104 protein-coding genes, 4 pseudogenes and 1 riboswitch (1 of these 109 running past the window's edge) are annotated in these 105,055 nt (G+C 49.4%); of the genes and pseudogenes, 11 read left to right on the top strand and 97 right to left on the bottom strand.

The annotated features are described in order from the left end of the window. From tnpA to WH37_RS24465, 3 genes are all read right to left on the bottom strand, one after another. On the bottom strand, positions 1-240 hold a 240-nt coding region (gene tnpA / locus WH37_RS34955), incomplete at its 3' end, for an IS200/IS605 family transposase (RefSeq protein WP_156182359.1). An 87-nt stretch (positions 241-327) separates the two neighbouring features. Next, complete coding sequence (locus tag WH37_RS37515) at positions 328-540, bottom strand: hypothetical protein (RefSeq protein WP_046233244.1); 213 nt, start codon at positions 538-540, stop codon at positions 328-330. A gap of 14 nt (positions 541-554) precedes the next feature. Beyond that, entirely contained in the window at positions 555-926 is a 372-nt protein-coding gene (locus WH37_RS24465) for a DoxX family protein (protein WP_052737183.1), read from the bottom strand. Between the two features lie 136 nt (positions 927-1,062). Between WH37_RS24465 and WH37_RS24460 the strand changes: the two genes are divergently transcribed. Then, complete coding sequence (locus WH37_RS24460) at positions 1,063-1,410, top strand: winged helix-turn-helix transcriptional regulator (protein ID WP_046233243.1); 348 nt, start codon at positions 1,063-1,065, stop codon at positions 1,408-1,410. 48 nt (positions 1,411-1,458) lie between these two features. On the opposite strand, the gene WH37_RS24455 is transcribed toward WH37_RS24460, so the two are convergent. The 12 genes and pseudogenes from WH37_RS24455 to WH37_RS24400 all read right to left on the bottom strand — a co-directional run bounded on the left by WH37_RS24455 (position 1,459) and on the right by WH37_RS24400 (position 15,284). Then, on the bottom strand, positions 1,459-2,205 hold the full coding sequence (locus tag WH37_RS24455) for an SDR family NAD(P)-dependent oxidoreductase (protein ID WP_046233242.1): 747 nt from the start codon (positions 2,203-2,205) through the stop codon (positions 1,459-1,461). Between the two features lie 57 nt (positions 2,206-2,262). After that, a complete protein-coding gene (locus tag WH37_RS24450; protein WP_046233241.1) occupies positions 2,263-3,453 on the bottom strand; it encodes a sialidase family protein in 1,191 nt (396 codons plus the stop codon). Positions 3,454-3,524: 71 nt separating this feature from the next. Beyond that, a complete protein-coding gene (locus WH37_RS24445) occupies positions 3,525-4,913 on the bottom strand; it encodes a sodium:solute symporter family protein (RefSeq protein ID WP_046233240.1) in 1,389 nt (462 codons plus the stop codon). A 127-nt stretch (positions 4,914-5,040) separates the two neighbouring features. Continuing rightward, entirely contained in the window at positions 5,041-6,036 is a 996-nt protein-coding gene (gene pdxA, locus WH37_RS24440; RefSeq protein ID WP_046233239.1) for a 4-hydroxythreonine-4-phosphate dehydrogenase PdxA, read from the bottom strand. Further along, complete coding sequence (locus tag WH37_RS24435; RefSeq protein WP_046233238.1) at positions 6,033-7,322, bottom strand: four-carbon acid sugar kinase family protein; 1,290 nt, start codon at positions 7,320-7,322, stop codon at positions 6,033-6,035. Before WH37_RS24435 ends, pdxA begins: the two co-directional genes overlap by 4 nt. Positions 7,323-7,335: 13 nt before the next feature. Next, the gene (locus tag WH37_RS24430; RefSeq protein ID WP_046233237.1) at positions 7,336-8,505 is read right to left on the bottom strand and encodes an iron-containing alcohol dehydrogenase; all 1,170 of its coding nucleotides are present in this window, start codon (positions 8,503-8,505) and stop codon (positions 7,336-7,338) included. Between the two features lie 3 nt (positions 8,506-8,508). Then, complete coding sequence (gene dapA / locus WH37_RS24425) at positions 8,509-9,405, bottom strand: 4-hydroxy-tetrahydrodipicolinate synthase (protein WP_046233236.1); 897 nt, start codon at positions 9,403-9,405, stop codon at positions 8,509-8,511. Positions 9,406-9,714: 309 nt separating this feature from the next. After that, positions 9,715-11,439, bottom strand: a pseudogene (locus tag WH37_RS24420) (proline--tRNA ligase). A 387-nt stretch (positions 11,440-11,826) separates the two neighbouring features. Then, a complete protein-coding gene (locus WH37_RS24415; RefSeq protein ID WP_046233235.1) occupies positions 11,827-13,059 on the bottom strand; it encodes an aminopeptidase in 1,233 nt (410 codons plus the stop codon). A 274-nt stretch (positions 13,060-13,333) separates the two neighbouring features. Next, positions 13,334-13,612: a DUF2277 domain-containing protein gene (locus WH37_RS24410; protein ID WP_046233234.1), complete on the bottom strand. Its 279-nt coding sequence runs from the start codon at positions 13,610-13,612 to the stop codon at positions 13,334-13,336. A gap of 315 nt (positions 13,613-13,927) precedes the next feature. Then, positions 13,928-14,686 carry a phosphoribosylformimino-5-aminoimidazole carboxamide ribotide isomerase gene (gene hisA, locus WH37_RS24405; RefSeq protein ID WP_046233233.1) on the bottom strand — a complete coding sequence of 253 codons (759 nt, stop codon included), beginning with the start codon at positions 14,684-14,686 and terminating at the stop codon, positions 13,928-13,930. A 70-nt stretch (positions 14,687-14,756) separates the two neighbouring features. Then, on the bottom strand, positions 14,757-15,284 hold the full coding sequence (locus tag WH37_RS24400) for a hypothetical protein (RefSeq protein ID WP_046233232.1): 528 nt from the start codon (positions 15,282-15,284) through the stop codon (positions 14,757-14,759). A 187-nt stretch (positions 15,285-15,471) separates the two neighbouring features. Here WH37_RS24400 and WH37_RS24395 point away from each other — a divergent pair, with 187 nt between their 5' ends. Next, positions 15,472-17,313, top strand: a complete 1,842-nt coding sequence (locus WH37_RS24395) for an extracellular solute-binding protein (RefSeq protein WP_046233231.1) — start codon at positions 15,472-15,474, stop codon at positions 17,311-17,313. 106 nt (positions 17,314-17,419) lie between these two features. Continuing rightward, positions 17,420-18,277, top strand: a complete 858-nt coding sequence (locus WH37_RS24390) for an alpha/beta fold hydrolase (RefSeq protein ID WP_331458074.1) — start codon at positions 17,420-17,422, stop codon at positions 18,275-18,277. A gap of 49 nt (positions 18,278-18,326) precedes the next feature. On the opposite strand, the gene WH37_RS24385 is transcribed toward WH37_RS24390, so the two are convergent. From WH37_RS24385 to WH37_RS34950, 16 genes and pseudogenes are all read right to left on the bottom strand, one after another. After that, positions 18,327-18,788 (bottom strand): hypothetical protein, encoded by a 462-nt coding sequence (locus WH37_RS24385; protein WP_046233230.1) that lies wholly within the window; start codon positions 18,786-18,788, stop codon positions 18,327-18,329. After that, complete coding sequence (locus WH37_RS24380; protein WP_046233229.1) at positions 18,778-20,814, bottom strand: S9 family peptidase; 2,037 nt, start codon at positions 20,812-20,814, stop codon at positions 18,778-18,780. The genes WH37_RS24385 and WH37_RS24380 overlap by 11 nt, the downstream gene beginning before the upstream one ends. A 31-nt stretch (positions 20,815-20,845) precedes the next feature. Beyond that, a complete protein-coding gene (locus tag WH37_RS24375) occupies positions 20,846-21,835 on the bottom strand; it encodes an ABC transporter ATP-binding protein (RefSeq protein ID WP_046233228.1) in 990 nt (329 codons plus the stop codon). Continuing rightward, positions 21,832-22,809: an ABC transporter ATP-binding protein gene (locus tag WH37_RS24370; RefSeq protein WP_046233227.1), complete on the bottom strand. Its 978-nt coding sequence runs from the start codon at positions 22,807-22,809 to the stop codon at positions 21,832-21,834. The genes WH37_RS24375 and WH37_RS24370 overlap by 4 nt, the downstream gene beginning before the upstream one ends. A 21-nt stretch (positions 22,810-22,830) precedes the next feature. Beyond that, positions 22,831-23,754, bottom strand: coding sequence for an ABC transporter permease (locus WH37_RS24365; protein ID WP_046233226.1), 924 nt, complete (start codon positions 23,752-23,754; stop codon positions 22,831-22,833). A 17-nt stretch (positions 23,755-23,771) separates the two neighbouring features. Then, a complete protein-coding gene (locus tag WH37_RS24360; protein ID WP_143088373.1) occupies positions 23,772-24,689 on the bottom strand; it encodes an ABC transporter permease in 918 nt (305 codons plus the stop codon). 77 nt (positions 24,690-24,766) lie between these two features. Further along, on the bottom strand, positions 24,767-26,284 hold the full coding sequence (locus tag WH37_RS24355) for an ABC transporter substrate-binding protein (protein ID WP_074904657.1): 1,518 nt from the start codon (positions 26,282-26,284) through the stop codon (positions 24,767-24,769). Positions 26,285-26,373: 89 nt separating this feature from the next. Beyond that, a complete protein-coding gene (locus WH37_RS24350; RefSeq protein ID WP_046233224.1) occupies positions 26,374-27,564 on the bottom strand; it encodes a M20 metallopeptidase family protein in 1,191 nt (396 codons plus the stop codon). Between the two features lie 33 nt (positions 27,565-27,597). Beyond that, positions 27,598-28,311, bottom strand: coding sequence for a FadR/GntR family transcriptional regulator (locus tag WH37_RS24345; RefSeq protein ID WP_046233223.1), 714 nt, complete (start codon positions 28,309-28,311; stop codon positions 27,598-27,600). 735 nt (positions 28,312-29,046) lie between these two features. Continuing rightward, positions 29,047-29,220: a hypothetical protein gene (locus WH37_RS35715; protein ID WP_156182357.1), complete on the bottom strand. Its 174-nt coding sequence runs from the start codon at positions 29,218-29,220 to the stop codon at positions 29,047-29,049. A 70-nt stretch (positions 29,221-29,290) separates the two neighbouring features. Then, positions 29,291-29,437 (bottom strand): hypothetical protein, encoded by a 147-nt coding sequence (locus tag WH37_RS35710; RefSeq protein ID WP_156182355.1) that lies wholly within the window; start codon positions 29,435-29,437, stop codon positions 29,291-29,293. Positions 29,438-29,594: 157 nt separating this feature from the next. After that, positions 29,595-30,392, bottom strand: a complete 798-nt coding sequence (locus WH37_RS24340; protein ID WP_046233222.1) for a hypothetical protein — start codon at positions 30,390-30,392, stop codon at positions 29,595-29,597. After that, positions 30,389-30,982, bottom strand: a complete 594-nt coding sequence (locus WH37_RS24335; protein WP_046233221.1) for a DUF1572 family protein — start codon at positions 30,980-30,982, stop codon at positions 30,389-30,391. The genes WH37_RS24340 and WH37_RS24335 overlap by 4 nt, the downstream gene beginning before the upstream one ends. 58 nt (positions 30,983-31,040) lie before the next feature. Beyond that, positions 31,041-31,577 carry a YfiT family bacillithiol transferase gene (locus tag WH37_RS24330; protein WP_046233220.1) on the bottom strand — a complete coding sequence of 179 codons (537 nt, stop codon included), beginning with the start codon at positions 31,575-31,577 and terminating at the stop codon, positions 31,041-31,043. A 200-nt stretch (positions 31,578-31,777) separates the two neighbouring features. Continuing rightward, positions 31,778-32,296: a spermidine/spermine N(1)-acetyltransferase gene (locus WH37_RS24325; RefSeq protein ID WP_046233219.1), complete on the bottom strand. Its 519-nt coding sequence runs from the start codon at positions 32,294-32,296 to the stop codon at positions 31,778-31,780. Positions 32,297-32,337: 41 nt separating this feature from the next. Then, a pseudogene (locus WH37_RS34950) lies at positions 32,338-32,494 on the bottom strand (MarR family transcriptional regulator); the annotation flags it as partial. A gap of 360 nt (positions 32,495-32,854) precedes the next feature. Here WH37_RS34950 and sdaAB point away from each other — a divergent pair. Next, positions 32,855-33,529 (top strand): L-serine ammonia-lyase, iron-sulfur-dependent subunit beta, encoded by a 675-nt coding sequence (gene sdaAB / locus WH37_RS24320; protein ID WP_046233218.1) that lies wholly within the window; start codon positions 32,855-32,857, stop codon positions 33,527-33,529. Between the two features lie 5 nt (positions 33,530-33,534). After that, positions 33,535-34,413 (top strand): L-serine ammonia-lyase, iron-sulfur-dependent, subunit alpha, encoded by an 879-nt coding sequence (gene sdaAA / locus WH37_RS24315; protein ID WP_046233217.1) that lies wholly within the window; start codon positions 33,535-33,537, stop codon positions 34,411-34,413. 13 nt (positions 34,414-34,426) lie between these two features. Here the strand turns inward: sdaAA and WH37_RS24310 are convergent, their stop codons facing one another. The 8 genes from WH37_RS24310 to WH37_RS24275 form a co-directional block, all read right to left on the bottom strand. Then, on the bottom strand, positions 34,427-35,203 hold the full coding sequence (locus tag WH37_RS24310) for a LamB/YcsF family protein (RefSeq protein ID WP_046233216.1): 777 nt from the start codon (positions 35,201-35,203) through the stop codon (positions 34,427-34,429). A 5-nt stretch (positions 35,204-35,208) separates the two neighbouring features. After that, positions 35,209-36,225, bottom strand: a complete 1,017-nt coding sequence (locus WH37_RS24305) for a 5-oxoprolinase subunit C family protein (protein ID WP_046233215.1) — start codon at positions 36,223-36,225, stop codon at positions 35,209-35,211. Beyond that, a complete protein-coding gene (pxpB, locus tag WH37_RS24300; RefSeq protein ID WP_082110982.1) occupies positions 36,225-36,989 on the bottom strand; it encodes a 5-oxoprolinase subunit PxpB in 765 nt (254 codons plus the stop codon). Before pxpB ends, WH37_RS24305 begins: the two co-directional genes overlap by 1 nt. Before the next feature lie 198 nt (positions 36,990-37,187). Beyond that, positions 37,188-38,423 carry an MFS transporter gene (locus WH37_RS24295; RefSeq protein ID WP_046233214.1) on the bottom strand — a complete coding sequence of 412 codons (1,236 nt, stop codon included), beginning with the start codon at positions 38,421-38,423 and terminating at the stop codon, positions 37,188-37,190. 80 nt (positions 38,424-38,503) lie between these two features. Beyond that, on the bottom strand, positions 38,504-39,139 hold the full coding sequence (locus WH37_RS24290) for a hypothetical protein (RefSeq protein ID WP_046233213.1): 636 nt from the start codon (positions 39,137-39,139) through the stop codon (positions 38,504-38,506). A gap of 112 nt (positions 39,140-39,251) precedes the next feature. Next, on the bottom strand, positions 39,252-39,818 hold the full coding sequence (locus WH37_RS24285; protein ID WP_074904631.1) for a hypothetical protein: 567 nt from the start codon (positions 39,816-39,818) through the stop codon (positions 39,252-39,254). After that, complete coding sequence (locus WH37_RS34945) at positions 39,794-40,330, bottom strand: tyrosinase family protein (protein ID WP_331458075.1); 537 nt, start codon at positions 40,328-40,330, stop codon at positions 39,794-39,796. Before WH37_RS34945 ends, WH37_RS24285 begins: the two co-directional genes overlap by 25 nt. Positions 40,331-40,853: 523 nt before the next feature. Continuing rightward, positions 40,854-44,198, bottom strand: a complete 3,345-nt coding sequence (locus WH37_RS24275) for a DUF5107 domain-containing protein (protein ID WP_231594347.1) — start codon at positions 44,196-44,198, stop codon at positions 40,854-40,856. A gap of 201 nt (positions 44,199-44,399) precedes the next feature. Between WH37_RS24275 and WH37_RS24270 the strand changes: the two genes are divergently transcribed. Together WH37_RS24270 and WH37_RS36080 are read left to right on the top strand one after the other, a co-directional pair. Further along, complete coding sequence (locus tag WH37_RS24270; protein ID WP_052737182.1) at positions 44,400-45,068, top strand: cupin domain-containing protein; 669 nt, start codon at positions 44,400-44,402, stop codon at positions 45,066-45,068. Between the two features lie 104 nt (positions 45,069-45,172). Further along, positions 45,173-45,313: pseudogene (locus WH37_RS36080) on the top strand (hypothetical protein); the annotation flags it as partial. Here WH37_RS36080 and WH37_RS24265 read toward each other — a convergent pair. The 12 genes from WH37_RS24265 to WH37_RS24210 all read right to left on the bottom strand — a co-directional run bounded on the left by WH37_RS24265 (position 45,303) and on the right by WH37_RS24210 (position 54,388). Further along, positions 45,303-45,752, bottom strand: a complete 450-nt coding sequence (locus tag WH37_RS24265; RefSeq protein WP_046233210.1) for a DUF441 domain-containing protein — start codon at positions 45,750-45,752, stop codon at positions 45,303-45,305. The pseudogene WH37_RS36080 and the gene WH37_RS24265 overlap by 11 nt on opposite strands. A 71-nt stretch (positions 45,753-45,823) precedes the next feature. Beyond that, positions 45,824-46,006 (bottom strand): hypothetical protein, encoded by a 183-nt coding sequence (locus WH37_RS24260; RefSeq protein WP_046233209.1) that lies wholly within the window; start codon positions 46,004-46,006, stop codon positions 45,824-45,826. Positions 46,007-46,089: 83 nt separating this feature from the next. Continuing rightward, complete coding sequence (locus WH37_RS24255; protein ID WP_046233208.1) at positions 46,090-46,458, bottom strand: DUF423 domain-containing protein; 369 nt, start codon at positions 46,456-46,458, stop codon at positions 46,090-46,092. A 74-nt stretch (positions 46,459-46,532) separates the two neighbouring features. Beyond that, on the bottom strand, positions 46,533-47,318 hold the full coding sequence (locus WH37_RS24250) for a GNAT family protein (RefSeq protein ID WP_046233207.1): 786 nt from the start codon (positions 47,316-47,318) through the stop codon (positions 46,533-46,535). Between the two features lie 35 nt (positions 47,319-47,353). Continuing rightward, positions 47,354-48,070, bottom strand: a complete 717-nt coding sequence (locus WH37_RS24245) for a hypothetical protein (protein WP_046233206.1) — start codon at positions 48,068-48,070, stop codon at positions 47,354-47,356. 198 nt (positions 48,071-48,268) lie between these two features. Next, positions 48,269-48,715, bottom strand: coding sequence for a MarR family winged helix-turn-helix transcriptional regulator (locus WH37_RS24240; RefSeq protein ID WP_046233205.1), 447 nt, complete (start codon positions 48,713-48,715; stop codon positions 48,269-48,271). A gap of 17 nt (positions 48,716-48,732) precedes the next feature. Next, positions 48,733-49,635 (bottom strand): DUF72 domain-containing protein, encoded by a 903-nt coding sequence (locus WH37_RS24235; RefSeq protein WP_046233204.1) that lies wholly within the window; start codon positions 49,633-49,635, stop codon positions 48,733-48,735. Positions 49,636-49,830: 195 nt separating this feature from the next. Beyond that, positions 49,831-50,421 (bottom strand): hypothetical protein, encoded by a 591-nt coding sequence (locus WH37_RS24230; protein WP_046233203.1) that lies wholly within the window; start codon positions 50,419-50,421, stop codon positions 49,831-49,833. A gap of 120 nt (positions 50,422-50,541) precedes the next feature. Beyond that, positions 50,542-51,510, bottom strand: coding sequence for an EamA family transporter (locus tag WH37_RS24225; RefSeq protein ID WP_046233202.1), 969 nt, complete (start codon positions 51,508-51,510; stop codon positions 50,542-50,544). Positions 51,511-51,593: 83 nt separating this feature from the next. Further along, positions 51,594-51,720: riboswitch (purine riboswitch) on the bottom strand. A 65-nt stretch (positions 51,721-51,785) separates the two neighbouring features. Next, the gene (locus WH37_RS24220) at positions 51,786-53,033 is read right to left on the bottom strand and encodes an MFS transporter (RefSeq protein WP_046233201.1); all 1,248 of its coding nucleotides are present in this window, start codon (positions 53,031-53,033) and stop codon (positions 51,786-51,788) included. Between the two features lie 133 nt (positions 53,034-53,166). Further along, the gene (locus tag WH37_RS24215; protein WP_046233200.1) at positions 53,167-53,607 is read right to left on the bottom strand and encodes a GNAT family N-acetyltransferase; all 441 of its coding nucleotides are present in this window, start codon (positions 53,605-53,607) and stop codon (positions 53,167-53,169) included. A gap of 34 nt (positions 53,608-53,641) precedes the next feature. After that, positions 53,642-54,388 carry an RNA polymerase sigma factor gene (locus tag WH37_RS24210; protein WP_046233199.1) on the bottom strand — a complete coding sequence of 249 codons (747 nt, stop codon included), beginning with the start codon at positions 54,386-54,388 and terminating at the stop codon, positions 53,642-53,644. Positions 54,389-54,580: 192 nt separating this feature from the next. Here WH37_RS24210 and clpP point away from each other — a divergent pair, with 192 nt between their 5' ends. Beyond that, positions 54,581-55,171 (top strand): ATP-dependent Clp endopeptidase proteolytic subunit ClpP, encoded by a 591-nt coding sequence (gene clpP, locus WH37_RS24205; RefSeq protein WP_046233198.1) that lies wholly within the window; start codon positions 54,581-54,583, stop codon positions 55,169-55,171. Positions 55,172-55,685: 514 nt separating this feature from the next. Here the strand turns inward: clpP and WH37_RS24200 are convergent. The 20 genes and pseudogenes from WH37_RS24200 to WH37_RS24105 all read right to left on the bottom strand — a co-directional run bounded on the left by WH37_RS24200 (position 55,686) and on the right by WH37_RS24105 (position 74,174). Continuing rightward, entirely contained in the window at positions 55,686-56,198 is a 513-nt protein-coding gene (locus tag WH37_RS24200; RefSeq protein ID WP_046233197.1) for an acyl-CoA thioesterase, read from the bottom strand. Positions 56,199-56,253: 55 nt separating this feature from the next. Continuing rightward, entirely contained in the window at positions 56,254-57,213 is a 960-nt protein-coding gene (locus WH37_RS24195) for a nucleoside hydrolase (protein WP_046233196.1), read from the bottom strand. Positions 57,214-57,494: 281 nt separating this feature from the next. Further along, positions 57,495-59,225: a biosynthetic-type acetolactate synthase large subunit gene (ilvB, locus tag WH37_RS24190; RefSeq protein ID WP_046233195.1), complete on the bottom strand. Its 1,731-nt coding sequence runs from the start codon at positions 59,223-59,225 to the stop codon at positions 57,495-57,497. 804 nt (positions 59,226-60,029) lie between these two features. Further along, the gene (locus WH37_RS24180; protein ID WP_143088371.1) at positions 60,030-60,809 is read right to left on the bottom strand and encodes an ABC transporter ATP-binding protein; all 780 of its coding nucleotides are present in this window, start codon (positions 60,807-60,809) and stop codon (positions 60,030-60,032) included. A gap of 28 nt (positions 60,810-60,837) precedes the next feature. Beyond that, positions 60,838-61,704 carry an ATP-binding cassette domain-containing protein gene (locus WH37_RS24175; protein ID WP_143088370.1) on the bottom strand — a complete coding sequence of 289 codons (867 nt, stop codon included), beginning with the start codon at positions 61,702-61,704 and terminating at the stop codon, positions 60,838-60,840. 42 nt (positions 61,705-61,746) lie between these two features. Beyond that, complete coding sequence (gene nikC, locus WH37_RS24170; protein WP_046233192.1) at positions 61,747-62,616, bottom strand: nickel transporter permease; 870 nt, start codon at positions 62,614-62,616, stop codon at positions 61,747-61,749. After that, entirely contained in the window at positions 62,613-63,554 is a 942-nt protein-coding gene (gene nikB, locus WH37_RS24165) for a nickel ABC transporter permease (RefSeq protein WP_177217898.1), read from the bottom strand. Before nikB ends, nikC begins: the two co-directional genes overlap by 4 nt. Before the next feature lie 4 nt (positions 63,555-63,558). Next, complete coding sequence (gene nikA, locus WH37_RS24160) at positions 63,559-65,163, bottom strand: nickel ABC transporter substrate-binding protein (RefSeq protein WP_046233190.1); 1,605 nt, start codon at positions 65,161-65,163, stop codon at positions 63,559-63,561. A gap of 295 nt (positions 65,164-65,458) precedes the next feature. Further along, on the bottom strand, positions 65,459-65,965 hold the full coding sequence (locus WH37_RS24155) for a hypothetical protein (RefSeq protein ID WP_046233189.1): 507 nt from the start codon (positions 65,963-65,965) through the stop codon (positions 65,459-65,461). A gap of 83 nt (positions 65,966-66,048) precedes the next feature. After that, positions 66,049-66,672 carry a YdeI/OmpD-associated family protein gene (locus WH37_RS24150; RefSeq protein ID WP_046233188.1) on the bottom strand — a complete coding sequence of 208 codons (624 nt, stop codon included), beginning with the start codon at positions 66,670-66,672 and terminating at the stop codon, positions 66,049-66,051. A gap of 152 nt (positions 66,673-66,824) precedes the next feature. After that, a pseudogene (locus tag WH37_RS34940) lies at positions 66,825-67,195 on the bottom strand (IS110 family transposase); the annotation flags it as partial. A 248-nt stretch (positions 67,196-67,443) separates the two neighbouring features. Next, a complete protein-coding gene (locus WH37_RS24145; protein WP_046233187.1) occupies positions 67,444-67,929 on the bottom strand; it encodes a MarR family transcriptional regulator in 486 nt (161 codons plus the stop codon). A 36-nt stretch (positions 67,930-67,965) separates the two neighbouring features. Continuing rightward, positions 67,966-68,880, bottom strand: a complete 915-nt coding sequence (locus WH37_RS24140) for a DMT family transporter (protein WP_046233186.1) — start codon at positions 68,878-68,880, stop codon at positions 67,966-67,968. A 101-nt stretch (positions 68,881-68,981) separates the two neighbouring features. Then, entirely contained in the window at positions 68,982-70,481 is a 1,500-nt protein-coding gene (locus WH37_RS24135) for a monooxygenase (RefSeq protein WP_046233185.1), read from the bottom strand. Between the two features lie 17 nt (positions 70,482-70,498). Then, positions 70,499-70,903 (bottom strand): RidA family protein, encoded by a 405-nt coding sequence (locus WH37_RS24130; RefSeq protein WP_046233184.1) that lies wholly within the window; start codon positions 70,901-70,903, stop codon positions 70,499-70,501. Positions 70,904-71,129: 226 nt separating this feature from the next. Further along, positions 71,130-71,510, bottom strand: a complete 381-nt coding sequence (locus WH37_RS24125; protein ID WP_143088369.1) for a hypothetical protein — start codon at positions 71,508-71,510, stop codon at positions 71,130-71,132. Between the two features lie 6 nt (positions 71,511-71,516). Then, positions 71,517-71,876: a hypothetical protein gene (locus WH37_RS24120; protein ID WP_046233182.1), complete on the bottom strand. Its 360-nt coding sequence runs from the start codon at positions 71,874-71,876 to the stop codon at positions 71,517-71,519. Next, positions 71,876-72,202, bottom strand: coding sequence for a nitrile hydratase (locus WH37_RS24115; protein ID WP_046233181.1), 327 nt, complete (start codon positions 72,200-72,202; stop codon positions 71,876-71,878). Before WH37_RS24115 ends, WH37_RS24120 begins: the two co-directional genes overlap by 1 nt. Before the next feature lie 31 nt (positions 72,203-72,233). After that, positions 72,234-73,223 (bottom strand): carbon-nitrogen hydrolase family protein, encoded by a 990-nt coding sequence (locus WH37_RS24110; protein ID WP_046233180.1) that lies wholly within the window; start codon positions 73,221-73,223, stop codon positions 72,234-72,236. Between the two features lie 171 nt (positions 73,224-73,394). Continuing rightward, positions 73,395-74,174: an IclR family transcriptional regulator gene (locus WH37_RS24105; protein ID WP_046233179.1), complete on the bottom strand. Its 780-nt coding sequence runs from the start codon at positions 74,172-74,174 to the stop codon at positions 73,395-73,397. Between the two features lie 280 nt (positions 74,175-74,454). On the opposite strand from WH37_RS24105, the gene WH37_RS24100 reads away from it, so the two are divergent. From WH37_RS24100 to WH37_RS24090, 3 genes are all read left to right on the top strand, one after another. Next, positions 74,455-75,183, top strand: coding sequence for an alpha/beta fold hydrolase (locus WH37_RS24100; protein ID WP_046233178.1), 729 nt, complete (start codon positions 74,455-74,457; stop codon positions 75,181-75,183). 898 nt (positions 75,184-76,081) lie between these two features. After that, positions 76,082-76,729, top strand: a complete 648-nt coding sequence (locus WH37_RS24095) for a metal-dependent hydrolase (RefSeq protein WP_046233177.1) — start codon at positions 76,082-76,084, stop codon at positions 76,727-76,729. 70 nt (positions 76,730-76,799) lie between these two features. Beyond that, positions 76,800-77,339 carry a GNAT family N-acetyltransferase gene (locus tag WH37_RS24090; protein WP_046233176.1) on the top strand — a complete coding sequence of 180 codons (540 nt, stop codon included), beginning with the start codon at positions 76,800-76,802 and terminating at the stop codon, positions 77,337-77,339. A 140-nt stretch (positions 77,340-77,479) separates the two neighbouring features. Here the strand turns inward: WH37_RS24090 and WH37_RS24085 are convergent, their stop codons facing one another. The 26 genes from WH37_RS24085 to cobM all read right to left on the bottom strand — a co-directional run. Beyond that, on the bottom strand, positions 77,480-78,022 hold the full coding sequence (locus WH37_RS24085; RefSeq protein WP_046233175.1) for a histidine phosphatase family protein: 543 nt from the start codon (positions 78,020-78,022) through the stop codon (positions 77,480-77,482). Between the two features lie 27 nt (positions 78,023-78,049). After that, positions 78,050-78,820, bottom strand: coding sequence for a metallophosphoesterase (locus WH37_RS24080; RefSeq protein WP_177217878.1), 771 nt, complete (start codon positions 78,818-78,820; stop codon positions 78,050-78,052). A gap of 153 nt (positions 78,821-78,973) precedes the next feature. Further along, the gene (locus WH37_RS24075; protein ID WP_046233174.1) at positions 78,974-79,396 is read right to left on the bottom strand and encodes a VOC family protein; all 423 of its coding nucleotides are present in this window, start codon (positions 79,394-79,396) and stop codon (positions 78,974-78,976) included. Positions 79,397-79,557: 161 nt separating this feature from the next. Continuing rightward, a complete protein-coding gene (locus WH37_RS24070; protein WP_046233173.1) occupies positions 79,558-81,780 on the bottom strand; it encodes a heavy metal translocating P-type ATPase in 2,223 nt (740 codons plus the stop codon). A 173-nt stretch (positions 81,781-81,953) separates the two neighbouring features. Continuing rightward, the gene (locus tag WH37_RS24065; protein WP_063838039.1) at positions 81,954-82,454 is read right to left on the bottom strand and encodes a GNAT family N-acetyltransferase; all 501 of its coding nucleotides are present in this window, start codon (positions 82,452-82,454) and stop codon (positions 81,954-81,956) included. A gap of 41 nt (positions 82,455-82,495) precedes the next feature. Beyond that, positions 82,496-82,861: an ArsR/SmtB family transcription factor gene (locus tag WH37_RS24060; protein ID WP_046233172.1), complete on the bottom strand. Its 366-nt coding sequence runs from the start codon at positions 82,859-82,861 to the stop codon at positions 82,496-82,498. Between the two features lie 141 nt (positions 82,862-83,002). After that, complete coding sequence (locus WH37_RS24055) at positions 83,003-83,677, bottom strand: ThuA domain-containing protein (RefSeq protein WP_046233171.1); 675 nt, start codon at positions 83,675-83,677, stop codon at positions 83,003-83,005. A 39-nt stretch (positions 83,678-83,716) separates the two neighbouring features. Beyond that, complete coding sequence (gene add, locus WH37_RS24050) at positions 83,717-84,769, bottom strand: adenosine deaminase (protein WP_046233261.1); 1,053 nt, start codon at positions 84,767-84,769, stop codon at positions 83,717-83,719. Positions 84,770-84,872: 103 nt separating this feature from the next. Beyond that, the gene (locus WH37_RS24045; RefSeq protein ID WP_046233170.1) at positions 84,873-86,102 is read right to left on the bottom strand and encodes a pyridoxal-phosphate-dependent aminotransferase family protein; all 1,230 of its coding nucleotides are present in this window, start codon (positions 86,100-86,102) and stop codon (positions 84,873-84,875) included. A 2-nt stretch (positions 86,103-86,104) separates the two neighbouring features. Beyond that, positions 86,105-87,355: an allantoate deiminase gene (gene allC / locus WH37_RS24040; RefSeq protein ID WP_046233169.1), complete on the bottom strand. Its 1,251-nt coding sequence runs from the start codon at positions 87,353-87,355 to the stop codon at positions 86,105-86,107. A 1-nt stretch (position 87,356) separates the two neighbouring features. Then, the gene (locus WH37_RS24035) at positions 87,357-88,772 is read right to left on the bottom strand and encodes an allantoinase (RefSeq protein WP_046233168.1); all 1,416 of its coding nucleotides are present in this window, start codon (positions 88,770-88,772) and stop codon (positions 87,357-87,359) included. A gap of 54 nt (positions 88,773-88,826) precedes the next feature. Beyond that, positions 88,827-89,198, bottom strand: coding sequence for a hydroxyisourate hydrolase (uraH, locus tag WH37_RS24030; protein ID WP_046233167.1), 372 nt, complete (start codon positions 89,196-89,198; stop codon positions 88,827-88,829). Beyond that, positions 89,195-90,163 (bottom strand): factor-independent urate hydroxylase, encoded by a 969-nt coding sequence (pucL, locus tag WH37_RS24025; RefSeq protein ID WP_046233166.1) that lies wholly within the window; start codon positions 90,161-90,163, stop codon positions 89,195-89,197. The genes uraH and pucL overlap by 4 nt, the downstream gene beginning before the upstream one ends. Positions 90,164-90,214: 51 nt before the next feature. Beyond that, positions 90,215-90,709, bottom strand: coding sequence for a 2-oxo-4-hydroxy-4-carboxy-5-ureidoimidazoline decarboxylase (gene uraD, locus WH37_RS24020; RefSeq protein WP_046233165.1), 495 nt, complete (start codon positions 90,707-90,709; stop codon positions 90,215-90,217). Beyond that, positions 90,706-91,224, bottom strand: coding sequence for a (2Fe-2S)-binding protein (locus tag WH37_RS24015; protein ID WP_082110979.1), 519 nt, complete (start codon positions 91,222-91,224; stop codon positions 90,706-90,708). Before WH37_RS24015 ends, uraD begins: the two co-directional genes overlap by 4 nt. Continuing rightward, entirely contained in the window at positions 91,221-93,509 is a 2,289-nt protein-coding gene (gene pucD, locus WH37_RS24010) for a xanthine dehydrogenase subunit D (protein ID WP_046233164.1), read from the bottom strand. Before pucD ends, WH37_RS24015 begins: the two co-directional genes overlap by 4 nt. 39 nt (positions 93,510-93,548) lie before the next feature. Beyond that, positions 93,549-94,463 (bottom strand): FAD binding domain-containing protein, encoded by a 915-nt coding sequence (locus WH37_RS24005; protein ID WP_177217876.1) that lies wholly within the window; start codon positions 94,461-94,463, stop codon positions 93,549-93,551. Then, complete coding sequence (locus WH37_RS36670) at positions 94,456-95,106, bottom strand: nucleotidyltransferase family protein (RefSeq protein ID WP_231594350.1); 651 nt, start codon at positions 95,104-95,106, stop codon at positions 94,456-94,458. The genes WH37_RS24005 and WH37_RS36670 overlap by 8 nt, the downstream gene beginning before the upstream one ends. Continuing rightward, positions 94,988-96,097: an XdhC family protein gene (locus tag WH37_RS23995; RefSeq protein WP_231594349.1), complete on the bottom strand. Its 1,110-nt coding sequence runs from the start codon at positions 96,095-96,097 to the stop codon at positions 94,988-94,990. The genes WH37_RS36670 and WH37_RS23995 overlap by 119 nt, the downstream gene beginning before the upstream one ends. Before the next feature lie 64 nt (positions 96,098-96,161). Further along, entirely contained in the window at positions 96,162-97,487 is a 1,326-nt protein-coding gene (locus tag WH37_RS23990) for a 5'-deoxyadenosine deaminase (protein WP_046233162.1), read from the bottom strand. 416 nt (positions 97,488-97,903) lie between these two features. Then, positions 97,904-99,877: a copper amine oxidase N-terminal domain-containing protein gene (locus WH37_RS23985; protein ID WP_052737178.1), complete on the bottom strand. Its 1,974-nt coding sequence runs from the start codon at positions 99,875-99,877 to the stop codon at positions 97,904-97,906. A 110-nt stretch (positions 99,878-99,987) separates the two neighbouring features. Then, positions 99,988-101,406, bottom strand: a complete 1,419-nt coding sequence (locus WH37_RS23980; RefSeq protein ID WP_046233256.1) for an MDR family MFS transporter — start codon at positions 101,404-101,406, stop codon at positions 99,988-99,990. Between the two features lie 30 nt (positions 101,407-101,436). Then, on the bottom strand, positions 101,437-101,685 hold the full coding sequence (locus WH37_RS23975) for a hypothetical protein (RefSeq protein WP_046233161.1): 249 nt from the start codon (positions 101,683-101,685) through the stop codon (positions 101,437-101,439). A 218-nt stretch (positions 101,686-101,903) separates the two neighbouring features. Beyond that, positions 101,904-103,301, bottom strand: coding sequence for a cobyrinic acid a,c-diamide synthase CobB (locus WH37_RS23970; RefSeq protein ID WP_414812272.1), 1,398 nt, complete (start codon positions 103,299-103,301; stop codon positions 101,904-101,906). Between the two features lie 61 nt (positions 103,302-103,362). Beyond that, positions 103,363-104,496, bottom strand: a complete 1,134-nt coding sequence (locus WH37_RS23965; RefSeq protein ID WP_046233159.1) for a cobalt-precorrin 5A hydrolase — start codon at positions 104,494-104,496, stop codon at positions 103,363-103,365. Beyond that, positions 104,493-105,055, bottom strand: partial view of a precorrin-4 C(11)-methyltransferase gene (cobM, locus tag WH37_RS23960; protein WP_046233158.1) — the 3' portion only. The gene runs 217 nt beyond the window's last position; 563 of the gene's 780 nt are visible here — the last part of the coding sequence; its start codon lies beyond the right edge, outside the window; it ends in the stop codon at positions 104,493-104,495. The genes WH37_RS23965 and cobM overlap by 4 nt, the downstream gene beginning before the upstream one ends.

Genomic DNA, 105,055 nt, shown 5'->3' with positions numbered 1-105,055 from the left:
ATAGGCATTAAGGAATTTAGATATCTCTGTATTAGGATGAGTTTTCATTAATATGTGAATATGATCTTTGTCATGATTCCATTCCTTTAGAGTAATATTATAATTAATTTGAATATACTCGAAAATTTCTTTCAATCTATCGGAGATAGGATCATTAATAACTTTTCTCCTGTATTTTACAACTAATATTAAGTGATAATGAAGCAAGAACACTGAATGATTATTTGAGTCTAAATCCATTGGTTTCACAACCTTTTTTTGAGATATGACTGATTAATATCAGTCTATCGCTTAGATTGTTTGATGTCAATTTTCACAAGTCCCCATTCATCCCCCGCCTAAGAGGCGGGAGAATTCTGGCGACAGAGAAGTTAAAATTGTGAACGCAATCGTTGTATTCCGCTGCTCCCAGTGGGCGCTGAATAGCACGATTGCATTTGGCTGATACTTTTTCCCGATATTAGATAAAAACCGGGTATAATCCGATTCCACCATAGCGGACAACGGTGAACCGTGGCAAATAAAAAGGGATGGCAGCATGCTTTTTTGCCTCCTTATGGTCTGTTATTGGCAAGCAGCTTTATCTGACCCATAAGCACGATCAAAGCTAATACCAGCAAAATCGATGGCATGCCCGCTACTCCAAAGCCTTGACCAGCCTTTAAATGCGTAAATACAGCTCCAGCCATAACAACAGCTAATAATCCGCTAAAAATAGGGATCAGCCTATTTCTCCAATAGCCTATCAATAACCCCACAGCCCCCAAAATTTCAACAATTCCCACAACGTACATGAATGTTGTGCCATATCCGTAAATCTCATTGAAGGCTTCCACTTGGGTTGGATCTCCACTAACTTTCATAAACCCAAACATTAAAAATCCAAGCACAAGCAGCCCTTGCAATATCCGTACAAGCCATTTCACTGTTACGCTTCCCCCTTGAGTATGTTTAAATCATAGATGTATAATAAGCTCTAGAGTTGTTTATTAGAAGTAGGAACTTTAATTAAACCTAGTATACAAAAAGATACCTTAGATAACGAAAGAGGAGAACGATCAAATGCCCGAGGATTGTAAAGTTGAAACGGCTTTAGAAATTTTAGTTGGCAAATGGAAGCCTATCATTTTGTATCAGCTTTTTTCGCAGGGTACGATGAGATTCAGCGAGCTGCAAAAAGCATTGCCGGACATTACTAAAAAAATGCTTACCTCTCAATTGCGGGAATTAGAATATCATGACATTGTTCATCGTGAAATTTATTTGCAAATACCGCCAAAGGTTGAATATTCCATCACGGAATACGGCATGCGAATGGCACCCTTATTACAGGCAATGAACGAATGGGGAATGTCTCATATTGAGCATCTAAACGAACTATATGGAGCGGAAATGCAAGCCAAACGATGAAGCATCAAAAAAAACGACCTTGAAGGGTCGTTTTTTTGATGCTTCGAGTTAATTCATATACGTACCGCCATTTAAATTGATCGATTCACCTGTAATAAAATCGGACATGGACGAGGCAAGGAACAACACGGCATCCGCTACATTTTGCGGGGTGCCAAGCTTGCCCAGAGGGATTCGCGCGATCGCTTCCCGCCTGTATTCCTCCGTCCACTGCTGGCTCATATCCGTGTCAATCGGCCCTGGGCAAATGGCATTCACATAAATGTTGTGCTTCGCCATTTCCAGTGCCAAATGCTGCGTCAAATAATTGACTCCGGCCTTAGAAGCTCCATAAGAAGGCGCGGCATTGCGATGGGGCGTCTTCGCTGTTGTCGAGGTTACGTTGACAATTTTTCCATACTTTCGCTCGATCATAAACGGCAATGCCGCCCGGCAAAAGTATAAGGCGCTGTTTAAATTGACATCCATCACCTTCTGCCAGTCGTCAATCCCCATCTCAAGCGTGGAGCTGCGGTTGTTGATGCCAGCATTGTTGACGAGAATGTCAATTTTGCCGAAATGTCCTACCGCCGCTTCGATGACATGGCTTGCGACCTTCTCATTGGATACATCTCCCGCACAGACGATGCAGTTTCCGCCAAGCTGGCGAATTTCTCCCGCTAAACTCTCAAGCAGCTCCTCACGCGTCCCATTAATGACTACTGATGCGCCGTGCCGCGCCAGTGTCAGCGCAATGGCTCTGCCAATGCCTCTGCTCGCTCCTGTAACGACAGCAGCTTGTTCTTGCAGTAGCACACTCTTCACTCCTCTGACTTATGCCATTTTTCTTAGCAACTCTGATCCATTCCACTTCTATTCCGCAATATATGGTTCGGTAAGAACAACGTATTTAATCGCTTGCCGAAAATAGGTGAAAGCGATATGAATACTGCCATCCTTCGATTGTTTAATCGTCGGATAAGAATATTCACGGTTTAGACGCTCCTTGGAATTGTTCGTCATTGCATACCCGTCGCCCACTTCAATATTGCGTTTATACGGCCAAGTCATGCCATTATCCTTGGAAATCGCCAGCGTCATTGGCGCACGCGGCGCTCCCCAGAATGCTTGCCGTTCCTCTCCTGATGACGCTTCTGTCAGAAGAGAAGCTGCAGCCTCCTGGCCATCCTCTTCCTCGTCTTCTATTTCATCGTACAGTGAGGCGCGGCGATCCATTGAATCACTGGCGCTCATGTGATTGTATACTAGCGCCAGATCGCCATTCGCAAGCTTCGTAAATTGAATAGAGGAGTTGTTGTTAGGCAGCGATGTCGGCTCAGGCTCGCTCCACGTTCTGCCGTGATCTGCCGAATGGCTTCTATAAATATAATCCGCCCAGCGGCTGCGATACAGCGCAAGGAGTGTGCCATTATCCAGCTTCTCGATATTCATATGCACGCAGCCAAGACTGCCCGGCACTGCGACTTCCTCCCATGTCATCCCTTGATCAGACGAAATTTTCACTGCGCTGACATCTTTGTTGCCTGTCCACTTCTCGCCCGGATTCGTGTAGCAATACCAGATCGGCAGCAGCCAATCTCCATTGTCCAGTACCGTAATCGGCTGTCTGATAAAAATGCCTGGCGTATCGAACAGCGTATCAATACCGCTCCACGTATAGCCATTATCCTCCGATATGCGGCGTCTAATGACTGCCGTATCCTGATTGCCGGATTTTTGCGCCGTATAGAGCAGCCACAGTTTGCCGCCCGGCGCAGAAAATAATACCGGATTTTGCTCCGAGCGTGTCGGATCATCCGATAGCTTGACCGGCTCCGTCCACGCCGTCGCCCCTTTATTCAATCGGGACAAATAAATCGAAACATCCGGAATGCCTTCCTGTGTTCCAGCAAACCAAACGCAGAGCACATCCCCATTGTCCAGCACATGAAGAAATGAAGCATGATTTTGCACCTGATGGGATGGAATATAGGCATCGGAGCGATAGGGTTCTCCTGGTGTTGCTGTCATTTCATGATGGAAAGCAGAATGTTGTTCACTCATTAGCAATAGCCCTCCTAAAAGCAATATTTGAATTCATGCAACTCTCATTTTGTTCACTTGTTTTTGTACGCTTATTTTCGCTCTCCACCAGCAGCTCTGCTGATCAAACGGTCAATAACCATAACGATGAAAGGCGCCACGACTGCAATATACATATTATCAATGCCGAATGGATCATCGAGCAAATACCATACCGTTGTGCCCAGTGCCGCTACGGACAAACCAATTGTCGCTCCACGGTTGGAGCTGTACAACGGCAGGAAGAAGCCCATTCCCGCAACGACAGCGATAGATGCCCGCAAGGCACGGGTGAAAAAGGACAGCGTCAGCAAATCAGGAGCGAATACGACACCGATGAGCGGCAAAATGCCGATAATGACGGATGCGATACGCGTCACCTTCATTTTTTGCTCAGGCGTCATTGCTTTACGCGGTACCACGAAGTCTTCAATGACAAGTGTTGTTGTAGAGAGCGCTACAGTGGAAACCCCGACAAAAATCGAAGCGACCAGCGATGTAGCAACAATGGCACTAAGTATCGGGTGCATATGCTGCATAAACACCGGGAACGCATAAAGCGGATCAATATCCGGGTATAAATATCGCGCGCAAACGCCAATGACAGCTACAGCCAAAGCGAGCGGGAGAAACAGCAGTCCTGCATAAATCGTAGCGCGTTTAGCCGCCTTCGCATCTTTTGTAGAAGTAATCGCCTGAATAATGAACTGTGTGGAGAAAATCGTTCCCATTGTTCCTATAAGCCAAGCAATGATTGTGCTTACACCAATTTTGCCATCCCAAGTAAAGTAATAGTCAGGCAGCTCCAGCTGCATCGGCTTCAAACCGCCTGCCATATAAAGCGCAATAAAAGCTGTAAGCAAAATACCTGCGTATTTGAAGGTCGAATGGATAATCGTAATCCATGCAACCCCTTTCATTCCGCCAAATGTAAAATAGATCGTACTGATGATCATCGTAATGATCGCACAGGTCATAATCGGAATACCCAAAATGGACGATATTGCAGCAGCACCACTCAAATAGTTGCCAAGATTCACGAGCAGCAGCGCCAAAATCATAATAACGGAAACGACCAGCTTGGTCGAGGTGCCGTATTTTTCTTTAATGATGCCTGAAATCGTAAAATGCCCTGTATTATAAAAACGCGTCACGAGGAAAAAAGCGAACAGGAAGAAGCCGATTGCGCCTGCAAACAGCGACCAGGAAGCGGCAAATCCATTTTTGAATGCCGATTCCGCCGTGCCAATCGTTGATTTGGTGCCGAGAAATTCGGACATCAGCAGGACGCCTACAACAAGCGCCGGCAATGACTTAGCCGCATTATTGAATTCAGAGTTGGACTTGCTGCGCATTTTAAAAGTCAAATAGGTCGTAATCACAATATAAACCGCAATGACAATTAAAATAAATATAATCGTACTGGAACTTAATTTTTCCACCTGAAGAAAACCTCCATGCTTTCAGCTTCGGGTACCATTATGCAGGATAACGCTTACATTTCCTTTCGAAGGGGTCGGACGCAGCCGATCACCCTTTTCTTCCTTGCTTATTTGGAAGCCGCCGCGCTTATTTCGGCGACAGCTCGACAGCCGATGCAAGTGCCGCAAGCATGCTTCGCTCGTCGGCTAGATTTTTCCCTGCGATATCAAAGGCAGTGCCGTGATCAACGGATGTGCGGATAAACCCGCCTTTTAAGCCGACCGTAATATTCACGCCTTCCTCCAGCCCAAGCACTTTGATCGGCACATGGCCTTGATCATGGTAGCAGGCAATGACGATATCAAAGTCTCCGCGCACCGCCCGGTAAAATAACGTATCAGCCGGATAAGGACCGCTCGCGTTAATGCCCTCTTCAATCGCTTGATTAATGCCGGGAATGAGCTTTTCCTCCTCTTCCCCTTCACCGAACAAACCATTTTCCCCCGCATGCGGGTTAATGCCGCATACAGCAATACGAGGACGGTCATAACCCGCTCTAGTCAACGTATCATGAGCAAGGCGAAGAACGGTGAGCGTTCTCTCTGGCGTAATATTGTCAATCGCTTTTCTCAGCCCGACATGCGTCGTGAGATGAATAACCTTCAGCTTTGGCGATGACAGCATCATCGAATAATTTTGCGTATCGGTCAGCTCGGCGAAAATTTCCGTATGCCCCGGGTATAAATGACCGCCCTTGTGCAGCGCTTCTTTATTCAGCGGAGCTGTACAGACACCTTGCAGCTCGCCGGCCTGTGCCAGTTCAACTGCTTTTTTAATAAACTGGAACGCGGCATCTCCCGCAACCGCCGATACTTCGCCCTGCATTAAATCCGCGGGCAGCAAATCCAAATCAAAGCAGTCAATAACGCCCGGCTTAAATTCGCATTCCGCTGTGCTGCTCACGGTGTGAATCGTAAATGCTGCCCCTGTTTGCTCGATAGCCCTCTGAATGCTTTTGGCATCACCGATCACAACGGGACGGCATATACTCAGCACTTCCTCATGCTGCAGCGCTTTCACAATAATTTCGGGACCAACGCCAGCGGCATCCCCCATTGTAATGCCGATTATCGGCTTGCTCATATACATTCGCCTCCATGCAGTTTTTTGATGACGCGCTCCATCGTTTGATCAGAACCAAAATTTCCAGCCTTCGTGACAATATACAGACTGCGAGCTTCGTATTTGCCCAGCAGCACGCCCGGCTCCAGCTCTTCCATAAGCTCAAAGGCGGTTATGCCAAGCTGTTCCAAAACTTGATAAGCAGTATCGCCACCTGTCAAAAACAGCTTGTGAATGGCAAGCCCGCCAAAAAGCTTCACGGTTATGCTGCCAAGAGCGGCGGAAATGGCATCGCTAATCTGAATCGGTGTCATGCCCAGCAATTGGCCGACCGCTTTCGTTTCGGCCACATTATCCGAGGCGACGATAACGGTATGGCGTCCAGTTGCCAAAGCACGACTCGCCGCATCGATGACGCGATCCAGTTCAAGCTGCTTCCCAGCCTCGTCAGCGAGCAGTTTCTCGGAGCGGGCCATAATTTGCACAGCCAGCTCCTGATTCATCAAACTGTGCAGCTGCTCGCGCCCCATCTTGCTCACGCTGCCCACGACGAGCAGAACGGGATCATTCCTAACAGGCAGCGGAATATGCTGCGGCTTGTCATTTTCAGCAATGGCAAATGCTTTCGGAAGATGGTTCATTAGGCCAGCAGAGCCCACCCAGACATATTTGTAAGGCAGCTGTGCCAGTGCATTCGCCAGCCGCTCCAAATCCTCCTCAATGATCGAATCGGCGACAATATAGGTCATATTCTGTACTTTGTATACTTCAAGCCTATCTGCTAGATGTGCCTTGCCCCGGTCAATATCTGCTTTGGACAGATGAGCAACAGCCCGCCCTGTCTGGCTCGCTACCAGCTCTACAACATCGGACTGGAGCACTGGCGTCTTCGGATCGCGGCTTACCTCCGTCTCATGCAGCAGCTCACCGTTCAAATGATGAATGCGTTCAATAATTTGCCGACCGTTCTGCGGATAGCCGGGCGCGATAATCATAAAGTCCGGCTGAATCACATCGGACATGGCATTTAGCTCAGCACCAATATTTCCACGCAGCGTGCTGTCTATTTTTTTATAGATCAGGTCAAATGGCTGCTCATTTATATATTGGCTAACCTGTTTGACGATTAACGCAGCTTCATTCGCAGGCAAGGAGCGGCTTACCGTGTTGAATACAACGGCATCATAATTTGATTCCTCTGCCATAACCGGATTAATTTGAACCGATACGCGTATGCCATAACGTACCAGCTGCCCTCCACAATCGCTTGCGCCCGTCAAATCGTCGGCGACAATAGCAATTTTCACGGTAATCCTCCCTTTACTTCACTATCAGGTTGCGATAAATCATTTTCATATCGTCCAGGCTCAGCACTTTCGGGTTATTGTTTAACAGTCTGGTAACCTGCGAAGCGGATTGCGCTAATGCCTCAACATTTTCCTCCTGCACGCCATATGCGGTTAGATCCTGCGGAATGTTCAGCTTCTCCGTCCACTCGCGAATTTTCGCGATGACACGCTGGGCTACTTCCTCTGGTGTAAGTCCAGCTGTCTCAATGGCCATTGGCCCAGCAACGAGATTGAGCCGATCTACACAATGATCCATATTAAATTCCATCACACTCGGCAGCAGCATAGAATTGGCTACGCCATGCGGAATGCCATATTTGCCGCCAAGCGGATAGGCCAATGCATGAACAGCCGCTGTTCCCGCCGCCGTAAGTGCCATCCCGCCATATGTTGAGCCAAGCAGCATTTTCTCACGCGCCTCAATCGAGGAGCCATTCTCATAAGCTTCAACGATGCTCGCCGAGATCAGGCGAATCGACTCTAAAGCGAACATGTCGCTGAAATAATTGGCTTTGTTCGAAATAAAGGACTCCAGTGCATGCGTGAACGCATCCATGCCGGTTGCAGCCGTTATCGGCTTCGGCAAGCCCAGCGTCAACACCGGATCAAGAATAACGAGCTTCGGCAGCAGGTAGGGACTGACAATTCCGATTTTCAGCTCCTGATCGGGAAACGTCACAATCGCGTTCGGCGTCACTTCTGAGCCTGTACCAGATGTCGTCGGAATTAATACGGTGGCAACTCCTGGCTTAGCAACTGCATTCGTGCCAAGCATGTCGGCGATTTTTTGCTCATTCGTCATGAGCACCGATAAAATTTTGGCCGCATCCAGGACGCTGCCGCCGCCCAGGCCGATAATGATTTCATAGCGATTCCCGCTATATGCCGCGAACGTTTCTTCTATATTTTGCACCGTCGGCTCCGGCAAAATCGCCGTGCATACATCAAAGGCGATGCCCTTCTCCGTTAACTGCTGCTCAATTACGCCCGAGAAGCCCCTACGCCTAACCGTTGGCTGCGTAACAATCAAAGCGCGCTGAATGTGAGGATGAATGGCATGCAAATGCTCTTTCAGCTGCGACAATGTGTTTGCTCCGGCAATGATGCGGTCTGCTGTCTGAAATTGATAAACACTCAGCATTCGTTATCCCTCCTGATTCGTTTTATAAAATTGAACGGCTGCTTCAATCTGCTTGAGTACCTCGCCTGTCGGCTCTTGAATCGGTGCTCTTGCGGGACCGACCGGAATTCCCGATAGCTCGACTGCTTTTTTCAATGACGCAGGGATGCTCGTTAAGCCAAAAGTATCGCGCAACGGCTGTAAAGCTTGCTGCGCCGCCTGTGCTTTTTCGTAATCTCCGGCTTTCCAGCTGTTATAAATCGCAACAACCGTTTCCGGGAGCAAATTCGCCGTTGCAGCGACAGCACCGGTTCCACCAGCTTGAAGCGTTTTCAGAATGAGCGAATCGGTGCCCGCAATAACGGAAAAATGCTCGCCGCGCGTATGCGCAATATATTGCTCAATGTTGCTAAAATCTCCACTGCTGTCCTTAATGCCGACGATATTCGGCATTTTAGCCAAACGTCCCACCGTTTCAGGTGCCAGGGAAAATCCTGTTTTGGATGGGATATTGTACAGCACGACCGGAATCGATACGGCCTCGGCCACTTTACGGTAATGCTCCTCGGCTTCCTCCTGAGTCGGCGGGATAAAATAAGGCGTTATGACCGACAGCGCATCGACACCAAGCTTTTCCATCGCTTGCGAAAGCTCAATGACCTCGCGCGTGCTGTTTCCGCCACTGCCCACCATGACCGGAACGCGGCCTGCCGTTTCCTCAACAACCATTTTGGTTATGTTTAATTTTTCCTCGCGGGACAGAACATGAAATTCCCCATTCGTTCCTAATGCGAAGATACCGTTTACTTTTGCAACAATCAATCGATTTACTAGCTGCTTTAATGCAGTCTCATTTACCTCTTCATCTTTTGTAAAAGGAGTCAATAATGCGGGATAAATTCCCTCAATTGCTAGTGGCATCTCGTATCCTCCTAAACTTGTCATCCGTATAATGCGAAGCGTTTACATTAGTGAGTGTAAAACAATATGAGCTTTTTAGCAACAGTTATTTCGAAAATTTCATAAAAAACGATTATTTAGTTGCATTTTGAAACATTTTTACTGATAGGAAATGGTTTAAACGTATTTTTTCGCATCACTTTGTTTTTAAGTGACATAAAAAGAGCATCCTCTGAGGCGAGAATGCTCTTCCTATACCGCAACTTATAGTTGGATAAACAATACATACAGCTGCACAAGTTAGTTGTAACCGCAGAAAGCCCTAGCTGTCTATTCCCCAGATAAAATTTGGCGTATGCGCACGCCGGCCTCTTCGATCGTGATTAGCTCCTTCTGATTGCCGAGGCGCTGAACAAATTCGACCTTTCCCTGCTCCGCATCTTTGCCAATAACGATTCGCAGCGGAATGCCGATCAGATCCGCATCCTTGAATTTAATGCCCGGCCGCTCTTCCCGGTCATCCAGCAATACTTCCACTCCGCTGCTCTGCAGCTCCTTGTAAAGCTGCTGGGCTACCTTCATATGCGTTTCATCCTTCGCAGATATCGGAATCAGATGTACGTGATACGGAGCAAGTGCAAGTGGCCACACCATACCTGCCGCATCATGATGCTGTTCTACCGTAGCCGATAAAATTCGCGATACGCCAATTCCATAACAGCCCATAATCATTGGCATGCTTTTGCCTGCTTGATCGAGAAAAGCAGCGCCCAGCTTTTCGCTGTATTTGGTGCCCAGCTTGAACACATGCCCCACCTCAATGCCCCGGAAAAATTGCAGCTTTCCTTCGCCGCAGCGCAGACAACCATCCCCTTCTGCCGCATTGCGGAAGTCGCCAATATGCAGAGGAGTCAAATCCCGTGCAGGAACGATGTGACGATGGTGGTAATCCAGTTCATTTGCACCTGCGATAGCAGTCGTCATTTTCATAACCGCATCGTCAACCAACAATGGAAGATCGAGACCGATCGGGCCAATAAAACCTACAGGCGCGCCTGTCAGCCGTTGAATGGTATCGGCATCGGCGATAGCTGCATTTTCGGCACCAAGCGCATTTTTCACTTTAATATCGTTCATTTCATGATCGCCACGAACAAGAACTGCAACCAAGCGATCATCAACGAGACAAATCAGCGTCTTGATGATATCTGCTGCTTTAACGTCCAGTGCCTGAACCAATTCATCTATGGTCTTCATATTTGGCGTATGAAATTTTTCCACTGGCTGCTCGTTATTGATGGCCTCGCCCTCTTGCTTCACCTCAAACGTCGCTGCCGCAGACTCCGCCTTTTCTAAATTGGCAGCATAGGAACAGCTGTCGCACACCGCAATCGTATCTTCACCGATATCCGCGAGCGCCATAAATTCATGCGTCCCGCCTTCTCCGCCGATGGCTCCTTCATCAGCCTCCACTGCACGGAAATTAACGCCACAGCGGCTGAAAATCCGTTCGTAAGCCCGATACATTTTCCAATAAGAAGCGTCCAGTCCCTCCCAGTCCGCATCAAAGGAATAAGCATCCTTCATTAGAAATTCCCGGCTGCGCAGCAGGCCGAAGCGTGGACGGCGCTCGTCCCGGAACTTCGTTTGAATTTGATACAGGGTGACTGGCAGCCTCCGGTACGAGCTGATTTCATTCCGCACCAAGGAAGTAATGACCTCCTCATGCGTTGGCCCTAATGCAAATTCCCGCTCGTGGCGGTCCTTCAATCGAATCAGCTCTGGGCCGTAGACAGTTTAGCGCCCGGATTCCCGCCATAAATCAGCCGGCTGCATCGCAGGCATAAGCAGCTCCTGAGCGTCTGCCCGGTCCATCTCCTCCCGCACAATTTGCTCCACCTTGCGCAGCACAAGCCTTCCAAGGGGCATATACGTATAAATTCCCGCAGCCAGCTGGCGAATGTACCCGGCACGCAGCATAAGCTGATGGCTTATCACCTCGGCATCCGCAGGTGAATCCCGTAATGTATGAAGCAATAATTGACTTTGGCGCATGAGCCGCACTCCCCTTTTTCGACCATCATTTCGTATAAAAAAACAAAAAAGACACATCGTCAGGGACGAATGTGTCGTGATACCACCCTAGTTTGACCGCAAAGCAAACAGCAAGCCTTGCGCTCCTCAAGCACGATAACGGCATGTGCCGGCGACGGTTGAATTCCCGTCACAGCTCGCAAGGCAGGAAAAGGCTCGTTCGCGGCGAGAAACCTTTCAGCCTCTGGGTTTCTTCTCTGGACGGCGATGCTCGTGCACTTCTTTCTTGGTCAACGCTATTGCACTATATTTATAGTTGAAACCTTATAATTTCCATTACATTAACTGAAATGATGAAGCAAGTCAAGAGGCTACTTCTCAAAATAAAGCTTGATCATCACAGCGATATTAGATCGCCCAGTTGCCGCTTCGGAAAATCGGCTCCGCTGATCCATCCTGCGTGATGCCGTCAATGTTCATCTCAGCTGATCCGATCATAAAATCTTCATGCACGAGGCTGCGATTCGCCCCATGTGCAAGCAGCTCCTCTGGCGACATGGCCGTACCCCCGGCGAGATTAACCGGATATGCCTGCCCCAGCGCCAAATGACAGGAAGCATTTTCATCATAAAGGGTATTAAAGAAAATGACATTCGAGTTGGAAATTGGCGAGTTGTGTGGCACGAGCGCAACTTCACCGAGCTTCGCTGCCCCTTCATCCGTTCCCACCAAATGCGATAACGCTTCATAGCCCTGCTCAGCCGAATACTCCGTCACCTTTCCATCCTTGAACGTTAAGGAGAAGCCGTCGATAACCTGACCATTATAATTTAACGGCTTTGTGCTGCGAACCGTTCCATTCACGCCATCCTTATGCGGCATCGTAAATACTTCCTCGGTCGGCAAATTCGGATTGAACAGCACGCCTTTAGCATTCGCCTTTGCCCCGCCTAGCCAAATATGGCCTTCTGGCAAATCTATCGTTAAGTCTGTACCCGGCGCCTGATAGCGCAGCTGACGATAACGCTTGCCATTAAGCAGCTCCACCACTTGCAGCAGCTTGGCATTATGCTCGCTCCAAGCCTGAATCGGGTTTTCCAGACCGATGCGTGTCGCCTCAATAATTCTCTCCCACAGCTTCTGCACCGCTTCCTCTGGCGATACATCCGGGAATACTTTAGCTGCCCACTCCGGCGTCGCATAAGAAATGAGCGTCCATGCGTTCGAATGGTTCATCAATGCACCGCGATAGCCGCTGAGCGCTGTCGAAGCGGCTTTCGTTGCTGTCGCCACCCGATTGGAATCTACACCATTCAGCAACTCTGGATTCGGCGAATAAATGGTGATAAATGCCGCTCCTTGCTCCACATACCCTTCCCACGCCTTAGCGCGCCACATTGGGTATTCGCCGAACGCCTCTTCCGGCGCCATTTTGTACTTAATGCGAGTAAGCTCCTCATCGTTATACTCCACTTGTACATGCTTGGCTCCTGCTTCATAAGCCTTCGCGGCAATCAGCCGTGCCAGCGGAGCCGCTACTATCGGTGTCATGAGCACAACCGTCTGCCCTTTTTGGACATTGACGCCCGTTCTGACGGCCAAAGCCGCGTAATTTTCTAATTGCTGCTGTGTAGGATTCATATGTAAAATTCCCCTTTTCATTTGGATAAGTGTATAAAGCACATTTGTAAAACAATCGCGAACTTACTTTCATTATAATCATCTTTACAGATGATCTCAAATGCTGCTAACCTACGGCCGTTCCACAAGCTTTAAAAGCTTTTGCGCAAGAATAGCTATTCCCATAAGCGACAACCTTCCATTTCATACGAGAATCCACAGCTCCTTCCATTATCATAAAAAAAGGAGATAGAGGCACAAGCTCCATCCCCCCATCTCCTGTTGATTTATGCTTTTATTCGTTGCCTGTGCCAAACCGTTTGGCTGATTTGGCGCGGGCACGCTCCATCTCTATTTCGCGATTGCGCGGCTCTGCATTCGTCACTAGCGATCCCATCAGCTTTCCCGCCGCAGCCGCCACTTCTGCAACAGCGATCCGAAAAGCTTCCTCATTCGCTTTCGATGGTGCGTTATAGCCGGATATTTTGCGTACAAATTGCAGCGAAGCCGCCATAATTTCGTATTCCGTCGCTGGAGGGTCAAAGTTAAACAAAGGCTTAATATTTCGGCACATTTTCATTCTCCTCTTGTCGTTGATCGCATATTAAATAAGTTGAACGATTGATAAGCATGATGTCGATGGTCGTCACTGCGAGAAAGGCTGGACCTCCGGCCGCTGTTGTTTTCTGATTTCTTGATTCTATTCCTCACTGAGGATGAAATCTGAAAACAATAGCCCAAGCTTACGATGATGCTTTCCTGCGGTAAGCTTTAGGCGGACGCTGAGCACATGCTTACGAAGCGGCTTTCCTACGGATAGCTGTGGCTCTCTCCAGTTCCAACCTTTCTCTCCGTTCCTCCCCGGCCCTATCGCTTTCTTTCATTCAACTTATATCGCTAGGCAATAAGCAACAACCTGCTCGTAAGGCAATGCGCCGCCGTAAATATCCAAAGCGCTGCCGATCGTAATATCCAGCTTCCCGCCAGAGAGGCTATGGAATAGTTCTAAGTCAGCCAGCGAACGAGCGCCACCCGCATAAGTACAAGGGATCGTAACCCATTCCGCCAACGCTTTCACCAAACTTTGCTGGATGCCGCTCTGCTTGCCTTCAACATCAACGGCATGAATGAGAAACTCATCGCAAAACTGCTCAAGCATACGAATATTAGCCTCATTCACTTCAAAATCACTGAACTGCGTCCATTGGTTCGTCACCACATACCACTTGCCATCACGCTCTTTACAGCTCAAATCAATCACTAATCGGTCTTTGCCAACCTCAGCGACGATCGTCTCCAAGTTGTCTCGATTAAGCTGCCCATTACTGAAAATGTAAGAGGTCACAATGACATGCGAGGCGCCTTGCGCGAGGTAGTGCTGTGCATTGCCTGCATTTATGCCCCCGCCAATTTGCAAACCGCCCGGATACGCCTGAAGCGCGCGAATGGCTTCCTCCTCGTTGCCGCCGCCCAGCATAATGACATGACCGCCAACGAGCTGGTCCTTCTTGAACATTTCGGCATAATAAACGGATTGATGGCTGGAGACGAAATTTTCCACGACCGCCTGCTTGTCCGTACTGAGCGTCTCGCCAACGATTTGCTTCACTTTTCCATCATGCATATCAATACAAGGTCTGAATTTCAATGTGATTCCCCCAAAGTTGAGCCGAATTATGAATTCGTGTTATTTTTCATTCATACTTGCCTTAAAGCTGTTATTCCTTCCAGTAGCCATCGTTCTTGATGGTGTCTATGCTGATTTGCGCACGATTGTTTAGCGATCTCTTGTCTCTCAGCTTAAAAAGGGACAACTCATGCCCCGGATCAATGACTAGCGGCTTTTTCATAATATCCTCCAGCAAATGCAGCGCTGCTTCATAAGCCTCAAATCGGACGGAATCGGAAATCGTTTGACGTATCGCCTTAATCATTTCAATCACATGCTCCGCATACATCAGCTTGACGATGCTGTCCGCACTCATTAATTGCTTCGTAATGAAAGCAACCACATTTTTTATAATTCGCTCATCACTGTGTACCTTCACAATGGCTAGCAGCGAAGCCGCCGCATCCCAGTCCCGAATCGATAATTGCTTTGTGCAGCTGTCTATACATTCGTTATACCATTCGAGCTCTACTTCCCTATCAATCTCGAACTGCTTGTACGCTTCATAGACGCTTTCCCGGCGCATGCTCATAAAGCTGCCGAGATGCAGAAGGAATAGCTCCTTCGCTCTTTCCATTATTCATTTCCTCCTACATGTTTAGAGGCACTTGCCTTGTCCCTTCCCATTATAAATTTTATTGGACGGGATTCCAACCGATTTTATTAGCTTTTATCACCAATCATTCGTATAAAACTGTAACCTTTCGCCCTAAATTACGTCTAGTAGTTATTGCCATTATTTATAATGAAAGTGAGGACGACTAATGAACCGACGTTTACTTCACATAACCAAGCTTGCTGGCCTGACGCTAGTCGTTGCTGTAACCGCATTCACCGCTGTCTCTGACGCTTCTGCTAACATGTCCAGCCCATGGACGGACGATACCGCTTCTGAAAATAATACGGCGCGATCGCATGTTTCCGTCTCTTTTCAAAATACGCCTGTCAGCCTTCCCCTGCCTCCGAAAATGCTAGATGGAACGATCATGGTTCCCGGAAAAGCGGTTCTGGAGGGCCTCGGCTACACGATCACCTGGCACGCAGCCGGAAAGCAGCTGACAGCTGAGCACCCGAGCAAGCCCAGGCTCGTATTTTGGGCGGATCGCAAGGAAGCTGAACTTGGCGGCAAACCGCTTAGCCCTTTGAAAACCGCGCCCTACCTGGATCAAAAAATGATCTGGCTGCCGCTGAGGCTCGTTGCGGAGGCATCCGGACTGAGCGTCACCTGGGACGCCTTCAATCGAACGGCATTTGTGAGCGATCCGCAAGCTCTTCCACAGTTTAGCGTGATGACGCGGCCAAATGACGGTACGGTAGCTCCGCCTACGCCGCTGCTCAAATATATGCAGGAAAATATGAATGTCGATGTGCGCCTGCAATTGGCTGATCCTGAATTGTATAAGCAAAAAACGGCCGTCATGTTTGCTGCAGGCCAGCCCGCTTCCATTATGCTGCTGGAAGATCCGTATCAGTACAACGATGAGCTGCTGGAGAGCCTGGCGGTTGATTTGACGAAGCAGCTGGAAGCTTTTCCACGTTTAAAGGCACTTAGCGGCAATAACGCTTGGGGAGGCCGAGTCATTGATGGCAAGCTTTATGGCATTGCCCGCCCCGGCGATCATCATGACGCCCCTTTTCCCGCCATTAGGCAGGATTGGCTGGATAAGCTGAATTTGGCGCAGCCCAAAACGATGGATGAACTATATGAGGTATTGAAGCAATTTACGTTTAGCGATCCGGATGGCAATGGCAAACAGGACACAATCGGATTATCCGGATATACGTATGACGCCGGACTAGGAACGTTGTCCTGGGTCGAGCATGCTTTTACAGAAAGCCCTGACCGTTTCTCCATAAAAGAGGGCAAGCTGATTGATCATGCCGTCCAGCCTGAACAGGCACTGGCACTGAAATGGCTTGCCCGCGCTTATCGCGATGGGCTGGTGGACAAAGAATTTGCAGTTAGAACCGGGGAACAGACGAAAGTCCGCCTGAGCGAAAATCTCACAGGCCTTGCTGCCATGAGCGTCACCGAAGCAGCTCAGCTTTCTACCGGACAAGCGGTGTGGGTGCCACTCTCAGGCATTCAGGCTACTACATCGAGTCCAATGATTGCTCCATGGAAGCTGGAGGGAAATGGGATGTACATCATTAGCAGAATGTCGAGGACCGATCCTGAGCTTATGTTGAACTGGCTGAATCGCGGCTATGAAATGACGGAGAAAAACGAATGGGGTGCAATTGCCGAGCTTGGTGCCGCTGACTATTCTGCCATCAATCATTTGTTCGGACAAACCGATATGCTGAAAGGCAATCAGAGTGTGGCAGCGTTGCCTGCCAACTTACAGAGCGCTTACGAGGCAGCAGTTTCCGAGTGGAGCAAAACCTCATATGCTGACACGACTTTGCCACAGCTTAACAGCTTTTGGAATCAAGGGAAATATGCCGATCTAAACAGCAAGCTGGTGCAATTTAAAATCAAAGTCATTTTGGGCGCAGCAACGATTGAAGAATGGGAGCGTTATGTAGCCTCTCTAGTGGCGAATGAAGAATATAAGCTAATGATCGCCGATATTCATATGCACATTACGGCGCGGGCCAAGTAGCAGGCTGGCTAGGAACGTTATTATAGGCAGCTTATCTTGCTGACCATTAACCTATTCACAAATCTGGGCATATAGTGGAGCATCTTAGTTTGAGAGGAATATGAAGATGCATGCTACTTATGCAAGCCATAATCACCATCACTATCGCACGTATCCGATGAAGGGCTGGCAAGCCCAGCCTCATCATGCCGCCATGCATATGAAAATACAGCCCGCGGAATCACAGCAGCCGCTTACCTTTGTTCTCATCCACGGCGCTTGGGCGGATGCCAGCTTTTGGGACGAAACCGCCGCCGAATTGCGGAAAATGGGCCATATCGTGTACACGCCAGAGTATCCCGGACATGGCAAGGATCCGAACAAAGCGGTAACCCACGCGATGTTATCTCGTTCGATCGCAGATTTCATTATTGCCCATCACTTGCGGCATATTGTCCTAGTGGGACATAGCTTTGGCGGTTCCTTAGTTCAAAAAGTGGCGGAGCTTGTTCCGGACCGCCTGAAACGGCTCGTATTTTTCAACGCCTTCGTGCTGAATGACGGGGAAATGGTCGCGGACGAGTTCCCGCCCGCTGCCCAGGCCCTTTTTCAACAGCTGAGAGAAAGCTCTAAGGATGATACGATTATGCTGCCTTTTCCTTTTTTTCGGGAAGCCTTCGTTAATCTTGCAAGCCTGGGTCTAGCCAAACATATGTACAGCCAAATTTCCCCAGAGCCCGCCGGACCATCTTATGAAAGGCTGGACCTCAAAAAATTTTACAGCCTGACTACCCCCAGAAGCTATCTGTACCTCACGGAAGATAACGTCATGCCACAAGATAATCAAATGTATGGCTGGCATCCCCATATGTCCGGCAGACTGGGCTTATTCCGGCTTATTAAAGGGCATGGCGACCATCTGTCTACCGCAAAAACCGAGCCGCTCATGCTTGCGCAGAAGCTATATGAGGCAGGGCGCGACTAACGCACCCCATAGAAAAAGGCAGCCCGCCGGCTGCCCTTCCCTCCACACCTCAAAAACTACTTTCCCGCTTTAAATGAATGGAAAACAAGCTTCTCCCACTTTCATCAGCTTCCCTGTCTTGAACTACCTGCCACTGCCGATGAATAAGGGCTTGCAGCTCTTTTGCCGCGTGCTCATCCAGCACAAAACCTCGCACTCCATCGTCCATGCTTCTATAATCCCGCTCCGCTTGAAGGCTGAAGCGGAAACGAAGCAGCTTCTTCAAACCATTCAAATGCAAAAAACCGAATTCATAGCCGCTGCGGAAAGCTTCCTCCAAATCGATATGCAGCTCCTCAGCAAGCTGGACCCGCTCTACGAATGCCATTGAAGGCTCAGCCGTTCTTTCGATAATGGATGAGAAATCCTTGCTTCGTATACAAGCCGCAATATGCGCATCCGATTCGCCGCTAGTCCGGCAGTTCTCAACTAGCAAAGCGAGCGGCAGCGGCAATTGCATTCTATGCTTCATCTGGCATTCCTCCTGTTCCCCCAGCTGCGGCAAGATGCTTATCCAGCCAAGCATTCACTTCGCGAAGTGCCTCCACGCGATAGGAAGGTTTTCCGCTTTTGAGGAACGCATGATTGGAGCCTGGATAACGAATGAGCATCGCTTGCTTGCCTAACCGCTTAAGGGCGGTGTACCACTCGTCAGATTGCCCGACCGGGCAGCGAAAATCCTGTTCACCGTGCATAATGAGCACTGGGGCCTCCACTTGGCTCACATAGGTGAGCGGCGATTTTTCCAATAGCAATGCCTGCTGCTCCCAAGGGTTCCCTCCCACGATGCCTTCTGTATAGGAAATGCCGATATCGCTCGTCCCGTAGAAAGAAAGCCAATTCGAAATACAGCGCTGTGACACGGCGGCACGGAAACGGTTATTATGAGAAATGATCCAGTTGGTCATTAACCCTCCGTAGCTGCCTCCCATCACTCCCAAGCGCTCGGCATCGATATAATCAAATCGTTCAAGCGCCGCATCAACGGCGTCCATTAAATTACGGTAGTCCCCGCCGCCGAAATCACCTCGGCAGCTCTGCGCGAAGCTCTGTCCATAACCGAAGCTGCCGCGTGGATTTATATAGAGAACTGCGTATCCAGCAGAAGCCAATGTTTGCAGCTCATGACTATAGGTTGGAGCGTACATCGCATGCGGGCCGCCGTGAATGACGAGCACCAGCGGTGCCTTTCCGCCCTGAGGGAGCGCTTGCGGTCGCATCATCCATCCCTGGATGCGGTCGCCATCCGTGGAATCGAACCAGAATGCCTCAGGAAAGCTGATTTCCAGCTCCTCCATTGCCGCCTTATTCCAAGATGTCAATCGCAGCTCTTCCCCGCTAAGCCGATCCAATCGGTAAAGCTCGCCCGATCCATGAGCATCCATAGATAACACAATGAAGTAGCGGGAATCTCCCGTTTCTGCAAACTGGTAAATGTCGCGTTCTCCCGACGAAACCGCCTCTGGTTCTCCTCCATCCCTGAACCGATAAAGCTGGGCTTGTCCATGATAAGTACCTATGGCAAATACACTCGTTTCATCAGCAGCAAACGACGGACCGGGCATAACAGCAGCTGTGCGCATGTCGTTCAAAATATAATTGCCTACCTGAACATCCGTCTCCCGCCATGCGACAGGAGTTCCCCCGGTACTCGGCACCGTATAGACGTTGCTTTGAGTGCCGCTGCCATACTTGCGGTCTTCGGCAATGAGGGCAATGGTGCTGCCATCCGGCGAATAGCTGAACTGGCTGATATTAAGTGAAGCAGCCGTAATCCGGCAAAGCTCCCCGCCAGCTGCGCTGACCGTAAACAAATCCTGATAGGAGATTAAATCTGGGTCCAGCCTGGGATCCTCTATTTTTTTGCTTAAAAAAGCAAGCTTGCTCCCATCCCCCGTCCACACAGGCTGGGATACATTAAACGTACCTGACGTAAGCTGGGTCACTTTTCCGCTCATTACCTCAACCCGAAAAAGCTGGCTGTATCTCCCGTCCCACCAGCCTGATCCTTCGGCTTTCGGAATCGTCCGCTCATAGCTTCGGCCACGGCGGCCTTCCTGCTTGCGGATTTCGTCCTGCGTGAGTTTTTCCTGCGATTCTTCCTCGCTCATTCGGCTCGTATAGGCGATTGTGTTCCCATCCGGTGACCAGACGAAAGCGGCGACCCCTTGCTTTGTCGATGTAAGCTGGACAACAGTGCCGTCACTCACATCTGCCAGCCACACCTGCTTGCCGTTTTCGTTTACCCGCAAAAAGCCAAGCTTCAGGCCGTCAGGCGACCAGCTCGGGGCAAAATCCTTGGAGCCATCGGTTAATGGAGCATCCTCTTTGCCATCTATCGAAACGACGCGAATATGCGTCTTATAATCGTTTTTGTCCTGATCTATTTCTTTGTACACATAAGCTACTGAAGAAGTGACCGGATGAATAGACGGATCGCTGATCCAGCTGTAACGGTATAAATCCTCAGGCTCGATTAAGCGTTTAGGCTCGGGCATATAAGCGCCTCCTCTTGATCTTAGCTTTAGTCTAGTTCAGCGGAAAATGACAGGCCGCCATGTGCCGGGAGCCGGAAGGCTTCAAGGCAGGGGCTTCTATTTTGCATATAGGCTGCACATAAGGACAGCGAGGATGAAAGGCACAGCCAGTCGGCGGATTAACGGCGCTCGGCAATTCCCCAGACAAGACGATACGCTCCTTGCGAAACGTCGGATCAGGCACGGGAACAGCCGACAGCAAAGCCTGCGTGTACGGATGCTTCGGTCCCGCGAACAAGTCGTCACGGTCCGCAAGCTCGACAATCCGCCCCAAATACATGACCGCAATGCGGTCGCTAACATGCTTGACGGAAGGCAAGCCGTGGGCGATAAAAATATAAGTGAGCGAAAATTTCTGCTGCAGCGATTTCAGCAAATTTAAAATTTGTGCTTGAATGGATACATCCAGTGCCGATACCGGCTCATCACAAACAATCAGCTTCGGCTTAAGCGCCAGCGCCCTAGCGATACCGATTCGCTGGCGCTGCCCGCCGCTGAACTCATGAGGATAGCGGTCCAGCTGATGCGCACCAAGTCCTACTGTCTCCAGCAGCTCTACAACCTCGCTTTGCAGCTCGCGCCCTTTCGCCAGACCATGAATTTTGAGCGGCTCACCGACAATATCCTTAATGGTCATTCTCGGATTCAGCGAAGCATAGGGGTCTTGAAAAATAATTTGCAGCTCCCGCCTTACATGCCGGATGTCCTGCTCATTCATTCCCGTAAGACGCCTGCCTTCAAACCAAATCTCGCCAGACGACGGCTCAAGCAGCTGCGCTACCATCTCGCCCGTTGTTGATTTGCCGCAGCCAGACTCGCCGACGATACCCAGCGTTTCGCCTTGATTGATCGCAAAGCTCAAGCCATCTACAGCGCGGACATATTCGTTGCTGCGGGCGAACCATCCCCGTTTCAAAGCATAATGCTTGCGCAAATCCTTCACTTCCAAAAGGGGGGAAGGATTAAAGTCGCTCCCGCTCATAATGACACCTCCTCGCTTTTCAGGCATCTTGCATAATGACCTTTGCCCACTTGCTCAAGCTGTGGCTTGATAACGGTACATTCGCTGCCCGCATAGGAGCAGCGGGGGTGAAACGGGCAGCCGCTTGGCATATCCAGCAAATTGGGCACCATGCCGGGTATCGATGCGAGCTGGTCCCTCTGTTCGTCCATTCTTGGCAAAGAACCGAGCAGACCGACCGTATAAGGATGCTTCGGAGCAGCGAACAAATCGGCGACTGATGCTTCTTCGACGACTTCCCCTGCATACATAACGACGACCCGATCCGCCATCTCCGCTACAATGCCTAAATCATGCGTAATTAAAATAACGCCCGTATGCTGATCCTTGCTGAGCGTTGAAATTAAATCTAATATTTGCGCCTGGATGGTCACATCCAGCGCTGTTGTCGGCTCATCGGCAATGAGCAGCTTAGGCTCACAGGCGAGCGCCATCGCGATCATGACCCGCTGCCGCATCCCTCCAGACAGCTGATGAGGAAATTGGCCAACCAGCTTGGAAGCATTGGCGATACCTACGCGCTGAAGCATGTCCACACTTTTCTGCCTGGCCTCCGCTTTGCTTGCGCCTTGATGGATGCGAAATACTTCCGCTAGCTGATTGCCAATCGTAAACACAGGATTAAGCGACGTCATTGGCTCTTGAAAAATCATCGACATTTCGTTGCCGCGAAGCTTCCGCAGCTCCTTGCGAGAGAGCTTCACCAGATCGCGCCCTTGGAATGTAATTTCCCCGCCTGTTATAGCACCGGGAGAAGCGATGAGCCCCATAATGGAAAGCGACGTGACGCTTTTGCCGCAGCCGGATTCCCCTACAATCGCAAGCGTTTCCCCCTCTTCGACGGAGAAGCTTACACCGTTCACGGAAGGAATCACGCCTTTATCTGTTTTAAAGCTCGTATGCAAATTTTTAACTTCCAGCAAAGGTGTCGGCATATTGCTCCCTCATTTCCCTTCTTATTCCTTCGATTTCATGCGAGGGTCCAGCATATCGCGAAGCCAATCTCCGAAAAAGATAACGCCTAGAACCGTAATCGTAATGGCAAGTCCCGGAAAAGTAGCAACCCACCAGCTTGTAGCCAAATATTGGCGTCCATCGCTCAGCATCCCGCCCCAGGAAACAGCAGGCGGCTTAATTCCAAGCCCTAGAAAGCTAAGTGACGCTTCCATAATAATCGTCGTTGCCACGCTCATCGTGGAAATAATGATGAAGGATGACAGTACATTCGGCAAAATATGGGTAAAAATAATTCGGCCATTACGTGCGCCTAACGCTCTCGCAGCTTTCACAAAATCCCGTTCCTTCACACTGAGCACTTCCCCGCGGACAACCCGCGCATAGGAGACCCAGTTGGTGACCCCAATAACGAAGATTAGCGTTCCAAGTCCCGGTCCAAGTACGGCGAGCACAACGAGCATAAACAAAATAGCCGGAATAGCGATAAACGCATCGGCGACCCTCATAATAATGGCGTTTACCCATTTGCCATAAAAGCCTGCAAGCAAGCCTAGCAACGCCCCGATTGCACCTGACAGCAGGACGGCTCCGATTCCGACAATTAAAGATACTTGCGAGCCATAAACAATTCGGCTCCAAATATCCCTGCCCAAATTGTCCGTCCCCAGCAAATGGTCAGGAGCGCCCCCCTCCAGCCACATCGGCGGAAGCAGCCTCTGCGCCGGGCTGATCTTCGCCGGCTCATGGGTGGCAAATAACGGCGCGCCGATGGCAATGATGCACACGACGAGTACGATCAAAATGCCAAGTGTGCCTGTCTTGCTTTTCAAAAGCGACTTCATGCCGTGCCGCCATTTGCCTTCCGTTTCCTCAGGCTGCTTTCCCGACAAGCCATCCGCTTGCGATTTGGATAATAACGACATCTGCCTCACCTCTGGCTTTAACTGTATTTAATGCGCGGGTCCAGATATCGGTATACAATATCCGTTAATAAATTCACAGCCAATACGATGATGGCAATGACGAATACGGCCGCCTGTACAATCGACATATCATGCGTATTTACGGCCGACACCAGCAGTTGCCCAAGACCCGGCCATGAGAACACGGTTTCGGTTACGAGCGTCCCGCCAATCAGGCTTGTAAATTGCAGGCCCATAATCGTAACGACCGGAATAAGTCCATTGCGCAGCGCATGCTTGAAAATGACGATGGTCTCCAGCAGCCCCTTGCTTCTCGCCGTACGGATGTATTCCTGATTCAAAATCTCCAGCATGCTTGCCCGAATGAGCCTCGTCATTTGCGCCGCAATGCCAGCTCCAAGCGTTATGGCCGGAAGAACAAGATGCTCCGGCCCGCCCTTTCCGGAAACCGGGAAAATGCCCAATATAACCGAAAATAATAAAATCAGCATAATGCCCGTCCAAAAATTCGGCATCCCTTTACCAAGCGCAGATAGACCTGAAATAAATAGATCCAAATAAGTGTTGCGCTTCAGCGCCGAAATAATGCCCAGCGGAATGGCCAGCAGCGTTGCAATCAGCATTCCCGCTCCAGCAAGCTGGAAACTGGCAGGCAGCCTTTCCAGCACAAGCGGCAAAGCTGATTGTCCGTAATGGAAGGAATGTCCGAAATCTCCCTGGACAGCATTATAGAGAAATAGGCCGAATTGAATATATAGCGGCCGGTCCAGCCCAAGCGCCTTTGACAGAACAGCCCGGTCTTCCTCTGTAGCCGTTTCCGGCAGCATCAGATTGACCGGGTCACCTGTAACATGCACAAGCACAAAAACGATGGCGGAAATGAGAAATAGAACCGGCACCATTTGCAGCAAAGATTTAACAATGTATTTGCCCACTGAACGGCCCCTCTCCCTGTAATGGATTAAAGCAAAAGGAAGGGAATAGAACGCTATTCCCTCCTTTATGGTTGATGCTATTTCAGCGTGATGTCTTCCGCATAATACATTTCATCGAGCCTTGGCGTGTAGCCGATACCTGCTCCGATGCCGTAAATGCCTTTCATTTGATACAAATAAATGGTAGGACGGTCCACTGTAAATTGCTGCTGAACCTTCTGGTATTGCTTCTCGCGATCGGCTAAATCCATATTTTGCAGCGCCGATTGCAGCAGCTCTTCTACTTCTGGATTATTATAATCTGTCTCGCCAGCTGCATTTTCTTTCTTGAAGCGGTTATAATTGTTCGAAGCATCAAATAAGGAATTCCCTACGCCAAGCAGGAACAGCTCGTTAAATTTCTTCGAGTTCAGCTTCTCGCTGAAGCTGCTAGCTTCCAAAATTTCCAGATTGACTTCAAAGCCTACATCCGTAAGCATCGCGGCTACGACCTCAGCCACTTCTTTATATTGAACGGCGGATGAGAACGACACTTTCGCGCCATTTTCATAACCAGCTTCCTTCAATAATGCTCTCGCACGCTCTTGGTCGTACACAAACGTATCATACAAGCTCGGATCTGAACCGAAGTTTCCAGGAGTAACCGAAGTTCTAGTCGGAATTCCTGCACCGCCAGCTATGCTGTCAATAATAACCTGATTGTCAATTGCGAGTTCAATCGCTTCGCGGACCTTTGGATCGGCGGTAATCGAGCCTTCCGTCATACGCATAATGATATGAAGCACACGCTGAATTTTCGCCTGTTCTACACTTAGGCCATCGACACCATCAATACGCGCAATGTCCGTTGATGGAACGCCAGCGGCAATATCAACTCCGCCTGTCAGCAGCTCGGAAACCCGAGTCGACGCTTCAGGAATGGAGCGGAAAACAACATTTTCCCATTTCGGCGTTCCACCGAAATAATCGGCATTTTTCACCAGCTCAATGCGGTCATCCTTCGTCCATTTGGAAAATTTATAAGGGCCTGTGCCTACCGGAGCTTTCAAGAAAGCTTCGATGCCGTTTTCCTCAATATATTTGGAAGGCAAAATGCCAGCTCCCATACGGGACAAACGATTAAGCATAATAGGGTCTGGCGTTTCAGTTACAATGTCAACCGTATAATCATCAATAATATTGACTTCTTTAATATGCTTGTAATACGTATTTTGCTTCAACGTGCTGTCCTTTGCGACACGCTCAAGCGAGAACTTTACATCCGCTGCTGTGAAAGGGTCGCCATTGTGGAACTTGACGTCGTCACGCAGCTTCAATCTCCATGTCGTATCATTAACCTGCTCCCACGAAGTGGCAAGCACGGGCACTTTGTTTTGCTCCGCGTCATTTTTCAGCAAATAATCAAACACATTGACAAGAACCGCTTCGCTCATCGTATTGTTGTTGTTATGAGTATCAAAGCTTTCAATATCCGTCGCGTTAGCGATCGTTAAAGTTGTTTTGTCCCCGCCTGCTGGAGCGCTAGCCGTCCCGCCATTCGTTTGCGTCTCATTCGTCGTCTCTGCGGCGTTGCCGCAACCTGTAACAACCAGCATAACCGCAATTATTACTGCAAAGCCCTGTACATACCATCTTTTCAAATCACACAACCTCCTGAAATTCGTTTTAGTTTGTTCGTTCACGTTCACGATTGCGGATCAGCCAAATAATTAAGTGCAAGGGCCGATAACATTGCAGCTCCGTAAGGAAGAGCGGCTTCGTCCAAATCAAACTGCGGATGATGCAGCGGGTAGGATGTATACTCCTCGCCACTTCCAACGCCCAAACGGAAAAATACACTTGGTACAGCCTCGGAATAAAAGGCAAAGTCCTCGCCGCCCATCGACGGCTTTACATAGATCCATTTTTTTCCGTCCAATAGCTGTTCGCTTGTCGAGGTAAGAAAATCAACCATTCCATCATCGTTTTGCACAACCGGATAACCCATCTTGTAGTTCAATTCGTAATCCGCCCCAAACGATGAAGTTACGCCGCGAATGATGTCCTCAAGCAGCTGCGGCATCCGCTCGCGAACTGCTGGTGTCAGTGTCCTGACTGTGCCGACCATCTCCACTTCGGGTGCAATCGCTGCCCCCATGTAGCCTCCGTTGATTTTGCCAATCGTAACGACAACGGGCTCAAGCGGATCAACTAGACGACTCGCTACATGCTGCAAGGCCGATATCACCTGTGCCGCTACCGTAATCGCATCTACCCCTTCATGAGGACGGGCAGCGTGTCCGCCTTTGCCGATCACCTTGATCGTTATGCTATCCGCTGAAGCGAAGGCGACTCCCTTCGTTACGGAAATGGAGCCTGTCGGCAGCGAAGGAAAGACATGCAGCCCTGCCATTACATCCACAGCGGGGTTTTGCAGCACACCGTCGTCCATCATCGCTTTCGCTCCGGCTAGCCCTTCTTCAGCGGGCTGAAACACAAATTTGATATTTCCGCTGGCTGGCTTGCCTAAACCCGCAAGCAGCTGGGCCGCACCCATAAGCATGCTCGTATGAGCATCATGGCCGCATAGATGTGCTTTACCGGGTACTTTCGATTTGTAAGGAACGGTCTTCAGATCCTCAATCGGCAATGCATCCATATCCGCCCGAAGTGCAATTGTGGGACCGGGCTTTTCGCCGCGAAGCAGTGCGACAACGCCTGTTTTCCCAATATTCGTCTGAACCTCCAAGCCTAGCTGCCGCAAATGCTCAGCGACGATTCCCGAAGTTCTTACTTCCTCAAATCCAGTTTCAGGGTATTGATGGAGGTCTCTGCGCCATGCTACTAGTTGTTCCTTCTGCTGATTTGCAAGAGCAAGAAGCTCATTTAATTTCAATATCTTCACCCTCCTACAGTGCCGGTTGACCAGTTAACTGTCTCCTTCGACAACGACACGCGCATAAATCGCATGTACGGTTTCGTCGATATGCTGCTGCATCGCTTCTTTCGCGCCGTTTCCATCACCGGCATGGAGCGCATCAAGCAGCAGCATATGCTTGTCATAACTTGTCCGCCTGACGTTCTCGTTATAGGGCATCAAATCCAGTGCAGGATTAATTTTGGTACGAATCTTCCTGACTGCCTTCTCGAAATAGTCGTTGCCGGAAGCTTTAGCAATCGACAAGTGAAATTTGACGTCCAGAGAACGGAAAATTTCACGCGTGCAATCCTCTTCCATGCTCGTTTCAATAAAACCTCGCAGCAGTTCGAGCTCTGCCGTGCTTATCCGCTTAGCAGTAAGGTAGGCCGCCTCCGGCTCTATAATGGAGCGATATTCGAATACTTTCAACATATCATCCCAGCCGCCGCGCACTTCCTCCCGCGTTCTCTGATGCGAGTTTATCGTTAAAGGAAGAACGAATGTGCCGCCCTTGGCTCCGATCCGCTTCTCGATTAGCCCCTTGCCCTCAAGCTCGGATAACGCCTCCCTGACCGCAAGCCTGCTGGCCTTAAACACCGCTGCAAGCTCCCGTTCCGTTGGCAGCTGCTCCTCCGCTAGAAAATCTTTAAGGATAATCGCTTCCTCTAGCTGCTCCAAAATAAAATCGCTAACTTTTTTAGCGGATACTTTTTCGAACTGCATTTGACCCCTCCAAATCAACAGGAAAACATTAAGGTTCAAACCTTAGACCAAAACTACCATATCAATCCCTATCTGTCAACTTGGTATTTGAATTTTCTTCGACAACCGTTTTCTTTATCCGACAGATTTCGCCTCACGCAAGCGTAAACGACTGTTGCCGTCCTCTGGCGGCAAAGCTTCCGTTTCGCGTAGAAATATAGAGAATAGATGGAATAATCATATGCTTTCCTATATTTCAAGCGTAAACGGCTGTTGCCGTCCTCTGGCGGTAAAGCTTCCGTTTCGAGGGTGAAATATAAGCCGATTATAAGTGTGAATCTTATAAATTCTTATATTTCAAAGAAAACCGCCGAGTTGTATTTGGACGTTTGATCCAAACCGTACGGCGGTCTGCCCTGCTATTTCATGTTTATTTTTAGAACTGTTTAGACAGCTTTAAGTAGCTTTTATACGAGTAAAGTACCGAGAGCACTGAATTCATAATCGAGCTGAAAGCAAGCAGCCATTTCCTCGTCCGCTCTATTGGAATATGACGCCAGCATAAGTATGTAATGATCCTATAAAAGGTGAATGCTTGTATACAGACCCAATGAAAGAAAGAAGCTCACAATCGCAAGCAAATTCAACTTTGAAAGAGAGAGTATACTACTTTTTCCTTTATAGAGCGTCAAATAACGACCAAAAGCCTGCTTAAACAGGCTTTCCTCCTGTATGCGTTCACCTGTCGCGCTCTCTCTAGGGACGTTTTCGGATCAGGCGATTTATGGCTGCGGATATCGCTTTCTGGTTATTGCTTTCCTCTTCCGCTTTTTTTAGAGCAAGCAAGGCCAAGCCATCACCAATCAACGACAACGAAGCAGAAATTTTAAACAGATCGTCCGAGGTTATTTTTTGTTCATCAACCATCATTAACCCTTCCTCACTAGATGATTATATCCTTCAGCCATATACATACAAGGCGAGATTGTTCATGACCTCGTTAGGAGGTATCATCTTTCTCCGCTCTGGCTTTCAGAACGGCAAATAGCCCAAAAAGATCGCCAACCACTAATATAACAGCAGACCATAAGGCGAGATCATCGGCTGAAGGCTCATTCGATTCCGGTTTTGTAGTGGTTTTTGACATCCGGATTAAGCTCCTTCGTTTCTTAGTAATGATAACAGCCTATGCAGAAGGTCACTGCGTGGTATAGGCATATGTAACGCCTTCGGAAACTTTCGCCCTCTCTTTAACAGAAAAAAACCGTCAAAGCACACTTTGACGGTCTTGTAAACGACTCACCCTAATATTGCGGCTCTGCCGCCCGCACATCAAAATCCTGTATTTTCACAAGCGCCTTCTTGCCGCGATTGCCTCTCTCAATCACCTGTTCGCCAGCCTCTTCATCCCATGTTTTTTTCACGAACTCGCCTGTCAGCAAATTATAATCGTCTTCATCGGCATTATCCATAAGCTCATTGCCCGTAAAATAAGAGCCCGTTGTCGCCCCTATTAAATACCAATCGTTATCCTGATAACGAAAACGATACGTATTGTACCATCTCGAATTGCTGCCGCCAAAATGACGAAGAACAAGAACACCCTTCTCAATCGTCAGGCTTTCAAACGGATCGCCGTAAATCCCGCCTTCATTCGCCCTCATTACCGCCTGCTCCGCAATAACAGACCGCTTGTACGTATGGTCCGTCTGTCCAAAAGCAATCATAATGGCGCGATCTGGCGCTTCTTGCGAAATATCTTCCTTCTCCAGCACGGCGGCGATGTCGACTAGCCCATCGTTGTTCAAATCTGCTTCTGCCTGCTCAGGTTCTCCATCAAAAATCTCCAGCACTTTCCATCCGGCTGGTACGAGTGACTCAAAGTCCGCGGCTTCAGCCTCGTCATCCGCAGCGCTTGTTACTGGAAATTCCGAATCAACCTGACTCGCTCCTTCCGCATAATCCTGACCCGAGATATTAGACGCTGCGCTTGCCGAAATAGGAGCGGCTTCTGGCTCAACACTTCCAGTATTCGTATCCGCGCCGCTGCATGCGCTTGTGAGCAGCAAGCAGATTATAACCAGCGTATAGCAAGCCCTCAAAGAGTTTCCCCATCTCCATCCAACCGCTTTAGTTCCTCATCGGTAAAATGCTTGATCGCTTTCTCTTTGGCAAATTTCCCGGCATTGTATTGCTTCGAGCCGTTTCTCGGCACGGACAGGCTGTTCCACTCGTTTTCCTTCAACCATTTTGCAGCGTAAACGATTTGCCCAATATGATACGGATAATGCGCCAGCTGACGGTTGATCGCCTCCAGAACGGTGTGCCCTTCATTGCGTATATAAATAATTTGACCAAGCTGCTCCGGCTGGAGCGAATCTATCGCCTGAAAAAAACAAGCCCACGCTTCATCCCAGCTCGCGAGCAGCTCTTCCTTATTCGTCCAGTCATTTTCAAACTCGGCATCGCGGTCCCGCCAATCCTTTTCGCCGTCTGCTGTCAGGAAATCCGTCCATCTGGACAAAATGTTGCCGCACATATGCTTGACGATTGTGCCAATGCTGTTCACATCCTCCTTAGGCTGTGCAAACAGCTGCTCCGGCTCGACCTGACTCATCGCTTTTTCAGCAAGTTTTTTGTAATAGTGGAACTGTGATTGGATGCTATCCAAATAAACACGCTGTAAATCCATACTGACATCCCCTCTCCTCATTACAAGTCAAAAAAATAGTCTTTCCGCCGATTGTATGCTAGATCATGGTCCAGCCCATGCGCTCACGCAGCCGGGTAATATGGGCAATATGGTGATTGCCATGCCAGGCATAATTGCCCGCATTCCAATTCAGACGAATCGTATTTCCGGATTCGGGATGAATAAAAGCACGCTCCAACTGCTCACGGCTTAGCGAGCGAAGCAGCAGCAGCCACCTGCTGTGCAGTGCATCAAGAAGCGCTAAAGACAACTCAACAGGACCTGTGCGCCCGTCACTCAGCTCCGCCCATCTTTCCTCGTAATAAGGACGAATTGTCGGCGTTTCTTCGGTTAGCGCCAGCTTATATCGCATATATGCGTTCATATGGCTGTCCGCTATATGATGCACAACCTGTCTCACCGTCCACCCATCTGGGCGGTATGGCGTATCCAGCTGCTCCGCACTTAAATCGGATACAGCAGCTCGAAGCCGCGCAGGAGCCGATTCAATGTCGGCAAACCAGCCATCTAGCTGCTGCCGCGAAATATCACCCTCATGCTCAAACAAACCGATGGGAAAGCGCAAAACATCCATTTTCCAGCCTCCTGCAAGCATAATGATGTTACCGTCCTATTCTTATTGAAATTATAATAGGATTTCCGTTTAATTGGAAAGGCATTTATTTATGCTCGGGAAATCTTCCGGCAAAACCGACTTAAAACCAATCGATTGCGACAAGCTAATCTAGCGATCGAATAACTTATCCGTAAGTTGAATATCATCTCGGACCAATGTTATATGAGTGTTTTGGTCATTATAAAATCTATTTGTTCTTCATCACCCATATAGAAAGAATGGGCTCCTGTTTGAACAAAGTCGATTTTTTTATAGAAGGTAATTGCGCTCTCATTTTTTTCCCAAACCCCTAGCCAGATCTTTTCTTTATTCCGTTCTATCGCTATTTTTATAGCTTTATTTATTAGATATTTACCAAGCCCCTGTTTATGAAGTTTTTTCCTTATATAAATCCTCTCGATTTCAAGCGAATCGTTGCCCATTATTTCAGTTTGAGCATCATTGGTGTTTAGCTTTAAATACCCGGCAATTTCCTCATTAGAATAAATAAAATAGAATTCCGAAGAGATATTAGATAATTCTTTCTCTAATTGTTTTAAATTAAAGGCTTTTTCCAAGTAGGCTTTCATATTTTCAGGTGAATTTTGATTCTTAAATGTCTCATTAAATGTTTCAACACTAATTTCTTGAAGTAACCTAAGATCTTCAAATGTGCACTTTTTTATATTTATAGTCATTTTATTTTTCCTCCTTTTACTAAATCAATAATTTCTCGTGCTTCCCTTTTTATAAAAGGGTAAACTGTCTTTCCTTTCTCTGTAGGAAATAGTTTTTTTATTTTTTGGTTATATTAATCCTTATTCTTTTCAATATTACTTACTTACAGAATCCAATGCCCTAGCAATCATTCCAACCTCACGTAGAATCTCCTTCATAATTGCAACTCCACTAATATTGTATTTTTCAAACGCGGTAAAAAAATAGTACTCTATTTTTGTTGTATTTACAACAAAAAGCCTTGCAGGTTTTTCCACGTCTACAACTTTATTTTCTTTTCACATCAGAAACACGGTAGATATATGCGAGCTGGCAAATGAATAAGCTTTATAAGATGTCAGCAGCACAGTGACTTCCCGCAGCGCCAGAGGACTCGTCGAATCATCGCGGTCTTCATGTTATTTTTCATAACAAATAAAACTTGAATAATGACCTTTGAGTTATATATATTGACATAAAATGTAGTGTTAAGTTACTCTAAGTAGCAGTGATAACCTGAACAGAACGGTGGTAAAGCTATGCGATTTAAAAATGTATTTTCGATTATCGGGCCTCCCATGGTCGGCCCCTCCAGCTCGCATACAGCAGGAGCCGTCCGTATTGGCCGCGTAGCGAGACAACTGCTTGGTACGATTCCGAACAAAGCCGCTATTAAGCTGTACGGATCTTTTGCCGAAACCTACCAAGGACATGGCACCGATCTCGCACTAGCCGCTGGCTTGCTGGATTATGATACTGATGATGCCCGAATTCGCCATTCGCTTGAAGACGCCTGGTCATCTGGCATGGAAATTAGCTTCAGTCTGGGAGTGGGACATGTTCCACATCCGAATACAGCTAGAGTCGCGCTGTGGGCAGGAGAGCGATATGCCGAAATTGTCGGCGCCTCTATTGGCGGGGGCAATATTATGATTCATGAGATGAATGGTTTTGATGTCCAGTGCACAGGGGAGTTTCCGACGCTTGTGCTTCTTCATGGGGACTTTCCCGGCGTGCTCTCCGGCATTACGCATGTGCTAAGCGAGGATGGCGTCAACATAGGTTACATGGATGTGGATCGTAAAGCGAGGAATGGCGAAGCGATGACCGTCATTGAAGCAGATACGAAAATTACAGCCGCTACGCAGCTCAAAATCCAGCAACTGCCCCATATGATTAAAAGCTCTATTATTGATCTCACCTTAAGGAGCTGAGCCGTATGAAATATCGTTTTTTGCATGAGCTGGCCGCAGCGGGTCAGCAGCAAGCCAAAACTATATCGCAAATTATGCTTGAAGAAGAAATAGCAGAGTCAGGTCAAACCGAGGAGCATATTTTCGGACAAATGGCGGATTACTACCAAATTATGAAGGATGCCGTGAATAAAGGACTAACTACTAATACGCAATCCAAGAGCGGGCTTACCGGGGGCGATGCCCAGCGTGTTCAAGCCTTCAGCGCCAACCACGAGCCATCCTCCGGAGAGCCGGCAAGCACAGCGATGGCCTATGCCCTCGCCGTTTCCGAGGTCAACGCGTCCATGGGCCGCATCATTGCAACGCCGACCGCAGGCTCTTGCGGCATTATTCCCGGTGTATTCGTGAGCGCACAGGAGCGTTTTGGCTGGAGCGACGAGCATATGGTCAGAGGGTTATTTTGCGCAGGTGCGATTGGCTATGTCATTGCGAATAATTCCTTTATTTCCGGAGCGGAAGGCGGCTGCCAAGCTGAGGTCGGCTCCGCGATCGGCATGGCGGCGGGAGCTATGGTTGAGCTGCGAGGCGGCACGGTAGACCAAGCGGTTCACGCAGTTGGGCTTGCCCTTAAAAACTCGCTCGGACTCATTTGCGACCCGGTTGGCGGCTTAGTAGAAATTCCATGTATCGTCCGGAACGGCTTTGGAGCTGTTACCGCTTTGGCGGCAGCAGATATGGCGTTGGCTGGCGTCCGCAGCATCATTCCATCCGATGAGGTCATTAACGTCATGCTGGAGGTCGGCAGCGCCATGCCAAGCAAACATAGAGAAACGGCGCAGGGCGGTCTCGCCCAAACGCCGACAGGTCGCAAAATTATGGAAAATTTAAAAAAACGCAAATAAATAGAAAAGCTCATTAAGTGGGCAGATTAGAGCCCGGCGCACAAAGGATAATCCCTTCCGACTCCAGCAGCTCACGAATATGCTTGACGAACAAAAGCGCCTTCTCGCCATCTCCGTGGACACATATCGTTTCGGCAGCAAGCGGAACTTTCACTCCCTGCGTCGACCAAACAGCTCCTTCTCTCAGCATCTGAAGGAGCTGTTTCAGCGCTTCATTCGGCTCCTCTATTAGCGCACCTACGTGACTGCGCGGTGTCAGCGAGCCGTCTTGCTGGTAAGTACGATCTGCGAATACCTCACTCGCCGTGCGCAGCCCCCGCTTTTTCCCCGCATGAATCAATTCGCTCCCCGACAAGCCATACAAGATAAGCTCCGGATTCACCTTATACACCGCCTCAGCAATCGCTTCAGCCAGTTCCGCGCGCCTTGCCGCCATGTTATACAAGGCGCCATGAGGCTTCACATGCTGCATAACGCCGCCTTCGGACTTTACGAAGCCATTCAGCGCGCTGATTTGATATACGGTCAGATCATATGCTTCCTCTGGCGAAATCGCCATCTCACGCCGTCCGAAACCGATTAAGTCCGGCAGCCCAGGATGGGCGCCGATGGCAACGCCATTTTCCAGCGCCAGCTTCACCGTTCGTCTCATCGTTCCCGGATCGCCGGCATGAAAGCCGCAAGCAATATTGGCCGATGTAATGAGCGGCAGCAAATCAGCATCCTGCCCCAGCTCATACACGCCATAATGCTCACCCAAATCACAATTTAAATCGATGCTCAGCGTCATTCGTCCTATCTCTCCTCTCTATAACGTATTACAATAAACATCGAGAGCCGCTGCATTTGAAGCTCATGCTTGATATAAAGCTCTTCCGATTTTTGCCGTGTAATTTGCTTAAATCTAATCGTCTCTCCCGGCTTTGCTTGCGCAAGCAGCGGCAAATCTACCGTGGCAACTTGGGCGATTTTCGGATAGCCGCCAATCGTCTGATGGTCCGCCATCAAGATAATCGGGCTGCCGCCAGCAGGCACCTGAATGGTACCCATGGATACCGCCTCAGAAATAGGCTCAAGCGCCGCTTCTGTTCCAAGACGCGGGCCTTCCAGCCGGTAGCCCATCCGATCCAATTGCGTCGAAATTCGAAAATCGCTCTGCAGAAAATGCTTCCTGCTCCCTTCGGTAAAAGCATCAAAATGCCGTCCGGGCACGAAGCGAATGACTGGGTTTTTCCGATAAAAGGGACGTCCCTCTGAACCAATAGACCAGCTTGCTGCAAAAAATGGCGCGGCATCCTGCCTGTCTCCAGCTTCCTGCTCCCAATAAAACAACGTTTCCGACGCTCCTTCTCCGATCGCCACCACATCGCCCGCTTTTAAAGCCCGGCCTTCAAAGCCGCCTATAGCCGCACGCGTGTACGTGCTCCTGCTGCCCATAACGAGCGGCACATCCACGCCTCCAGCAGCTGCTATATAAGCGCGGGCTCCCGCCACGCAAGCTCCGAATGAAAGCTCATTTCCTGCTTTTATATAGACTGGCCGCCATAATGGAACAGCTATTCCATGCACCGTAGGCGACAGGTTGCCTCCACATATAGCGATTAACGCATCCTGTTCAAAAATCAGCTTCGGGCCTATGAGCGTAGCTTCCAGCACCGCTGCTCCCGCCTCATTTCCAACGAGCAAATTAGCCGCGCGAAGCGCAAAATCATCCATCCCCCCGCCTGCAATAATGCCCTGCTGCCTGTATCCGAGCCGTCCCCGATCCTGCACGGTCGTGAGGAGGCCTGCATGTTTTATTCGAATGCCCATTATGCCTGCTCCTCCCATGCGATAAACGCCTCATAGCTGATGGGCTTAAAATAAACCTGATCTCCCGCCTGCAATAAGCTCGGCTGCTCATGCGATGGACGGAACAACACCAGTGGCGTACGCCCGATAATTTGCCAGCCGCCAGGGGAGACGATAGGATAGACCCCTGTCTGCTTGCCGCCGATACCTACGCTGCCAGGCTCAATCCGCAAGCGGGGCGTACTCCGCCGAGGCGTAGCGATTTGCTCAGGCAAACCTCCCAAATACGGAAAACCGGGGGCAAAGCCGACCATATGTACGAGATAAGGCTGCGCCGCATGCAAGGCGATGACCTCTTTTTCCGAAAGTCCGCTATGAGCTGCAACCGCTGCAAGATCCGGCCCTAGCTCTCCGCCATAGCAGACGGGAAGGGTTACGATCCGCGGAGCAGCAGCCTGCTCGCCTTCCAGCTTGCTGACAATGTCCATGAGCAGCTCGCATACCCACTCATAAGGCGAAGCAGCCGCTTCAGCTAGCGAATTCCAATTATTTTCGGCTACTGGGGCCAGCAGCTTCATTGGATCATAAAAAATCGTCAGCGTTACAAACGCCGGTACAAGCTCAATGAAACCGGGAAAAGGCTCACGCCGCAAATAAGAGCTGAGTGCTTGCACACGCTCATGTGTCTTCTGGTCAATGACGCTGCCCAGCTCCACAATAATCGCCGTATCGCCAAGCGGCGACAGCTTTACTTCAAAGGATGGATTGACAGGAACAATAGACACGCCTTCACCTCTCTTTTTCTAAAATAATAGGTCACCCCTTACCTCTTATATCGGTCACTAATCGGCATAATCATAAATTCGGCAAAATATAACGCTCCTCCTCTCGCTTCACATCCATTAACAGCCCTAAACAGCAAAAAAACTGTAAACCACGCAATATCGCGGTTTACAGCTTCATCACCGTTTCATCGGCAAGCTTTACGTCTCGTGTTTCGGCCTTCCCAAAGAGCGTCCGCCCGTTTTCATGACCATTTGCCTGCGGTCAAGCTGAAAGGCGATCACACTTAGAACAATCAAGCCAGCGGAAAAGCCCGTCAGCAGCCATGCCGACTGGTTAACCTGCAAGTGGTCGAGTCCCCAGCCCATCGTAAGCGGCAGCACGGCACCACCGACGCCGCCAGCTGCAATCATAAAGCTCGGGGTAGATTCCTCTGCACCCGGCAGCAGCTTGCTCGAAAAAACGAGCGCGATGGAAAATACGCCAGACATCGCCAGACCCAGCAGCAAAATGACAACGAAGGCGGACCATACCTGGTTCGTAAAAGGAAATACGATGAACAGCAGCACGGTCGCCCCGCAGCTTGCCATAATATACAGCCGATATTTAATTTTCTCGGCTATAACTCCAGCGAACAAACGACCGAATGCCATCGCAATCCAAAAGCAGGTTACACTAAGCGTCGCCCCCGCCTCCTTCATGCCCAGCTTCTCAATGAGAATGGCGGGCATAAAGTTTGCGAGGCTCATCTCCGTCCCTACATAGAGGAAGAAAAATACAATAAACAACGAGAAAATAACCCATTCCTTGCCCTGATAAAGCGGCTTGCCTGCACGCTTCGCCTTCTGCCGTTCCTCCGCAGCGGATGCGACTGACTTGCGCAGCACCGCATCCAGCTCGCCGAAGGAGCCTTTTGCCCACATAATCAAAGTCAAAATTGCAAAAAGTGAAACGACCAAAAATGACAGCTGCCAATAATTGGCCCAGATCAGGCCGCTTGCTATTAGCGGCATTACCATAGCGCCAACGCCGAAAAACACCTCCAGGCGGCTCATCGCGACGGCCGTTTGATTTTTGACCGCTGCGATTATAATCGTTCCGATCACCGCTTCAATCATGCCAAAACCAAAACCGGCTACGATGGCAATCGCATACAGCCAGCCCCAAGGCGGCAGCAGCATAAACATAAATTCAGCGGCAAACAGCATGCCAAATGCCAGCAACAGCCCGCCTCTTTTGCCCAAATGGCGATTCAGCCACGGCGAGAGCAGCACCCCGACCAGAAATCCGCCGAACTGCGTGAAAATGAGCGTGCCGCCCTCGCTGTACGCTTTGCCATAATGCTCGAGCGCAACGGGCAATACGGAGCCCAGCACAACATGGGCAAGCCCGATAATGAAATAAGACAAACAACCTAGCCAAATCAATCGTTTCATCATATACTCCTTCTGGAAAATAAGATTACCAGAAACAATTGTATGACAAATGGAAGCTAAGAGCCAGCAGATTCAGTAAATTACTTCAGGGTAGATTTGCGTTGCAGCAAGTTTAAAGTCTTCACTAGAAAATGAAATAGATTTACCCACCTTTGTTTTATTTGATATTGGAAAGCTGAAAGTTTATGCAAAGCAATGGCGTTCCATGCTGTAGCCCCGATCAGTACGCCCCCTCCAAAATAAAGCTCCGCACGACTATCGTTAAACTTGCCCGCAATCATCAACGCGGACGAAACGAATGCCAGAGCAACCGGGCCATATCCATTGCGTTCACGCGCACGATATGCCGTTGCAGCGACTGTTGCCATCATCATTAGAGCCATAAGCGGCAATAGCCAGGGACGTTCCAGCCCCCTCCCAACACCTAGACCAATAATCTCAAACAGTCCCATATAAGCGGAGCCGCAAATCGCGCATTTGGGCAGCACAATGAGCGCTATTCCCGGTATGACAGATGTAAAGAAACGATAAGACCACCTTCGTCTGCCCTTGGGCTCCGGAATTGCCGATAAATCAACGATCCTCTGGGACAGGAATGCAGCAGCACCAGGAATGTCAGCACCAGCCTTCAGGCTTAATACCCGAACACCATTAATATACAGCGCATGGTCTTTTTTTCGTTTGATATACGAAGGTATTCTCGGATCTCCTGCCAACCATTCCGACCACGTGGATAGTTGCTTTGGTTATCTAAAGCTCGTTTTAAACACTCCCGCAGCCTTCCAAGCCCAGCATTATCGTCTGATCGAACGATATCGACTCGCAACTCTATCCCTCCGTACCCAAATGCCGGATTTTAAAGGCACGTGTCGCCATATGGGGATTGGTGATTAGTGTATTTGCAATTCCCGCAATTGGACGGTCAAAAGGATAGCCCAACGCTCTGCTGTCTGGATACGGCTGATTTTGATTCGTTACACCGCAGAAGCTGATTGAGCCGCATGTGCTCTCCCTCACCCTATCTTCATTCCAATCTGTCAGCATAACCATCATCACATACGGCATTCCCTCCTCATTGCCGCGGGGCAGCAGCAGCGTATAAGGCCAACCACACTGACAGCCGCTTTCTCCTTGTGTTCTTTCAGGGTTAGGCTCTAATGCTGCTGGTTTTTGAATAACAGAAGACTCTTTAGAATTCTGATAAATGACATTTTTACCAGGGGAAGGCTTGGCGACAAACTTATCTATTTCAATCCATGAGCGGTAGTCCTCTTGATTTTGCTCAGGCGCAATAAAAATACGGACTGTCGATTCGATATCACGCGAGGATACGTTTTCTACACGTAAAAAATAAGCAAAACCCTTATGTGTCAAATATTTAATTTGATCATACATTTGTAAACCGTTTGAAGCTCATCCGTAGTTGTAATGGTGGCTCCTCCACCTTCAAACGGTCCATCCTGGAAAGCTGCTTCCCAATCGGCGAAAGCCTCTTTTCCAATCTGCTGCAAGTCTCCTACTGATGACAGACCATCTTCCCTGCACAAAATAATTTTATTTATTCTTATCTCGGGTCCGCCTCCGAAAGCATTAACCGGCATTCGCTGAAGAAATTCGTCATAAAGATTATCAACTTCCTTGTGCCAGCGCCAAAAGAACGGGTGACGGCAGGCGGTTGCCGGATCTCCCATTATTTCATCCTCTACAGATGAGGCTGCAACAGACAAATTCACAACAGCCCTATGGCCTGATCCGTGAAAATTATTTTCTCGTTGGGAATCATTCAAATTTTCCGGCTCATTCGACTCTCTCCATTCCGTATCATTACCAAGCAGGTCTACCGCTTTTTTCGGATTTTTGAGATAAAGATCGAATTTGTCCCTTATGTCCCTGCGGCCATTTTCCAGCTTGCTAATATCTTCTGATCCAAGTTTTCTATTCCCACTCGAAAGAATGCTCGGATCATACGGATCAACTGGCCCATCATACTGACTAAAGGCTTCTACACGTCTTCTAGAGAAAAAGGTTCCGATTCTAAATTTCCAAGTTCAATTTCAGCATGAAGGGGGTTTACAAACAAATCCTCAAGCTTGCGATTTAATTCCTTTACGTTCAGGTCTGACACAGGTGCACTCTCCTTGATTTCAGTCTCCATAGGTGGATAGAAACATTTACAATCATAAAGCGTTTTTAAAGTTCTATTTTTTAGATAAACTTTAAAATTTATACATTTTTATATTTATGGAAAAATAAAGAATTCTATCAACTCCCATAATGCTTACTACATCAATAGAAACGGTTAAGTGGAAGGCAAAAAAACCGCTGTCCATTATTTGGACAGCGGCTCAACTTTTTATACGACTTCTTCTCCATATCGTCTTGAGCTCTCGTATCTGACAACTGCTTCATGCTTTGACTAATAGACACTGATTAATTGGATAACGCCAGTAAGCTATGAATGCGCGCTCCGCTGTGATTGCCGTCCAATTGCAGGGCGGCGCCAAACTGCTCCGCTGCCTGTTCACGCTCCCCCAGCCCGAGAAGACCAAGCCCCATCATATAACGGCAATGAATCTCGTTGCGTTTGCTAAGATCATCCTCGAACACAAGGAAATCCGGCAGCGATACGGCAAAATAATCAAATTCGACCCGGTCGAAAATATGCTTTTCCGCATAATCGAGCAGCTTATGGAAGCGGCGTTTTGCCTCTGGCTCGTTACCCAGCTTCAACCACGATAACCCTTGATAAAAAATCATATCCGGCGGCTGGTCATTGTAATACAGCGCGCTTGCGGGCTCCTCCAGCCCTTGGGAAGCCTGCTTAAAGCATTCTTCCGCTCTGTGCGGCTCATTCAGCGCTTCATACGCACAGCCTAAATAATAATAAATATTGTTTTCCTGTGCGCCATGCAGCTTGCCTTCGCCATAATGCTCCGGATAGACGAGCGCCGTGTTGAGCAGTTGAACGGCATGTGAAGCTTCGCCCTGCTGCAGCGCCTGTTTGGCAAGCTCCACATGCGTGAACACATGCTGCCCCGTCACCTTGCCTTCTCCGCCCTCCCAAGGATGGAACTGGCGGGTAGCTAGCGCCGCTGCCGCTTGCTCATGCTGCTGGGCCGCATTCAGCAGCGTGACATATTCGATGTATAGGTCGTCGCGGAGCTCAACAAGTGTCAGCTGCTGTTCTAGCTTGACAAGCCGCTGCTCAGCGGGATGCCCTAGCTTTTTATACAGCTGATCCAGCTCATAGAAGACGCGGGCGTCGGCCTGATCGAGTGCGAAAGCCTGCTCCAGCGCTTCAAGCGCCGCTGCCTCGTCGCCGCGTTTATTGTAGTAGGCAAGCGCTAAGTTGCGATGTACGGTGGCAAAATTCGGCTCTGCTGCGCGCGACGCTTCCCAATGGGCAATCGCATCGCTATGCCGTTTCTTGTCATACAGTAAATTGCCCAAATAATAATGCGCTTTCGCATCCTGTGGATTGGCCGCAATCGCTTGCTCCAACACCAGCAGCTCAAACAAGCTGTTCGGGAAGCAATAATGTGGAGCAGCCGATTCCGCGGCTTGGCGCGAAGCAGCAGCGGCTTCCATATTGCCTGACTCTTCATATGCATATGCAAGCGTATAAGGCAGCATCGGATAGATCGCTGCCGCTGCGCCTTCTAGTGAAGTCACGATGCACGCAAGCACCGCAATCGCTTCCTCATGCAGCCCGCTGCCGATATAGTCGGCAGCTAAGTTCAAATAATTGTGCGCATCGCCGCGCATAAGCCGCATCAGCTCGGCATGCGCTTGATCCGCCAGCTGCTGCTGCCCCCCAGCAGCCAGCGCCAAGCAGCGCTCGTTGGCCGATCCGAAATCGGCCACATCGAGCCCGAGCGTCTCCGCCGCGAAGGCTATCGCCTCATCGCTGCGTCCCTGCTTGCGCAGCAGCGCCGCCTTCAAATGGCGCGCTTTATAATTGCGGGCGTTCCGCGCGATGGAACGCTCCACCAGCTCCAGCGCATCCGCAAACGCGCCTTCCGCGCAAGCGATCTGAGCCAGCGAGAAGTAGCTGGCATCCTGCCAAGCCGCTGACCAAGTTGCCTTGTAGAAAGCGGTGAACGCTTCTTCGAGCTTCCCCTGATGCTTCAAGGCAACACCAAGCTGATAAAGCGCCTCGCTGTCATACGGATTCGGGTTGCGCCACGTCAGCGACTTAATGGCGGTGCGGAAATATCCTTCCGCCTGCTGGAATTTTCCCCGCCGCAGCAGCAGCGTGCCATAAGCGACATTAATGCGGCTGTCGCCAGCGTCGCGCTTTAACCCTTCCAAATAATACGCCTCCGGCTCAAAGGTTGCATGGCGATATTGCTCCAAATGGAGCCCGGCCAAATACAGCTGCTCATTCGTCTTGAGCGCAGCTGGCGCTTCAAGCGGCTTCGCCGCGTCAGGTATTTGCTCAAGCGAAGGCTTGGCTGGCTGGTAAGAAATCAATAGCTTCCCTGCCGAATCACGGACCAACAGCTTCAAGTCAAAAGCCTGATCCTCTTCATCCAAAGTGACGATAGACTTGAATGTGTCAGTCGGTGACAGCTTCACCTTCTCCTGAATATAGCTGCGCCCCCGCCCGCGCAGTTCGATCTGGGCATCCTCGAACACAGCTGTCGCATAAACGTAAGCGACAGCTTCCCGCGCCTGCTCATCGATCTCCAAATTAACAGCGGCGTCGATGGACGCATTTTTGACGACTCCAACATTTTTGTAGGGCATAAAATATTGCTTGAAGGACTTCTCCTCATACGGCTGGAGCCAGGTGAAATCCGGCTGATTGTCCGTATACACGCCCGTCATCAGCTCAATATACGGTCCGTCCTCATCGGTCAGATTGCGATCCCAGGCAATCCCAAACTCGCCATTTCCCCAAGTCCACTGCTTTTTGCCGGGGGAAATATGATGGTTCGCCACATGCAGCAGCCCCGCCTGCACCCCGTGGTCATAGCCCCCTACAAAATTATAATCGGATTTGTAAGCCATATAAGAGGTTGGCACGGGAATGTTGCGATAGCGGGAAATATCAACGCCAGCGGAATAATCCATTTTATAATACGTGCCTGTAGCAATTGGAAAACGGCTTACGTCCCGCTTGCCATGGTCGAACACCGCTGTCACGTCAGGGGGAAATACCGACTGCGTATGCTCATTAACCGCAACCGCCGGATTCGCCCACCATAAAAAAGTTTGCGGCTGCGGCGTACGGTTGTACAGCTGTGCGGAAATTTCCAAATAAGCCTTGCCGGGATACAGCGTGAAGCCTGCCGTTACCTTCGTTCCATACATGCGGTCAATTTCGCTGACCCACACCGCCCTGCTGCCGTCTTTATTTTCAGCCAGACGATATTCTACAGGTCCATAGGTGTTTGGACGATGATGCTGCGGCCAGTTGAACTCAATGCCACCGGAAATCCACGGTCCCGCAAGCCCAACCAGCGCAGGCTTGATGACCTTGTTGTAATAAACGAAATCATAGTCATTCGTTTTATCCAGCGCCCGATAAATGCGCCCGCCCAGCTCTGGCATGATTTCGATGCGTACATATTCATTTTCGAGAATGATGAGCTTGTAAGGCTGAGGTTGTTTTTCATTTTCGATTTTATCAATAACGGGATGCGGATAAACCCGACCCGAGCTGCCTTGATACACCCTTTTTTCTAAAAACATCGGATTTCGCTCTGGTTTGCCTATGCCGTATGTCGGTATGGAAACCGTCTCTTCCCAAATCTTCACTTGCTGCTCCAACGTGATTCCTCCCTTGCTTTGATGCTTTAACTTTAGCGCCTGGGAGCGGGAGAGCCAATTCACGATACACTTGTTCTAATGGACTATATTCTGATTTCGTGAGACACCGATTGAACTGACTTCCGCGCCAGCTCTTCACCTCCGTCTGGGCAGCTGCATACACTGCTGGAAAAACTGGGATTTCAGAAAGGCAGGCCGATCATGAGTACAGAATATGTAGACCTCGCATCACCCGCATTAAATTTGTTTTACGATGTCAATTGCGCCCCCTTATTTCATAAAGACTCCTGCAACTACTTAAACCAATTAACTGCACACGAATTGCCTGTGCTAAAAAGCACGTCGTTTTTCGATGCGCATATGACCAAAAATCATATCGTTGAGCCGCATTGGCATCCCAATACGACGGAGCTTGTATTCGTCACACACGGCGAAATTGTCGTTTCGATTTTGAATCCTTTTACGAAGCAGCTGCTTACTTACCGGTTGTGCGACCATCAGGCGGTATACATTCCAATGGGCTGGTGGCACTGGATTATTGCGTGTAGTGAGCATACACACTTTATTACGATTTTTGACGACCGCTGCCCACAAACGGTATTCGGCTCAGATGTGCTCCGCATTACGCCAAAGGAAGTATTCCAGCTCGCCTATTGCGTCGATGCAAGGCAGCTCGCACATGTGCTGTCGCCGATTCAAAATACGACTATTATCGGACCAGCGTGCGTCAATGCCCAAGCTGGCGCAAGCGGCTACGGCGGCTACGGCCACGGAGCAGCGCAAGGCGTACAATGGCGAATTGGCAATCCGCCACCGCAAGCTTTGGATCAGGAGCAGGAGCAGGAGCAAGAGCAGGAGCTGCAAAGGTAACGACGGCTTCCCTTCCGCACTCCCTTGGGAGCGCACTAAAAAAGCACGCCAGCTTACACCTTTCTCAGGCGGGGCTGGCGTGCTTATTGTAATTTCACAAAGCTCCCTCCTACCGTGTGATGGAGAAAATCGGCATGCGCCGGGAAGGCTTTTTCAAAAAATGTATTCCTAATGGCGCCCACGATTGGTGGGACGAATATTATTACGCCATTCTGCAAGAAGAATGGCTCACCCTCACTTGCTAATCAGCAGCGACAGCAGTCCCGCCGCAATAAGCGGACCGACCGGAACGCCTTTAAAAAAAGCAACTCCGATAATGGTGCCGATAATCAGCCCGGTTACGATCGTCGGCTGGCTGGACATCAGATGAAAACCGCGTCCGCCCAAATAAGCAACCATCACGCCGACGACGATGGCCGCTAGCGACTTCCAATGGAGAAACGATTCATAGATCGATTTCATACTGATCGTCCCGCTCGCCAGCGGCGCGAGAATGCCAATCGTCAATATGATGATGCCCAAAGTCAGCCCGTGCTTCTCGATCCATGGGAAAGCCTGATGTACATTCGTTACCCGGAGAAGCAGCAGAAATACGGCAGCGATGGTGATGGAGTTGTTTTTGCTCAATATGCCCAGCAGTGCGAAAAAAAGCAGCAGGACAGATGGCGTGTCAATTTGCGGCATTTGCTGAATTCCCCTTTCTCTTAATAAGCGGTCGTTTGTTATTTGTAAGGCTCTGTTACACCTTGCAATGATTAGCGTCTTCGATTGCGCCGTTTGATCCATTCCATCAGCTCCATACAGCCGATAAACAATGCAAATAAAATGAACAATGGAATCGTTTTGCCGAACTCCATTAGTTTGAACAGTGGTGCCACGACAGCTGTCGTCCCCACAATGACTAGTCCCAGCACCGAAAGGCGCCATCCCGTAAACATAAACGAACTTCCCCCCAACCCTTCAGCAAAATGACCAAAGAGCCTGCCTGTGGCAAGCTCTCTCGTTCTCTGCGGCTATGCAGCTAGCCTTGAATAATCGCAACCGTCAGGATGGCCCAGCCGATCAAAAAACACAGTCCGCCCAGCGGAGTAATAGCGCCCAGCTTCTTCACACCGCTCAAGCTAAGTGCGTAAAGGCTGCCGCTGAATAAAATAATACCAGCAAATAGAAACCAGCCTGCGGTTACGACGAGCCCGCTCGTCAATAGGCCGCCTGCTAAAATACCGGCAAGCAGCAAGCCCAGCGCATGGGCAATCTGGTATTGCACCCCCGTCTGAAAAATAGCCAGCATGTCAGCGGAAAGCTTCTTCTTCAAAGCATGCGCGCCGAATGCGCCGAGCATAACCGATAAAAACATATTGATACTGCCGAGCAGCAATAAAGTCGTCATTTCGTCCTCCCGCATCTTCCCATTATTCGCTATAGCTTTGTCCATTGTATCATTATTACAAGTAACAACCCAGATTAAATATTATGCGCAGGCGACATGCACGGCCACGTATAGGCGAGCAGCTCAAAGCCTCTTTTCGCCAAAATCGGACGGCTCATTGGACTTGCATCTACCGTCATCAAACGAAAGCCCGCCTGCCAGGCAGCCTGCGCACGGACAGCCAGCAGCGCTGTATAATACCCTTTGCCACGGTATTCCGCAAGCGTTGATCCGCCCCAAATGCTTGCGAAGGACGTTCCCTCGTGCAAATACATCCAGGCGGCGCTGACCATTTTGTCTCCGGCATAAGCGGCATAAATGCGCAGCCCAATTTGCTCATCCTGCAAATCCTGCTTTAATCGCTCGCCATGCTCGATATGCGAAACTCCCCACACCGCTTCTTCCAGCACTACCAATGCATCAATGCCTGCCGCATCCGTGACAGGGCGGATGGCTGGTGAAATTTCACACTGCAGCAGCTCATGTCCTTCCGCAAGCTGAATAACCATCATTGCCTCTTCTTCGCCGATATCGAAGCCATGAGCCAGCAACCGCTCTTTGAGATTGCGAGGCTTGTCATCGCTGTAAACCTTCCACTCAAACGACTGCCCTAGCTCGCGGAAATAGGCCAACTGCGCTGCAATGGCTTCATCAACGTTATCTTCGTTCAACTCCGTATAAAGAATGAAGCCGCCTTCGCTATCATTTTCGAGCGCGATTTGCCGGATGACTCCGCCGTCCGTCTCGCGACGGTAGCCCGGAAAGGCTATATCAATTCGCTGCTCCTTCGTGAATAATGCTAACAACTGTTCTCGGTTCATCGCCAGCTCCTTCTTCTTACCTTGTCTTCAGCTCATCATTGGTCAAAATCAATAGCCTCATGCTTTATATATATCGTTTTGCGTTGTTTTCCTTCTTGGCCCAGCCGAATGTTGAACGATTCTGATTTGGCAAGCGCTGCATATTGCGGCTCGCTGATTGCCCTTGGAATGGCGCTGCGGATAAGCCCGACCGTAAATTGGTGGAACAAGATCAGCTCTCCCCGCATCATGTCCTCAATATCGCCGCCCAATATTTTTCCCCCATAAGCTTTGCGCTGCTCGTTTAAATTCATTATCAGCTCCGGGACGAACTGATAAAGCCAAGCGGCATTATAATTTTCAAAATAAGGCTCCGAATCTTCGTACCCCTGCTCGCCATAAGCCTCTACCCGGTAGGCAAATAATTCGTCTGCTGTGGATGATGCCTGCAAGCTATATTCAATGATGCTAATTGGTCCGATCTGCTGCTCCTGCTGCCTGGCATAAAGCCGATTGCATAGCTGGCGAAAAGATGACAAAAACAGCTCGATCAGCTGTTCTTGATGTATGTGGTAATAACGATTTTCCTGAAATACGGTTTGCTCAAGAGCAGGTATGAAGCAATTTTTATAAAAATGCCGGAGTGCCCGTGCCTTCTGGGTATCCTTCCGCTCTCGTCCTCTGCACGACTCTTCCCGCCCACCCCCTGTTAGCCTGATCCATTGGAAAGCTGCCCCCTCGGCATCTTTGCTGTTCTGGCCTGTACCGCTCAAAGCATTCCCTCCTCCAACCGTTTTCCCACGCGCGCAAGTATATCGATCTTTTATATGTACACGGCGCAGCCCGTCTTAAATGACATCGCACTAATCTTTTAATTATATCGGTGGGAAATGTTGGATTGTTAAGAGGATATTTCAACAGATGCCAAGAAACCTTGTGTGCCCTCGAAAACATAGCAGCTCCCGAATCAGTTAACTTTTCTCGATTGAGGCTTGCATATGGTTATTAATTCTCAGCAGCAGCGAAATCATCAGCTCATATTCCTCTGCGGAAATGACCTTCTTTACTTCATCGTTTACCGACTCATTAATAGCGGTTGTTTCATTAATAAGCTGCCGACCTTTGTCCGTAATATAAACAACAAAGCTGCGGCGATCCTGAACGCCAGGCCGCTTGTGAATCAGCTGCTCCTTCTCCAAATGGTCGATGATGCGGGTAACGGTTGGATTTTCCTTGCTTGTCCGCAAAGCAATCTCCTTCTGAATCAAGCCATCCGACTTGCTAATTTGATAGAGTACCGACCACTGCTCTGGCGTAATCGCATATTCTCTCAAACGTTGTTGAAAAAAATTAGTGAGCTTGCGATATGTCATTCCCATTGTAAAACCAATCGACTGCTCAAGTCCCTGATAGGGCATAAACCTGTCCTCCCACTCTAAAATAACTCCAACTGCTCCACCGCTGGCGGCTCTGGCTCATTGCGAACAAAATAAGGTCCTTCCCCATCCGGACAGTTCAGTCCAAGCAGGTCCATCAGTTCTTTGGCATTATCAGCCGCGTCCCCGCCGGAGTTATTGTTAAAAATAATGCAAATATGCTTGCTCTGCTGCTGCAGCTCCTTAATATGGTCTGCCCATTCGCGCAGCTCAGCGCTGTTGTAGCGGTATAAATAACGAACCTCACGCCAATTCGGCGCTCCGCCCTGATTCCAGCCCGATACATTTCGGCCATGCAGCCTAACGAGCGTGAGCTCCTGATCGGTCGCATGCAGCACAGTTGGCACCGAGCCAACGCCTGCCTGCGGCTCATCGCATACGCTGTGTATCCAGCCCTCGCGCTCCATGAACGCCAGCGTCTTGACGCGAAACTCCGGCATAAACCAGCTCTGATGGCGGAACTCCAGCGCGCAGCGAATGCTGCCCATTCTGAGCTTCGTCTCGCGAAGCAGCCGGACATTATCCTGCGTGCAATCAAACCATGGCGGGTACTGGAAAAGCACGGCGGTCAGCCGCCCAGCCTCAATAACCGGCTCAATAGATTCGCGGAAAGCAGCGAACATTTGTCCCGTATCATTTAATGCCGCAGCAGCTGCCGCTTCACCGCGCTGATGCCCTGTCATGCCTTGATACGCTTTTATCATAAAATGGAGCGAGCTCGGCGTTTCCGCCATCCATTTGGCGAACCTTTCCCGGGATTGAATTGCATAGAAGGAGCTGTCTACTTCGACGACGGGAAAATATTTTGCATATTGGCCCAGCCTGTCCTTCGCCTTTGTACCGGGAATGTACAGCGTATCATGGTCGCCCCAGCCTGTAAGTCCGATTTGAACAGCCATCATTCGGCTCCTTTCTTGTCCTTGGCATGTTATAGATCTGTTGTAGATGTCCTTTTTATGATAAAGCAACTGTAGTTGCTTTGACAACTTTTGCGCCTACCCTCGTCTTCATACGAGAAATGAAATCAAAAAAAACAGAAAAAGCCTGATTGCTCAGGCTTCCTCCTTCATTATAGCGGTATCGCACATCGCGAGTAATTACTTGTTCCGCCTGCCGTATCGACGATAATCGACCACTCCTACCGCTATGACAAGCACCAGCAGGGCCAGCGCGACGATAAGCCAGCTGCCTAGAACTCCGCTATCTGATTGTTCACTATTATTGTGCGGTGTCCCCTCGGATACAGGCGTCGTTTGCTGCTTAGCTACCGATTCTTGAGCTTTCAGATCCAATTCCTTGTCCTTCAAAAAAGCCGCCATTTCCTTGCTGACTGGCGTTGTCATGGAAGGCGCGCATAGCGGATGCTCCCACTTCCCGTCCTTCTCTTTCAGAAAAAAGAGATACTCCACGCCCTCTTCGCTCGGCCCATTTAAAGCTCCCCAGGTCGGGTCTTCTGATACGGACAGTGTGCGTGCTTCAATTCCCTTATAGCTTGTGCTCACGGTCAGTACAAGCTTATTGTCATTGGCAAAGATCGTTTTGTAACGTTCATTTACTTTAGCAATAACGATACCGTCATACCAATCAAAAGCCTCAGCTGGTGTTCTCATTTGTGCGCAAGATAGCGCAGACACCTGTGATGGGAGCAGCCACAATAGTAGGAGCGACAAAATCAGCCATTTTTTCAAAGCTTACACCGCCTTTTTGCTACAGACGGAAAATTCAGCTAAATGTTTCAAAGGTTGATGAAAAAGAAGTTATGCCTTTTGAAAAGCTGCACCTTTTTAACAAAAAAAAGCAAGCGCTAGTTAAGCAGCCATTGTACGCTGTGAACGCCCTTTAAAGCGTTTCAGCTCTGGCAGCAAAATGCCCATCAGCACGATGGCGACGCCCACCCATTGCAGCATGCTCACATGCTCATTCAATATAAGTGCTGACATCGTGACGGCTACAGGAAGCTCGGCTGCGCCTAATACGCCAGCCATGCCTTCACCAATATGCGGCACTCCGATTGCGAACAGGACAGGCGGGATAAAAGCTCCGAACAATCCGAGCAGGAAACCGAATACGAGCAGCTGTCCCCAAATCAAACCATTAAACAGAAACATTGGCGGGAATAAAATAAACACGAGCAGCAAACCGCCAGTAATCATCCAAGCACTGCGGTAAGCCGGGTGCACAGCTGGCACCGCTTTGCCGCTGAACAAAATAAACAAGGAATAGCTCACGGCGGACAATAAGCCGAAAATAATGCCGATCCAGTTGAACTGGGCTGCGCCATCCTCCATAATGCCGGCAGCGAGCAGCGTGCCTCCGAACAAAACAATCAATGCCAGCATCATAATGCCTTTAGGACGTTGACGCTTGCTGAAGGCTTGAATCAATACGCTGATCCATGTGAATTGAAACAATAAAATAATCGCCAGCGAAGCTGGAATATAACGAAGCGAATGATAATACAACAAGCCCGTTATAGCTGTCGGCATACCCGAAAGCATCAGCAACACTCTGCTTTTCCACGTCAGCTTAGAGGCAAGCGCTTTGGCAGCCGCAGCCGCTTGAGTAACAGAAGAAATTGCATTTGGAGCTGTACGAGCTTTGCGCTGCTCCCGCTGTTTTGTATAAAAAGCCAGCATCCAGGCCAAAATAAATCCCGTCAGCAGCTGCGTTCCAACCACTTCACCTAATTGGTAGCCTTGACCATATGCCAGTACTACGATTGTAGACAACACACCGTAACTAATCGCACCGAATAAAACCGATAATAAATACTTCATTTGTGCCTTTAAACCTCCTTGATTGTCTCTCTAAACGTGCCCAGACAACACAAAAAATCCTAACCACATAGCAACGACCAATACAGCTTGATCCTTGTTATCGTAGTTAGGAAGTAAAGGCTTCCTGTAGATACCCCCGACCTGTTCTTATATCCAGCTGCAGCTGAATACGGCTTACGAGGTTATACGAAAAGAAATATATGGTTTGATGCCTTGCTGTCATCTGATGTTAGATCGTAATTCATTTTACATCTTACATGACAAGTAAGGTGGTGTCAATTGTTTTTCATTGAAATATTATGTGAGACCGCTTCTGGCTTGCTCCAGCCCCGTTTTTTATTTTTTGCAGCCGTCGTCATGCTAATGATCAAATATACGAGCAAAAAGATAATCATGACGCCGGCTGCGCAGCGATACATCGTCTCATAGCTTGTTGCCGAGGCAATAGCCCCTAGCAAAATAGCACCTGTCGCGACACCAAGATCTGTCGCGTTGTAGAACATGCTGTTCACGGCGCCGTGCTGCTCCGGACTCGAGCTGCGCAGCATCCAAGCTTGAATCGTTGGCTGGACAGCCCCGAATCCTAAACCATACAGCAGCGCCGATACGATCAGCAGCGAAATGGAAGTCGTAAACGACAGCACTGTCAAGCTCGCAATGACACATAACGCACCAGGAATAAGCACCGCGGCATGGCCTTTGCTGTCAAACAATTTGCCGGAAATCGGGCGAACGATAATAATCGTCACCGCATTAAACAGAAAAAACAAACCGATCTGATTGATCGCAAGCTTTTCCCCATACAAGGCGATAAAGCTTAATATGCCGCTGTATGTAATCGACAGCAGCACATTTAATAGCGCTGGAAACACGAGCCGGAAATTAAAAGGCGGCTTGCTGGCGGCAGCCCGTTTCCGCTCTTCGTGGTTAAGACGTGGAGGCTCTGGCGGAAGTGGACGAAAAAACATTAGGATGGGGATAACGAGCAAAATTGCTGCCGTCCCCGTTAGGCTTAACGCCTCAAATCCGAATTGCTTCCAAATATTCAGCCCGATCATGGGACCAATGGACATCGCGATGCTGGTGGACAAGCCAAAATAGCCAATACCTTCACCAATCCGCCCAGCGGGAATAATTTGCGATACGAGCGTAGGTATAATCGTACTGGCTATGCCGAAGCCAATGCCATAAAATACACGCATGATGAGCAAGGAGCCGACGGATTCAGCCGCGATATACATAGCGGTAAAAAGGGCCGCAAGCACAATGCCTGTGTACAAAATGGCTGATCGCGGCATTCTTTTCATCACAAACGCCGTCATAAAACGCGTCAAAATTGCAGAAACAGCGAAAACGCTCGTCACCAGGCTGACCGATACATCGCTCGCCATAAATGTATTTTTCGTATAAGCCGTAAGCGGCGATAGCAGCAGCTGTAAATTAAAGAAAACTAAAAAAGAGCAAACGGTAAGCGTAATAAAAGCAGTTGTCCATAAGCGTGGGCGTTGTTCCTGAGACAGCATGCCGTTCCCCCTCATTGATGTTTAAATAAAATAGTTGACTTAAGCAATTATATTTCAGACAACTATTATTGTCAATGAAAGAGGCATGACTCGGACCGCTTGTTAGACACTGGATGCACCCGCTATTCATCAGCTATTCTTGCACTGTTAACTTTTTCACAAACCGATAGCCTGTAATATCAAAGCCGCGGGCCTCATAAAAAGCATGGGCCTTCTTGCGCGATTCCTTTATTCCGCTCGTTAAATAGAGCGCACTCGCGCCCCGTTCCCTCGCCCATTGTTCTATATAAGCAACGAGCGCCGTACCAATTCCGCTCCCTTGCTCCGATTGCTTTGTTACAAGCAGGCTGATTTGGACGACCATGCCATCTTCCTCATAATAAAAAATATCACGGCAGCCAATCAGCCCGACTGCTTGCCCATCTCGCACCGCAACAAACGTAAAACAGGACTCTACAGACGCTATTTTTTCCATACGGGCGCTGAGCGCTTCTATATTCGTTGGGTAGCCCAGATCGGCCATTAGCTGGACGACCGCCTCCACATCCTGATGCTCATATGGACGTATGAACATATTTGATTATCCCCCTTCGCTAGCCAATAAATGGTTAGGCAACATTTTGCATAAAAGCATTTTCCAGCGCCATAGTCCGCGCCTCTGTTGGAACCTTCTGACGCCGTGATGGAAGGCGGCCCAGTTCACGCTGCGCCATATGGATAGCTAGCTCTGGATCATTTTCGCTAAGCTGCATTAAAGCGGTAACTGCCTTCATATTGTCTGACAAATAGGCGGAGGCCAGCGCCCTTACATAGGTTTTCATATGCTCCTCCTGCGGCTGGGGCAGCCCATCCTGAAGCAGCTGCTGGCGCACAGCTATAAGCGCTTGTCTGGCACGGTGAAGCGCCGCTTTTACCGCCCCATCCGTCATGCCCAATATTTCCGCAGCTTCGATGCTTGAGCAGCCGTATACGTCCCGCAGCATAAAAACAGCCCTTTGCGCAGCTGTCATATGCTTGACTAGCACATGAAAAACAATTTCAAGCTCGCTAGCTTCTTGATTGTTTACTGCGATTCCCTGCTGATGCAAATGCAGCATTTCTCCGCTTATTTTTTGCCAGACCGCTTTTCTGCGGCTTTGGTCGATCCAGCTATTTTTGGCAATGCGCAGCAGCAGCGCTTCGGGATTCTGATGGCTGGCCGCCTCCGCAGATAGGCTCGCTTTCAGCCACGATTCCTGCGCCAAATCATCAGCGTCCCAGCTTGAGCCTGTCAGCGAGATGCTGTATTTGCGCAGCGATGCCAGATGCTGACCGACATTTCCGTTCGGTAAGGCGGCTTTATTTTTCAAACGCATAGGACACGCTCCTCTTAACCAGATTCCGGGCGAAGACGCGGCAGAACCGTTTATTTTATAAACGAATGAAGCCCCTATTAAGATACGCGGATGAGCAAAAAAAAAGCTTTCAGCGCTGCATATCCTTTTGACCCCCGATAATCGTTTACTAAGTGAAAGCAAACATCTAATGGAATAAATGGAGGTAAACCTATGACCAATTATGTGCCTTACGTAGTGGAGCAAAGCGCACGCGGCGAAAGATCCTATGATATTTATTCACGGCTGCTGAAAGACCGCATCATCTTTCTCGGCTCAGCCATTGACGACCAGCTCGCGAACAGCATCGTTGCCCAGCTGCTGTTTCTCGCGGAGGAAGACCCGGCGAAAGACATCAGCATCTATATTAATAGTCCGGGCGGCTCTACTTCAGCGGGCTTTGCCATCTATGACACGATCCAATATATTAAGCCGGATGTCAGTACGATATGTGTGGGGCTTGCAGCATCCTTCGCCGCTATTCTACTGCTTGCGGGTGCTGAAGGCAAGCGCTTTGCACTGCCCAACAGCGAGGTAATGATTCACCAGCCGCATGGCGGCGTCCAGGGCCAAGCGAGCGACATTGCGATTTCTGCCAATCGGATTATTCGCGTTAGAGAGCATCTCAACCAGATCGCCGCCGCGCGAACCGGCCAGCCGCTGGAGAAAATCCAACTGGACATGGACCGCGATTACTTCCTCTCCGCAGAGGAGGCTGTACAATACGGCATCGTGGATCGCGTCATTACTACCTTGCAAGCGTAAACGGCTTCCGCCGTCCTCTGGCAGCAAAGCAACCGTTTCGCGTAGAAATATAGAGAAAGGATAGGAAAATCATATACTTTCCTATATTTCAAGCGTAAACGGCTGTCGCCGTCCTTTGGCGGCAAAGCTTCCGTTTCGAGGGTGAAATATAAGCCGATTATAAGGGTGAAACTTATAATTTCTTATATTTTAAAAACAGTCAGCAACGCCCCTTCCGGCTTATCGGCTGGAAGGGGCGCTGCTGCTATTTTGATTCTATAAAACCGTGCTGCCATTGCGTCGCCATGACATTCGCTCTCAACTGCTTTATAATAAAGAAAGAATTGATGAAAGTTGGTGTCCATGTGAGCGGCAAAAAAGCAGTTTTTATCGTTTTAGGCATATGTACAGGCCTCGCCTTGTTTGTATACACATGCATTCAGTACGTCCTGTCCTTGCGGCCATAATCGCAGCAGCGATACGAACCGCAAGCACGATCTATAACACTTTGACAGCTATCCTTTACCCTTTACACTCAGTCCCAAGGATGCTTGACCGTCAAAAATTCAGCAAAGCGTTTACTCTGCTCGCGGCGAGTACGGCGCATTTCCGCTCGCTGCTCCGCTGTTTCAAACAGCTTTAGCTCCTCTTCTGTTTCCGGAACGACCGCTGGCACAGCTACCGGACGCCTGTCCGAATCAAGCGCAACGAACGTCAGAAAAGACGTCGCCGCCACTTCCCGCTCTCCACGCAGCAAATCCTCTTTCACGACTTTAACGAACACTTCAATGGAGGAACGGCCCGTCCAAGTAACGAACGCTTCTAGACATACGGAATCCGTTGGGCGAATGGGATATAGGAAATCAACCGAATCCGTCGAAGCGGTAACAACGGAACGGCGGCAATGCTTGGTCGCCGCAATAGAAGCAATATCATCAATATAAGCCATCAATTTTCCGCCAAACAGCGTATTATGATTGTTCACATCCGTTGGAAATACCCTTGCTGTTTTATAACATCTAGATTCCCGCGAAAAACGCTGCTCCATCTGCCAAAATCCTCCCTTAATTACGTACACTTAACTGATCTTTCATTATCTAGCTTTATTCGCTCCAAAATACCGACATCATTTGGCGAATCGCTCTGGCCGAATCCACCTCAACGCAAAATTCCACACTTCTGCCCATAGATGGACGAGGTCTTCTGTCTGTTACAATCATACCCGCTGTCAGCCCGCTGCTGCAATCAACGACGGCATTAAATTTTTGCGTGGTAACAAGCGACGGATTAAGCGCTACAAGAACCGCAAGCGCATCATGCATCGGACATTCCTCAATGAAATAGTTCGTCTTGCGATAAAACTCAAAATAAACGCCCAGCGATTCCTTTAAAAAGCGGATGATCGCTTGCTTGTGCTGCGGCGCATAGCGGGCAAGCTTCTCCAGATCAGCTCCCGTAAGCCTTGTAGGCACAGTCACATCGAGCCCCACAATCGTGAGTGGCACATCCGATGCAAAAACCGCCGCTGCCGCTTCAGGGTCGGCATAGAGGTTAGCTTCTGCAACTGGCGTCACATTGCCGGGTGCAAACAGCGTGCCTCCCATCGTCACGACCTGTTTCAGCTGCCTCGCAAGCTCAGGAGCTTTTTTCAGCGCGAGCGCCAAATTCGTCATTCTGCCCGTCGTAACCAGCGTGAGCTCTCCAGGATTTTCCGCAGCTTTGCGAATGATGAATTCAACCGCATTTTCCTTCAGCGGCAGCTGGGCCGAAGGCGGCAGCACGGCATCTCCTATACCATTATGCCCATGAATATGCGCATCTGTTCCACGCGAAGGCCTTACGCTTGGCGCTTCCGCCCCCGCTGCAACGGGAACCTCGTAACCGCAATTGGCAAGCTGCACCACCCTTAGCGTATTGTCTGTAGCTTGCTCCACCGTCGTATTTCCGTACCCTGTCGTAATGCCCTCCACCTTCATTTCAGGTGAAAGCAGCGCGTATAAGATCGCGATGGCATCATCGACCCCAGTGTCTACATCGAGTAAAATTCGTTTTCTGTCGCTCATCGCAAGTCTCCCCCTTACCCATTGTGTCGAAGCAGCTAGGCCTAGATCGGCACCCGCTCCATTCCTCCTCATTGTAAACGATGAAAGCTGACACTGACAAAGCCTAACTGCACAAAACGACAGCTTTTATTTAATCACATAAAATAAATCACCTAGCAGCCGCTGTATTTGTCGATTTTTATAATTAATGCTGTTAATTTCCCCTCGCAAAATTCATGAAAATTCGCCAAGGAAAGGGACAACAATTTAATTAGCCCCATTAATTAAGTTGTTTTGCAAGCTTATTCAAAATCTCCCATGATCATCTGATCCAATGTCGTTCCGGCTAAAACCATCGGATATACATTCTCTTCTGTCGGCACTACAAACTCAACAAGTACAGGTCCCGGTGTGTGCAGTGCCTCTTCCCAGATGCGAATGGCCTCTTCTTTATGGCTTGCTCTTAGCCCCTTAATGCCATACGCTTCAGCAAGCTTAACGAAATCAGGGCTGCCGGCAAGATCGATCTGGCTATAGCGCCTTTCGTACATGAGCTCCTGCTGCTGCTTAACCATGCCAAGCACTTGATTGTTAATCACGACAATTTTAACGGGAATCTGGTTGATTGCACAAATGGCCATTTCCTGCGCACACATCTGCATGCCTCCGTCACCATTTATCGAAACGACTAGTCGGTCTGGGTTTCCGATTTGAGCACCGATAGCAGCGGGAAAGCCAAATCCCATTGTGCCAAGCCCCCCGGATGTAATGAGCGAGCGGGGATGCTTGAATTTATAAAATTGCGCGGCCCACATTTGATGCTGCCCTACGTCCGTCGTAATAATCGCCTTTCCTTGCGTCGTCTCATGAATCATTTCAATAACAAATTGTGGTTTAAGCTCCGTATCGGAATCATTGTACCTCAATGGATACAGCCTTTTATTTTGCTGTACTTCAGCAATCCAGCTGCTGGATTGCGAGGTTACCGCGAGCGTATTGGCATATTGCAGCACAGCCTTTATATCGCCGATGCATGCAATATCCGTTTTAATATTTTTGCCAATTTCAGCTGGATCGATATCGATATGGGCAATCCATTTCGCTTGCGGAGCGAAGCCATCAAGCTTCATCGTTACCCGGTCATCAAATCTTGAACCGATGGAAAGGATGAGGTCAGCGTTTTGGATAGCCATGTTCGCCGCATATGCACCATGATGGCCTGGCATACCCAGCCATAAATCATGCGCACTTGGAAAACCGCCCAAACCAAGCAAGGTCGTCGCAACTGGAATATTGGTTTTGTTCGCGAATGCGATAAGCTCATTGGAGGCATTTGAATAAACGACGCCACCTCCCGCTATAATAACGGGTCTTTGAGCTTGTGCAATCGCCTGAATTAATCGATCTGTTTCCGCATGATTCGGAATCGGATCGCCATGATAACCGCGTATATGAATAGGGCTTACAGGTTGATCCAGCATTTTCTGATTCGATACGTCTTTGGGGATGTCGATTAAAACCGGACCTTTCCTTCCCGTGTTCGCGATATGAAACGCTTCATGGATAATTCGCGGAAGCTCCTGTGCGTCACGAACCAGATAACTATGCTTCGTTATTGACATCGTCATGCTAACGATATCGGCCTCCTGAAAGGCGTCCGTACCCATAACCGCTGTTGATACATTGCCCGTAATAACAACTAATGGCACAGAATCATAATAAGCAGTTGCAATACCGGTCACTAGATTCGTCGCTCCTGGACCAGAGGTAGCGATGCAAACGCCCACTTTCCCAGTTGACCTCGCATAGCCGTCAGCCGCATGAATAGCCCCTTGCTCATGCCTGGTCAAAATATGTTTGAAATCCCGATTATGAACCATCGCATCATAAATATACAGCACATTTCCGCCCGGGTAGCCAAATACACATTCTACCCCTTCCATAAGCAAGCCGTTTAAAAGCATCTCCGATCCGGTTACCACTTTCTGATCCTGCTGCTGCAATTCGTTCGTAAACGTAGATGGTTTATTCATGTGACTGCCTCCCTAAATATAAATAACCCCTCTCATCCGCAAGCGACGGCAAACTTCTGCCATGCTTAAGGGACGAAAGGGGTAATCATTTCGTGGTACCACCCTGATTCACTGAAATCTTGCGAGTTCAGTCTCAAGAGGTAAGGCAATGCCTCACCTGCTGCACGGTAACGTGTGCCATTCCGTTTGAATCTACTCACGATGCCCAGCGTACACAGGCTCCGCTTTCCATCAAAAGCTCCGAGACGACGGCATACAAGGATTACGGCAAAGGTCTCAGCACTCCCCCTGCTCTCTGAACATAATCGCCTTTGTATGTATTCTCTTCCTCGCTTTTACTTTTTTTGAAAACAGAAAAACCCCTTTCATCCGCAAGCGACGGCAAATTTCTGCCATGCTTAAGGGACGAAAGGGGAAAAATTTCGTGGTACCACCCTGATTCACTGAAATCTTGCGATTTCAGCCTCATGAGATAAGGCAATGCCTTACCTGCCGCACGATAACGTGTGCCATTCCGTTTGAATCTACTCACGGTGCCAAGCGTATCCAGGCTCCGCTTTCCATCAAAAGCTCCGAGACGACGGCATACAAGGATTACGGCAAAGGTTTCAGCACTCCCCCTGCTCTCTGAACATAATCGTCTTTGTATGTTTTCTCTTCCTCGCTTTTTTAATGGTTTTGATAATAGCACACTTCCTACAATCTTTCAAACTATAATTTTCTGACGGATTTCAAAAATAGCAAACAAGCCTGTTTTTATTTCATAGCTTTACTGCACTTTTTATGCTGTCTTAGGAAGGAGCGCTAACTCGCCGCCTCCACCAGCAGCTTAGTGTAGATATGCCGATCTTGGTGTGTCAACTCGGAGCTGGCAAACTCGTCAATCATTTCCCCGTCCTTCATGACGATCATGCGATCGCTCATATATTGGACGGAAGCAATATCATGGGAAATAAACAAATAGGACATGCCTAGCGTTTGCTTTAAGCTTTTGAGCAGTTGCAAAATTTGCGCTTGAACGGAAACGTCCAGACTTGAAGTTGGTTCATCACAGACGAGCAGCTTGGGGTTCAGGCTGATCCCCCGCGCAATGGCGACCCGCTGCCGCTGCCCGCCGCTAAGCTCATGCGGATATCGGGCCAAATGATCAAGCGGCAAGCCTACCAGCTCTAGCAGCTGCGCAGCCAAGCCTATCCTGTCGGTACGCTTTCCTGACAAGAACGGCGGCATCACATCTGGAAAATTATCAAGCGGCTCCATGATCGAACGCCAAATGGGCATTTTGCTGTTAAGCGAGGCGTTCGGGTCCTGAAATACGACCTGTACATGCTGCCGCTGCTCTCTAAGCGCTGCCCCCTTTAGCTGAAGCAGTGGAACATCATCCAGCCATACTTCACCGCTATCCGGTCGCTCCAGCGCCAAAATCACTTTGCCTAATGTGCTTTTGCCACTACCGCTTTCACCTACAACACCAAGACATTCGCCCCTCGCAATTTGCAGCGAAATTTCTTTCAGCGCATAAACCTGCTCCTTTGATTTCCTGAAGGTTTTATATAAACGCTCTACGCGCAACAAAGGCTGCACCGGCTTCTCACCTCCTGATTCCTCATAGTTAAGTAATATAAGGCCTTGCATTCAATAGCTGCTGCGTATACTCGTGATGGCAGTGATACAAAATATGCTCTGCTGTATCCAGCTCAACAATATGGCCGTCCTTCATGACGGCTATCGTCGAGGCTCGTTTCACCACATGCCTCAGATCATGCGAAATGAGCAGCACCGCGCAGCCCGTTCGCTTCTGAAGGCTGGCAAGCACATCGAGCACCTTTTCGCCAGAAAGCACATCAAGCGCCGTCGTCGGCTCATCGGCAATGAGCAGTGAAGGCTGAAGCATCATCGCCCCAGCGATAGCAGCCCGTTGAAGCTGCCCACCGCTCAGTTGGAACGGATAGCTGCTGTAGACACGCTCCGCGGGCAGGCCTACCTGCTCCAGCCATTCCAGCGCATGCACCTTCGCCTGCCGCCTGGTCAGCTTCTCATGAGAGCGCAGCGTTTCATTCATCTGCTTGCCAACCGTAATAAATGGCGTAAAGCTCTCCTGATAATTTTGAAAAATAAAACCGATTTCGCGTCCACGCAAACCTCGCCGCTTCTTATTCGGCCAGTCCAAAACATTGTCGCCACGGAAGCGAATTTCCCCATTGCTTATGCCAAGCGAGCCGGACATCAAGCCAAGCACAGCGCTTGCCGTTACACTTTTGCCGCTGCCGCTTTCCCCTACGAGTGCAAGTGTCTCGCCTCTAGGGATGACGAAGCTAACGCCATGAACGAGCGGGCGCTGCTGCTTTTCCTGTCGGGTGAAAATTTGCAGCTGTGAAACCTCTAGCACTGGCGCTTCAACAGCCACCAGCGGTGACGCGGCATTTTCCTGTTGAGCTTTTTCCATATGCGTCGTTTCCTTATCCATTATTTGCGGCATCAGGTCATACGCCTCCTTTCCCTTGCTACCCTTGAATCGATATTAGCGACTGCGGACATCAAGCGCTTCACGCAGCCCTTCACCGAGCAGATTACAGGCAATGACGATGGCCATAATGGCAAGTCCCGGATAAATCATGAGCTGCGGCGCAGATTGAAAATAAGGCCGGCCATCATTGAGCATGGCGCCCCATTCTGGCGTTGGCGGCTGTGCGCCAAGTCCCAGATAGGAGAGCATCGAGATAATCATAATGATTTTGCCAATATCCAGTGCAGCTAGCACGACAACGGGAGAAATCATTTGCGGAAGCAAGTGGCGGCGCAAAATCGTCCAAGTGCTGCATCCCGCAACCTTTGCCGCCAGCACATATTCCTTCTCACGCTCAGATAAGGCGACGCTGCGCACAACTCGGGCGTAACCGATCCATTTCACCAGCACAATAGCAAAAATCAAATTAGGCAAGCTCGGTCCTAGAAAGCCGGCAAACGCGATAGCAAATATAAATTCCGGCAGTGCTCCCATGCCATCTACAAGCCGCATAATAATCGAATCGAATCGTCCGCCAATATAGCCCGAGATCAGCCCGAGCGGTACGCCAAGCACGATCACAGTGACAATGACAATGGCGGAAATGCCAAGCGTAAGCTGCGCACCTATTACAAGCCTTGTGAAAATACATCGGCCGAGATGATCCGTTCCGAGCGGATATTGCCAGCTGGGGGAGAGCAGCCTATCCCCCATTTGCACGGTTAAGGGATCATTTGGGACGATAATCGGCCCAAACAGCGCCAGCAGCACGATGATTCCAAGCAGGCTCATGCCCAGCATCATCGCACGGTTGTGCAGCATCTGCCGCCCCGCATGGCTTCGTCTAAGCGGCAGTGAAAGCTCCGCGGTTAGTTTCCCATTCATGACGAGGCTCCTTTCCCTAAGCGAATGCGCGGATCAAGCAAGCTGTAGCTGAGATCAACTAGCAGATTAACGACGACAACGAATAGCCCAGTCGCCAGCACGTACCCTTGAATGATCGGATAATCCCGTTCAAAAATCGCTTCAAGCGCCAAGCTGCCAAGGCCCGGCCAAGCAAACAGCGTTTCAATGACGACGGATCCTGCGAGCAAATTGCCGAAGCTGACGCCAAATACTGTAATAACCGGAAGCAACGCAGCACGCAGGGCATGCCCCATCAATATGCGCCGTTCAGCAAGGCCGCGTGCCCTCGCCGCTTTAATATAATCCTGGGACAGGCTGTCCAGCAGCCCGGAGCGCAGCAGCCTTGCATAGACAGCGGCCATTGCGAAGCCGAGCGTAATGGATGGCAAAATCATATGCGCGAAGCTGCCCTTGCCGCTTGTCGGCAGCCACCCTAGCTTTAAGGAAAATAAGTAAATGAGCAGCAGCCCCATCCAAAAGCTCGGAATCGATGCGCCGACAAGTGCGAGTATCCGGCTCACATGATCCGGCCACCGGTTTGGATAGCGCGATGCTATGAGGCCGAGCGGGAGTGCAATGGCTACCATGACAGCGAGGCCGCTAGCTGTCAGCTGAATTGTCGCCGGCAGCTTATCCAGCAGCTCATCCAGCACTGGACGGCCTTTTAAATACGAAGTGCCCAGATCAAGCCGGATTAGACCGAGCATCCATTTTCCGTATTGCACAAGCACAGGCTGGTCGAAGCCAAGCTCCTCGCGAAGCGCAGCTTCATCGGCCTGTGTAATCGACATTTCATCGGCATGCAGCAATGTAAGAACGGGGTCGCCAGGAGCGAGCTTCATCAGAATGAAAATAACTAAAGATAAAATAAACAGTACAAATACGAGTTGAATCAAACGTTTTTTAATGAGCTGCAGCACGTTAAGACACATCCATTTTGTTTGTCACTAAATAATATTCTTCAGGCCCTGGTGTCCAACCAGTGACCTTCTTGTTCATGCCTACAATTATGTTTGGATAGACCGCATAGGAATGCAGAGCCTGCGCTTTAATTACCGCAGCGGCAGCTTGGGTAAGCTTTACGCGTTCTGCCACGTCGCCCGTAGCATTCAGCTGCGCGATGATCGCGCTCAGCTCGTCGTTGCTGATATTAGCCGGATTAAGCGAACCGCCCACAATAAACGCTGAATTAAGGAAAAAGCCTCCATCCCCGCGCGGAGCAGTCAAATTGCTGTAAGTAGCCAAGTTCCAATCGTTATTATCGCGCAAATACGTATCTACATTTTCAACGGTTTTTATCGTTAACGTTACGCCAATTTTAGCGGCATCGGATTGCAGAAGCTGGGCAATGAGCGGAAGCTCTGGCCGGCCTTTATAAGTAATGACCTCAAGGGTCAGCGGCTTTCCATCCTTCTCCAGCTTGCCGCTGCTGCCCTGTGCATAGCCAGCCTGTTCGAGCAGCTGCTTCGCCTTTTCCGTATCGAGCGGTTGAACCGCTTCCTGGCTGCCGAAAGGCAAATTCGCGTTAAATGGGCCATTGGCAGCAGAAGCGTTGCCCAGCATGACGTCCTTCGCCATGCTTTCACGGTCAATGAGCAAGTCCAGCGCCTGTCTGACCAGTACGTCTTTTAAAGCGGGCTGCTGCTGGTTATAAAGCAGGAAATGCGCACGCAAGCCAGCAAGCGACTCTATCTTTAAATTTTGATCCTGCTTAATGACGTCGACCATTTCGGCTGGAAGCTGAAAAGCCAGATCGGCCTCCTTCGCCTGAAGCGCCAGCGCCCGTACATTGCCGTCCTCATTAAATTTGAACTTAATTTCTTCAAGCAGCGCTGCACCATCCCAATAGCTGTCATAACGGGCGAGGTTTATTTCCATATTCGGCGTGAAGCCTTTTATTTGAAAGGGTCCCGTACCGACTGGCGCCTTATTGAACGCTTCGGTGCCCATCGTTTTTTCAGCCGCCACATCGATAATGCCGCTATATGGATTTACAAGCTCAGATGGAAAAGCTGGCAGAGGCTCCGTTGTCGTAATGGTAAGCTCCTGGCCTTCCGCCTTCATAGAAGCGATCTTAAGTGTGGTGTCCAGCGCCTTGTTCACGCCTATGCCGCGTTCGAGCGAGGCTTTAACAGCGGCCGCATCAAGCTTGGCGCCACTATGGAAGGTAACGCCTTCGCGGATCGTAAAACGCCATGTTGAGTCATCCACCGACTCCCATTTGGATGCGAGCCACGGCTGAAGCTCCAGCTTATCATCCATGCGTACAAGCGTTTCAACAACGCCCGCTTTCAAAACAATATAATCATTATGCGGGTCCAGACTTCCGCTCTTGAAATGGTAGAGCAGCGTCAGCGTTTTTCCCGCTTTATTTTCCGCAGCAGCAGTTGCATTTTGACCAGTATTTCCGGTCTCCGATGATGAATTTGCAGATTTTCCGCAGCCTGCAACGACCATGGACAGAACGAGCAGCAGGATGGTGAAAAATAATCGTTTATTCCTTTTATTCTCCTTCAATAACAGCATAACCAAACTCCCTCTCCCTTTCGGGCATGTCTTTCGCGCTAAATATATGTAATCATTACGATTAGAATCCAAAGAAAAAACGAGCGCTCCAGCTCGTTATCTATTCGTAATATTTACTATCAGGAATGATACCATGGCCTTTATAAACGTGTCAATCGATTGCAATTAACTTTTTTGCTGCAAAATAAAAAAGCTGCCATGCATAATTGCATAACAGCTTCCTACAGCTATTCATCAAGTCCAGAGTTAGGGTTATGTGTTCCTAGGCTTGAAAGCCCCGGGTTCACGCTCTGGTTTACGGAATATATTGCTGAACAATTTTCACAATTTGCCCGTCTTTAATCGTAACGTGATAAGGGAAATTTTTCAGATGAAAAGGATCATCGGAATTCATAATCGAGACGAATTTGTCTACAGTGATTGGCTCATTCCATTGAATGTCCGCTTCTGCTGCGTTGCCCGTACGATTGTAAATTTGCATGAATACTTCAGCATCTGCTGCAATCGGCAGGTCATGAAGCTGAGGATCGTCATTGACAATGTAGTAGCCGTCTGGAGCATCCGTCATTTCAGCATCTTGTTCATGCTGGCGGAACTGAACGCTTGCTGCCTCTCCTTCGTACCACTGAATTTCATCATATGTAACGACGAAGGCGTTATTTTGTTTAATTATATGATCCATATAGACGGTCGTCTGATTAATCGGGCTGGTGGATGCATTACCTTGGCCATTGTCTACAGCCAAACCAAGTGTTAATAAACAAGCGATGGCGAGTGCTGCGCTGAGAATTGCTTTTTTCATTTTGTACCGCTCCCTTACTCGTTTCTATGCTTATAACTATACAACGCAGATGCGGCGAAAAGAGTTGCAAAAAAGAAACAAAATTAATTTTTTTCTATTCCTTTTTTGACGATTGGCGTAAATTGCTGTAGTGTTCGTCCGCTGGCGGAGTTTTCAATCAGGGTGCGAAGCCGCTTGCTGCGCGTCTCCTCCTTCTTGGCGCTGATCACCCACCACAGGGCCGTTTTCTGATAAGTTGCACGCTGCTCCTGAAAATAGCTCCATGCCGCTTCCTGCTCCCTGAAAGCCGCTTCTTCCTCTGGCGCCAGTACAATATGCTCCGGCTTCTGCTCATATGCATATACAGCAGATTTCGCTTCCTTGCGCCGTTCATAAGCGGCAAGCCCTGCCGGATGCATGAGTCCGCCTTCACTTAGCTCCTGCACACGCTGCATATTAACGGCACTCCAGATACTGCCTTTTTTCCGCGGCGTGAAGCGTATTTTGTAATTCTCTTCATCTATGCTTTTGCGAATACCGTCAATCCATCCAAAGCATAGCGCCTCATCTACTGACTCTGGCCAGCTAATGGTTGGCTTCCCGCTGCTCTTTTTACGAAAACCGACCCAAAGTATCGTCTCCTGCTCATGATTTTGCTCCAGCCAGCTGCGCCATTCGGCAGGCGTTTCAAAAACACAATCGTTTCTTCCATCATAAGACCTCCCCACTTGAAATATACGAAAGAAATGATACTGTGTGGTGTCATAATTGTTGAGAAAACTTCGGCCAAAAAGCTTTATTTATCAAGGGTCGCTTTCATAATTATTGAGAAAGGTAACTCTGAAAATGGCTATTAATAAGCTTGATTTTCATATTTAATGAGAATATCCGCGATGACAAGAGCATCCTTCGGATCACTCTTGGAAAGACTATTATCTCGATTCCCCTTGTTTCTTTTGGTAGTGGCTGGATTTACTAGGACAACGTTCGATTCTTTGTTGTAATCCAATTCGCCAGGTTCCACCAATAATGTCCTGTAGGTTTCATGCCAATAATAACACTATTCAAACGATGCTTTTGCTTAAGTCCTTCTATCCAACGCTGCAGCTTTTCAAAGCCTTATATGGTGTTACTAAATGAGAGATGTCGATTCGAAAGCACGATTCCCCGAAAATTCGTAGCTTGCGCCACATGAGTTTCTTTAGCCATATCGATACCTACAACAAGATGAGATGTACTAATTCGTTCAATTCATTGATTCTGTACTTCTGATTGTTTAAATGCCACAAAAAACGGAACCCAGGTCAACATCTTGGATTCCGTTTTCAATACATTCTTCCATGAAATATCCCCCTCGGTATTCATTCTGAGGAGGATTATCTCATAGGCAGTGAAGGGGACGAAGGTGGGGAGGACTTGACGCTTACTTATTGTCCTCCGACACAAAAACGGCATCTTGTTTTAAGCTGCCGTTTTTGTTCCTACACCGTACAAATTGCTTAATAATCCCATTCCGTCAAGTCTTGCATTAGGTTTCTCGCAAAATTGAGCTGTTCATCTGTGTATTTATCCAAAAACTTCATAAAGCGCTCTTCAATTTCATGATGGATTCGATTGTGAATAAGATGAACTTTTTGGCCTTTTGGAGTCAAGCTATAATAAACTTCTTTTTTATTATCGTTAATCTGCTGTCTTTTTACCAGTTCAAGCTTCAACAGCTTTTTACTAATTCTTGTGATGGAGCCTTTCGTTAATCCGGTTTTTTCGGAAATGGAGGTTACATTGATCGGGGAGAAATCTCCGATACATGCGATTAGGTGAATATCCGACAGAGTCAGATTGCTCTTTTCGCCAAATTCCTTTTCGAAATTTTGCATTTCTTCGCGCATTCGGAATGCGAACTTGCTATCCCTCATCTCCTGTTGGCTAACAAGATGTATAAAGTTTTTGAATATCCACTGTTTAGATAGATCCGTTGGCTGCATCCGTTTCGTCTCCTCTATGCATGACTCTCCTCTCCATTATACATGATTGTTTTGCGTAAAACATTCAGGGCGGCTTGATTTCGGAGTCCTCGTCGACAAGATAATCCCGCAAATGGTGACAAGGGCGCCAATTAGCTGAGCCGTACCTATTCTTTCGCCCGATAAGGCAGATATGGCCATCGTTGAGATGGGAACGATATTAAAGAACAAAGACGTTTTATTAGCGCCGATACGTGATATACCTTGATTCCACCATAAATAAGCTAGTACAGAACAGAATAAAGCCATAAAGATCACGGCTAGCCATGCTTCCATGACCTTAGCTGAAGTGGCTTCCCCCGTAGTAATAGAAGAGTAAGGCAGAAAGAACAATGCACCTACTGCCATTGTTATGGCGGTTGTTGCAAGAGGCGAACCGTTGCCGACATATTTTTTGCCGAGGATTCCATATAAAGACCAGAGTGTAGTTGCAAGCAATACGTATAAGTCACCTTTCGAGATCAATCCCAGTTCAGTCAGCAAACCATTCGTAAGAACTAATAACACTCCCAAGAAAGAGATCACGATTCCTCCAAGTTGGCGAAAGTTAATTTTCTCCTTCAATAAGAAAACAGACAGGCAAATCGTAAGCATCGGATTGGTAGCCGTTATTAATGATGTGTTGATGGGGCTTGTAGCCTCTAACCCTTTAAACAAGAAAATATTCATTAAAAAGATCCCGACGATCCCCATTAGGAGATAAATCAGAGCATAGGGTTTGATCAATGACCAGGTGGGTCGCTCCTTTACCCAGTACAAAGCGAGTATGACCACACCAGCTATAATAAATCGCCAAGCTGCCACTTGTGTCGGGCTCATCACTTCTACAGCAATCTTTCCGGCGTTAAAGTTTGCTCCCCAAAAAATGGCTGATAATGTGAGCGTAATGTAAACAACTGGAACTTTCTTCATAAGGACTCCCCCAATTAAAAAGCTTCTGCCCGGAAAGCTTTGGTTAAAATGCTTCCGGGCAGAATATTGTTTTTCCAAAAACAATATAGGCAAAGAAAGATTTAACCTCTGCTGATTTGCTTAATTCCTTGCTCCATTCGGTTAATTAAATCGGCTTCGGTTGCAGAGATTGCCCATGCAATATATCCGTCCGGTCGAATCAATGCAGTGTGCACATTTTCCCAGCCTTTGGCTTGTTCAGCCAAAGTTGCACTTACGAATTTGAAATGTTGGTGCTGCAGATTACTAACGATGTCTTCTGTAATTTTATCCGAAGCTAGATTCAATAATATATATTTACCATCACGGAATAGCTCATAACTGCTGAAGACATCGCCATTCTGTGAAAGTAATTTAATCTCTGCAAGTCGGCTGCCATTTAGAAGATGTGACGATACATTCTCTTGTTCGTTGTAATGAACATCCATGGCCGCAATTTGACAGGCTAAGCGATAGTTTGCATCCGGACTTTGTAACAAATCCGAAATCATTCTGCGAAGGTGAATCGTTGTAGGTGAAAAATCGGTGCCGAACAATAGGGTTTGTACTCTTGTATTCCGAAGTAATGCCGTATTAACGGGGAACCGTTCCGCATGGTAACTGTCCAGCAACACCTCGGGAGCCCATCCTTTCACTTCGGCAGCTAGTTTCCATCCAAGATTCATGGCTTCTTGCAAGCCCACATTCATTCCTTGTCCGCCGGCTGGGAAATGAATATGAGCGGCGTCCCCCGCAAGGAACAGTCTTCCTTCCCTATAGCGCTCCGCTTGACGGGTTGCATTGCCGAAACGAGTCATCCAGTAGGGATCGGAAATCCCGTAGTCATCCCCTAACATGCGGATCATACCCGAGCGCAGTTCTTCCAAAGTAACGGGCTCGTCCTTCGGTATTGAATTTCTTTCCGGATCGATAAAGACGACACGGTGCAACTCCTTCGAGACGGGGACAATCATAATCATTCCTTTTTCATTAAAGCTGGAAACGACGCTCGTTTTCGGCGGATTTTTAAATACGACATCTCCTTGAACCGCAGTAAGTGTTGCATCCGTTCCGTTAAAGGCAATGTTGGCCTGCTTTCGTACAATACTGCCTGCTCCGTCGGCGCCAACCGCATAAGCTGCCGTTAATGTAATTTGACCGCTAGCTCCGGAAGCAATAACCTCGACAGAATCAGAGCTCTGAGTTACCGATAATACTTCCATTCCGCGGCGAATATCGGCGCCAAGTTCCTTCGCTCTCTGTTCTAGCACCTTTTCCGTTTCCGACTGGGCGATAAACAAGGAATAATTAGAGGAAGAGTCGATGACTGTAAAGTCCAACCGAGTTTCCAAGCCTGCAAAATGGCCTGTAGGGAGAGGTTTGCCAATCTTCAACAATTCCGATTTCAATCCCCGCAAGTCCAACATCTCTAATGTACGGGGATGGATGCTAAGCGCCCGCGAGTAAGGCGTAGTGGCTTCTAGTTTTTCCAATACGCAAACCTTAACATCAGCCAATGCCAGTTCCTCAGCCAACATCATTCCAACGGGTCCTCCACCAATTACAATAACGTCATAATTCATTCTTATTTGCTCCTCTCTTAGTGTAAAATGGATACGATAGCATCGACTTCAACTAACCATTCCTCAAAGCCAAGCGCCTGAACGCCTATAAAGGTGCTTGCCGTAAGCGGCCACTGGTCGCCGAATACTTCAAAGCCTGCTCTAAAGATCGAATCAACCAACTCGGGCTTATGGTTCACGACATGAATTTTCATTTGTACGATATTCTCCGGCCCGGTCGCAATTGCTTCCAATGCGAGCTTTACGTTAGTAAACACTTGCTTTGCCTGCAGCCCGTAGTCCCCCTCTCCGATAAGCTCTCCCTTTTCATTTAACGCGACTTGCCCGGAAATAAAGGCTAGCTGAGAAACGGGAGCAACGACGATTTGAGATATCAGACTCGTCACTGTACTCGTAAGGGTATCGGGATTTATTTTCTTCATATGAAATCCTCCAATTTTATTTTGTGCAAAACAAAATTCTTTCATGAAATTTAGTTTTGTGGGAAACAATTAAATATGAACAGCACGTTCTATACATTGCAATAACAATAACAATTAAAATAATAATAATAGTTTATTATAAAACAATATTTTCTCTGAGAGGGATGAAACTCATCGTTATTTTCATTCCTTTTGTCTATCCATAGTTCAAACCTCCAATTTATCGTTATAGCAAATAAGTTAAATCCTGTTCCACAGTAAACTGCCTAACCATAAAATACTGATTATCCGTCTGTTGCCAGACGTAATGATGAATGGCTTGCTCCTCTCCCTTAACCATCCGATATAAGAGCGAACAAATGTCTCCATATTCGGATATGCCTAATAATTCGATTTTATTCAGACCGGGAAGTGACAACTTCTGTTCTTTCAATTGGAGAACTTTATGAAGAAGTTGCTCTCTAGAAATAAGGATAAGCTGTCCCTTGAGATCGGTTCGCACGCTTTCGAATTCAGAAGCATAAATACCTTCAAACATTCGTACATCGAGTTGAATGCTCGCAGTAAAATAATCCTTCATCCTATCCGTAACATTCTTGTTTATCATTTTCATTTATTCTCCCAGAGAGCGATCAAGTACTTTAGAGCGCATATCTCGAAGTACCCAGGTTAAGGAATCATCGGGGATCAGATATCCCCCCACTCCGTCTGTAAACAAGATGTCATAGATACGGCGACAAGCAGCATCCAATGCCTCATTGCTCGTATCTTCCTCTATGGGCGATGGAAGGAGGATCGTAATGGTATCCGGTTCTTGGGAGATAATTTCAATTCGAAATTCCCCTTCAGGTACCGTGCCTGATCCAAAATACTCATCCAATCCTGCTTTTGGACCGCTCATTAAGCGCTGGCGGGCAGCTTGATCTCGTTGAAGCAATCGGTAATGACCGGTAAAAATATCATGTTGATCCATTAGGGGTTATTCCTCCTGTAGCTTTGTCGCATCGCCAAGAGTTGTACTTTCAGCTTCTGGGGCATGATCCAGACGAACAACTCGGCACTCTGCCACAGATCCATTTGATTAATGACCGTATCGGCCTTTTCCGGCTCCTCTGAATAAGGCGGAATAACGTAGTATAGGGTGTCTCTCCTTTGCCTCCGAATGTCAAGCTTAACATTTCCGGGCACTTCTACCCCTATTTGCGCCAGCGCTCGATGCGGATCCGTTTCAATCATTTCAGCAAACAAAGGGTCTCTCCATGCGAGTTCGGTAATTTTCCGTTCAAGACTGCTATTCATGGTTTTAATTAGTCCTCTCCGACAATTGTTGTTAGCTATTTTGAATAGCTTCGTATCCGATAACATTTGGCTTCGATTCGCCGATCACCTTTACAGGCTCATGAACGGATTTATCGAAAGTTAAGCTTAAGAAGCCGGGAGTGGAATAATGCCCCGCATGATCGATCAGGAATTTGCCGGGAATGATTTGTTTGAGATCGATGTCCGCATACACGATACCTTCCTCGTCATGCTCTAGCGTATTGCTGATCACATGACCGTTCGGCGCGATGATCTTCGCGAAGCCGTATCCAATCTTCATATAATTTCTTTGGTACTCGGTTTCTCCGAGCATATCTCTCATTTCTTCTGTCCAAATCTGGGAAGCCAACAGACAGAAGGTTTGATTAGATATCGCGTAGTACTTCGTTGCAATTTCGCACACCTCGATGCTGAACAAATGGCCATCATATGGCAATCCTGTTGGCCAGGAGGCAACATGCACTTGTTCATTCATGGAAGCCATTGCCGAGAGATTTAGTGGGATGAGGTGCTCCCAACATTGCAACCCGCCGAGATTGCCATACTCCGTCTCGAACACGGACATCATGCTTCCATCGCCGTCGCCCCAGATCATCTTCTCCGCATTCGTTGCTTTTAATTTACGGTGTTTGCCGATTAAGTCGCCTTTAGGATTAAACCATAACTGCGTCAGATATAAGGAACCGCGATCTTTCTCGGTGACCGATACGCAGAAATAAACCTTGTTGCGTTTGGCCGCTTCAGATAACTTCCGAATGGATTTGCTTGGGATTTCAACGGAGTTCTCGTACAGCCTAATGTAGTGCTTCATTCCATAGTCGGCATTGCCAAGCCATATCCACCAAGGGTATCCCGGTACGAACGCTTCCGGAAAAGCAATAACCTTAGCACCGTTAGCTGCGGCCTCATCCACGAGCCTGCACGTTTTGTCGATCGTAGCATCCAGATCCAAATAGACGGCGGCAGCTTGAACGGCAGCTGCTTTGAAAGTTTGATTCATTTTTGAACAACTCCTATTCTTTAGTTTTTAATTAGTTCACTATAAGTGTACGATATACACTATTAGTGATTTGAGCCCATTATAATTTAACTTTGTTTCTCATGCAAGGAAAAGTTACATAAAAAAAAGACACTGCGGTCGATGAGTCGATGAGCGCAGTGTCTTTTTTCCCTATGTCAGTTGATTGGTTATTTGATTAGCTTTCTCCTTGAGCTTGAGTACATCTATTGAGGATGGACTAGTATCGATTTCGCCAGTAAATCCGATGAGACAAAGTGCGGCAACCATGTTTCCCGTATAGTCAAAAATCGGACTTGCTACTGACATGCTCCCAGGTATTCCGTCAAACAGCGTATTGCGAAAGGAAACTCGTTCCTCTCGAATCGTCTGCAATTCCTGCTTCACCATCTGCTCGTCAAGTTGATAGTTGTCGATCTCCCGTTGTATTAATGGCTGAACCTGCGAGAACGGAAGAAAAGCGGCAAAACACTTACCAAGGGCCGTCATCAACAATGGAAAGCGATAGCCGGCTCGAATTTCGACCTGTATCGGTTTATCGCTTCGTTCGTATTCAGCAATTATCGGCCCTTCCTCGCTCCAGATGGCAAGCGCTACGGAGTGATTGATTTGTTTGCTGAATTCGCGGATATGAGGTTTGGCGATTTTGACAACATCGAATTGTTGGAGCGCGACCAAGCCTAACTCGATTAAGGATGGCCCCATGGCGTAAGACGAGTCTTTTTTATTCTGAATAAGAGCGCCGACTCTTGTAAAACTAACCAGGTATTTATGAATTTTATTCTTCGGCATATCCATTCTTTTGGACAGTTCCGATACGGACAAGGGAGCTTTCGCCTCTTTAAAACATTTCAGTATGGAAAAAGCGATCTCTAGAGATTGGATTCCCTGAGAGGAGGAAATTAATCGATTTGGAGCTTCCATCTCTTTCATGCATTCACCCTGCCTTAAAGTAGTGTTCTAGCCCATACATTTGTTGATGTTGTCTAAATAGTAATAGATTTGATATTTTTTCGCAAGGAAGGGACAAGGACGTTTATCTAGGCAACGCGCGGTATGTTTTTCACCCCTCCCCTTTATTTGTAAACTAAGTTGACATCTGTTCTGAAAATAGTTGCAAAATTGATAAACATCGTTATAATGATGTTAAAAACATTCACACATAGTGAACACACACACTAATGGTGAACAATAATAGGAGGGTGAACGTACTATGTTTTACGATGCAGAGATTTCAGAGAATCCATCGGTTGTCCTCATTCATGGTTCTTGGTTAGGGGGATGGAGTTGGAGAGAAGTCGCCAATCAATTGGCTGCCAAAGGGTATCGTGTTCTGGCTCCGACTTTAACTGGGCTTGGCGAACGCAAACATTTGCTGACTGGGGACATTAATTTATCCGTGCATATCGAGGATATTGTAAATCTTATATTGTTCGAGAACATGACGAACGTTGTGCTGGTCGGTCACAGTTATGGAGCAATGGTTGCTGTGGGAGCCGCAGATCGTTTGTTCGGTCGAGTCAGTTGCGATATCGTAATTGTAGACGGTTTTATTACCGAAACAGGCGAGTCTGTCGTAGACCATTATCCAGAAGTATATTCCCTCATGCAGCATTTCTTGTCATCGAACCCCTCCTTAGTTGAGCCGCCGCCTGTAGAGACATTTGGATTAAACGATACCGAAATCTCTGCAGCCATTACTCCCTTCCTAACCAGAATGCCGCTATCAACACATATGGAGAAACTCAACTACTCCTTGGAAAAACAAGCACAAATGTCCCGTTCTTATATTTGTTGCATGGAATTCCCAATGTTTCATCAAACGGCTTCTGAGGCAGCCGAACAAGGTTGGCGCAGTTTTGAAATTAGCGCAGGTCATCTGGCTCCAATTACTCATCCGAAACAAATTGCTGATTTAATCATTGCTTCAATCCAATCATAACATTAATTTCCTTGGATTAGAATCACATAAAGCCTGTTTAGCTTTACGTCTGACGCTTGTCAAAAGGACATTGTCGTCAATCGAGGACCACGGTAAACTATGCAAGTTGTTGTCCTCAATCGGGTAACGATGCAAGATCTTGTCCAAAGTCCAGGACAAGATCTTGCATCGTTAAAATGAAAAAGCCGCGCAGCGCGCAGATCCTAATGAATGTATGTTCTTGTCATCCGACATTTTTTTAAGTTCAGAGTTTGGTCACATCGCTGGCATAGCTCACTCACAATCATCTACTCAACCATCACTTATGACACAATTTAACGTTACTACATGGTTTCAAATCTTCTAAAGGAGATCTTCTGTTGAGGAAAAACTTGAGAAAATTACAGGATTACTTACAAAAGATTTTCACCAAGTCATTGGAGAATATGTCCAATTTTATTTCAGGATATGAGCTTAATGGGCTTCTTGTATAAGCAAATATAATTGTTGGGTGAAAATTGGCTAGGCATTATGGCTGCATATTCGAAAAGTGTCTATTACGAAAAAAAATCTTGTAACTGGAATATCGCAGATATTTTTTATTCAAACCCATTCACTTGGCAATGGCAAGAGGATTGATTCTGTACGCTAGTCCAGTCAAGCTAACCTATATTCTCCCTTTTTGTCATCTGAAGGATCATTTCATAAGGACGAGCCTCATTTTATGCATTAAGATGTATAAATATGCATTTCTCATCAATTATGAAAGATTATTCTCATATATTCTGAAACTTTTCTTAAAAATTATGACGTCACACAGATACGCACTCTTGTTCCCTTCGCGTATTTCTTGTATAATAATATAGCGAACATACGTTTGAATACATATCTGGATAATAGCCAGGCATTAGGAGGAACAATGAAAGGCACGACACATCTTACGATTGGCATGGTTATAGGAGCCGGTGCGGCAGCTTATTATTCCTTCACCCCTGCGAATGCGGCTGCTTATGTAGCCGTTGCCGCGATCTCCGCCTTAAGCGCGGATCTTGATGGCCCTAGTATTTTGAGCAGCAAGCTTGGCAAAGTATCCAAGCTCATTCATGATTTGCTCATTTGGGGCGGCGTTATTATGATTGCGATTGTCAGCTATTTGTATGTGGTGAATCATACCGTTGGCTGGAAGCTGCTTGTTGCTTCCGTTGGCGTTGTGCTGCTTGGGCTCGTTGCGAAGCGCGGCGTCATCCGCAATGCACTTGTCAGCGCTATCGGCGGAGCCTTTGTGTACGGCGGCTTCTGGTTCGGCATGAACTGGCTTATCGGCCTTGGTGCATTCGTCGCCTTGGCGCCTTGGCTCAAGCATCGCGGCATGACGCATACGGTATGGGCTACCGCGGCATGGGGCGCGATCGCCTGGGGACTGGAGCAGCAGCTTCATCTTGAGGGCATTATGCGAGTTGCAGTCATTGGATATTTATCCCATTTATTTGCAGATACGTTGACGCCGAGCGGGGTCAAATGGCTTTATCCGCTATACAAGAAGCCTTTTAAGCTTAGCATTTTTTAATTGCCGGCTTCTATTCCCATTGGCCGCGCCTCCGATTTCAGGTTCGGCTATCAGAAAGGAGTACCGATAGATGACAATAAAGCAGAGCATTTATTTAAAGCCCCTTGAGCTTGCTGATGCCGAGGCCATGCTTGTACTCAGATTAAGCAACCAAGCCTTTCTCCAGCCTGTAGATCCCGTACGCCCCGATAACTTCCTCACGTTGGAAGGCCAGCAAGAGCATATTCTTCTAGGCATACAGAAGCAGGCTGAAGCTGCATCTTATCCGTTCGGCATTATGCTGGAGCAGCAGTTAATTGGCCGAATCGAGTTATCTAATGTGATAAGAGGACCACTGCAAAATGCGAATGTCGGTTATTTTCTCGATCGCGCCCATCAAGGCAATGGTTATGTATCGGAGGCTGTTCGCTTAGTCACTGCCTATGCTTTCGAGCAGCTTGACCTGCATCGCCTACAAGCTGGGGTAATGCCGAGAAACACGTCTTCCATTCGTGTTCTGGAGCGTACCGGCTTTCGCCAAGAGGGCCTTGCCCTTCGCTATTTAAAAATTAATGGAGTGTGGGAGGATCACCTCCTCTTCGCCTTGACTGCCGAGGAATATAAGTCCTGAAAGACATGACAATCCTCAGCCAAGCGAGACGCATCGTATACCCAGCTTCTTTTAGCGAGTATACGATGCGTTTTTTGCAATAGAAAAAAGCAGCTCGTTTTCCTCATAAGGATAAGCTGCTTACGGTATCTTCTATTTTGCTAATCGCCCATCAATGATTTGAACTCATAGGTCTTGTAGTCCCAATTAGCTGATGAGTACCTCGTAATATTCCCATCATCCGGTATACCATTGAAGTAAGCACCGATACAGCCCGTTGTACAAGCATGTCCGGATATTAAAATATTAACCTCTTTACCTTCATTCATCGCTTGAAGCTCACTCATAAAACTAAAAACTCGTTCAGCAAAAAGATCGGTCTCTTCCACTCCTTTATAGACGCTTGAATCAGGAGTAAAACCTTTCATTTTCACTTCGCTCGCTTTTAATTTATCCGCTTCCCCTAAATCGAAAGCATCGAGCCTTGCATCAATAATGGCAGTGGCACCGGTTGCTATTTCAGCTGTTTGCACAGCTCTTTCTTGCGGAGAAGAAAATACAAAATTAAAGGTGACGTCCCGCAGTCGCTCTCTTAGCTGGTTCGCTTGTATTATCCCGTGCTCGTTTAGTGGCAGTCCCGACCTTCCTTGCATTCTTTGTTCCTTGTTATAATCGGTTTGCCCATGTCTAACTACATAAATCATCAGGATGGCCCCCTTGTTATAGCCGTTCTACAGCTGATGCACCGTCACTTCGCTGCGAATGAGGAATCTGGCATTGGGCTCGGTCTGGCTAATGCCTTTGGAAATATAGAAGGTGCCGTTGCTCCATTTATGCTGGCCCTTATAAATGCCAGAAGCAGCGAGCTTGCCCTTGTTAATAAACCGGAACAGAAACGGAACATTAAACTGCATGCCATGAAAATGACCCGACATGAGATAATCATAGGAATGCTTAATGTGCAGCACCGTATTGGGATCGTGAGCCAGCACGATAATGGGCTTAGATGGATCAACGTGGAGAAAAGCTTGCCCAGGCTTGCTTTTTTTGCTGCCCCAATCGTCAATGCCAACCAATTGAAACGCGCCTAAATCGATGCTCTCATTAGTCAGAACGATAACGCCTTCCCGATTCAGAAGCTTCGTCAGCTCGCGCACGCCGGAAGCCATAAGCCGATGGTCGTGATTGCCGTAAACGGCATAAATCGGAATGCCAGCTGCGCAAATCGCCTTCATGTATTGCTGAACCTTCGGTAAATAGCGCAGCTGCTGGGTAAAATCTCCGGTGAGGAATATGTATGCCGGCTGCTCACGGGCAATCAGCTTCTGGATTCGCTGCGGGCTGATGCGAATATTTTCAACATGCAGGTCACTAATTTGCAGCACCTTGAGCCCCAATCCCGCCGAATAATGGTAACGCTCCACCTTAAACCACTGCGTCGGCAATATCAAAAATAAATAAAATAGCAGCGCAAGCGCTGCAACCATAATAACAACGATCATTCAAGCCCTCCTTACTACTAAAACCGCCAATAAAAATAGCGGCCCGCCTTCATAATGGGAGGCCATAAGCCGGAACAACCGCAGGCATCGCCTCCGGCTGTCGCAGCATTTTTGACATAAGATGATGATTCTTGCTTATAGCCTGCCGATTGCTTACAGCTGATTGTCACCTGTGCTTTGGAAAAACTCAATGATTTCGCCATTCAAGCCTTTGACGAAAGCGATTTTCACCGGAGTTGGCGGATTGTCGCCGAGTACAACTTCCTTCGTCTCCACCGTCACAACGGCGCCAGCTGCTACTGCTGACTGTACGGCAAGCTCTATATTTTCGGAGCGGTAAGCTAAATGGAAATAGGAGCCTTCGTCCGCCACCGGCGCCTTGCCGCCAGCGAATACTTCTAGATAGTTGCCATCGCCGCTATCCAGCATAATAACGCGGCCATCTCCTTCACCCCAGCTATGTCTTGGCGTAAAGCCGAGTCCTTCTGTATAAAATTTCACGGTTGCTTCAAAGTCATATGCGCGCAGCGCGATATGATGAATGCCGCCGCCGCCAATTTTTGCATTTTTATTCATTGGATGCTGTCCTCTCCCAGAAACGAAATGAAGTACCTTCTTAGAATACCCGATTCATAGGCGGCCGGGCAACCCTGCCATTAGCATCAGCATTAAGGACAAGCGTAAAACGTGCGTTGCCATCCTTTAGAGGCAACGCACGTTTCGCAGAGAAATAAAGGTCACGCTTTGATTTTCATCCGCTGCAAGCGCAGCGCATTGAGTACAACCGATACGGAACTAAGCGCCATCGCCGCCCCTGCCAGCCAAGGCGCGAGCAGGCCCGCTGCCGCTATCGGAATGCCGATTACATTGTAGGCCAACGCCCAAAACAGGTTTTGCTTAATGTTGCGCATTGTCTTCTTGCTCATCGTTATGGCGTCGACAATGCTGTTTAAATCGCCGCGCATAAGTGTGACATCCGCCGTCTCCATCGCAACATCCGTTCCTGTCCCCATCGCCATGCCGATGTCCGCTGCCGCCAGCGCCGGGGCATCATTAATGCCGTCCCCAACCATTGCTACTTTCATGCCGGCCGCCTGGAGCTTTTTGACCTCCTCGGCTTTGCCTTCGGGCAGCACGCCAGCGATAACATGCTCGATACCCGCTTCGCTCGCAATAGCCGCAGCAGTCCGTGCATTATCTCCTGTAATCATCATGACCTGAATGCCAAGATGCTTGAGGCGGTCAATCGCTTGCTTGGATGATGGTTTAATCGTATCCGCAACCGCAATCATGCCGGTATATTGGCCATCAACAGCAGTCAGCATAACCGTTTTCCCAGCTTCCTCCAGCTCGGCCATGGACGCCTCACCGTTGTGTACAACAGCGTAACGCTCCATTAAAGCGCGTGTTCCGACAGCAACATCGCGGCCCGCCACAGTTGCCCGAATGCCAAAGCCCGGAATAGCTGTAAATTCAGTTGCTTCGGGAACAGCAATGTTCTGCGCTTCAATTGCGGCTACAATAGCCTCTGCAAGCGGATGCTCCGAGCTTTTCTCGGCTCCGCCAACGAGGGAAAGCAGTTCCTGCTCCGATATATTAGTTCCCACGATAACATCGGTCAGCGAAGGTTTGCCTTCCGTTACCGTACCCGTTTTATCGAGCAGCACCGCTGTAATATGATGCGTCGATTCTAAATGCTCACCGCCCTTGAACAAGACGCCGACTTCTGCCGCCCGGCCCGATCCCGCCATAATAGAGGTCGGTGTCGCAAGTCCGAGTGCGCATGGGCAAGCGATAACGAGCACCGCGATAGCTTTCTCCAGCCCTTCAGCGAACATACCTGGCTCGAGCCAGAAGTACCACAACGCGAAAGCGAGTAGGGCAATTCCTACAACGATGGGAACGAATATGCCGGAAATGCGGTCAGCTATTCGCTGGATCGGCGCTTTCGAGCCTTGCGCCTGCTCGACAATATGAATAATTTGCGCAAGCGTCGTATTTTTGCCAACCTTCGTTGCCTGAACACGCAGGACGCCATTTTTATTAATCGTGGCTCCGAATACTTGGTCGCCTGACTGCTTGTCAACAGGCAGGCTTTCTCCAGTCAGCATTGATTCGTCGATCGCCGAGCTGCCGTCCAGCACAATGCCGTCGACCGGAATTTTGCCGCCCGGCTTCACAATAAGCTGATCGCCAATGATCACCTGCTCGACCGGGATGCTCACTTCAGAGCCGTCGCGCACGACGAGCGCTGTTTTCGCTTGCAGTCCCATGAGCGAGCGAATCGCTTCCGATGAGCGGCCTTTAGCAAGCGCTTCGAACCATTTTCCAAGTAAAATCAACGTAATGAGCAAGGCGCTTGTCTCATAATACAGCTCCTGCATAACTGGCATATTAGCCATCCCAACATGCTCTTCAGGCTTCAACGTCAAATACAAGCTGTAAAAATAGGCCGCCGACGTCCCAAGCGCTACTAAGACATCCATATTCGCGCCCCCACTGCGCAGCGCATTGAATGCCCCCTTATAAAAAGGCCAGCCGATTATAAATTGTACAGGAGTCGCCAGCGCCAGCTGAAACCACGGATTGAGCAATAAATCCGGCACCCATATGAACGATGTAAAGGAAAAATGCGCCGCCATCGCCCATAAAAGCGGAAGCGACAGTATTGCCGATAGGATGAACTTCAACTGCTGCTTGCGGATCTCGTCACGCCGACGCTCCGCCCCTTGCTTCTGCTCTATCTTCTCCTCAGCTGTAAAGCCAAGCTGCTCGATCCGCTTGATGACCGCAGCCAAATCGATCGTATCCGCACGATATTCGACATGGCTCGTCTCCATCGTAAAGTTGACTGTCGCATGCGATACGCCTTCCAGCTTATTCAAGCCTTTCTCTATGCGATTCGCGCATGCTGCACATGTCATACCCGAAATTTCCAGTGTTGTTTGCCTGTTTTCCATCCTGATTGCCACCTTTATATACCCAGTGGGGGTATGTGTTGTTGCTTTTATCATATAGTACCCCATGGGGGTATGTCAAGGTTTGGCCCAACTTATGTAAAAAAAACCGTTCAAGCGCTACGCGCCTGAATCGGTCTAGTTACAAGTTGAACAATATAGTTCGTATAGTACGGTTATGTAACGCTCGCATCCATATGTACCGTCTGCCATTCATCTTGATCTTCAGCCGTTATGACAAAACCCTGCCGCTGCCAAAAATCGACTGCTCCCTTTAAAAAACGATGCGTATGCAAATATGCTACGCTATAGCCCTGCTGTGCGATAAAACGTTTGGCCTCTGCTGTAAGCAGTGAGCCTACGCCGCTTCTGCGGCTGCCAGCAGCTACATAGCATTTTACAATTTCGGCGGCCGGACGATTCGCTTCATATTGAGCCGTTTCAATCCGGTTATCATAGGGCTGCACACCGATGCACCCCCCTATTTCTCCCCGCTCCGAAAGTGCCAGAAAAAAAGCCGCCCCCGCCTGCTGCAAATAATGCTCAGAAAAATTCACGAGATCCGGCGGCAAACCATTTATCGCAAACATCGGCATGACCTCTTTACGTACTAATGCTGCAAAAGCGACAGCGTCCGCAATATGCTCTTCGCGAGCCTGTATAATCATTGGCGACATTTCCGTCACGTCTCAATCCTCTCCTTATCTGGACGCAGCACTTAGCTGTGATGCAAATGCTGCAGCGTCTGGATGAAAATTTCCTTCACATGATCATCGTCAAGCGAATAATAGACGGTTTTCCCGACTTTGCGGCGCTTTACAATACGCACATTGCGCAAGTAACGCAATTGATGCGAAATAGCCGACTGCGCCATATCCAGCACGACGCATAAATCATGTACGCACAGCTCTTGCGAAAGCAGTGCATAAATCATTTTAACTCGTGTCGGGTCGCCTAGCGCCTTAAACATTTCGGCCAGATCAATTGCCGTCTGCTCCTCGACCTTTGCGGTCAGCAGATCCGCACCCTCCTGCTTCGTCCCTATACATGTGTCGTCACATTGCTCATCTATCACTTTGTCCATTCAAACCCACCACCCTCTAATCGTAATGCTTATGATCTTATTATAGCAGACAAAAGCGCAGTTCCTCTATTATTTGCAGGAACCGCGCTTTACAAGCTTTTATACAGGTCGAAAATGATCGTTTAAAAAGAAAATTTAACGCTATGCCATGCGGGCGCACCACTGTACACATGCATTCACCAGCTCGCCCAGCACCGGATGCAGCAGGCTCTCTCGATTATGCGCTGGCGTCAAACAACATACGCGGCCGCCACCGTATGCATGGGACCACCCGCCAATCGACTGCCCATCCTCGGAATAAGTACGCATAAATACCGTTGTTGACGCTTCATCACAATGTACAAAATAATGCTCATCGACCGTTTCAAACGCCAGGTCTGCCGCTATATTCACATGCTCCTCGCCTGAACGTTCAGCAGGCTGAATCGTTATGGAACGCACAAGCTTCTGCTCGGGATGATGCTGAAAATAACCCCGCGTCATCTGTACATAGCCACCTTCTGCCGGATACGATGCAAGCCCGGAATGCCAGGCGAACCAGCCTCCGCCCGCCCTGACATATCGCAAAATCGCCTGCTCTGTCTCCTCGTCAAGCCATTGCTGAACCTGTTCATCGGCGGGATTGACATTATTATCTTTGTACAAAATGACGGCATCCGGCTTCGCTGCCAGTTCCTCCGCCAAATATTTGACCGTTGTATAGCTGAACTCAATGTCCCCTGACGCCATTAATGGCGCCAAGCTTTGCTGCAAGCCTTCGGCAATTGCCTCCGCAGGATGATAATAATCCCCAATTACGGCTAAAATGGTTCGCATACGTCATTTCCTCCATTGTTTCCGAATCAGGGACTCTCCTTATAGGACAGGCTTCACACCCGCAGCCTCGAGCCCCTGTTCAATGTCGGCAATCAGCTGCCGCTTTTCTTCCTGCTCCAAAAAAGCTGCATGGGCGCTGTTCAAAATCAGCCTGCCGATTTCCTCCAGTGTCACGCCGCATTTTTCCATCAACAGCTCATACTCCAGACCAATCGTTGTACCCGAAACCGTCAGGTTATCCGTGTTAATTGTCGCCTGAATACCCGCTGCTAGGAAGGCTTTAATCGGGTAGGCATCCCAGCCGCTAACGGCCTTCGTCTGTATGTTACTCAGCGGGCATAGTTCCAGCGGTGTGCCTGTACGGCGTACCATTTCCATAATAGCAGGATTTTCCGTAATGCGCACGCCATGCCCGATACGTGTTGCCCCAAGGCTCTCAATTGCTTCCTGTACATTTTGCGCACCGCCTGCTTCTCCAGCGTGAATCGTAATCGGCAGTCCCTTGCTAGCAGCGAGCGCAAATAAGGAACGATGCAGCTCTGGCGGGAAGGATGCTTCATCGCCAGCCAAATCTACCGCTGCAATTCCATCGCCATGCAGCTTGGCAGCAGCCAATATGACCTGCTCATTGCGCTCGTAGGAGTCATGGCGCAGGCAGATGGCGATTCCTCGCGCTTTCACACCGAAATCCCGCTCTCCACGCCGCAAGCCATGAATGGTATGACGCATCGCCTCCTCCAGCGACAAACCTCCTTTAATATGCAGCAGCGGTGCAAAACGCACCTCAATATAACGGCAGCCTTGCGCCGCCGATTGCGCAACTACTTCATAGGCCACGCGCTCCAGCGCCTCTGGCGTTTGCAAAAATGGCTCCACAAACGCAAATTTGCTCAAATATTCCTTTAAGCTTGTGCAGCTTTCATCTGCAAGCATCCACGGAGTCAGGTCGCTCCCTGCCTCTACGGGCAGCTCCTTGCCTTGCTCCTTTGCCAGCTCGCGGAGCGTATTCGGCAAAACGCTGCCATCCAAATGCAAGTGCAAATCGATTTTGGGCAGTTTTTTCAATTGCTCCCGTACCAATATATTTCTCATCGTAAGCACTCCTTTAAATTTAAAATAGTAGCAAAAGCTATAGCAAACCGCCGAACCAGGAAAAACCCGGGCGGCGGTATTAAATAGCATAAGTTCAACGGCCTTAGGCGTCATACACAGCTAGTGCTGCCTGCAAGCCTTCTCCAGCTGGCAAAGCTGCGCCATGCCGAATCAGTACCGCTTCAAGCGCACCGAGCACATGCAGCACATTTTTCTGGCTGCAGCTGTAGCCCATTGTGCCAATACGCCAAATTTTTCCTTTTAGCACTCCGAACGAGCTGGCGATTTCAATGCCAAAGCTGCTTAACAGCATGCTGCGAACAGCTTCTCCATCCACCCCTTCAGGAATCGTCACACAAGTGACAACCGGAAGCTTGCAAGCCGGATTTCCATACAAAGTTAATCCCATTGCTTCCAATCCTGCCATTAGCGCCGCTTCATGTCTGCGATGTCTCGCGAATCGCTCCTCAAGCCCTTCAACGAGCAAAATGCGCAGCCCTTCTCGCAAGCCATACAGCATGGAGGTCATCTCCGTATGATGATTAAGCCTTGCGGGTCCCCAATAATCCTGAAGCTGGCTCAAATCCAAATAGTTGCTCTGGATAGCTGGGCGGCGGTTGCCGCTTACGGCATCTCCCGGAACGAGCAGGCCTCGTTCTACCTTTTTGCGGGCGGCGATTTTCCGCTCTGCCCTGTCATTATACGTTATCGGTGCCATGCCTGATGGAACGGATAAGCATTTTTGCGTGCCGCCAATGACCGCATCGATACACCAGGCGTCCGTCTCGACGGGAACGCCGCCGATGGTCGCAACGGCATCAACGACAAACAGGATGCCCTGCTCCCTGCAGGCTTTACCAATCGCTTCCAAAGGCTGCATTCGGCCTGTGGACGTTTCCCCGTGAACCATTAGCACAAGCGCCGGATGCTCTTGCCCAATAGCGGCGATAACCTCATCCGGCTCAAATACTTCGCCCCATTCCTTGTCCAGCGCCACGACCTCTGCGCCGCACCGCTCGGCAATTTCATAAAGCAGATTGCCGAAACGGCCATAAATCGGAACCAGCACTTTGTCGCCCGGCTCGATCAAGCTATTAAGTACCGCTTCAATGCCTGAACGCGACGTTCCATCTATCGGATAAGCCCAGCGATTGTCTGTTTGAAACAAGCTGCGCAGCATTTCCATCGTATCATTCATAAGCGCCGTAAACTCGGGGTCAAATTGACCCAGTATAGGATAAGATAACGCACGAAGCACTCGCGGGTCAACCTCAACTGGGCCGGGCGTCATAATCGTGCGGGGGGAAGGCGACAGTTCTCGGTAGCTCTTCATCATCATTTCTCCTCGTATGCAAGCTCATACAACAAAGCGGACAGCATCGTCGTCCCTGCTGCCAGTTGGTCCGGCGACGTATATTCTTCTGGCGAATGGCTGATGCCACCATGGCTAGGAACGAACAACATCGCTGTAGGACATACGCCTGACAGCAGTTGGGCGTCATGCCCCGCCCCGCTCGGCATAACCGTATAAGGCAAAGACATTCGCTCAGCAATATGTGACAGCCGGGCACGCAATTGTCCATCCATCGGGGCAGGCGCTGCTTCCATCCATTGCTCAACCGTCACATACAGCCCCCGCTCGCCAGCGATTTCTTGAAACTGCTGAAAAACCGTTTGGCAAAATTCACGAATGGCTGTCTCATCGATATGGCGAACATCGACCGTAAAGCTTACGGAACCGGGAATGACATTCGGCGTATTTGGCGTTGTCGTCAGTTTCCCAACCGTAGCAACGAGCGGGGAGCCGGTTAAAATCGCTTCCGTCTCCAGCTGCACGATCATCGCAGCCGCTCCAGCCAGTGCATCGCGGCGCAGCGGCATCGGCGTCGTCCCGGCATGATTGGCTGTTCCGCCTACCGTTACCGTATAACGATGCTGCCCGACGATCGCTTCGACAATGCCAACGCTGAGCTGCTGCTGTTCCAAAACAGGCCCTTGCTCAATATGCAGCTCCACAAACGCTGCAATATCTGATCTGCGTGGAGCACGCTGCTCTGCTTTGCCAAAGCCGCAGGCGTGCATCGCCGCTTGCAGGCTAATTCCGGCAGCATCATAACACTCCGCGCCCTGCTCTGAATCATACAGACCGGTCATATTGCCCGAACCCCAATAAGTAAGCGGAAAACGGCTGCCTTCCTCTTCGCAGAGCGAGACTACCTCAAGCGTTTTTACAGGCTGCCCGTAAGTCTCCTTCAAATGCGCCAAAGCTGCAACTCCAGCGGCGACACCATAAGCCCCGTCATAGAAGCCGCCTGACTGCACCGTATCGATATGCGAGCCTGTCATGACAACCGGCCCTTCTCCCGAAGTACCTTGCAGCCTGCCAAACAAATTGCCTACCCGGTCAAAATAAACGTCCATGCCCAGCTCTTGCATCTGCTGAGCTAAATATTGCTGCGCCTCCAGCCACTCTGCCGTATAAAGCAGCCTTGTCACTCCACCGCGCGGATCAGCGCCGAACTGGGACAATTCCTCCAGCAGCTTAGGGACGAAGGAGGCGAGCTGCGATTTGCTTGCCATTGTCATTTCAAACGCTCCCCTTCATCATGCCCTTTTCCGAGCCTGCTTCAAGCGGGAGCAGCGACTTTCCCGATGTTGGCTGTGCCAAGCCGCCGTCAGCCGTATATACAACGGTTCCACGAACGAGTGTTGCCACAACTCGGCAGGCCATTTCTTTGCCCACATAAGGGCTGTGCTTGTGCCGATAAAATAATTTTTCCTCCAGCAGCTCATAGGCCGCATTAGGGTCCACAATTGCCAGGTCGGCGTCCGAACCGACTGCGATAGCTCCCTTGCGCGGATACAGCCCGAAGCGCTGCGCTGGTCCTGCTGACAGCAGGGAGGATAATAACGGCAGCGGCAGCCCACGCTTGATCCACCCTTCGCCGAGCACCAGTTCCATGCTGCTCTGTGCGCCGGATATGCCTCCCCATGCTTCGAAAAACGTTTTAGAAGCATCCACCTTCATAGAAGTCGGACAAGGCGAATGATCGGAAGCGATAACATCCAGCTTGCCTTCGCCAATCATTCGCCACAATCCCTCGCGCTGCTCCTCGCTGCGCAGAGGAGGCGCGCATTTCGCAACCGCTCCAAGCGCCGTCATATCCGCCATCGTCAGCAGCAAATAATGCGGGCAGGTTTCCACCGTCACCGGCAAGCCGCGCCGCTTCGCGCGATCAATCAGCTCCACCGCGTCATAGCTGCTTATATGGACAAAATGCACTTGGCAGCCCGTCTGCTCCGCGAACAACAGCGCTTTGTTCACCGCCTCCAGCTCTGCAATAATCGGCCGCGAGGCTGCGAAAGCATCCGCATCATAGCGGCCGGCTGCAAGAGCGGCACCAGCCAGCTGAGACGTAATGGCGTCGCTCTCGGCATGCAGGGCGACAAATCCGCCAAGCGCGGCGATTTTTTTCATCCCCTCATACAGTGTCCAGTCATCGACCTCGCGAAAACGCCCTTCCCCTTCGCCGCCAGGATTGGACATAAACGCTTTAAAGCCGACGATGCCCGCTTCGAACATAGGAGCAAGCTCATCCAGCTTTCCTGGGACGAGTCCGCCCCAGAATGTATAATCAACAGCCGAGTTGCCTTCTGCCTGGTCCGCTTTTAGCGCAAGCGCCTCGGTCGTTACAGTCGGCGGATTGCCATTGAGCGGCATATCCGCGTAGCAGGTCGCGCCTCCGGCAGCTAGTGCGGCCGAGCCGCTGGAAAAGCCTTCCCAATGCCCCAAATTCGGCTCATTGAAATGCACGTGAATATCAACCATGCCGGGCAGCACATACTGCCTCTCCGCATCGATTCGGGAGCCAGCCTCCGCATCAGCGAGAGACTGCTCCAAGGCGACAATGCGGCCATCGCGAATGCCAATATCAAGCTTTTTCACTTCACTAGGCAAAACAACAAAACCATTCATAACGATACAATCATAGTAGGAAGCCATGCGCATCTACCCCTTTTCTTCCATAAGCCAAGCCGACCTGTTCACCTAACTATTCTAAGTACCGCGATAAGTGCTGTAGCCGCCCGGTGCAACAAGCAGCGGAATATGATAATGCGCCTGCGTATCCTTAACGCGAAAACGAATCGGTATTTGCTGAAAAATAAATTCAATAGACGCCGCCTGCACCGCACCACTGTCGCGTGATAAAAAGCGTCCAGCATCAAACACAAGCTCATAGACGCCCAGCTTCATATCCTCGCCAGCAAGCAGCGGAGCATCCAGCCGTCCATCCCCATTGGTCGCAGCCGATTGAAGCAGTCGCCTTTCCCCGCTCTCTTCATTCAGCTGCCACAGCTCCAGTTCCATTCCTGCCGCAGCCTTTCCCGTGGAAATGTCGAGTACATGCGTTGTTATTTTGCCGCTCATGACGAAGCTTCCTCATTTTCCAAATCCTCGCGGGTAAGTGTGAAGCCTTGGAAGCCAAATGGCGGACGCGGCTCGGTGTAGACAGCGGCTGCATCCTCCTCCGTATGATCCACCACCGTTTCCCATGTCCGGTTATTCGATTCAAACCGCACTTCCGCCAATTGGGGGAAACGAGTCAAAATACGCAAGCCGACCTGATAAATTAAAAATTGAATCGATGGCGTTTTATATTCATGAAACACATTATGGGTAATATCCCGGATATGCTCGGCTGCTACGTATTGTCCGGAGCCTGCATCTACTGCATGCTCAATATCTGCATAGGTCCAATAAATATTTAGAAAAATAAAGAGCGGCCGATCATAGCTTTCCGGAAGTGTCGTATATTCATCACGGACAAATCCAAAAAACGAGCTGCCACTTACTTTAATAAGCTGCAAATCAGTAATGGCGCACTCATGCTCGACTATAACAGCCGCTCCCTCTTCGCCGTCACGGACGAGCTTCATCGAAGCGCTAGCATGATCATTATGGGAACGACGGTACACAAGCGAGCTATCGACCAGTCCATCGCTGCCATCTGCCACTTCAAGCGTATGGAACGGAATGCGGTCTGCACTCAGCTCAATGGCGTCAATATGCGGATAGCGGCTAAGAAATTGCTTGCTGATGAACGCAAGCAGCCCTTCTGTCGTGCTTCCCTCAAAGTCGGCCGTTTGCCGCAAAATAAAATTTTTCATTGAATCCGTCGCCACGACCTGTGTATTGTCGCCTTTGGAGAAAGAGGTCAGCAGAGTCTCGCCACTTACTGCAAATGTAAGATTATGTGCAAAAATAACGTTCGTATCGCCGGTAAAAGCCGATTCAGGAATAGGCTTCACCGAAAGTGGCGCTGCATAGGTTCGGTAAGTCAATACATCCCCTTTGCCATAATAAAGTGTGCGTCCGCTGCGAAGTTTCAACATATTTACCCTCTCCCTTTGCTCTATATCAAATTTGGTATAATTTTCTAAGTCTTACTGCTTTATTAAATCGTTGAGGCGTAAGAAAGTGATGCGGGCGATTTGCCATTTTGCCTCCTCCAGCTCCTCCTGGGGACTGTTGCCGATGCGCGCTGCCATCGCTTCCTTGATGTCTGCTTTGCTTTTGCCACGAACCGCCAAAATAAATGGAAAGCCAAACTTCTCCGTATACTGGCGGTTCATCGCTGCAAACTGCTCATATTCCTCAGGCGTCAATTGGCTAAGTCCCGCCCCTTGCTGCTCTTTTGTGGAATATTCGCCAATGCTGATTCGAGTTGCCAGATCGGGATGCTCGCGAATAAGCACTAGCACCCGCTCCTCTCCTGCCGTATAAGCCGCGTTTACCATACTCTCATGCAACTGTTCAATCGAGCTGAAGGGCTTATTTTCCCATGCCAGTTCCGCCACCCAAGGGGAATGTTCAAAAATAGCGCCAAGCGCTTCCGTAAATGCCTCGCGGCTCATTGTATTTAATACGTCCAGTTTCATGGCGCTTTCCTCCTCCACTCTATAGCCCGCTCGACAGCCCGTTTAATGCCTCCGTAGCCGGTGCAGCGGCAAATATTGCCGGATAGTGCTTCTTCCATTTCATCTTCACTAGGGTCAGGACTTCGCTCCAGCAGCGCCTTAACCGAAATAATCATGCCAGGCGTGCAGTAACCGCATTGAAAGCCGCCCTCTTCGAGAAAAGCGCGCTGTACAGGGTCCATGCCTCCATCATCCGCACCTATGCCTTCAATTGTCGTAATCTGCTTGCCCGCGCATTGGTAGGCCATCGTCAAGCAAGCGTTGATTGGCTTGCCGTCCACCAGTACCATGCAGGCGCCGCAGCGTCCAATTTCACAAGACCGCTTCGTCCCCGTAAGCGCCAAGTCGTCGCGAAGCACAGACAGCAGCCGTTTGGAGCCTGCCACTTCCAGCTTCATTTCCTCGCCATTGATGGTGCAGGCCAGCTCCGACTGCTCCGCGCCTCGCGGCGCTCCCAGCATTTCATGCTTGCTCATCGTTCGCTCACCGCCTCTTCGGCAAAAGCAAAAGCACAATCATTTTGCAGCAGCTCTGGCTCAATCGGCAGCTTCGTCACGCGAATGCCCACCGCCTTATAAATAGCCGCCGCGATGGCCGGAGCTAGCGTAACCGAGCCTACTTCGCCAATGCCGCGCGGACCGTAGCTATCTCCTTGCGGCAAATGCTCAATCGGCTCAACGGTGACCGTACCCCGATGCTCCGCAATCGTTGGAACTAGATACGTATCCAAATTTTTTGTCATATATTGTCCCTGCTGCATGACCGCATCTTCCGTTACCGTAAAACCAAGCGCCATGCTGCTGCCGCCTTCAATCTGCCCAAGAAAGCCCTGCGGATTCATGACAGGCCCTGCCGCTACCGCATGGTATTGGTCAAGCACCTTCACCCGTCCCGTCAGCTGATTGATCTCGACCTTCACAACAACGGCCGCATACGTATATAAAAAATGGGCCCCTGTTCGGGCGGTATCTGATGTCGGGAACTGAAAGGCGGTCGAACAGCTGATCGGCTCACCTTCCACCTCAGCCAGCTCCTTATACGTCAGCAGCAAGGAACGGCCTGCCGTCTCATAAATGCCTCCCGCTCCCATTACGAGCATGTCGGCCGCTTTCCCCAGCAGCACCGCCGCCCGCTCCAGCAATTGCGAAGTAAACGGCGCTTTCAGATTTTGCAGCGTCTTCCACATCATGCTGGTCGCTCTTGAAGCTGTCGTGGAGCCGCTGTCGGGCACAAGATCGGTATCCCCGATAATCATCCGTATATCGGATTCAGCCAAACCGAATTGCTCGATCAGCATCAGCTCCAGCGTAGCAAGCAAGCCCTGCCCAAACTCCTCGTAGCCGAATATCGCTTCAATACAGCCATCAGCTGCCAGCGAGAGCCTGCCGCCCGCCGGGTCGGGAATGCCTACGCCCAGTCCGCCGCCGTGCATCGTGAACGCTGAACCAATGCCCACCTTTATCCATGGCTCGCGTTCCTGGTCTCCATCCGGCATACTCCTCTCCCGCCATAAGCCGCTTGCTTCAGCTGCATTCCACACCTGCATGGCGCCTTCGGTTACGACGACCGGCTGTCCAAACGGGCCTGAATCATCGGGCATACGCATATTCAGCCGCCGCAGCTCCCAAGGGTCCATGCCGAGCTTCTCTGCCAGCCGATCAAGCTGCCCTTCCAGTGCAAAAATCGCCTGATTTCCGCCAAAGCCGCGGAATTCACCGGACATTCCGTTGTTCGTATAGACGGAATAACCGTCTACTTCCACATGCTCGTAGCGGTAAGGTCCAAGAACATGCTCGACAGTAAAGTTAAGCACCTCTGCCCCCAGCGTGGCGTACGCGCCAGTGTCGGCGATGATCCGCACTTGATGCGCAAGCAGGCGGCCACTGGCATCTGTACCGGTTTTCATCGCAATTTTCATCGGATGACGTTTGAGCCCGGCGCGAACCGATTCCCATCTGGAATGATGAAGCTTGACGGGGCAGTTTGTTTTTAACGCCAGCAGCGCTCCATAAGGCTGCACGTTCAATTCATCCTTGCCGCCGAAGGAGCCCCCAATTGGGCTTGAGACGATGCGGATTCGCTCCTGCTTCATCGCGGCAATCCGCGATAATTGCAGCCGATCCATAAAACCATGCTGCGTAGGCGAATATACCGTCAACCGCCCATCCTCCTCCGGCACAAACAAGCCGCCTTCCGTTTCCATATAGGTGTGCATCTGTCTCGGCGTAAAATAAGTGTCCTCTACAATATGCGAGCAGGCGGCAAACCCGCTGTCTAGCTGCCCTCTGCTAAACTGGCTGCGGTGAAGCACATTGCCCTGCGGATGAAGCAGCGGCGCATCCTGCGAAAGCGCCAGTTCGGCATCGTCAACAATCGGCAGCAGCTCATAATCGACCTCAATGAGAGAAAGAGCATATTCAGCTAGCTCAGCCGTCTCTGCAGCAACAGCTGCTACCGCATCGCCGACATAACGAACTTTATTTTCACAAAAAACAGGCTGATCCTGATGGGCAATTCCATAGCGGTTCAAACCAGGCACATCGAGATGGGTCAGCACGGCATGGACACCTTCCAGCTGCTTTGCCTTCTCGGTACAAATACTGAGGATAAGGGCATGAGGATGGGGGCTGCGCAGAACCCGGCCATAAAGCATGCCCGATGCTGACATATCCGTTAAATAAGCAAGGCTGCCTGTTACCTTCCCCAGCCCATCCGGCCTGATTCGCCACCGTTTACCACTTGTCTCACGGTTCAACAGCATCGCTATCACCTCTCCCCTTTGAACGCTAGGCTTGCTTATTTATGATTTGGGCTGCATCGCTTTCCACAGTTCTGACACAATCAGATTGGCAGCTGTCTTCTGGCGATAGCTTGCCGAAGCGAACACATCTCCTACCGGACGAAAATGCTCCAAGACCGAGGAATAACAGGACTGGAGCAGCGAACGGTCAAGCTTGCCGCCCTCCAGCAATAGCTCTGTATGCCCAAGCCGCTTAGGCGCCGTCTGTCCGCCTCCAACTGCAATGCGTACTTCGACTATATGCCGATCGGCACCTACAGCGGCACTCATCGCAACGGTCGTTATCGATGGCGTGAAAACTTCGCGGCGGCCAACCTTGTGGTAGACGTCCAGCCTGCCGTGCCCCTCCTGTTCCGGTTGATCAACTGGCGGCAATATAATAGCGAGCAGCAGACGGTTTTTCCACGCATGGCTTACTTGGGCTTCCAACAGCCATTCGGCAAGGGACTGCTCAAACTCTCCTTGCCCATCATGCCAGAGGAGCATGGCCTCATATACGAGCAGCGCTGGAAGAGCATCGCCTACACGGGAGAGAACATTGCCGCCAAGAGTAGCCAGGTTCCGAATCGAGGGGGCAGCAATATTTTTCATCGCAGTTGTCAGCAGCGAATAATGAGTCCTTATATGAGAGTCATTTCTGACCTCTGACAGCAGCGCCGCCGCTCTGATCTGACAAATCTGCCGATCTTGACTGCTTGAAACAAGCGTAATCGGCTTCTGCATGTTGGCAATTCCGCTAATATCGATTAAATGGCTAGGCATATGGGCAATCCCCGCTTCCCACCACGTACGAAGCAGCGTCCCGCCGGCAACAAAAACACCATCCTCGCCAAGCTGCTGCTTGAGCGTGCAAGCTTCGGCGACATCACTTGGCTGCCATACGATGGGAGACTCCGGCTTCGTTTGTTTATTCATGGCCATTGCACTCCCTTCTGTTCCAACAATCAATAGCAGCCTGCAAGCTGTCCTCATCGTCAATATCATGAAGCGCAAAGTCATGTTCACCGTTTAAATCTAGTATTTTTCCGTTATACTTGCCTGTGGCAAACAGCTGTCTTGCTCCTTGATCACCCTCCAGCTCCTCCAAAGCGGAAAACATCGTTGTTCGCAGCAGCGCCGGAGGCATCGTTGCCGCTCCGTCGCTGAATGCCGCGTAATCAAGCGTGGAATCCCGCTCCAGCGCCTCAACCAAGCGCTCTGCCATCCTCGCCGTCACAAAAGGCTGGTCAGCTAATGCAATAAGGACAGCATCCGTATCTGGATATAGAGCGAGCAGCGCTTCAAGACCACTGCGCAGCGAACAGGACATTCCCTGCGCCGAAAGCGGGCTTTCTTGCTTGTGCAGCTGTGCTGCCCAGCAAGCCCGTTCCAGTTCTGGAATGGCTAGCCACTCCAGTTCATCGTTGGTGCGGTGAACGACGATCCAGCTTTTAATGACACTATTTAATAGAGCATGAAGCGCCTGACTGCCAAGCATCGCTCCCGGCGATAAAGGAAGCCGCAGCTTCGGCTGCTTCATCCGGCTGCTCAAGCCAGCTGCCAAATAAATGCCTGACACCTTCATCGCCAGCCGCCTCCTTTTCTTTCGCTCGATGCGCAGCCCGTACTTGTACAAGCTCGGAAGCGATGCTTAAAGCAATTTCGTACGGTCCCTCTGCACCTATCGAAAACCCAACTGGGGCATAAACATTTTCAGGAAGCATCCCTTCACCAAATAACTGCTTGATTCGCTTACGCGAGCCCATGACGCCGATATAAATCGGCTGTGCTTCCAGTGCCAGCTGAATCAGTTGATAATCGTAGTGGAGCTGATGGCTGCAAACGATGAAAAAGTCATTTCTATTAAATTGCAGCTTGGAGGCAAGCTCATCAGGCTTTCCATTTACTCTCGTCACGCTAACCCTGCTATTAACCTGAATCTCCGGGCTTATCTGTGTACGCCAATCCGCCACAACAACATCAAACCCGCAGCCTGGAAGCATCGTGCAAAGCGCCTCTGCATCCGGTCCGGCGCCAAATACAATCGCTCGCGGGCGCGGCTCCAGCTTAGTCGAAAATGTCCCCGCCTCTCCGTCCTGAGCAGCACCAGCTTTCCATCTATTGCGAGTCAGGCTGGCCGCTGCTGCAGGCTCCAATTCATAACAGATGCTATCGCCTCCCTTCGACCAGCTTCGATTCAAAAAAACCGTCTCTCCTGTCCGAAGCCTCATTCTTGCCTGAAGCAGATGCTCTCTAAGTGTTGTCGTTACAGGCTCCAGCAGCACATGAATAATGCCGCCACAGCCGATCGTATCGCCCCACATGATGTCCTCTTCCGGCTGCATATTATAAATGATGATTTCAAAAGCTTCGGCAGAGCACACGCGGCTAACCCGCTCCTGCAAATCGGCTTCCAGACAGCCGGGACTGACACTGCCCGTCTTCGTTCCATCCAGCCTCAGCAGCATCGCTGCCCCTTCCTTGCGGTAAGCATGGCCCTCTACCCGTATAATCGTAGCAAGCGCGGCCGGCTGCTCAAGCGTCGCAATTGAATCCAGCACTTCGTGCATATCCACAAGCAGCCACCGCCTCTTATATATAACGTTATAATGAAATGAAGTTATGACCTACAGCCTACAGCCTTGCCAGCAGTCCGCGAAGCGAACGATCGGCTTCCCGCAGCACAAGCGGCTTGTCAATCGTCTTCATGATGCGCTTCTCCATTACGATTTGTCCGTCAATGATTACAGTATCCACATCGCCACGGGTTGCCGCATAAACTACACGCGAGAACCAATCTGCATCATAGGACGGATACACATGAAAATCTTCCAAATCAAGCATTTGCAAATCAGCAAGCTTGCCTTCCTCTAAGCTGCCAATATCATTTTCCATGCCAAGCACCTTCGCGCCGCCCATTGTGGCCATCCGCAGCACGGTGCGCGCATCCATGACCGTCGGGCCGTGCTTCACCTTCTGAATAAAGGCGGTCAGCCGCATTTCCTGATACATATCCAAATTGTTGTTGCATGCCGCACCATCCGCTCCAATGCCAATATCAATGCCTTCGCGCAGCAGCTCTGGAATTTCCGCAATGCCAGATGCCAGCTTCATGTTTGAGCCTGGGCAATGGGTGACCTTAACGCCTCTCTCCTTAATAATCCGCTTCTCTTCCTCATCGAGCCAAATGCTGTGGGCCAAAATCAAATTCGGCCTTGCCAGCCCGATATGATCCAAATAAACGACGTTGCGCTTTCCACGTTCCGCTTCCACAATCGCGATTTCCCCGGTATTTTCCGAAGCATGGGTATGCACCTTGACCTTATATTGCTCGGATAAATCGCGTACCCCAATGAGCAGCTCTTCTGTGCAAGACACAACGAACCTTGGGCAAAAAGCATATTGGATGCGGCCGTCACCAGCGCCATTCCATTTTTCGAGCAAATCGACGCTTTGCTGCAGCGATTGCTGTGTATTTTCCTGAAGCGCCAGCGGCACTTCCGTGCCATGGTCCATCATCACCTTGCCGGAAATGGCGCGAATGCCGCTCTCCAATATTGCCTGGAAAGCCGAATCTGTATGATGCACCGTCTCCATATCCAGAATCGTCGTTGTCCCGCTGCGGATCAGCTCGCCAATGCCAAGCATAGCGGAATAATAAACCGAATCTGCGCTGTGGGCCGCCTCTAGCGGCCAAATCCGCTCGCGCAGCCATTCAATTAAGGCCAGATCATCTGCCCGCCCGCGAAATAGCGTCTGGCATAGATGTATATGTGTCTGTACGAAGCCGGGCAGCACAACTTTACCATCAGCCTCAATGATTCGATCCACTCCACCCTCCGCGATCTCCCCGCCAATTTGAGCTATACGCTTGCCGCGAATGAGCAAATCCCCCGTTAAAATATCGCCACGTTCATTCATCGTCATTATCGTTGCGTTGCGAATAAGTATAGTTTTCATAGGATTGCCCTCTTTCAAGTTTGCGTAATGTTTTATAACATAATAAAGCACTAAACCTGATTTATCAATAGTATATGTAATTAAACTTAACATGTTGTCCTGGGTGAATGCCTAAAATACGCTAAATATACCGCTTTCACCGAAAAATATGACATGAGTATGCTTCTCTCGTTCAATCTTTCCCTTACAATCAATTGAAAAATGCTCTTTATCGTTCGCCTTTTCAATTGTAATCAGCAATCGCCGCCCTAGCACCTTCCATGACAGCCTATTGCAATGCATGGATTGTATCCCTTTTACTTTAAACAGTCTTTGTTCAGAACTTGCTTAATGTTCGGAAATTCCTATTAGCAAGAAAAAAAGCATCCTTCCGTTCACATTTGTGAACAGAAAGATGCTTTTACTTGCAGCATTTGCTAGCTTTTCTTCTCTGGCATTGGCATAAACAGCAAATTGATTGGCAAATTGCTGCCGGATGCCGGCGAGAATACAATCGTTACCGCTTCTGATGCACTTCCCGTGCGGTACAGGACACCCGCTTCACCATTATTCGCAAGGAAGGAATTATTCGTCGTCAGAACAACATTGTTGTTGACGAGGAAGGCACCGCCGTAATGTCCGCCACGCGGGTTCAAGGCAATGAGCGTATTAGGCTGAACATTGAACAGCTTCACGACGTATACAACGCCATAGTTGCCTTCATTGTAAATCGTTGCTCCTGTAAGCTTGTCAATCGTTGTAAGGCGTGTATCCACTACTTTATCGCCAAATACCATACGTCCTGGCTCTGCACCTACTGACTGGGTCAGGTTGATCGTACGATCTGCCTTCTCGAATGTACCCCGAATGTGAATGCCATCCGGCTCCAAGTACGGCAGCAGCGGCAGCTCGGACAGAACATCCTTGCCATCATCAATAATGACGTAGCTGAATTTGATTGGACCAGAGGTCGAAACATCCGCCATCATCGTCAATACGCGGTCCGGCGATATTTTCAAGTCGCTTAGCTGCTTCAGAATAATACGGCTCTCGCCCGCTGGAATCGTTGTAATATCATTCATGACCGGATTCATGCGCGAGGTCAAATATTTGCTAATGGAAGATTTCCCTGTTGCCGATACATACAGCGCAGGACCGCCAATACCGACACGCTGTGTCTGAACCGTCGCTTCCTGATTTGTCTCATTCGTAGCGACGATGTACATACGCACCGAGTTTAGACGGTTGTTTACGTTATGCGACATTAGACGAACGTTGCCCGAAGCCGAATCTGTATAATACACGCCTTCATTCACAATTCGCTCTGGACTGTTGCTGCGAAGCAGCGTTTGCTGTCCATACTCTGTCAATGAATACGGAATCACATCAAAATTCAGAACGGAAGATCCACTAATCGAGAAACGCTCTCCTGGAGGCGTAAATAACATGCCAAAGTCCTGCTTGGAATAAAGCTCTTGATCCTCAATCATAATCGAAAGCGAATATTCATTGCTTGCTCCATGCTTGTCCGTTACCTTCAAGGAAATAGTCTGTGGGCCTGGCTCGAAAAAGCCTTGCTCCTTATTCGTCCAGCTCGTGCTCGTAATCGCATTTTCTTCGTCGCTGCTGAGGTCGGTATATTCAATTGGCTCGCCCATCATGTAGCTCGTTTTGTTTGTGACGAACTTCGCTACTGGCGGCAAATTCGGTTGAAGCACTTCAAGTGTAACCGTGTATGGTTCGCTCCAGACGCCATCCGAATCTTGAACCCAATGAGTTACCGTATACATGCCCGGCTGGTCGAACATCGGCAAATTGCCTTCCCAGCGCTCGTCCACAATTGGGGTGCTGCTGGTCGCCTGATTCGTATAAGTCACCTGTGTTTCATTCGCATAAATGACTTTAGGGCTTACTGAAAATGTTGCGACTGGAGCGATCTTTACCGTCCAAGTCAGCGTAATTTTTTTCTCCGCCTTGTTCACTTTCATCGTGATGCCCTGCGGCTGCAGCAGCGTACGAAGCGGAATCATCAGCGTACCCTTCAAGTTGTAAGGCGCTCCAGTAAACGACTGTACCGCTCCGTTCACATTGTAGGAGGAACTGGCAATTGCATAACGAAGCACGTTTTTTTCTGTCGTCAGCACATACTCCTTGGCAACCTTGTCATATACGATTTTGCCGCCGAGTCGCTCAGCGATCGAGCGCGCCGAAACGTAGGTCGTGCCTTTCAGCTCAGTTACAGGCTGCGTAGCTGTATACAGCGTGCCATTGTGGTACATTTTATTCGACTTTTGAAGCAGAACGAGCTGCTCTTGACCTAGGACATTTTGCGCTGCTTCCGCCTGAATCGGCACAGCCAAAGTAAAGACAAAAAAGAATACGAGTGCAAATAAGCTGACTTTTTTAAGCATGTGAATCTCCTTTTCCAAAATAAATTGCGATTTCTCTACATATCCGCCAAAAGTTTGGACGCAATATAATCTGAAAAGTTGCACTCCACCTATTATTTATGACAAATATTTTAAGAAGCGTGCTTCGTTTCCTGTCGCTCTGCTGAGGAAATTCGTGGTAAAGCTAGCGATACTGCACCGACAACGAGGGACAAAATGACCACAATCGTAAAGATTCGGTGCAAGCTTTCCTCCAGCAATTGCGGGTCGATTATATTCGTGCTGCCTGTGTGCAGCAGCAGGCCGAATAAAGCGATTCCGATCGTCTGGCCGAGCGTGCGAATAAAGTTATTCGTTGCAACCGAGGCACCGCGCATTTGCCGCTCGACCGCGGATGACACGGATACGGTACAGCTGGTTAGCGCAAGCCCAAAGCTTAAGCCCGTTAAAAACATATACAGCATAAACCAGGCAATCGGCGTCGAGGCATTCAGGAACATGAAGCCTAAACTTCCCAATACGAGGGAAAACGCACTGATTAGCGTTATATTTCTAAGCCCAATTCGCGAAATCCACGTGCCTGCCAAAATCGAGCCGAGCGGCCAGCTGACCGAAAGCGGAATCATCGCTAAACCGGAATAGGTGGCGCTTTTTCCATAAACGCCTTGCAGCCAGAGCGGCAAATAAAAAATAATAACGACGTTTACGACGCATAGCAGAAAGCTGAGCAAGTTCACCATGCTGATGGTGCGATTTTTGAACAAAACGAGCGGTATCAACGGCTCCTGTACACGCTTCTCAATATAGAAGAACAGCGCCATTAGCACCGCAGCACCTGCAAAAAGCAGCCCGATCTCCGTATAGCTGGCTCCTTGCTCCCCCGTCTCTGAACGCAGCAGTGTCAAGGCATAGAGAAAACAGAACATGCCGACCGCAAACGTGCCAATTCCGCCATAATCAATCGATCGCTTCCGCTTCTCATAGGCTTCCTTCAAAGTAGAGCCCAGCAAAAACATCGCGACAATGCCAAATGGCAAATTCATATAAAATATCGCCCGCCAAGAGACGTAATCGACTAGCAGCCCGCCAAGCAAAGGACCTGATATACCAGCTATTCCCCAAATGCTCGACATCCAGCCCTGTACCTTCGCTCTCTGCTCATAAGCATATAAATCACCAATAATCGTATAAGGAATCGTTGTGAGCGCACCTGCTCCCAGCCCTTGAATCGCACGAAAAATAATAAGCTGCGTCATCGTTTGCGCAAGGCCAGACAGCATCGAGCCGCACAAAAAAATCGCAGCCCCAATCATAAACATATTTTTGCGGCCAAATAAGTCTGACAGCTTGCCGTAAATCGGCGTCGTGACGACCGTAGCAAGCAAATAAATCGAAATAACCCAGCTATACTGCTGGGTTCCCTGCAGCTCTCTCGTTATGCTCGGCATAGCCGTACTGACGATCGTCCCTTCGATCGCTGCCAGAAAGGTCGCTACGAACAGTGCGATAGTAACGCTGCGTGTATTGCTCGTATTAATCATGGTCGCCATGCTTCCTTCCCTTAACAACAAACACGCCCCTTATGAAGTTTTCATAAAGGAGCGCATCTGTGTCTGATTTAAATAAGCATTGCTTGCGATACGAAAAATATACCTGTCCCGTGCAGCTTCAGACGTTTTCCAAAACTGCTCGTCTGTAAACAGGCGTTTGAGCAGCCATTCCGCCGCTTTCGCCGCCTGCTGTTCGTTCTGTAATAGCTTTAGGCATATCGTATAGCATATAGACTCGCATTGTCTTAAGCGATTTATTTTATATTGAAAATCCGTCATAGTAATTGGACATCCCCCGGTTATATGTTTAGGTCACTCATCATTACTATGATAGCGGAAACAATACGTTTAAAAGTTACGAAATGTTTAAAATGACCAAGGTGAAGCGGCTGTCGCCTTCCTTTGGCGGCGCGTTTCATTCCGAGAAATATAGAGAAAGGATGGAGCAATCATATCCTTTCCTATATTTTCAAAAAGCGTAAGCGCTTCAGCGCAAATTATGCTTTGCGGGCAGCATAGGCCGTACTTGCAGCAATCCAACGCTCTGCCATCACCGGATTTGAGGCGAAATGAAAGTGCGTATAGCCCGCGACCAGCTGCTCCAGCTGCGCTCCTTCCTGCTTCACACCGCGTCTGCCCTTTGTCTCATAGGCTGGCTCCAGCGCTTCGCTGTCAACACTGGGCACATAGACCGAATAATGAAATTCATGTCCGCGTGCCTGATCGCCCTCTGGCAGCAGAAAATTAGCGCCCAGCCCCTTTGCCTCCCGATAGCCTAACGCTGCAAGCTTGCCTTGCATGACTACACTTCCGGGGAGAACACCAGCCATCGCATAGCTATTGCCGCTCGTATTGGTAAGCTGCTCCGTTAAATACATATAACCGCCGCATTCAGCAAGCGTCGGCATGCCGCCAGCAATAGCGTGCCGCACCGACTGGTGAACGTGCTTCTGCTGCGCCAGCTGCTCAGCAAATTCCTCTGGGAAGCCGCCGCCGATATACAAACCCGATACATCATTCGGCACTGCTTCTCCTGCAAGCGGCGAGAAGTATACAAGCTCGGCGCCACATGCCTCCAGCAGCTCAAGATTATCGGGATAATAAAAATGAAACGCCGCGTCTTTGGCAACCGCAATTCGCACGCTGCCCTCGGGATTTCTCCTTGCGAATAAAGAGGTACCTGCTGCTGCCTCAGGAATTGCCGGCGCTTCAGCGAGCGCAAGCACGCGTTCAAGATCAACCGTCGCTTCGCACATTGCTACCAATTGATCAAATAAAGGGGACAGTTCTCCCCGTTCAATCGAAGGCACCAGGCCCAAGTGACGCTCAGGTATATGCAGCTCGCTGCTGCGCTTGAAATAACCGACGACTGGAATGCCGCATTCCTGCTCGATGGCAGCTTTAACAATCTCATAATGGCTGTCGCTGCCCACCTTGTTCACAATGACGCCGACGATGCGCACATTGTCATCTAGCGCCTGAAAGCCCTTCACAATAGCCGCTGCACTGCGAGCCATGCTTTGACAGTTGACGACCAGCAGCACGGGACAGTCCAGCAGCACGGCAAGCTCAGCGGTACTGCCTTCGTTCGAAAGCGGATTTTTGCCGTCATACAGACCCATGACACCTTCAATAATTGAAATATCTGCTGTGCTTGAAGCACGAGAATATATTTCCTTCACCGTTGCGGGCGGACACATCCAGCTGTCCAGATTGCGTGACTGCCGCCCTGTCGCTGCCGTATGATAGGTCGGATCAATGTAGTCTGGCCCGCTCTTGAAGCCTTGTACCGCCAATCCTCTGCGCGCTAAAGCAGCCATCAGCCCGACGGTTGTCGTCGTTTTGCCAACTCCGCTGCCCGTTCCGGCGATGATGATTCTTTTCTGCGTTGCTATCGTCATAACGTGTGTATTCCTTTCCTTAAGGACTTGCGGTGAAAAAGCTGTGCTGCACAGCCTATGCGAAGGGAATAAGTCCAATCGAAATGGTGACATTGCCGGATTTTTGCTTGCCCAGCAGCAGCTCGTTGTTTTTCGTATAACGCTTCACCGCAGGCTCGCTTACCCCGTAAGCTCCAGTAAATTTAAATACCGTTTCGGAAGGCTCGCTGATTTCCTCTTCGTTCAGCTCCGAAGGCGTATATGTCACCAGCGGCCAGCCATACTTGGCGCATACCGCAAGCAGCCCTTCTTCATCCTTTTTGAGATCAATGGTACAAATTGCCTTGACGCTGCGAATCGAAGCCCGGATTCCTTCCAAAGCGGAAGCGATAACCGCTTCGATTTCCTCCGCAGACGTCCCTCGATTGCAGCCGATGCCCAGCGCCAGCACCTTCGGACGATAGAGCACGCCGTTCTCCAGCAGCTTCTGCTCATTCTCCTCCAGCAGACGGTGTGTGACAATGAGCGCCGCATTAGGCGCGGCAGCCTCCGCTGCGGCAATAGAGTCATAAACGACCAAATTAGGAGGCATTGGAGTATCATGCATCCACCAGTTTCGCTCGCCTGACTCCTGCACAATAGCAACAGGCTCCTCATTGACGACAGCGGCGCTGACAGGCGTCAGCAACGCATCGCTTTCCCACTCCCAGCCAAAGCGCCGACCGAACAAATCAACAGGCAGCGTGCGCTGTACATCCGATGCCGTCGTCAGCACCGGACGTGCGCCAATAGCCGCCGCTGTCTCGCGCGTCAGTTCATTCGCTCCGCCTAGATGGCCAGACAGCACGCTGATGACATGCTCGCCCTTATCGTCAATAACGACGATGCCTGGATCCTTCTTCTTGTCTTGCAGCAATGGAGCAATCATTCTTACAACTGCGCCCAGCGATATAATACAAATAATTCCTTTATATTTCGGAAACAAGGCAGGAAACAGCATGCGCACCGAGCCATTAAACAGCTGAATGCCACGGCTCTGTTCATCGCCTGCTTCGAATTTGCCCATATAATACAAATCGACCGCGCCCATATTTTCCAGCAGCCGTCTGCCTGTCTGCACGCCATGCTTCGTAATGGCAACTACCGCATATTCGTGCTTTTGGATAATGTCCGGGATGACGCCTTCCTCCAGCTGAATGATCGCACTCATTCCGGCTTCACTCCTCTGCGGAAGCGGTGCGTGAACGTTTTGTCATACAGCTTGGAACGGTGCGCATCCTTGTTGTGCAGCTCTGGATCAAGCGCCCAGCCTGCCAAAATCATCGCATGCGCGCGAATGCCATGCTCACGCATTGCATTGTCGAGCTCCGCAAGCGTTGTACGGATAATTAATTGATCCGGCCAGCTCGCCCGGCGAACAACGGCGATTGGCGTCTCGTCCTCCCAGCCGGCATCTTTAAATTCCTGTACCACTTTGCGCGTCAGCGTAGCGCTGAGGAACAACGCGATCGTACAGCGATGCGCCGCCAAATCTTTCAGCTTCTCCAGCTCAGGCACAGGCGTCCGCCCTTCGGCACGCGTCAAAATGACGGTTTGCGTCAAGTCTGGTATCGTCAGCTCAGCGCCAACCGCAGCAGCGGCAGCGAATACTGAGCTAACGCCCGGCACGATTTCACAATGGATGCCTTCACGTTTAAGCAGCACCATCTGCTCCAAAATAGCCCCATACATCGCAGGGTCGCCAGTATGGATGCGGGCCACGCTTTTTC

It is taken from the genome of Paenibacillus algorifonticola (genome assembly GCF_000971975.1).
GTDB lineage: Bacteria > Bacillota > Bacilli > Paenibacillales > Paenibacillaceae > Pristimantibacillus > Pristimantibacillus algorifonticola.
The sequence above is the reverse complement of the archived record's forward strand: the minus strand, read 5'-3'. Positions and strand labels throughout refer to the sequence as shown.

Bases quoted from the DNA above. Each gene is read 5' to 3' on its own strand.
- WH37_RS24155 (WP_046233189.1), bottom strand. From the start codon at position 65,965: ATGAAAAAAGCAATTCTCAGCGCAGCACTCGCCATCGCTTGTTTATTA.
- WH37_RS35715 (WP_156182357.1), bottom strand. From the start codon at position 29,220: ATGATGGTTGATGAACAAAAAATAACCTCGGACGATCTGTTTAAAATT.
- WH37_RS24325 (WP_046233219.1), bottom strand. From the start codon at position 32,296: ATGACTATAAATATAAAAAAGTGCACATTTGAAGATCTTAGGTTACTT.
- WH37_RS24270 (WP_052737182.1), top strand. From the start codon at position 44,400: ATGAGTACAGAATATGTAGACCTCGCATCACCCGCATTAAATTTGTTT.
- WH37_RS24045 (WP_046233170.1), bottom strand. From the start codon at position 86,102: ATGAAGAGCTACCGAGAACTGTCGCCTTCCCCCCGCACGATTATGACG.
- WH37_RS24015 (WP_082110979.1), bottom strand. From the start codon at position 91,224: ATGAGCAAGCATGAAATGCTGGGAGCGCCGCGAGGCGCGGAGCAGTCG.
- WH37_RS24400 (WP_046233232.1), bottom strand. From the start codon at position 15,284: ATGGAAAGAGCGAAGGAGCTATTCCTTCTGCATCTCGGCAGCTTTATG.
- WH37_RS23980 (WP_046233256.1), bottom strand. From the start codon at position 101,406: ATGGCGACCATGATTAATACGAGCAATACACGCAGCGTTACTATCGCA.
- WH37_RS24415 (WP_046233235.1), bottom strand. From the start codon at position 13,059: ATGAATCCTACACAGCAGCAATTAGAAAATTACGCGGCTTTGGCCGTC.
- WH37_RS24090 (WP_046233176.1), top strand. From the start codon at position 76,800: ATGACAATAAAGCAGAGCATTTATTTAAAGCCCCTTGAGCTTGCTGAT.
- WH37_RS24460 (WP_046233243.1), top strand. From the start codon at position 1,063: ATGCCCGAGGATTGTAAAGTTGAAACGGCTTTAGAAATTTTAGTTGGC.
- WH37_RS24130 (WP_046233184.1), bottom strand. From the start codon at position 70,903: ATGAAGAAAATAAATCCCGATACCCTTACGAGTACAGTGACGAGTCTG.
- WH37_RS23995 (WP_231594349.1), bottom strand. From the start codon at position 96,097: ATGCACGAAGTGCTGGATTCAATTGCGACGCTTGAGCAGCCGGCCGCG.
- WH37_RS37515 (WP_046233244.1), bottom strand. From the start codon at position 540: ATGCTGCCATCCCTTTTTATTTGCCACGGTTCACCGTTGTCCGCTATG.
- WH37_RS24335 (WP_046233221.1), bottom strand. From the start codon at position 30,982: ATGGATTTACAGCGTGTTTATTTGGATAGCATCCAATCACAGTTCCAC.
- pucD (WP_046233164.1), bottom strand. From the start codon at position 93,509: ATGCTGTTGAACCGTGAGACAAGTGGTAAACGGTGGCGAATCAGGCCG.
- WH37_RS24120 (WP_046233182.1), bottom strand. From the start codon at position 71,876: ATGGATCAACATGATATTTTTACCGGTCATTACCGATTGCTTCAACGA.
- WH37_RS24450 (WP_046233241.1), bottom strand. From the start codon at position 3,453: ATGAGTGAACAACATTCTGCTTTCCATCATGAAATGACAGCAACACCA.
- WH37_RS24115 (WP_046233181.1), bottom strand. From the start codon at position 72,202: ATGAATAGCAGTCTTGAACGGAAAATTACCGAACTCGCATGGAGAGAC.
- WH37_RS24295 (WP_046233214.1), bottom strand. From the start codon at position 38,423: ATGAAACGATTGATTTGGCTAGGTTGTTTGTCTTATTTCATTATCGGG.
- WH37_RS24225 (WP_046233202.1), bottom strand. From the start codon at position 51,510: ATGAAGTATTTATTATCGGTTTTATTCGGTGCGATTAGTTACGGTGTG.
- WH37_RS23990 (WP_046233162.1), bottom strand. From the start codon at position 97,487: ATGAAAACTATACTTATTCGCAACGCAACGATAATGACGATGAATGAA.
- WH37_RS24070 (WP_046233173.1), bottom strand. From the start codon at position 81,780: ATGGAAAACAGGCAAACAACACTGGAAATTTCGGGTATGACATGTGCA.
- WH37_RS24080 (WP_177217878.1), bottom strand. From the start codon at position 78,820: ATGATCGTTGTTATTATGGTTGCAGCGCTTGCGCTGCTATTTTATTTA.
- nikC (WP_046233192.1), bottom strand. From the start codon at position 62,616: ATGAATGGGAAACTAACCGCGGAGCTTTCACTGCCGCTTAGACGAAGC.
- WH37_RS24380 (WP_046233229.1), bottom strand. From the start codon at position 20,814: ATGCCCGAGCCTAAACGCTTAATCGAGCCTGAGGATTTATACCGTTAC.
- WH37_RS24410 (WP_046233234.1), bottom strand. From the start codon at position 13,612: ATGTGCCGAAATATTAAGCCTTTGTTTAACTTTGACCCTCCAGCGACG.
- clpP (WP_046233198.1), top strand. From the start codon at position 54,581: ATGACCAATTATGTGCCTTACGTAGTGGAGCAAAGCGCACGCGGCGAA.
- WH37_RS24345 (WP_046233223.1), bottom strand. From the start codon at position 28,311: ATGCAGTTCGAAAAAGTATCCGCTAAAAAAGTTAGCGATTTTATTTTG.
- WH37_RS24095 (WP_046233177.1), top strand. From the start codon at position 76,082: ATGAAAGGCACGACACATCTTACGATTGGCATGGTTATAGGAGCCGGT.
- WH37_RS23985 (WP_052737178.1), bottom strand. From the start codon at position 99,877: ATGCTTAAAAAAGTCAGCTTATTTGCACTCGTATTCTTTTTTGTCTTT.
- WH37_RS24075 (WP_046233174.1), bottom strand. From the start codon at position 79,396: ATGAATAAAAATGCAAAAATTGGCGGCGGCGGCATTCATCATATCGCG.
- WH37_RS24260 (WP_046233209.1), bottom strand. From the start codon at position 46,006: ATGTTTACGGGATGGCGCCTTTCGGTGCTGGGACTAGTCATTGTGGGG.
- WH37_RS24125 (WP_143088369.1), bottom strand. From the start codon at position 71,510: ATGATAAACAAGAATGTTACGGATAGGATGAAGGATTATTTTACTGCG.
- WH37_RS24085 (WP_046233175.1), bottom strand. From the start codon at position 78,022: ATGATTTATGTAGTTAGACATGGGCAAACCGATTATAACAAGGAACAA.
- WH37_RS24355 (WP_074904657.1), bottom strand. From the start codon at position 26,284: ATGCTGGTTGTTACAGGTTGCGGCAACGCCGCAGAGACGACGAATGAG.
- WH37_RS24285 (WP_074904631.1), bottom strand. From the start codon at position 39,818: ATGTATGATCAAATTAAATATTTGACACATAAGGGTTTTGCTTATTTT.
- add (WP_046233261.1), bottom strand. From the start codon at position 84,769: ATGAGAAATATATTGGTACGGGAGCAATTGAAAAAACTGCCCAAAATC.
- WH37_RS24055 (WP_046233171.1), bottom strand. From the start codon at position 83,677: ATGCGAACCATTTTAGCCGTAATTGGGGATTATTATCATCCTGCGGAG.
- WH37_RS24220 (WP_046233201.1), bottom strand. From the start codon at position 53,033: ATGCTGTCTCAGGAACAACGCCCACGCTTATGGACAACTGCTTTTATT.
- WH37_RS24005 (WP_177217876.1), bottom strand. From the start codon at position 94,463: ATGAATAAACAAACGAAGCCGGAGTCTCCCATCGTATGGCAGCCAAGT.
- sdaAA (WP_046233217.1), top strand. From the start codon at position 33,535: ATGAAATATCGTTTTTTGCATGAGCTGGCCGCAGCGGGTCAGCAGCAA.
- nikA (WP_046233190.1), bottom strand. From the start codon at position 65,163: ATGCTGTTATTGAAGGAGAATAAAAGGAATAAACGATTATTTTTCACC.
- WH37_RS24140 (WP_046233186.1), bottom strand. From the start codon at position 68,880: ATGAAGAAAGTTCCAGTTGTTTACATTACGCTCACATTATCAGCCATT.
- pdxA (WP_046233239.1), bottom strand. From the start codon at position 6,036: ATGAGCAAGCCGATAATCGGCATTACAATGGGGGATGCCGCTGGCGTT.
- WH37_RS24330 (WP_046233220.1), bottom strand. From the start codon at position 31,577: ATGGATGTTTTGCGCTTTCCCATCGGTTTGTTTGAGCATGAGGGTGAT.
- allC (WP_046233169.1), bottom strand. From the start codon at position 87,355: ATGACAATGGCAAGCAAATCGCAGCTCGCCTCCTTCGTCCCTAAGCTG.
- WH37_RS24145 (WP_046233187.1), bottom strand. From the start codon at position 67,929: ATGCAGCCAACGGATCTATCTAAACAGTGGATATTCAAAAACTTTATA.
- WH37_RS24255 (WP_046233208.1), bottom strand. From the start codon at position 46,458: ATGACGACTTTATTGCTGCTCGGCAGTATCAATATGTTTTTATCGGTT.
- WH37_RS23975 (WP_046233161.1), bottom strand. From the start codon at position 101,685: ATGACGGATTTTCAATATAAAATAAATCGCTTAAGACAATGCGAGTCT.
- WH37_RS35710 (WP_156182355.1), bottom strand. From the start codon at position 29,437: ATGTCAAAAACCACTACAAAACCGGAATCGAATGAGCCTTCAGCCGAT.
- uraD (WP_046233165.1), bottom strand. From the start codon at position 90,709: ATGAAACTGGACGTATTAAATACAATGAGCCGCGAGGCATTTACGGAA.
- WH37_RS24375 (WP_046233228.1), bottom strand. From the start codon at position 21,835: ATGAGCGGGAGCGACTTTAATCCTTCCCCCCTTTTGGAAGTGAAGGAT.
- WH37_RS24135 (WP_046233185.1), bottom strand. From the start codon at position 70,481: ATGAATTATGACGTTATTGTAATTGGTGGAGGACCCGTTGGAATGATG.
- WH37_RS24370 (WP_046233227.1), bottom strand. From the start codon at position 22,809: ATGCCGACACCTTTGCTGGAAGTTAAAAATTTGCATACGAGCTTTAAA.
- WH37_RS24390 (WP_331458074.1), top strand. From the start codon at position 17,420: ATGCATGCTACTTATGCAAGCCATAATCACCATCACTATCGCACGTAT.
- WH37_RS24250 (WP_046233207.1), bottom strand. From the start codon at position 47,318: ATGAACCGAGAACAGTTGTTAGCATTATTCACGAAGGAGCAGCGAATT.
- WH37_RS24035 (WP_046233168.1), bottom strand. From the start codon at position 88,772: ATGGCTTCCTACTATGATTGTATCGTTATGAATGGTTTTGTTGTTTTG.
- WH37_RS24195 (WP_046233196.1), bottom strand. From the start codon at position 57,213: ATGAGCGACAGAAAACGAATTTTACTCGATGTAGACACTGGGGTCGAT.
- WH37_RS24105 (WP_046233179.1), bottom strand. From the start codon at position 74,174: ATGAAAGAGATGGAAGCTCCAAATCGATTAATTTCCTCCTCTCAGGGA.
- WH37_RS24305 (WP_046233215.1), bottom strand. From the start codon at position 36,225: ATGGGCATTCGAATAAAACATGCAGGCCTCCTCACGACCGTGCAGGAT.
- WH37_RS24100 (WP_046233178.1), top strand. From the start codon at position 74,455: ATGTTTTACGATGCAGAGATTTCAGAGAATCCATCGGTTGTCCTCATT.
- WH37_RS24215 (WP_046233200.1), bottom strand. From the start codon at position 53,607: ATGTTCATACGTCCATATGAGCATCAGGATGTGGAGGCGGTCGTCCAG.
- WH37_RS24200 (WP_046233197.1), bottom strand. From the start codon at position 56,198: ATGGAGCAGCGTTTTTCGCGGGAATCTAGATGTTATAAAACAGCAAGG.
- pucL (WP_046233166.1), bottom strand. From the start codon at position 90,163: ATGTTGAAACTTCGCAGCGGACGCACACTTTATTATGGCAAAGGGGAT.
- uraH (WP_046233167.1), bottom strand. From the start codon at position 89,198: ATGAGCGGCAAAATAACAACGCATGTACTCGACATTTCCACGGGAAAG.
- WH37_RS24210 (WP_046233199.1), bottom strand. From the start codon at position 54,388: ATGCGTTTGAAAAATAAAGCCGCCTTACCGAACGGAAATGTCGGTCAG.
- WH37_RS24065 (WP_063838039.1), bottom strand. From the start codon at position 82,454: ATGTCGCCAATGATTATACAGGCTCGCGAAGAGCATATTGCGGACGCT.
- WH37_RS24310 (WP_046233216.1), bottom strand. From the start codon at position 35,203: ATGACGCTGAGCATCGATTTAAATTGTGATTTGGGTGAGCATTATGGC.
- WH37_RS23965 (WP_046233159.1), bottom strand. From the start codon at position 104,496: ATGAGTGCGATCATTCAGCTGGAGGAAGGCGTCATCCCGGACATTATC.
- WH37_RS24430 (WP_046233237.1), bottom strand. From the start codon at position 8,505: ATGCTGAGTGTTTATCAATTTCAGACAGCAGACCGCATCATTGCCGGA.
- dapA (WP_046233236.1), bottom strand. From the start codon at position 9,405: ATGCCACTAGCAATTGAGGGAATTTATCCCGCATTATTGACTCCTTTT.
- WH37_RS24175 (WP_143088370.1), bottom strand. From the start codon at position 61,704: ATGCCGCAAATAATGGATAAGGAAACGACGCATATGGAAAAAGCTCAA.
- ilvB (WP_046233195.1), bottom strand. From the start codon at position 59,225: ATGAATAAACCATCTACGTTTACGAACGAATTGCAGCAGCAGGATCAG.
- WH37_RS24365 (WP_046233226.1), bottom strand. From the start codon at position 23,754: ATGTCGTTATTATCCAAATCGCAAGCGGATGGCTTGTCGGGAAAGCAG.
- WH37_RS24395 (WP_046233231.1), top strand. From the start codon at position 15,472: ATGAACCGACGTTTACTTCACATAACCAAGCTTGCTGGCCTGACGCTA.
- WH37_RS24060 (WP_046233172.1), bottom strand. From the start codon at position 82,861: ATGGACAAAGTGATAGATGAGCAATGTGACGACACATGTATAGGGACG.
- WH37_RS24110 (WP_046233180.1), bottom strand. From the start codon at position 73,223: ATGAATCAAACTTTCAAAGCAGCTGCCGTTCAAGCTGCCGCCGTCTAT.
- sdaAB (WP_046233218.1), top strand. From the start codon at position 32,855: ATGCGATTTAAAAATGTATTTTCGATTATCGGGCCTCCCATGGTCGGC.
- WH37_RS24385 (WP_046233230.1), bottom strand. From the start codon at position 18,788: ATGAAGCATAGAATGCAATTGCCGCTGCCGCTCGCTTTGCTAGTTGAG.
- WH37_RS24265 (WP_046233210.1), bottom strand. From the start codon at position 45,752: ATGCCGCAAATTGACACGCCATCTGTCCTGCTGCTTTTTTTCGCACTG.
- WH37_RS24240 (WP_046233205.1), bottom strand. From the start codon at position 48,715: ATGCCCTATCAGGGACTTGAGCAGTCGATTGGTTTTACAATGGGAATG.
- WH37_RS24235 (WP_046233204.1), bottom strand. From the start codon at position 49,635: ATGATGGCTGTTCAAATCGGACTTACAGGCTGGGGCGACCATGATACG.